The organism is Leeuwenhoekiella aestuarii, from assembly GCF_004104055.1.
Taxonomy (GTDB): domain Bacteria; phylum Bacteroidota; class Bacteroidia; order Flavobacteriales; family Flavobacteriaceae; genus Leeuwenhoekiella; species Leeuwenhoekiella aestuarii.
This window is the reverse complement of the sequence record NZ_QOVJ01000002.1, coordinates 576,714-689,568: the sequence shown is the minus strand read 5'-3', so window position 1 is coordinate 689,568 and position 112,855 is coordinate 576,714. Positions and strand designations below refer to the sequence as shown.

The 112,855-nt window shown below is 37.5% G+C and carries 105 protein-coding genes, 1 tRNA gene and 1 pseudogene (1 of these 107 running past the window's edge); 70 read left to right on the top strand and 37 right to left on the bottom strand.

Features of this window, described 5'->3' with window-relative positions; translation table 11 throughout:
* A pseudogene (locus DSM03_RS19300) lies at positions 1 to 88 on the bottom strand (helix-turn-helix domain-containing protein); the annotation flags it as partial.
* A 329-nt stretch (positions 89 to 417) separates the two neighbouring features.
* Positions 418 to 492, bottom strand: a tRNA-Pro gene (locus DSM03_RS08995).
* Positions 493 to 720: 228 nt separating this feature from the next.
* Between DSM03_RS08995 and DSM03_RS08990 the strand changes: the two genes are divergently transcribed.
* The gene (locus DSM03_RS08990; protein WP_128760775.1) at positions 721 to 1,167 is read left to right on the top strand and encodes a hypothetical protein; all 447 of its coding nucleotides are present in this window, start codon (positions 721 to 723) and stop codon (positions 1,165 to 1,167) included.
* Here DSM03_RS08990 and DSM03_RS08985 read toward each other — a convergent pair whose 3' ends face one another.
* Positions 1,168 to 1,611, bottom strand: coding sequence for a c-type cytochrome (locus tag DSM03_RS08985; protein ID WP_236638789.1), 444 nt, complete (start codon positions 1,609 to 1,611; stop codon positions 1,168 to 1,170).
* Complete coding sequence (locus tag DSM03_RS08980; protein ID WP_128760776.1) at positions 1,608 to 2,735, bottom strand: PQQ-dependent sugar dehydrogenase; 1,128 nt, start codon at positions 2,733 to 2,735, stop codon at positions 1,608 to 1,610. The genes DSM03_RS08985 and DSM03_RS08980 overlap by 4 nt, the downstream gene beginning before the upstream one ends.
* Positions 2,736 to 2,968: 233 nt before the next feature.
* On the opposite strand from DSM03_RS08980, the gene trxB reads away from it, so the two are divergent.
* Complete coding sequence (trxB, locus tag DSM03_RS08975; RefSeq protein ID WP_420813129.1) at positions 2,969 to 3,925, top strand: thioredoxin-disulfide reductase; 957 nt, start codon at positions 2,969 to 2,971, stop codon at positions 3,923 to 3,925.
* An 82-nt stretch (positions 3,926 to 4,007) separates the two neighbouring features.
* Here trxB and DSM03_RS08970 read toward each other — a convergent pair whose 3' ends face one another.
* Together DSM03_RS08970 and aroB are read right to left on the bottom strand one after the other, a co-directional pair.
* Positions 4,008 to 4,334 (bottom strand): hypothetical protein, encoded by a 327-nt coding sequence (locus DSM03_RS08970; protein ID WP_128760778.1) that lies wholly within the window; start codon positions 4,332 to 4,334, stop codon positions 4,008 to 4,010.
* 75 nt (positions 4,335 to 4,409) lie between these two features.
* Entirely contained in the window at positions 4,410 to 5,489 is a 1,080-nt protein-coding gene (gene aroB, locus DSM03_RS08965) for a 3-dehydroquinate synthase (protein ID WP_128760779.1), read from the bottom strand.
* Between the two features lie 87 nt (positions 5,490 to 5,576).
* Here aroB and DSM03_RS08960 point away from each other — a divergent pair, with 87 nt between their 5' ends.
* Positions 5,577 to 6,755, top strand: a complete 1,179-nt coding sequence (locus DSM03_RS08960) for a proline dehydrogenase family protein (protein WP_128760780.1) — start codon at positions 5,577 to 5,579, stop codon at positions 6,753 to 6,755.
* A 62-nt stretch (positions 6,756 to 6,817) separates the two neighbouring features.
* Here the strand turns inward: DSM03_RS08960 and DSM03_RS08955 are convergent, their stop codons facing one another.
* The 5 genes from DSM03_RS08955 to porX all read right to left on the bottom strand — a co-directional run bounded on the left by DSM03_RS08955 (position 6,818) and on the right by porX (position 11,382).
* A complete protein-coding gene (locus DSM03_RS08955; protein WP_128760781.1) occupies positions 6,818 to 7,201 on the bottom strand; it encodes a hypothetical protein in 384 nt (127 codons plus the stop codon).
* Positions 7,202 to 7,216: 15 nt separating this feature from the next.
* Positions 7,217 to 8,413, bottom strand: a complete 1,197-nt coding sequence (locus DSM03_RS08950; RefSeq protein WP_128760782.1) for an alanine dehydrogenase — start codon at positions 8,411 to 8,413, stop codon at positions 7,217 to 7,219.
* An 85-nt stretch (positions 8,414 to 8,498) separates the two neighbouring features.
* Positions 8,499 to 9,062, bottom strand: a complete 564-nt coding sequence (locus DSM03_RS08945; protein WP_128763128.1) for a hypothetical protein — start codon at positions 9,060 to 9,062, stop codon at positions 8,499 to 8,501.
* Positions 9,063 to 9,403: 341 nt separating this feature from the next.
* A complete protein-coding gene (gene tsaE / locus DSM03_RS08940; protein ID WP_128760784.1) occupies positions 9,404 to 9,811 on the bottom strand; it encodes a tRNA (adenosine(37)-N6)-threonylcarbamoyltransferase complex ATPase subunit type 1 TsaE in 408 nt (135 codons plus the stop codon).
* Positions 9,812 to 9,831: 20 nt separating this feature from the next.
* Complete coding sequence (porX, locus tag DSM03_RS08935) at positions 9,832 to 11,382, bottom strand: T9SS response regulator signal transducer PorX (protein WP_128760785.1); 1,551 nt, start codon at positions 11,380 to 11,382, stop codon at positions 9,832 to 9,834.
* Between the two features lie 78 nt (positions 11,383 to 11,460).
* On the opposite strand from porX, the gene DSM03_RS08930 reads away from it, so the two are divergent.
* The 11 genes from DSM03_RS08930 (at position 11,461) to DSM03_RS08880 (ending at position 22,589) form a co-directional block, all read left to right on the top strand.
* Positions 11,461 to 12,690 carry an HD domain-containing protein gene (locus tag DSM03_RS08930; RefSeq protein ID WP_128761309.1) on the top strand — a complete coding sequence of 410 codons (1,230 nt, stop codon included), beginning with the start codon at positions 11,461 to 11,463 and terminating at the stop codon, positions 12,688 to 12,690.
* Between the two features lie 24 nt (positions 12,691 to 12,714).
* Complete coding sequence (gene lpxD / locus DSM03_RS08925; RefSeq protein ID WP_128760786.1) at positions 12,715 to 13,743, top strand: UDP-3-O-(3-hydroxymyristoyl)glucosamine N-acyltransferase; 1,029 nt, start codon at positions 12,715 to 12,717, stop codon at positions 13,741 to 13,743.
* On the top strand, positions 13,733 to 15,142 hold the full coding sequence (locus DSM03_RS08920; RefSeq protein WP_128760787.1) for a bifunctional UDP-3-O-[3-hydroxymyristoyl] N-acetylglucosamine deacetylase/3-hydroxyacyl-ACP dehydratase: 1,410 nt from the start codon (positions 13,733 to 13,735) through the stop codon (positions 15,140 to 15,142). The genes lpxD (DSM03_RS08925) and DSM03_RS08920 overlap by 11 nt, the downstream gene beginning before the upstream one ends.
* 4 nt (positions 15,143 to 15,146) lie before the next feature.
* Complete coding sequence (lpxA, locus tag DSM03_RS08915; RefSeq protein ID WP_128760788.1) at positions 15,147 to 15,932, top strand: acyl-ACP--UDP-N-acetylglucosamine O-acyltransferase; 786 nt, start codon at positions 15,147 to 15,149, stop codon at positions 15,930 to 15,932.
* A 42-nt stretch (positions 15,933 to 15,974) separates the two neighbouring features.
* Positions 15,975 to 16,541 (top strand): elongation factor P, encoded by a 567-nt coding sequence (efp, locus tag DSM03_RS08910; protein ID WP_073098209.1) that lies wholly within the window; start codon positions 15,975 to 15,977, stop codon positions 16,539 to 16,541.
* Positions 16,542 to 16,544: 3 nt separating this feature from the next.
* Positions 16,545 to 17,477, top strand: a complete 933-nt coding sequence (locus DSM03_RS08905; RefSeq protein ID WP_128760789.1) for a UDP-3-O-(3-hydroxymyristoyl)glucosamine N-acyltransferase — start codon at positions 16,545 to 16,547, stop codon at positions 17,475 to 17,477.
* A gap of 1 nt (position 17,478) precedes the next feature.
* On the top strand, positions 17,479 to 17,892 hold the full coding sequence (locus tag DSM03_RS08900) for a nuclear transport factor 2 family protein (protein ID WP_128760790.1): 414 nt from the start codon (positions 17,479 to 17,481) through the stop codon (positions 17,890 to 17,892).
* A gap of 59 nt (positions 17,893 to 17,951) precedes the next feature.
* A complete protein-coding gene (gene sucD, locus DSM03_RS08895) occupies positions 17,952 to 18,824 on the top strand; it encodes a succinate--CoA ligase subunit alpha (protein ID WP_128760791.1) in 873 nt (290 codons plus the stop codon).
* A gap of 122 nt (positions 18,825 to 18,946) precedes the next feature.
* The gene (gene fabG / locus DSM03_RS08890) at positions 18,947 to 19,693 is read left to right on the top strand and encodes a 3-oxoacyl-[acyl-carrier-protein] reductase (protein ID WP_128760792.1); all 747 of its coding nucleotides are present in this window, start codon (positions 18,947 to 18,949) and stop codon (positions 19,691 to 19,693) included.
* Positions 19,694 to 19,716: 23 nt separating this feature from the next.
* Positions 19,717 to 21,756, top strand: a complete 2,040-nt coding sequence (locus DSM03_RS08885) for a VWA domain-containing protein (protein WP_128760793.1) — start codon at positions 19,717 to 19,719, stop codon at positions 21,754 to 21,756.
* A gap of 17 nt (positions 21,757 to 21,773) precedes the next feature.
* The gene (locus DSM03_RS08880) at positions 21,774 to 22,589 is read left to right on the top strand and encodes a prohibitin family protein (protein WP_128760794.1); all 816 of its coding nucleotides are present in this window, start codon (positions 21,774 to 21,776) and stop codon (positions 22,587 to 22,589) included.
* A gap of 67 nt (positions 22,590 to 22,656) precedes the next feature.
* On the opposite strand, the gene DSM03_RS08875 is transcribed toward DSM03_RS08880, so the two are convergent.
* Both DSM03_RS08875 and DSM03_RS08870 read right to left on the bottom strand, forming a co-directional pair.
* The gene (locus DSM03_RS08875; protein WP_128760795.1) at positions 22,657 to 23,259 is read right to left on the bottom strand and encodes a hypothetical protein; all 603 of its coding nucleotides are present in this window, start codon (positions 23,257 to 23,259) and stop codon (positions 22,657 to 22,659) included.
* Positions 23,259 to 23,807, bottom strand: coding sequence for an OmpA family protein (locus DSM03_RS08870; protein WP_161567071.1), 549 nt, complete (start codon positions 23,805 to 23,807; stop codon positions 23,259 to 23,261). Before DSM03_RS08870 ends, DSM03_RS08875 begins: the two co-directional genes overlap by 1 nt.
* Positions 23,808 to 24,254: 447 nt before the next feature.
* Between DSM03_RS08870 and hisG the strand changes: the two genes are divergently transcribed.
* The 9 genes from hisG (at position 24,255) to DSM03_RS08825 (ending at position 32,591) form a co-directional block, all read left to right on the top strand.
* A complete protein-coding gene (gene hisG / locus DSM03_RS08865) occupies positions 24,255 to 25,115 on the top strand; it encodes an ATP phosphoribosyltransferase (protein WP_128760797.1) in 861 nt (286 codons plus the stop codon).
* Between the two features lie 27 nt (positions 25,116 to 25,142).
* Positions 25,143 to 26,432 carry a histidinol dehydrogenase gene (gene hisD / locus DSM03_RS08860; RefSeq protein WP_128760798.1) on the top strand — a complete coding sequence of 430 codons (1,290 nt, stop codon included), beginning with the start codon at positions 25,143 to 25,145 and terminating at the stop codon, positions 26,430 to 26,432.
* A gap of 2 nt (positions 26,433 to 26,434) precedes the next feature.
* Positions 26,435 to 27,487: a histidinol-phosphate transaminase gene (gene hisC, locus DSM03_RS08855; RefSeq protein ID WP_128760799.1), complete on the top strand. Its 1,053-nt coding sequence runs from the start codon at positions 26,435 to 26,437 to the stop codon at positions 27,485 to 27,487.
* Between the two features lie 6 nt (positions 27,488 to 27,493).
* Positions 27,494 to 28,651 carry a bifunctional histidinol-phosphatase/imidazoleglycerol-phosphate dehydratase HisB gene (gene hisB / locus DSM03_RS08850; RefSeq protein WP_128760800.1) on the top strand — a complete coding sequence of 386 codons (1,158 nt, stop codon included), beginning with the start codon at positions 27,494 to 27,496 and terminating at the stop codon, positions 28,649 to 28,651.
* Positions 28,652 to 28,661: 10 nt separating this feature from the next.
* The gene (hisH, locus tag DSM03_RS08845; protein WP_128760801.1) at positions 28,662 to 29,243 is read left to right on the top strand and encodes an imidazole glycerol phosphate synthase subunit HisH; all 582 of its coding nucleotides are present in this window, start codon (positions 28,662 to 28,664) and stop codon (positions 29,241 to 29,243) included.
* Positions 29,240 to 29,992 carry a 1-(5-phosphoribosyl)-5-[(5-phosphoribosylamino)methylideneamino]imidazole-4-carboxamide isomerase gene (gene hisA, locus DSM03_RS08840; RefSeq protein WP_128760802.1) on the top strand — a complete coding sequence of 251 codons (753 nt, stop codon included), beginning with the start codon at positions 29,240 to 29,242 and terminating at the stop codon, positions 29,990 to 29,992. Before hisH ends, hisA begins: the two co-directional genes overlap by 4 nt.
* A 64-nt stretch (positions 29,993 to 30,056) precedes the next feature.
* Positions 30,057 to 30,812 (top strand): imidazole glycerol phosphate synthase subunit HisF, encoded by a 756-nt coding sequence (hisF, locus tag DSM03_RS08835; RefSeq protein WP_128760803.1) that lies wholly within the window; start codon positions 30,057 to 30,059, stop codon positions 30,810 to 30,812.
* A 36-nt stretch (positions 30,813 to 30,848) separates the two neighbouring features.
* On the top strand, positions 30,849 to 31,442 hold the full coding sequence (hisIE, locus tag DSM03_RS08830) for a bifunctional phosphoribosyl-AMP cyclohydrolase/phosphoribosyl-ATP diphosphatase HisIE (RefSeq protein ID WP_128760804.1): 594 nt from the start codon (positions 30,849 to 30,851) through the stop codon (positions 31,440 to 31,442).
* Positions 31,443 to 31,892: 450 nt separating this feature from the next.
* Entirely contained in the window at positions 31,893 to 32,591 is a 699-nt protein-coding gene (locus DSM03_RS08825; protein WP_128760805.1) for a C1q-like domain-containing protein, read from the top strand.
* Here the strand turns inward: DSM03_RS08825 and recQ are convergent, their stop codons facing one another.
* Positions 32,592 to 34,706, bottom strand: a complete 2,115-nt coding sequence (recQ, locus tag DSM03_RS08820) for a DNA helicase RecQ (protein ID WP_128760806.1) — start codon at positions 34,704 to 34,706, stop codon at positions 32,592 to 32,594.
* A 260-nt stretch (positions 34,707 to 34,966) separates the two neighbouring features.
* Between recQ and DSM03_RS08815 the strand changes: the two genes are divergently transcribed.
* The 5 genes from DSM03_RS08815 to DSM03_RS08795 all read left to right on the top strand — a co-directional run bounded on the left by DSM03_RS08815 (position 34,967) and on the right by DSM03_RS08795 (position 39,898).
* Entirely contained in the window at positions 34,967 to 35,854 is an 888-nt protein-coding gene (locus tag DSM03_RS08815; protein ID WP_128760807.1) for a carbon-nitrogen hydrolase, read from the top strand.
* A 3-nt stretch (positions 35,855 to 35,857) separates the two neighbouring features.
* The gene (locus tag DSM03_RS08810; RefSeq protein ID WP_128760808.1) at positions 35,858 to 36,895 is read left to right on the top strand and encodes an agmatine deiminase family protein; all 1,038 of its coding nucleotides are present in this window, start codon (positions 35,858 to 35,860) and stop codon (positions 36,893 to 36,895) included.
* A gap of 87 nt (positions 36,896 to 36,982) precedes the next feature.
* Positions 36,983 to 38,329, top strand: coding sequence for a DEAD/DEAH box helicase (locus DSM03_RS08805; protein ID WP_128763127.1), 1,347 nt, complete (start codon positions 36,983 to 36,985; stop codon positions 38,327 to 38,329).
* Positions 38,330 to 38,439: 110 nt separating this feature from the next.
* Complete coding sequence (locus DSM03_RS08800; RefSeq protein ID WP_128760810.1) at positions 38,440 to 39,681, top strand: NAD(P)/FAD-dependent oxidoreductase; 1,242 nt, start codon at positions 38,440 to 38,442, stop codon at positions 39,679 to 39,681.
* Positions 39,682 to 39,718: 37 nt separating this feature from the next.
* Positions 39,719 to 39,898, top strand: coding sequence for a hypothetical protein (locus DSM03_RS08795; RefSeq protein WP_128760811.1), 180 nt, complete (start codon positions 39,719 to 39,721; stop codon positions 39,896 to 39,898).
* A gap of 24 nt (positions 39,899 to 39,922) precedes the next feature.
* Here DSM03_RS08795 and DSM03_RS08790 read toward each other — a convergent pair whose 3' ends face one another.
* Positions 39,923 to 40,501, bottom strand: coding sequence for a pseudouridine synthase (locus DSM03_RS08790; RefSeq protein ID WP_128760812.1), 579 nt, complete (start codon positions 40,499 to 40,501; stop codon positions 39,923 to 39,925).
* A gap of 139 nt (positions 40,502 to 40,640) precedes the next feature.
* Here DSM03_RS08790 and DSM03_RS08785 point away from each other — a divergent pair, with 139 nt between their 5' ends.
* The 5 genes from DSM03_RS08785 (at position 40,641) to DSM03_RS08765 (ending at position 44,699) form a co-directional block, all read left to right on the top strand.
* On the top strand, positions 40,641 to 40,871 hold the full coding sequence (locus DSM03_RS08785) for a hypothetical protein (RefSeq protein WP_201740425.1): 231 nt from the start codon (positions 40,641 to 40,643) through the stop codon (positions 40,869 to 40,871).
* A gap of 116 nt (positions 40,872 to 40,987) precedes the next feature.
* On the top strand, positions 40,988 to 42,031 hold the full coding sequence (locus DSM03_RS08780) for an MBL fold metallo-hydrolase (RefSeq protein WP_128760813.1): 1,044 nt from the start codon (positions 40,988 to 40,990) through the stop codon (positions 42,029 to 42,031).
* Between the two features lie 128 nt (positions 42,032 to 42,159).
* Positions 42,160 to 42,609 carry a KTSC domain-containing protein gene (locus DSM03_RS08775; protein ID WP_128760814.1) on the top strand — a complete coding sequence of 150 codons (450 nt, stop codon included), beginning with the start codon at positions 42,160 to 42,162 and terminating at the stop codon, positions 42,607 to 42,609.
* Between the two features lie 18 nt (positions 42,610 to 42,627).
* Positions 42,628 to 43,479 carry a DMT family transporter gene (locus DSM03_RS08770; protein ID WP_128760815.1) on the top strand — a complete coding sequence of 284 codons (852 nt, stop codon included), beginning with the start codon at positions 42,628 to 42,630 and terminating at the stop codon, positions 43,477 to 43,479.
* Between the two features lie 170 nt (positions 43,480 to 43,649).
* Positions 43,650 to 44,699, top strand: coding sequence for an NAD(P)-dependent alcohol dehydrogenase (locus DSM03_RS08765; RefSeq protein ID WP_128760816.1), 1,050 nt, complete (start codon positions 43,650 to 43,652; stop codon positions 44,697 to 44,699).
* A 157-nt stretch (positions 44,700 to 44,856) separates the two neighbouring features.
* On the opposite strand, the gene DSM03_RS08760 is transcribed toward DSM03_RS08765, so the two are convergent.
* Entirely contained in the window at positions 44,857 to 46,719 is a 1,863-nt protein-coding gene (locus DSM03_RS08760) for a mechanosensitive ion channel family protein (protein WP_128760817.1), read from the bottom strand.
* Positions 46,720 to 46,928: 209 nt separating this feature from the next.
* Entirely contained in the window at positions 46,929 to 50,243 is a 3,315-nt protein-coding gene (treS, locus tag DSM03_RS08755; protein ID WP_128760818.1) for a maltose alpha-D-glucosyltransferase, read from the bottom strand.
* 672 nt (positions 50,244 to 50,915) lie between these two features.
* Here treS and DSM03_RS08750 point away from each other — a divergent pair.
* The 5 genes from DSM03_RS08750 (at position 50,916) to lpxD (DSM03_RS08730) (ending at position 54,983) form a co-directional block, all read left to right on the top strand.
* Positions 50,916 to 51,110 (top strand): cold-shock protein, encoded by a 195-nt coding sequence (locus tag DSM03_RS08750; RefSeq protein ID WP_073098306.1) that lies wholly within the window; start codon positions 50,916 to 50,918, stop codon positions 51,108 to 51,110.
* Positions 51,111 to 51,227: 117 nt separating this feature from the next.
* Positions 51,228 to 52,778, top strand: coding sequence for an SDR family NAD(P)-dependent oxidoreductase (locus DSM03_RS08745; RefSeq protein WP_128760819.1), 1,551 nt, complete (start codon positions 51,228 to 51,230; stop codon positions 52,776 to 52,778).
* A gap of 1 nt (position 52,779) precedes the next feature.
* Positions 52,780 to 52,995: a VF530 family protein gene (locus DSM03_RS08740; RefSeq protein ID WP_128760820.1), complete on the top strand. Its 216-nt coding sequence runs from the start codon at positions 52,780 to 52,782 to the stop codon at positions 52,993 to 52,995.
* Between the two features lie 93 nt (positions 52,996 to 53,088).
* Positions 53,089 to 53,658: a Crp/Fnr family transcriptional regulator gene (locus DSM03_RS08735; RefSeq protein ID WP_128760821.1), complete on the top strand. Its 570-nt coding sequence runs from the start codon at positions 53,089 to 53,091 to the stop codon at positions 53,656 to 53,658.
* A 332-nt stretch (positions 53,659 to 53,990) separates the two neighbouring features.
* Complete coding sequence (lpxD, locus tag DSM03_RS08730; RefSeq protein ID WP_128760822.1) at positions 53,991 to 54,983, top strand: UDP-3-O-(3-hydroxymyristoyl)glucosamine N-acyltransferase; 993 nt, start codon at positions 53,991 to 53,993, stop codon at positions 54,981 to 54,983.
* Here the strand turns inward: lpxD (DSM03_RS08730) and DSM03_RS08725 are convergent.
* Together DSM03_RS08725 and DSM03_RS08720 are read right to left on the bottom strand one after the other, a co-directional pair.
* Positions 54,980 to 55,882, bottom strand: coding sequence for a DUF6268 family outer membrane beta-barrel protein (locus tag DSM03_RS08725; RefSeq protein WP_128760823.1), 903 nt, complete (start codon positions 55,880 to 55,882; stop codon positions 54,980 to 54,982). The genes lpxD (DSM03_RS08730) and DSM03_RS08725 overlap by 4 nt on opposite strands.
* 90 nt (positions 55,883 to 55,972) lie before the next feature.
* Positions 55,973 to 56,236, bottom strand: coding sequence for a YtxH domain-containing protein (locus DSM03_RS08720; RefSeq protein WP_201740424.1), 264 nt, complete (start codon positions 56,234 to 56,236; stop codon positions 55,973 to 55,975).
* A gap of 225 nt (positions 56,237 to 56,461) precedes the next feature.
* Here DSM03_RS08720 and DSM03_RS08715 point away from each other — a divergent pair, with 225 nt between their 5' ends.
* The 11 genes from DSM03_RS08715 to DSM03_RS08670 all read left to right on the top strand — a co-directional run bounded on the left by DSM03_RS08715 (position 56,462) and on the right by DSM03_RS08670 (position 64,982).
* Positions 56,462 to 57,001, top strand: coding sequence for an Hcp family type VI secretion system effector (locus tag DSM03_RS08715; RefSeq protein ID WP_128760824.1), 540 nt, complete (start codon positions 56,462 to 56,464; stop codon positions 56,999 to 57,001).
* A 131-nt stretch (positions 57,002 to 57,132) separates the two neighbouring features.
* Positions 57,133 to 58,695: a protein adenylyltransferase SelO gene (locus DSM03_RS08710; RefSeq protein ID WP_128760825.1), complete on the top strand. Its 1,563-nt coding sequence runs from the start codon at positions 57,133 to 57,135 to the stop codon at positions 58,693 to 58,695.
* Positions 58,695 to 58,952: a peptide methionine sulfoxide reductase gene (locus tag DSM03_RS08705; protein ID WP_128760826.1), complete on the top strand. Its 258-nt coding sequence runs from the start codon at positions 58,695 to 58,697 to the stop codon at positions 58,950 to 58,952. The genes DSM03_RS08710 and DSM03_RS08705 overlap by 1 nt, the downstream gene beginning before the upstream one ends.
* The gene (locus DSM03_RS08700) at positions 58,945 to 59,460 is read left to right on the top strand and encodes a peptide-methionine (S)-S-oxide reductase (protein WP_128760827.1); all 516 of its coding nucleotides are present in this window, start codon (positions 58,945 to 58,947) and stop codon (positions 59,458 to 59,460) included. Before DSM03_RS08705 ends, DSM03_RS08700 begins: the two co-directional genes overlap by 8 nt.
* A 97-nt stretch (positions 59,461 to 59,557) precedes the next feature.
* Positions 59,558 to 60,466 carry an EamA family transporter gene (locus DSM03_RS08695; protein WP_128760828.1) on the top strand — a complete coding sequence of 303 codons (909 nt, stop codon included), beginning with the start codon at positions 59,558 to 59,560 and terminating at the stop codon, positions 60,464 to 60,466.
* A gap of 281 nt (positions 60,467 to 60,747) precedes the next feature.
* Positions 60,748 to 61,263, top strand: a complete 516-nt coding sequence (locus DSM03_RS08690; RefSeq protein WP_128760829.1) for a hypothetical protein — start codon at positions 60,748 to 60,750, stop codon at positions 61,261 to 61,263.
* A gap of 203 nt (positions 61,264 to 61,466) precedes the next feature.
* Complete coding sequence (locus DSM03_RS08685; protein WP_128760830.1) at positions 61,467 to 62,480, top strand: zinc-binding alcohol dehydrogenase family protein; 1,014 nt, start codon at positions 61,467 to 61,469, stop codon at positions 62,478 to 62,480.
* Positions 62,481 to 62,500: 20 nt separating this feature from the next.
* On the top strand, positions 62,501 to 63,304 hold the full coding sequence (locus DSM03_RS08680; protein WP_128760831.1) for a hypothetical protein: 804 nt from the start codon (positions 62,501 to 62,503) through the stop codon (positions 63,302 to 63,304).
* Between the two features lie 116 nt (positions 63,305 to 63,420).
* Positions 63,421 to 63,552, top strand: a complete 132-nt coding sequence (locus tag DSM03_RS19210) for a hypothetical protein (RefSeq protein WP_262707732.1) — start codon at positions 63,421 to 63,423, stop codon at positions 63,550 to 63,552.
* A 26-nt stretch (positions 63,553 to 63,578) separates the two neighbouring features.
* Positions 63,579 to 64,052, top strand: a complete 474-nt coding sequence (locus DSM03_RS08675; protein ID WP_128760832.1) for a ferritin-like domain-containing protein — start codon at positions 63,579 to 63,581, stop codon at positions 64,050 to 64,052.
* A 249-nt stretch (positions 64,053 to 64,301) separates the two neighbouring features.
* Positions 64,302 to 64,982, top strand: a complete 681-nt coding sequence (locus tag DSM03_RS08670; protein ID WP_128760833.1) for a type 1 glutamine amidotransferase domain-containing protein — start codon at positions 64,302 to 64,304, stop codon at positions 64,980 to 64,982.
* A gap of 409 nt (positions 64,983 to 65,391) precedes the next feature.
* On the opposite strand, the gene DSM03_RS08665 is transcribed toward DSM03_RS08670, so the two are convergent.
* Entirely contained in the window at positions 65,392 to 65,955 is a 564-nt protein-coding gene (locus DSM03_RS08665; RefSeq protein WP_128760834.1) for a DUF4494 domain-containing protein, read from the bottom strand.
* 1,126 nt (positions 65,956 to 67,081) lie between these two features.
* Between DSM03_RS08665 and DSM03_RS08660 the strand changes: the two genes are divergently transcribed.
* The 6 genes from DSM03_RS08660 (at position 67,082) to DSM03_RS08630 (ending at position 78,759) form a co-directional block, all read left to right on the top strand.
* Positions 67,082 to 67,681, top strand: a complete 600-nt coding sequence (locus tag DSM03_RS08660; RefSeq protein WP_128760835.1) for a DUF6642 family protein — start codon at positions 67,082 to 67,084, stop codon at positions 67,679 to 67,681.
* Positions 67,682 to 69,242: 1,561 nt separating this feature from the next.
* Positions 69,243 to 69,713, top strand: a complete 471-nt coding sequence (locus DSM03_RS08655; protein ID WP_128760836.1) for a nucleoside deaminase — start codon at positions 69,243 to 69,245, stop codon at positions 69,711 to 69,713.
* 1,138 nt (positions 69,714 to 70,851) lie between these two features.
* Positions 70,852 to 71,244, top strand: a complete 393-nt coding sequence (locus DSM03_RS08650) for a hypothetical protein (protein WP_128763126.1) — start codon at positions 70,852 to 70,854, stop codon at positions 71,242 to 71,244.
* 7 nt (positions 71,245 to 71,251) lie between these two features.
* Complete coding sequence (locus DSM03_RS08645; RefSeq protein WP_128760838.1) at positions 71,252 to 71,719, top strand: PEGA domain-containing protein; 468 nt, start codon at positions 71,252 to 71,254, stop codon at positions 71,717 to 71,719.
* Positions 71,720 to 72,081: 362 nt separating this feature from the next.
* Positions 72,082 to 72,921 carry a hypothetical protein gene (locus DSM03_RS08640; RefSeq protein WP_128763125.1) on the top strand — a complete coding sequence of 280 codons (840 nt, stop codon included), beginning with the start codon at positions 72,082 to 72,084 and terminating at the stop codon, positions 72,919 to 72,921.
* Between the two features lie 2,526 nt (positions 72,922 to 75,447).
* Positions 75,448 to 78,759, top strand: coding sequence for a P-loop NTPase fold protein (locus tag DSM03_RS08630; RefSeq protein WP_128763123.1), 3,312 nt, complete (start codon positions 75,448 to 75,450; stop codon positions 78,757 to 78,759).
* A gap of 149 nt (positions 78,760 to 78,908) precedes the next feature.
* On the opposite strand, the gene DSM03_RS08625 is transcribed toward DSM03_RS08630, so the two are convergent.
* Positions 78,909 to 79,667, bottom strand: a complete 759-nt coding sequence (locus tag DSM03_RS08625; protein WP_128763122.1) for a helix-turn-helix transcriptional regulator — start codon at positions 79,665 to 79,667, stop codon at positions 78,909 to 78,911.
* A gap of 267 nt (positions 79,668 to 79,934) precedes the next feature.
* Between DSM03_RS08625 and DSM03_RS08620 the strand changes: the two genes are divergently transcribed.
* Both DSM03_RS08620 and DSM03_RS08615 read left to right on the top strand, forming a co-directional pair.
* On the top strand, positions 79,935 to 81,569 hold the full coding sequence (locus tag DSM03_RS08620) for a tetratricopeptide repeat protein (protein WP_236643944.1): 1,635 nt from the start codon (positions 79,935 to 79,937) through the stop codon (positions 81,567 to 81,569).
* A 1,943-nt stretch (positions 81,570 to 83,512) separates the two neighbouring features.
* Positions 83,513 to 83,692, top strand: a complete 180-nt coding sequence (locus DSM03_RS08615) for a hypothetical protein (RefSeq protein ID WP_128760844.1) — start codon at positions 83,513 to 83,515, stop codon at positions 83,690 to 83,692.
* Between the two features lie 19 nt (positions 83,693 to 83,711).
* Here the strand turns inward: DSM03_RS08615 and DSM03_RS08610 are convergent, their stop codons facing one another.
* The 4 genes from DSM03_RS08610 to DSM03_RS08595 all read right to left on the bottom strand — a co-directional run bounded on the left by DSM03_RS08610 (position 83,712) and on the right by DSM03_RS08595 (position 87,625).
* Positions 83,712 to 84,269 (bottom strand): DUF4251 domain-containing protein, encoded by a 558-nt coding sequence (locus DSM03_RS08610; RefSeq protein WP_128763121.1) that lies wholly within the window; start codon positions 84,267 to 84,269, stop codon positions 83,712 to 83,714.
* Positions 84,270 to 84,315: 46 nt separating this feature from the next.
* Positions 84,316 to 85,161 (bottom strand): formate/nitrite transporter family protein, encoded by an 846-nt coding sequence (locus DSM03_RS08605; protein ID WP_128760846.1) that lies wholly within the window; start codon positions 85,159 to 85,161, stop codon positions 84,316 to 84,318.
* 4 nt (positions 85,162 to 85,165) lie between these two features.
* Positions 85,166 to 85,474 (bottom strand): tRNA-specific adenosine deaminase, encoded by a 309-nt coding sequence (locus DSM03_RS08600; protein WP_128763120.1) that lies wholly within the window; start codon positions 85,472 to 85,474, stop codon positions 85,166 to 85,168.
* 183 nt (positions 85,475 to 85,657) lie between these two features.
* A complete protein-coding gene (locus tag DSM03_RS08595; RefSeq protein ID WP_128763119.1) occupies positions 85,658 to 87,625 on the bottom strand; it encodes an aconitate hydratase in 1,968 nt (655 codons plus the stop codon).
* Positions 87,626 to 87,772: 147 nt separating this feature from the next.
* Between DSM03_RS08595 and DSM03_RS08590 the strand changes: the two genes are divergently transcribed.
* From DSM03_RS08590 to DSM03_RS08580, 3 genes are all read left to right on the top strand, one after another.
* Positions 87,773 to 88,750 (top strand): TerC family protein, encoded by a 978-nt coding sequence (locus tag DSM03_RS08590; protein WP_128760849.1) that lies wholly within the window; start codon positions 87,773 to 87,775, stop codon positions 88,748 to 88,750.
* Positions 88,751 to 88,852: 102 nt separating this feature from the next.
* Positions 88,853 to 89,155, top strand: coding sequence for an HPF/RaiA family ribosome-associated protein (locus tag DSM03_RS08585; protein ID WP_128760850.1), 303 nt, complete (start codon positions 88,853 to 88,855; stop codon positions 89,153 to 89,155).
* A 9-nt stretch (positions 89,156 to 89,164) separates the two neighbouring features.
* A complete protein-coding gene (locus DSM03_RS08580; RefSeq protein ID WP_128760851.1) occupies positions 89,165 to 89,647 on the top strand; it encodes an arsenate reductase family protein in 483 nt (160 codons plus the stop codon).
* A 73-nt stretch (positions 89,648 to 89,720) separates the two neighbouring features.
* Here the strand turns inward: DSM03_RS08580 and DSM03_RS08575 are convergent, their stop codons facing one another.
* The 6 genes from DSM03_RS08575 to DSM03_RS08550 form a co-directional block, all read right to left on the bottom strand.
* Entirely contained in the window at positions 89,721 to 90,089 is a 369-nt protein-coding gene (locus DSM03_RS08575; protein WP_128763118.1) for a hypothetical protein, read from the bottom strand.
* Between the two features lie 8 nt (positions 90,090 to 90,097).
* A complete protein-coding gene (locus DSM03_RS08570) occupies positions 90,098 to 90,694 on the bottom strand; it encodes a nitroreductase family protein (protein ID WP_128763117.1) in 597 nt (198 codons plus the stop codon).
* An 82-nt stretch (positions 90,695 to 90,776) separates the two neighbouring features.
* The gene (locus DSM03_RS08565; RefSeq protein ID WP_128763116.1) at positions 90,777 to 91,028 is read right to left on the bottom strand and encodes an acyl carrier protein; all 252 of its coding nucleotides are present in this window, start codon (positions 91,026 to 91,028) and stop codon (positions 90,777 to 90,779) included.
* A gap of 27 nt (positions 91,029 to 91,055) precedes the next feature.
* A complete protein-coding gene (locus DSM03_RS08560) occupies positions 91,056 to 92,324 on the bottom strand; it encodes a beta-ketoacyl-[acyl-carrier-protein] synthase family protein (protein ID WP_128760855.1) in 1,269 nt (422 codons plus the stop codon).
* Positions 92,311 to 92,766 (bottom strand): 3-hydroxyacyl-ACP dehydratase FabZ family protein, encoded by a 456-nt coding sequence (locus DSM03_RS08555; protein ID WP_128763115.1) that lies wholly within the window; start codon positions 92,764 to 92,766, stop codon positions 92,311 to 92,313. Before DSM03_RS08555 ends, DSM03_RS08560 begins: the two co-directional genes overlap by 14 nt.
* A 3-nt stretch (positions 92,767 to 92,769) precedes the next feature.
* Positions 92,770 to 95,172, bottom strand: a complete 2,403-nt coding sequence (locus tag DSM03_RS08550; RefSeq protein ID WP_128763114.1) for a zinc-dependent metalloprotease — start codon at positions 95,170 to 95,172, stop codon at positions 92,770 to 92,772.
* A gap of 191 nt (positions 95,173 to 95,363) precedes the next feature.
* Here DSM03_RS08550 and DSM03_RS08545 point away from each other — a divergent pair, with 191 nt between their 5' ends.
* The 6 genes from DSM03_RS08545 to DSM03_RS08520 all read left to right on the top strand — a co-directional run bounded on the left by DSM03_RS08545 (position 95,364) and on the right by DSM03_RS08520 (position 103,058).
* Complete coding sequence (locus DSM03_RS08545; RefSeq protein WP_128760858.1) at positions 95,364 to 96,827, top strand: circularly permuted type 2 ATP-grasp protein; 1,464 nt, start codon at positions 95,364 to 95,366, stop codon at positions 96,825 to 96,827.
* A 46-nt stretch (positions 96,828 to 96,873) separates the two neighbouring features.
* Positions 96,874 to 97,818 (top strand): alpha-E domain-containing protein, encoded by a 945-nt coding sequence (locus DSM03_RS08540; RefSeq protein ID WP_128760859.1) that lies wholly within the window; start codon positions 96,874 to 96,876, stop codon positions 97,816 to 97,818.
* A 56-nt stretch (positions 97,819 to 97,874) separates the two neighbouring features.
* On the top strand, positions 97,875 to 98,873 hold the full coding sequence (locus DSM03_RS08535; protein WP_128763113.1) for a transglutaminase-like domain-containing protein: 999 nt from the start codon (positions 97,875 to 97,877) through the stop codon (positions 98,871 to 98,873).
* A gap of 140 nt (positions 98,874 to 99,013) precedes the next feature.
* Positions 99,014 to 100,120 (top strand): peptide chain release factor 2, encoded by a 1,107-nt coding sequence (gene prfB, locus DSM03_RS08530; protein ID WP_128763112.1) that lies wholly within the window; start codon positions 99,014 to 99,016, stop codon positions 100,118 to 100,120.
* A gap of 2 nt (positions 100,121 to 100,122) precedes the next feature.
* Positions 100,123 to 100,467, top strand: coding sequence for an arsenate reductase (glutaredoxin) (gene arsC / locus DSM03_RS08525; protein WP_128763111.1), 345 nt, complete (start codon positions 100,123 to 100,125; stop codon positions 100,465 to 100,467).
* A gap of 86 nt (positions 100,468 to 100,553) precedes the next feature.
* A complete protein-coding gene (locus DSM03_RS08520; RefSeq protein WP_128760863.1) occupies positions 100,554 to 103,058 on the top strand; it encodes a TonB-dependent receptor in 2,505 nt (834 codons plus the stop codon).
* Positions 103,059 to 103,228: 170 nt separating this feature from the next.
* Here DSM03_RS08520 and DSM03_RS08515 read toward each other — a convergent pair whose 3' ends face one another.
* Positions 103,229 to 103,426 carry a hypothetical protein gene (locus DSM03_RS08515; protein WP_128760864.1) on the bottom strand — a complete coding sequence of 66 codons (198 nt, stop codon included), beginning with the start codon at positions 103,424 to 103,426 and terminating at the stop codon, positions 103,229 to 103,231.
* 124 nt (positions 103,427 to 103,550) lie between these two features.
* Here DSM03_RS08515 and fumC point away from each other — a divergent pair, with 124 nt between their 5' ends.
* Positions 103,551 to 104,945, top strand: coding sequence for a class II fumarate hydratase (gene fumC / locus DSM03_RS08510; RefSeq protein WP_128763110.1), 1,395 nt, complete (start codon positions 103,551 to 103,553; stop codon positions 104,943 to 104,945).
* Positions 104,946 to 105,441: 496 nt separating this feature from the next.
* The gene (locus tag DSM03_RS08505; RefSeq protein ID WP_236643943.1) at positions 105,442 to 105,981 is read left to right on the top strand and encodes a methyltransferase domain-containing protein; all 540 of its coding nucleotides are present in this window, start codon (positions 105,442 to 105,444) and stop codon (positions 105,979 to 105,981) included.
* A 14-nt stretch (positions 105,982 to 105,995) separates the two neighbouring features.
* Here the strand turns inward: DSM03_RS08505 and DSM03_RS08500 are convergent, their stop codons facing one another.
* Positions 105,996 to 109,238, bottom strand: a complete 3,243-nt coding sequence (locus DSM03_RS08500; protein WP_128763108.1) for a cytochrome c biogenesis protein — start codon at positions 109,236 to 109,238, stop codon at positions 105,996 to 105,998.
* A 97-nt stretch (positions 109,239 to 109,335) separates the two neighbouring features.
* Between DSM03_RS08500 and DSM03_RS08495 the strand changes: the two genes are divergently transcribed.
* Positions 109,336 to 110,118, top strand: a complete 783-nt coding sequence (locus DSM03_RS08495) for a Rossmann-like and DUF2520 domain-containing protein (protein WP_128760868.1) — start codon at positions 109,336 to 109,338, stop codon at positions 110,116 to 110,118.
* Positions 110,108 to 110,644 carry a KdsC family phosphatase gene (locus DSM03_RS08490; RefSeq protein WP_128760869.1) on the top strand — a complete coding sequence of 179 codons (537 nt, stop codon included), beginning with the start codon at positions 110,108 to 110,110 and terminating at the stop codon, positions 110,642 to 110,644. Before DSM03_RS08495 ends, DSM03_RS08490 begins: the two co-directional genes overlap by 11 nt.
* A gap of 54 nt (positions 110,645 to 110,698) precedes the next feature.
* Here DSM03_RS08490 and DSM03_RS08485 read toward each other — a convergent pair whose 3' ends face one another.
* The 4 genes from DSM03_RS08485 to DSM03_RS08470 all read right to left on the bottom strand — a co-directional run.
* Positions 110,699 to 111,364 (bottom strand): inorganic diphosphatase, encoded by a 666-nt coding sequence (locus DSM03_RS08485; protein ID WP_128763107.1) that lies wholly within the window; start codon positions 111,362 to 111,364, stop codon positions 110,699 to 110,701.
* A gap of 1 nt (position 111,365) precedes the next feature.
* Positions 111,366 to 111,788 (bottom strand): hypothetical protein, encoded by a 423-nt coding sequence (locus tag DSM03_RS08480; RefSeq protein ID WP_128763106.1) that lies wholly within the window; start codon positions 111,786 to 111,788, stop codon positions 111,366 to 111,368.
* 132 nt (positions 111,789 to 111,920) lie between these two features.
* Positions 111,921 to 112,445 (bottom strand): DinB family protein, encoded by a 525-nt coding sequence (locus tag DSM03_RS08475; protein ID WP_128760872.1) that lies wholly within the window; start codon positions 112,443 to 112,445, stop codon positions 111,921 to 111,923.
* A 2-nt stretch (positions 112,446 to 112,447) separates the two neighbouring features.
* Positions 112,448 to 112,855, bottom strand: partial view of a phosphoenolpyruvate carboxylase gene (locus tag DSM03_RS08470; RefSeq protein WP_128763105.1) — the 3' end only. Its footprint extends 2,178 nt past the window's final position; the window shows 408 of its 2,586 coding nt (coding positions 2,179–2,586); its start codon lies off the right edge, out of view; its stop codon occupies positions 112,448 to 112,450.

The following is a 112,855-nucleotide window of genomic DNA, read 5'->3' as shown; positions in this document are numbered from 1 at the left end:
CATCGTAGTAGATGATACCGCCCACTTTAGTGAAGGGTATGGTGCCGTTAATGCGTAAGTTTTGTAGGGTTCCCGGACTAATTTGAAGCCCTTGTGTAGAGTAAGGCTTTCTCTGGTTGATTTTTCTTTTTTCGAACAAAAAAGGAAATTGAAAATGTTTGTTTGCTGCGCATAACCAATTCTGTTTAATTAAACACTGATTGAATTACGAAAGTCAAACAAGATTTATCTCTAGGAGATACATCACTAATTTACAAAAAGGAACTCACGATTAACTCACGATTAAGGGAAATAACTCACGATTAGCTCACGATTTCCTTAACATTCTTTGTATTAAATTAGCATCATAAAAAAAGGTAACTATATGTATTTCATATAATTACCTTTTATTTGTGTTAAATTCACTTTAACAGTTCGTCGGGATGAGAGGATTCGAACCTCCGCTCTCGCGCCCCCCAGACGCGCACTTTAACCGGACTAAGCTACATCCCGAAATTTCAGGGTGCAAATATAAATATTTGGATTAGATACTAAAGACTTTAGACTAGAATCTATTACACTTATTAACTAGATACATAAAATTAAAATAGTTATAGAAAATAATTAATAAGCAGCCTGTTTAACTTAATTATTTAAAAATTACAACGATATAGTTTGTTGATTATGAATTTTTTGTAACTTAATAAGAGATAAATGTTGAATTCCTCAATCTCGTATATTATGAAACTTTCACTTATTACTTTACTTTTTTTGATCTCTATTTCATCGAGTACTAATCAGATATTCCCAAAACAGGATAACGATGAGTTAATCATAGGCACCTGGGAACTCCAAGGTTTTTACCATTATGATGGAAATGAAATAACAGATACCGTACCCACTACAGATGGTTATCGCCAAATTAAAATGTATACAAAAGATCATGTTATGTGGACACGCTATGTGCCCAAAGACTCTGTTGAATGGTTTGGTTACGGTAGCTATGTAGCATCAGAAGATCAACTTATTGAAACGCTTGAATATGGCTCTGAAAGTATGATGAATGTAATTGATACGCTAAGAATATTTACATTCGAACTTCAGATTTCTGAAAATGAATACAGTCAAATCACTGTTGATGAAGAAGGTAATCGAATATTTTCTGAAAACTATAAGCGTATTGAATAGTTATTTTTCAATTTGCGCTACTTCCTTTTCAGTAACCATTTTTGATGATGTATTGTTCCAGGAATTCAGGATGTAATTCATAACATCTGCCACTTCATCATCATATAAGCCCAACGGAGCCATAATACTCGTGTAGATGGCTCCGTTTACTTTTACTTCTCCTTTTAGGCCATATTTTACAGCTTTTATGGCTTTCACTCTGTTTTCAAGTAAAAAGTCGGCTTGTGCTAGAGGAGGAAACGTGCCGGGTATACCTTCTCCTGTTTCCATATGGCACTGCATACAAAAGTCTTCGTAAACAACTTTGCCTCGTTTCATACTTGCTGTAAGTAAAGTGTCTTGTTGTATGGATATATAGTTTGCACTGAATGTTTTTTCAGGTTTGTTTTGAATACAAACAAACAGCAATAAAATACTCGATGCCATAAGAATTAAAGTCTTCAATTTTTGATGAGTTTCACAATTCCTACTCCTTCAACACCTACATATACAAAGCCATCAGGACCTTGAACAACATTACGCACACGGCCAATACCGTCTAGTAGTTTCTCTCTTTTAACTACCTTATCATTTGCTAAATAAAGTGCTTCGAGATAAACAAATTTGAGAGAACCTACTAATATATTTCCACTCAACTCAGGATATTTATTTCCGGTTACCAGAGCCATTCCGCTTGGAGCAATAGAAGGAACCCAATAGTAAAGAGGCTGTTCCATACCTTCTTTTTTAGTTTCGTCTGTTATAGCTGTGCCGCTATAATTAATACCGTAAGTAATCACAGGCCAACCGTAATTAGCTCCTTTTTTGATTACATTAATTTCATCACCACCGCGTGGACCGTGCTCATGAACCCATATTTCTTGAGTTTCAGGATGAATAATCATTCCCTGCGGATTGCGATGCCCATAGGACCAGATGGCCGCTTTGGCATTTGCTTGTCCTACAAACGGATTATCTGAAGGAATGCTTCCATCCAGATTAAGCCGATACACCTTACCATTATCACGTGTTACATCTTGTGGGTTAACATCTCGTTCGCCGCGTTCTCCTGCGGTAAAATAAACGTGACCAGAATTATCAAAAACAATTCGGCTTCCCCAGTGTTGCCCTTTAGTAGTATTTGGTGAAGCCTTGTAAAGAACTTCTTGATCTGTTAAGCTGTTCCCGGAAAGTTTGGCTCGCATCAGTGCGGTATTTCCTCCTTTTTCGTCACCTTCGGTAGACGAGTAGGTGATATAAATCCAGTTGTCATTTGCATAATCTGGACTTAAGCGGATATCCAATAAACCTCCCTGGCCACGATTATACACTTCAGGAACTCCCGAAATTTCAGTTTTAACACCTTCTTTGAAGTGAATAAGCTCGCCAGATTTTTCAGTAACGAGCAAACTTCCGTCAGGTAAAAAAGCCATTCCCCAGGGATTTATTAGATCTGGAACAATAACTTCATGACTATATGCTTCAGAGACTGTTATAGGAATATCATTTGCTTTAACCTCTTTTGGGTTTTGACCGCAGGCTAAAAATGTAGTAAGTAATGCAAGGAATACAAGTGTACCTTTTTTCATATCAATTTATTTGATTTAAAAATAATCAAAACAAACTTCAATGCAATTTTTTTACACACCTATGTCTGTAAATTTGCAATGTTAATAACGACTTATAATTGTGCTTTGTAACTTTTTATAAAGTGTCTTTAAAGAAGTATTTTTGTAAGAATATTTAATGCCTTTTTGTGGCTTCTTAATTTTGATAGAGGTCTTTTATTTAAAATTCCACATGGTGGACTAAAATAATTTATATGTCAGTAGAACGAATTAAATGTCTAATTATAGGATCTGGTCCTGCAGGATATACCGCTGCGATTTATGCTTCGCGTGCAGATTTAAAGCCTGTGATGTATACCGGAATGGAGCCTGGTGGGCAATTAACTACAACCACAGAGGTTGATAACTTTCCCGGTTATCCAGAAGGAATAGATGGACCTACTATGATGGTGCAACTGCAAAAACAAGCAGAACGTTTTGGTACCGAAGTGCGTATAGGGATGATCACTAAGGTTGAATTTTCTTCTGAAATAGGTGGTATTCACAAAGCAGTTGTAGATAATACAACTGAAATTGAAGCAGAAACCGTAATTATATCAACTGGAGCTACAGCTCGTTATCTCGGGTTGCCTAGTGAGCAAAAGCTGCGTGGTGGTGGTGTATCGGCTTGTGCAGTTTGTGACGGATTTTTCTATAAAAAACAAAACGTCGCCATTGTAGGTGGGGGTGATACCGCTGCAGAAGAAGCAACCTATCTTGCAAATATATGTGAGCATGTTACTATGTTAGTGCGTAAAGATGAGATGCGTGCTTCTAAAGCAATGCAACACCGCGTAAATTCTCGTAAGAATATTACTGTTTTGTACAATACTGAAGTTGACGAAGTATTAGGTGAGCAAGTTGTTGAAGGGCTTAGAATGATCAATAACGAGACTAAAGAAATTTCAGAAATTGAAATAACCGGTTTATTTATCGCTATTGGACACAAGCCCAATACTGATATTTTTAAAGGCCAGTTAGAAATGGACGATACGGGCTATATCATTACCGAAGCTAAATCTACTAAAACTGCTAAGCCTGGAGTTTTTGCCAGTGGAGATGTGCAAGATAAAGAGTATAGACAAGCAATTACCGCTGCCGGGTCTGGCTGTATGGCTGCTTTAGATGCAGAACGTTATTTAGCGTCTATAGAAGAAGAAGTAGAAGCTTAACGTTTACTTCAAATAGATTAAATAAAAATGCTCTCCATAATTGGAGAGCATTTTTTATTTGTAAAGAATGTTTTGAAACGAATTAATCTTCGTCCTCTTCATCAGAATCTTCAACAAGATCTTCATCGTCATCAGCAATTTTCTCAGGAATTTCACTGATTGGTTCTGTTAGATCTTCATCATCGTAATCGTCTACATCATAATTCTCCATAGAGGTTTCAAGTTTTTTACTCACTTTAACCAGATAGATGGTATCTGCAGTACGAACTTCAACACACTCGATGAGTTCATTTTTTGCATTTTTAAAAGATATGATTTGATCATCATCATATCCGTAGGGGTACTTATCAACCAAGAGTGCTAAAATCTCAGGGGTAAGCTTCTTAAAATCAACAATAACGCGACGCATAAATAGTTTTTAATAATTGGTGCAATGTGTGGTTAAATGTAAAAAAAAACGATTGGGTTCTGCAAGACTAATCAATTATTTCTTGCTTAAATTTTTATAATAGTCAAAAGCATTAAAAATCAGTTCGTTTGAAACTTCCTGATTTAGTACCGGTTTGCCTATAGCATCAAGGAGTACAAAATAAATGATGCCATGACTGTTTTTCTTATCGTATTTGAGCAAAGTAATGATCGCTTCAATATCTTTTTCTTCAAAATTCACATAAGGATAAAAGCTTAATATAGCTTTAGAAGTTTCATTGCATGTTTCCTTATCTAAAGATCTAAGTGCTGTAGAAAGAAAGTTAGCTAAAACCATTCCTACAGAAATGGCCTCACCATGAAGTAAACGAGTTTTATCTTTACGTTCCATAAAATAAGACTCAATTGCATGCCCCAGTGTGTGGCCATAATTGAGAGTTTTTCTAATATTCTGCTCAAACGGATCTTCTAAAACTACCTCATTTTTGATAGCGATAGACTGTCTTATCAATTCTCCCAGACTTTCAAGCTCAGTATATTTAGCCTCCTTCACCGCATTCCAGTAGCTTTCAGAATGTATAAGCCCGTGTTTCAACATTTCAGCATAACCACTGCGCAATTCTTCAATAGGGAGCGTGCCTAGATAATTAGTGTCAACTAAGACCATTTCGGGATTACTAATAACTCCTATTTGATTTTTTAAAGGACCAAGGTCTACTCCGGTTTTTCCACCTACGGAAGCATCAACCATCGCAAGTAGAGTAGTGGGTATATTAATAAAATCTATACCTCTTTTAAAGCAACAAGCCACAAAACCTCCTAAATCTGTAACTACGCCACCCCCAAGATTTACTAAAGCGCTTTTACGATCGGCATTCAGTTCAGATAAAACATTCCAGACTCCTTCGCACGTTTCTAAATTTTTAAATTCTTCGCCGGGATCAATCTCAATGATTTCTATAGTCTGGGTAGTTTCAAGGTTTTGAAGAAAAGAAGCTAAACAATATTCGTGTGTATTACTGTCAACCAGAATAAATAGAATGCTATAATCTTTTTCTTTTAATAAGATATTTAGATTCTCATAGCCATGAGCACCAAAAACTACCTTATAATCCTTTGCTTGAATTGCTTGCATGTTAAAATTATTTTGGGCTGTGAAATTAATATCTTTTTATAATAATCCCTTTGCGATTTAGCTATATTTGACGCCTAATTTTTCAATATGTTAGAACAAAGAATATTTGATGATACAAAAACTGCTTTTTCTTTAAAATCAGATAGTGAACTGACTCGTGCCTATTATTTGTTTAAAATGATATCGCTTCAGCCATTAGTTAAAGTAGGATCGGTTGTTACAAATTTTGCTCTAAATGCAAATTTACCAATAAAGAGACTGGTTAAGGCTACTGTATTTGATCATTTTTGTGGAGGCGAAAGTGAAAAAGATTGCACGGATACAATAGAAGCAATGTATTCTAAAAATGTACATTCGGTGTTAGATTTTTCTGTAGAAGGAAAGGAAACAGAACAACTTTTTGACGCCGCATTAAAGAGGGTGGTAAGCATTATCGATTTTGCTAAAGATAGAGCAGGTATTCCTTTTGCTGTTTTTAAGCCTACAGGCTTTGGAAGGTTTGAAGTTTTGCGTAAAGTGACTGAAAACGAAAAACTATCAGACAAGGAGCGAGCAGAATGGAAACGTATTCAAGAACGATTTCATGAAGTTTGTAAAAAAGCAAAAGCTTGTGATATAAAACTACTCATAGATGCTGAAGAAAGTTGGATGCAGGGAGCGGTAGATGATTTGGTTTTAGAGATGATGCAAACATATAATAAAGAAAAACCTATTGTATTTACAACCTTACAATGTTACCGCTGGGATCGTTTAGCATATCTCAAAGAGTTACATCTGGATGGTATTGAAAAAGGATATCATTTAGGAGTTAAAATTGTTCGTGGAGCTTATATGGAAAAGGAACGAGCTCGTGCAGATAAGCATGGTTATGCTTCTCCAATTTGTAAAGATAAACCCGAGACAGATGCGCATTTTAATGCGATGCTGGTTTATATCTTTGATAATCTTGATGATATTTGGGCCTTTGTAGGAACTCACAATGAAGAGAGTAATTATCTGGCTATTGAAATAATGGCACAAAAGGAAATTGCTAACGACGATCCTAGAGTCTGGTTTGGTCAACTTTATGGAATGAGTGATCACATCAGTTTTAATCTTGCAGAAGCAGGTTACAATGTAGCTAAATATTTGCCGTTTGGCCCTGTTAAAGATGTAATGCCATACCTAATTAGACGTGCTGAAGAAAATACTTCTGTTGCCGGTCAGACAAATAGAGAACTTACCTTAATCAAGGAAGAATATAAACGAAGAAAACACAAGAAATAATTTTAAGAAAAAGTAAAAGCTTGATAAGGGTATTGAGCTTTTACTTTTTGAAAACTGTTTTACTATTTTCTTTTAACTGTTAAAACTTCAAACTTTTCATCACAAAGCTGTAAAGTTGTAATGATTGGGGTTGGCATTGTCTTTTGAGAATGTATGGTGTAGAGACCACAAGGTTTTTTTTGAGTATCACTAGTACTAAAATCTACTTCACCTTCTAAGAAAACCGTATTGAGATCAGTAGTATCTAATTTTAAAGCGCTGAGTTGTCTCTCGGCATTTTCAGAAATGGAATATCCGTTATTTCTAATGGTTTTTAAAACGCGAGCATTTGGCATATAATCACAAGAGGGTAATTCTACACCACTACCTTTAATAAAAAAAGCCAGTAAAATAAGGCCAATTGCAAAGCCACCCAGATAAAAACCGAATCTATATAAAACTTTCATGTAATTTATTAAGAATTAAAAAAACAAGAGATTAATATCTCTGAACGGAAGATCAAACCACTCTGCAACAGATTTGCTAGTTAGAATTCCACGGTAAAAGTACAACCCGTTTTTTAAACCTTTGTTCATACGCAGACTATTTTCTAGTCCTCCATGTTCACCAATTTCCAGAAGGTATGGTGTGAAAATATTACTGATTGAAAGTGAGGATGTTCGGGCATACCTGGAAGGGATATTAGGGACGCCATAATGAATAACACCATGCTTTTTAAATGTCGGCTTATCATGAGAAGTAACTTCACTGGTTTCAAAACAACCGCCCATATCGATACTTACATCAATAATAATAGAGCCCGGTTTCATATATTCGATCATGGTTTCGGTAACAATAATCGGTGAGCGATCATTACCTCTAACTGCTCCTATAGCTACATCGCACCGTCTTAACGACTTTAATAAGTTTTTTGGTTGAATGGTAGAAGTATATAGGGGTCTCCCCACATTTACCTGAAGATTACGCAGCTTTGTCAACGAATTATCAAAGACTTTTACATTGGCACCAAGACCTAGCGCCGATCGAGTGGCAAATTCACCTACAGTTCCGGCACCAATAATAACAACTTCAATAGGAGGGACACCACTTATATTCCCAAACATCAACCCATTTCCTTCGTCTTGCCGAGACATTATCTCAGAAGCGATGAGCACGGATGCAGTCCCGGCAATTTCACTTAATGCTCTAACGGCAGGGTAGGTGCCATCTGCATCTTTTATAAATTCAAATGCGAGTGCTGTTATGCGTTTAGTGGCGAGAACTTTGAAATACTCTTTTTTTTGAGTCTTAAGTTGAAGAGCAGATATAAGTACTGTCTGAGGGTTAACCAGTTCGAGTTCTTTTAGAGAAGGCGGTTCTACTTTAAGAACCATTGGGCAACCAAATACCTTAGAACGATCTGATGTGATTTCTGCTCCAGCTTCAGAATAATCATGATCTGTAAAACGAGCATCTTCACCAGCTTTAGATTCCATTAAAACCCGATGACCGTGCGCTACTAAAGCTCCTACTGCATCTGGAGTGAGACACACTCGTTTTTCCTGAAAATGATTTTCTTTAGGAATTCCTATAAAAAGAGAACCTTTGCGTTGCTCTATCTCAAGTTTTTCTTCCTGAGGAATAAGTTGTTCGCGTGTAAACGGACTGTTTGAAATCATTTTAAAAATTATGGAATACTAGACTTCAAAGTAAGTATAAATATATTGAATAGAAAAGATGATTTATAGGAATGACTATTAGATACTAACCCATAAACAGGGGCTCGTCATCATCTTCATCAACAGAGGAATATGGAGAAGTTGGTTCGTCCTCATCTTTAATTTCTCCTTTAAGTGAAACACGTTCTAGTTCAGAAAGATCAATGTTATGAATCCGATCAAAAATTTTCATTCTAATAGTATATAAAAATATTAATGCTATAAAAATGATTGGAGCCATATAATAAATATCCACACTATCGGTAAAAGCTAAATCATCATTAAACGTACTTACAATTTGGAAAGAGTACATACATATAGGAACTAAAATAGCATGATACCACCAATGTTTACAAGTTAGAAACCAAATAAAAAATAAAAGTAGTGGGACAGCTTTGCTAAAGACAATCCAAGCTATAACATCAACACCATCAAAATTACCGCTTTCGTATTTTAGACTTATTCCTAAAAAAGAAGTTTCCCACACTTTTGAGCGAGGGAAACCTTCATATAAATAAAAAAAATAAGGAGATGCAGTTATAAAAGCTGCAATAAGACTACCCGTTAGTAGGGATTTTGATCCGACTCCTTTCGATTTTTTTTGCTGCATAATCTGCTTTGCTGTCTTGAACTGTGTAAGTAACTGCTGTTGCACCTGCAATTAAAAGACCTAGGAGTAATGCTTTAATTTTCATAATAAAATGTGTTTGAGTATTAATGATTTGTTGATTCAAATATCAAAAACCTTAAACAGACTGCCGCATTTTATAATAGCACTACTTTTGCATCCTAAGCATTTTATTTAACACGTTTCGACGATTATATTTATCAGACTAATTTAGGAATAATTAACTTACTCGAACAAATTTTATCTACAACTTTTAATGATTGCTTAAAATGTAAGAAATTTCTTCAAAAGAGGTATTAACCCTTTAACATATATTTAACAATTTAAATAAATTGAATTTTTCGTGTTGCTTCATTTATCGAAAATAATTTCGCCGAATGAACATCATTTTCAAGTAAAGTGTTAATTTTTTGAGGCCATTCAATTAATTTTATACTGTCGCTTTCTAAGATTTCTTCAATTCCAAGGTCATAGGCTTCATTTTCATTCTTTAGACGGTATAAATCTAAGTGGAATATACTAGCATTAGTTTCAGTTTTATACTCATTTATAAGCGAAAAAGTTGGACTCGATACGGTATCATTCGAGCCCAACGCTTTAACTAGTGCTTTTATTAAGGTTGTTTTACCTGCGCCCAAGTCGCCATAAAATAAAATGGTGTCATATCTAAGTTGATGAATTAATTCTTTGGCCACTTTGTTCACTTCAGATAAATCATAATCCAATTCCATAGTAGTACTTCTTAATTAAACTAACGGGGATTTAAAACCACAAAAGGGATAATAACCTCTTCTAATGATACACCACCGTGTTGATAGGTGTTGCGAAAATAACTTACGTAATGGTTATAATTATTGGGATACGCGAAGAAAAGATCTCCTTTAGCAAAAATAAAGGAGCTACTCATATTGATGGTAGGTAAGTGTATTGCTTTTGGTTCTTTTGCTTCCAGAACATCTTTTTTGTCATAGGTTAGGCTTCGGCCAGTTTTATATCTGAGGTTTAGACTGGTATTTTTATCTCCAATAACCTTTGAAGGATTCTTCACATTGATAGTTCCGTGGTCTGTTGTTAGAATGATTTTAAAACCTAATTGCTGAGATTTTTGAATCATTTCTAATAATGGGGAATTCTTAAACCAACTTTCAGTTAGTGAGCGATACGATTTATCGTTGCTGGCTAGTTCTTTGATAACTTCCATTTCAGTTTTAGAATGACTTAGCATGTCTACGAAATTATAAACCAACACGGTTAAGTCATTATTCTTCAGGGAATTGAAGTTCTCTACCAATTTCTTTCCACTCTTTAAGTTCGTGATCTTGTGATATTCCCATTTTAAATTTAACCCCAGGCGTTTCAGTTGAGCATCTAGAAATTTGTCTTCATTTAAATTCTTTCCGCCTTCATCAGTATCATTTAACCATAAATCGGGATGTTTTTTTTCCATTTCACTAGGCATCAAACCTGAGAAAATGGCATTTCTTGCATATTGAGTAGCGGTAGGGAGTATACTGTAATACGTACTTTCACTTTCCTTCTTATAATAATTGCTAATAATAGGTTCAAAAGATTTCCACTGATCATACCTAAGATTGTCTATAACTATTAATAAGACAGGTTCTTCACTTTCGCCTAAATGAGGAACAATTTTGTCTTTAAATAAAGTATGAGACATTGTTGGCCTGTCTTCATCTGTGAACCAATCTTCATAATTACGTTCTACGAATTTAAAGAATTGATTATTGGCTTCTGTTTTTTGAGATTCAAGTATTTCTTGCATACTTTGATCTTCAATAGCTTCTAACTCTAATTCCCAATAAATAAGCTTTTGATACAGTTCTGACCATTCCTCATAGGAGTTGACCTGCGCCATATCCATCGCAATTTTTCTAAACTCTTGCTGATAACTGAGTGTTGTTTTTTCTGAAACAAGGCGACTGGTGTCTAGATTCTTTTTCAAACTTAGAAGAATCTGATTGGGATTTACCGGCTTTATAAGGTAATCTGCGATTTTAGAACCTATCGCTTCTTCCATAATATATTCTTCCTCACTTTTAGTAATCATAATTACCGGTAAGGTGTCTCTTTTAGATTTTATTTCACTTAAAGTTTCTAGCCCGGTAAGACCTGGCATGTTCTCATCAAGAAAAACAACGTCAAAATTCTGTTCTTCCACTAATTCTATGGCCTCTGTTCCACTTTGACAGGTGGTAACTTCATAATTTTTCTTCTCTAAAAAAAGAATATGTGGCTTAAGTAAATCAATCTCATCATCAACCCACAGTATTTTTATCGTATTCATAATAGTATCTTTGTTATAGAACTGGTGATAAAACCAATTCAAATGCGCTTTTGCGTAAATAATTATAAAGCCTTTCTATTGAAGACTTCTAACAAACTTACGATAATTAACGACCCTATTTATGGGTTTATTACCATACCTAAAGGACTCATTTTTGATCTCATTGAACATAAATACTTTCAGCGCCTGCGTAGAATCTCGCAGATGGGAATGTCATACTTGGTATATCCCGGGGCTCACCATACCCGTTTTCATCACGCTATAGGTTGCTTACATATTATGCGGAAAGCTTTAGAAAAGCTTGAACAAAAGGGTGTTGAGATTTCTGAAGAAGAAAAGCAAGCTGCGATGATTGCGATTTTGCTTCACGATATAGGTCACGGACCATTCTCGCATGCAATGGAAAATAGTATCGTAGAAGACGTACATCACGAGCAAATATCGCTTCAATTTATGCAGGCGCTGAACGAGGAGTTTAACGGAAGTTTAACCCTTGCTCTTAACATTTTTAAGGGAACTTACGATCGCCCGTTTTTACATCAGTTGGTATCGGGACAATTAGATATGGATCGCACAGATTATCTGAAACGTGACAGTTTTTATACCGGTATGGCTGAAGGAAACATCAACACAGACCGGATCCTGGCGATGCTAAATGTTAAAGATGACGAACTGATGGTAGAGGAGAAGGGAATTTACACCATCGAAAAATTTCTGGTAGCAAGACGTCTTATGTATTGGCAGGTCTATTTACATAAAACTAGCCTTGTTGCTGAACAAATTTTAGTACGTGTTTTAATGCGTGCAAAAGAGTTGACACAACTGGGTGTTGAATTGCCGGCAAGTGAGCCATTAGCTTTCTTTTTAAAGAAGAAAAATGCAGAAGGTGCATTTGATAAAAACGCGCTCGATATTTTTGCTTCATTAGATGATTATGATATTATTTCGGCAATGAAAGCATGGTGTACCGAAGATGATTTTGTTTTGAGCAGACTCTCAAAGATTATTATCAACAGAGAACTTCCTCGGATAAAAATCAAAAAGAAACCCTTTAAAAATGAGTTTATTGAGGACGAAAAAGAACGTGTGCAGCAGCAATATAACTTAACTGAAGAAGAAGTAGAATACTTTGTTTTTACGGGAACATTAACCAATCAAGCTTATACCTTTAAAAAAGAAGCAATCAATATTTTGACAAAAAAAGGAAAGGTTGTAGATGTTATTTCAGCAAGTGACCAACTGAGTCTGAAGGCTTTATCTAAGGTAATTACAAAAAACTATATCTGTTACCCGAAGCATTTAAATTAACCCTTTTTTTCTATTTTTGCGATGATGAAATTTACAGCTGAACAAATTGCTGGAATTTTAGAAGGTTCTGTTGATGGCAACCCCGAAATAGAAGTTTCTAAACTTTCAAAAATTGAAGAAGGAAAGCAAGGGTCGCTCACATTTTTAGCGAACCCTAAGTATACCTCATATATATATAAGACTAAAGCTTCAATAGCTATAGTAAATAAAGATTTTCAACCAGAACATAAAATTGATGTAACGCTCATACGGGTAGATGACGCTTATAAATCATTTTCAAAACTTCTGGAATATTATAATCTGGTAAAACTTAACAAGACTGGAATAGAAGAACCTGTTTTTGTTTCTGAAAATGCCACTTATGGTGACAATATTTATCTAGGTGCTTTTGCTTATTTAGGTAATAATGTGAAAATAGGGGACAATGTAAAAATTTACCCGAATGTTTATATTGGAGACAATTGTGTTATAGGTGATAATTGTGTGATTTTCCAAGGAGCTAAAATTTATTCAGATAGTATTTTAGGAGATACTGTCTACGTTCATAGCGGGGCTATAATTGGTGCAGACGGTTTTGGTTTTGCTCCCAATGATTCTGGTGAATATAGCCGTATTCCGCAAACTGGGAATGTTGTGATTGAAGATAATGTAGACGTGGGTGCAGGTACTACAATAGATCGTGCTACTCTAGGCTCTACAATTATTCGAAAAGGGGTGAAACTTGATAACCAGATACAGATAGCTCATAATGTTGAGATTGGCGAGCATACTGCTATAGCTGCTCAAACAGGAATTGCCGGTTCAACTAAAATCGGTAAAAATTGTCTTATAGGTGGTCAGGTTGGTATTGTGGGGCATATTACTATAGGAGATCGTGTTAAGATTCAGGCTCAGTCTGGTATTGGGCGTAATTTGAAAGATGATGAGACGGTTCAAGGCTCTCCTGCATTATCATACAGTGACTTTAACAAGTCGTATGTACATTTTAAAAATTTACCAGGTCTGGTACAACAAATAAATAATTTGGAAAAACAAAAATCCAATGATAAGTAAAGCTGAAGGAAAGCAAAAAACAATCGCCGGTGAGGTTTCCTTAACCGGCGTTGGTTTACATACGGGCAAAAACGTAACCCTAACCTTTAAACCTGCTGAAGAAAATACTGGCATGTTTTTTAAACGTGTTGATCTTGAAGGTCAGCCCATCATAGAAGCCAATGCTGACTATGTAGTAAATACTCAGAGAGGAACAAACCTTGAGAAAATGGGAGTTCACATTCAGACTAGCGAGCATGTTCTTGCAGCTTGTGTGGGACTTGGTATTTATAATATTTGTATTGAACTCGATGCTTCTGAACCACCTATAATGGATGGATCATCTAAGTTTTTTGTAGAAGCTTTAGAAAAGGCCGGAGTTGTTGAACAAGAAGCTTGCAGAGAAGAGTATGTGGTAACTGAAGTTATCAGTTATGTAGATGAAAATTCAGGTAGTGAAATAATGTTGATGCCTTCAGAGGAGTATCAACTTACTACAATGGTAGATTTTGGGACAAAAATCTTAGGTACTCAAAATGCAAGTATCAAGAATATTTCAGAATTTAAAGATGAAATATCAGACTCGAGAACCTTTAGCTTTCTTCATGAAATAGAAATGCTTCTTGAACATGGTTTGATCAAGGGCGGTGATCTTAATAATGCCATTGTGTATGTAGATAAAGAATTATCTCCAGAAACAATGGATAAATTGAGAGAAGCTTTTAATAAAGATTCGATTTCAGTTAAGCCTAATGGAATTTTAGACAACCTTACATTACATCATCCTAATGAGGCTGCACGTCACAAGTTACTAGATGTTATAGGTGACCTAGCACTCGTAGGTATGCCCATAAAAGGTAAGGTGATAGCTAACAAACCAGGGCATTATGTAAATACCCAGTTTGCAAAGAAACTTAAGAAGATCATCAAATTAGAGAAACGGAATAACGTACCTAAATTTGACTTATCTAAGCCTCCTGTTAAAGATGTAAACGAGATAATGGCTATGTTGCCTCACCGTTCGCCATTTTTATTAGTAGATAAAATATTAGAAATAACAGATACGGGAGTTGTAGGTTTAAAAAACGTTACAATGAACGAGCCATTTTTTGTTGGGCATTTTCCCGGAGCGCCTGTAATGCCGGGCGTACTTCAGGTTGAAGCAATGGCACAAACTGGTGGTATATTAGTATTGAGCACGGTACCCGACCCCGAGAATTACCTTACCTATTTTATGAAGATAGATAACGTTAGATTTAAACAACAGGTTGTACCCGGCGATACATTAATTTTTAAATTAGATTTACTTTCACCTATTCGCAGAGGAATCTGTCATATGCAAGGAAGCGCATATGTTAACGGTAAATTAGTTTCTGAAGCAGAGCTTATGGCTCAAATCGTAAAAGTAAAGAAAGACTAGATTTATGAATCAACCTTTAGCATATGTTCATCCTGGTGCCAAAATCGCTAAAAATGTAGTGATAGAGCCTTTTACTACAATTAATAATAATGTAGTTATTGGCGAAGGCAGCTGGATAGGATCTAACGTAACTATAATGGAAGGAGCTCGCATTGGTAAAAATGTAAGTATTTTTCCGGGAGCAGTTATATCTGCAGTACCGCAGGATAAGAAATTTGACGATGAAGATACTGTTACCATCATAGGAGACAACACAACAATTAGAGAATGTGTTACGATAAACCGTGGTACTTCTGATCGTATGAAAACTCAAATAGGTAACAACTGCTGGATTATGGCCTATAGCCATATTGCACACGATTGTATTGTAGGCGATCACTGTATCTTTTCAAACAACAGCACGCTAGCGGGACATATCCTTGTTGGTGATTACGTTGTGTTAGCAGGTATGGCTGCAGTTCAGCAGTTTTGTACTATAGGTAGCCACGCATTTGTTACCGGTGGTTCATTAGTACGTAAAGATGTTCCTCCTTATGTAAAAGCAGGTCGTGAACCGCTTTCTTATGTAGGTATCAATTCAATTGGATTGAGAAGAAGAGGTTTTACTACTGAAAAGATTAGAGAGATTCAGGATATTTACAGAATTCTCTACCAGAAAAATTATAACAATACGCAGGCTGTAAATATTATAGAAGCTGAAATGGAAGCTACTCCGGAGCGAGATGAAATTCTTCAGTTTATCAAGAACTCACAGCGTGGTATTATGAAAGGTTATTTTACAACAAATTAATTTTTTCCGCTTTGCGGAATAGCATAGAATTAAAATTTAATTATGGCAAATACATCAGATATTCGTAATGGAATGTGTATTCATTACAACCACGATATTTATAAAATTATTGAATTCTTACACGTTAAACCTGGTAAAGGACCTGCTTTTGTGCGAACAAAACTTAAGAGTGTTACTAACGGAAAAGTGCTGGATAACACTTTTTCTGCCGGACATAAAATTGAGGAAGTACGTGTAGAGACTAAAGGATATCAGTTTTTATATGAAGACGGTGAATGGTACCACTTTATGAATACAGATGATTATACGCAGATACGTCTTTTAGAATCTGCCTTAGATCAGCCCGGACTTTTAAAAGAAGGTGAAGTGGTATCTATTGCGATTAATACCGAAGATGGTTTGCCGCTATCTGTAGATATGCCTGCTCATGTGATACTTACTGTTACTGCTACAGAGCCCGGAGTTAAAGGCAATACTGCAACTAATGCAACAAAACCTGCAACTGTAGAAACAGGAGCAGAAGTTTCTGTACCTTTATTTATAAATGAAGGAGATAAGATTAAGGTTGAAACAGAAAAGGGTACTTACAAAGAGCGTATTAAAGAATAACAGTTGAAATTTCCACAAAAACATACCTTAGCTCAGATTGCTACAATTCTTGATGTTGAATTTGTAGGGGATGCTGAATTTCCGGTTTATGGAATTAATGAAATTCACGTCGTTGAACCCGGGGATATTGTTTTTGTAGATCATCCCAAATACTACGATAAAGCTTTAGAATCTGCAGCAACAATTGTTTTGATCAATAAAAAAGTAGATTGCCCGGCAGGCAAAGCTTTACTTATTTCAGAAGATCCCTTTTCAGACTTTAATAAATTAACTCGCTATTTTAAACCTTTTGTAAGAGCAACTTCCTCAATTGCTGAAACGGCTCAGATGGGAGCAGGGACAATCATCCAGCCCAACTCTTTCATTGGGAATAATGTGAAAATAGGAACAGACTGTTTAATTCATGCAAATGTTACTATTTATGATAATGCAGTTATAGGAAATGGTGTTATCATACATTCTGGAGCTGTTTTAGGAGGAGATGCTTTTTATTATAAAAAGCGTGATACCGGTTTTGATAAATTGATTTCTGGAGGAAGAGTTGTTATTCACGACTTTGTAGAAATAGGAGCACTTTGTACGATTGATAAAGGAGTTTCTGGAGATACGATAATTGGTGAAGATTCTAAATTGGATAATCAAGTTCATATAGGTCACGATACCCAAATAGGAAAACGGGTACTTATAGCAGCCCAGTCTGGGATCGCAGGATGTGTTGTCGTTGAAGATGATGTTGTGATTTGGGGTCAGGTAGGTATTGCCAGTGGAATTAGAATTAAAGAAAAAGCGGTAATTTTTGCGCAAAGTGGTGTAGGTAGAAGCTTAGAAGGTGGTAAATCGTATTTGGGTACACCGGCAGAAGACAGCAAGAAGAAGTTTAGGGAACTGGCATCAATTCGTCAAATTCCTTATATTTTAGAACAAATAAAAAAATAAAATGAGTAAATCAGCTAAAGACCTTGTAAGAGGTTTGTATGAATCAGATTTTTTTAATGATTCTAGTGTTCTAAAGCAATATTTACATGAAGATGCAGAACTATATTGGAATGCATCTACGGGTTTCTCAAAAATGACATACAGTGACATTGCTGATATGTCTTCAGAAATGGGAAAATCTTTTATATCATTAAGATCTTCTATAAGTCACTTGATTGCTGAAGATGACAAGGTGAGTGCAAGGCTTACATACTATATTAAGGCTGTAGAAAATCCTGATGAAGAAGTAGGGATCATCCATTTTATGGCAATCTGGGAACTAAAAGATGGTCTGCTTTATAGAGGCTATCAGATAAGTCAGCCTAGTGATGAAGATCCTCAGAATAATGATGCGCACATCCGTATAAAGTCATAAAAATCCTTTAGCATTCATCTATAAAAATTTACTTTTGTACCACAAAATTCAAACAACTCATGAGCGTTTTAGTAAATAAAGATTCCAAAATAATTGTACAAGGTTTTACCGGTAGTGAAGGTACTTTTCACGCGGGTCAAATGATTGAATACGGCACAAATGTAGTGGGTGGTGTAACTCCTGGTAAGGGAGGTCAGAGCCATTTAGACAAGCCTGTTTTCAATACTGTTGAAGAAGCAGTAAAAGAAACTGGAGCAGACGTATCTATTATTTTTGTTCCGCCTGCATTTGCTGCTGATGCGATTATGGAAGCTGCTAATGCAGGAATAAAAGTGATTATAGCAATTACTGAAGGTATTCCTGTTTCAGATATGATTAAAGCTGCTGACTATATTAAAGATAAAGATTGCAGACTCATAGGTCCTAACTGTCCGGGTGTGATTACTCCGGGAGAAGCAAAAGTGGGTATTATGCCAGGATTTGTCTTTAAGAAAGGTAAAGTAGGTATTGTTTCTAAATCAGGAACACTTACTTACGAAGCTGCAGATCAGGTTGTAAAACAAGGTTTAGGAATTACAACAGCAATTGGTATAGGTGGAGATCCAATAATTGGTACTACTACTAAAGAAGCTGTAGAATTACTCATTAACGACCCTGAGACTGAAGCTGTAGTAATGATTGGTGAAATAGGTGGTCAGTTAGAAGCTGATGCTGCAAAATGGATCAAAGCTAGCGGAACTAAAAAACCAGTAATAGGTTTTATCGCTGGGGAGACCGCTCCGGCTGGTAGAACAATGGGTCATGCAGGAGCAATTGTTTCTGGCGAAGGTGAATCTGCTGCAGACAAGAAAAAAATATTAAGAGAAAACGGAGTTCACGTAGTTGATTCTCCTGCAGAAATAGGTAAGAAAGTAGCTGAACTTTTAAGCTAATCTTTTACCATTCCTTTTTTAAAACCGACACACCTAATGTGTCGGTTTTTTTATGAGCAAACAGTTCAAGTTTGCTATATTTACCGCTGTTCAAACTAACTAATATTTGATACTCAATTAGAATGAAACTTTTAGAAGGAAAGAATACAATTATAACTGGTGCCAGCCGCGGAATAGGTAATGGCATTGCCAAAGTTTTTGCAGAAAATGGCGCTAATGTTGCCTTTACATACAGTTCTTCTCCAGGACCCGCAGAAGAATTAGAAAAAGAATTGACTTCTTTAGGAGTTAAAGCAAAAGCCTATAAATCTAACGCTGCTTCTTTTGAAGAATGCCAGGAACTTATCAAACAAATCTCAGAGGATTTTGATTCTATTGATGTTTTGGTAAACAATGCCGGAATTACAAAAGACAATTTATTGATGCGTATGAGTGAGGAGGATTTCGATAAAGTTATTGAAGTAAACCTAAAGTCGATTTTCAATATGACTAAAGCAGTACAACGAACTATGTTGAAACAACGCTACGGAAGCATCATCAATATGAGCTCTGTTGTGGGTGTTAAAGGTAATGCCGGACAGGCAAATTATGCGGCTTCAAAAGCAGGCATTATAGGTTTTTCAAAATCTATGGCTTTAGAGTTAGGTTCTCGTAACATAAGAACCAATGTAGTTGCTCCCGGTTTTATAGAAACTGAAATGACTGCTAAATTAGACGAAAAAACAGTCGCAGGGTGGAGAGATGCTATCCCATTAAAACGAGGAGGAACTCCCGAAGATATTGCAAATGCTTGTGTGTTCTTAGGAAGTGATATGAGTGCATACGTTACGGGTCAGGTACTTCAGGTAGATGGCGGTATGCTAACCTAAATCTTCACGACACGACACAATCTATGGCAGCATCTACAATTCTATACATCATCCTTAGTGGGATTATAGCATTAGGTGCTGCCATTTTTTTTTACTTCTACAAGCCACAACGATCAAAACAAGTACAGTTTATATTAAGTACGCTTCGGTTTTTGACCTTATTTTTGGTACTGATTTTACTTATAAATCCCAGCTTTAAGCAAGTCACATATAGTACTATAAAGCCAAAACTGAGTTTGGCTATCGACAATTCCAGATCGATAGAATATCTGGGAGACACTCTCCAAATTCAATCGGTTTTCGATTCTTTCTATGAAAATGAAGAGTTAAACAATCGCTTTGATATTGATTATTACAGCTTTGGTAAAGATCTTCAGGCATTAACAACGCTCAACTTTAGTGAAGGTCAGACTGATATTGCGAAGAGTCTAAAAGATCTAAATCAGATTTATAAAGGAGTTGATTTTACTCCTGTTATTGTTACTGATGGAAATTCAAATTTAGGAGCTGATTACCGATACACAGCACAGGAGAACAACAGCAATCCATTTTATTTCTTAGCAATAGGTGATACTTTGGTTTATGAAGATTTAAGTTTAGACCGTATTAATACTAACAAGTACGCGTATCTCAATAATGAATTTCCTGTTGAATTGATCACATCGTATACGGGTAAATTTGATGTGAATGCGACAGTTTCTGTTTCTCAAAACGGAAGAATAATACATAAAGAAAAACAGACTTTTAATCCGGAAAATAGTTCCCAACGGACCAATTTTTATTTGAACGCTTCTTCGATAGGAGTACAGCGGTATCAGGTAACCGTAAGTGGATTAGATAATGAAAAGAATTTAGAAAACAATATAAAGAATTTTGCAGTAGAAGTAATAGATCAGAGGTCTAACGTTTTAATTGTTTATAGTGTTTTGCATCCTGATTTGGGAACACTTAAGAAAAGTATAGAAAGCAATCAACTAAGAGCAGTTACTTTAAAAGAGATTTCTGAAGTCAATTTAAGCGAGTTTAACGATTACGACCTTGTTATTTTATTTGAGCCCAAACAATCTTTTTCTTCGGTTTATAAGGAGCTAAATAAGGAGAATAAAAACCGCTTTACTATTATTGGTACTCAAACAGATCTGAGTTTTTTAAACAGTATTCAGCAGACAGGGGTTTTTCCGAAGAATAATGAGTCTGAATTGGTTCAGCCAGATAAAAACGAATCTTTTGTTGCGTTTCAATTAGAAGAACTTTCATTCAACAATTATCCACCTTTGGCCAGTATTTTTGGAAAAGCTCTATTTATGGGTGATTCTGATGTTTTGTTTTATCAACGAATAAATGGTGTTACTACACAAAATCCCTTACTGGCAGTTACAGAACGTTCAGGAAGGAGAGAGGTTTTTTTACTGGGTACAGGTATTTTTCAATGGCGTAGTCAAAGTTTTATAGACAACCAGAGCTTTGACAATTTTGATAACTTCTTAGATAAGTTGATTCAATATGCCGCTTCTAATCAGCGTAAAAAAAGATTAGAAATTAGTTATGAGCAATTGTATTATAAAGGAAACTTTATAAATATTCAGGCTCAATACTTTGATAAGAATTATGTGTTTGATCCCGGCGCATCGCTTCAGATTGAATTGAGAAATGAAAATTCAGAAGAAACCTATCAATCACCCCTGGTTTTTAAGGGATCTGCATACGAGGTAGAATTAGCTAATTTAGAACCCGGTGACTACACGTTCCGTATAACTGAAACCGATCAAAATGTAAGTTCTGATGGTAGTTTTACAATAATTCCTTTTGATTTAGAGCGACAGAGTCTAAATGCAAATTTTCAGAAAATGAAAACATTAGCTCAGGAAAGTGGCGGAAGCATATACACACTTGAAAATTACAATAACCTTGTTGACAAATTACTAAACAGTGACCAGTTTATACCGGTTGAGCGAGCTGTTAAAAAAAACGTACCTTTAATCAACTTCGTTTGGTTATTAGCACTTATTGTCGCTTGTCTGACCGCAGAATGGTTCATTAGAAAATACAACGGACTTATATAAACAAAAATTACATTTTTATGGAAAGGTTACCTAAAATAGGAATACCCGTTATTCTTGGTATAATAATTTTAATAGTGATTATTGCAAAATCTGCAGTTACTATAGATTCTGGTGAAGCCGGGGTGCTTTATAAACCTTTTGATGGGGGAGTTGTTACAGACGAACCCCCATTAGGCGAAGGTTTTCATATTGTTGCTCCTTGGAATAAAGTCTTCATTTATGAAGTAAGAAGACAGGAACTTAAGGAAATCATGAATGTTTTGTCTTCTAACGGTCTTGATATTAAACTCGAGGCTTCTGTGTGGTACAAACCCCAAGCATTAAATCTAGGTAAACTGCATCAGGAAATAGGTGAGGATTACCTAAATAGAATTTTACTACCAACTATTAGATCTGCTGCAAGATCTGTTGTTGGGCGTTATACTCCAGAGCAATTATACTCTTCTAAAAGAGATGCCATTCAGGCAGAAATTTTTGATGAAACCCGAAAAATAATCAAAGATCAATACATTGAATTAGATGAAGTTCTAGTGCGTGATGTGACCTTACCGGCGACTATAAAAGAAGCTATAGAGCGTAAGCTGAAACAAGAACAAGAATCGTTGGAGTACGAATTCAGATTGATATCTGCTCAAAAAGAAGCAGAACGCCAGGTGATAGAAGCTCAAGGTAAATCTGATGCAAACCGTATTTTAAGTCAATCTCTTAATGATCAAATCTTAAAAGATAAGGGTATTGAAGCGACTTTAAAATTATCTGAATCTCCAAATTCTAAGGTGATTGTAATAGGATCTGGAGAAGGTGGATTACCTATTATATTAGGGAACAATTAGAAAATGAATCAGAAACAGGACCTAATAAATTTCATAAAAAAAGCGAATCGTTAAGATTCGTTTTTTTTTATGCTTTTTTCATTCGTACCGAACGATCTTTTCTAAGTTTCATACGTTGTTTAGATTGTTCTAACATTTTAGCTTTAGAAACCCAGTTGTCATTTACAATACGATCAGGAAAGAACTGAATGAGTTCTGTGACGATTTCAATATCATGAGAATTGAATTTGCTTATCTGATCAAATGTGAAGATCCCAATAGTATTGAGTTTCTCTTCCGTATAGGGGCCAATACCTATAATTTTTTGTAAATCATCTGCATCTTCACTATCTGCATAACCTATTCTTGAAAAATCAAGTTCTCCGGTATTTGCCTCGGGAGTATCATAAACTTTAAGGTCTTTGATATTTTTTTGATTTTTAGCTGCAATATTACTTTCTTCTACCTCTTCAAGATCATCTTCATTAAAATCCAAATCAACATCATCAGCAGACTTTGAAGATAATTTCTGACGTAAAGCGCTTATTTTTTTCAGGTATTTCCCCTTTTGATAATACAATGCAAAAAAGTACCCAATAAGAAACGATACAAGCATTAATATCCCAACTTCTATAAAGATGAAGGGTATTGAGATATTGTCATTGGCTTGTATGTATATCAGACTAACCATTAATTAAATATCAATTCGTATCTATTATTCAACTTAATTTTATCTTCCATATCTCTGGTGTAAAGTGGATCATCTTCTCCTTTAGAATATGCAAAAACCTGATTTTCAGGTAAATTAAGGCTTTTTATTAGAAATAACCTAATCTTTTCAGCCTGATCAAGAGCGAGTTCATAATTATCTCTATCATCGCCAATATGATCAGTATATCCTATAATGTCAATTCTGGCTTGCGGTTTTATTCTTAATTTACGTTTTACTTCAGCTAAAAATTCTGCCGCATTTTGGTCTCTTACTAATCGTGCCATTTTAAATACAGGTCTAAATGTTATGTCAACATTTCTAACCACAGATTTAGAGTGTACTTCTACTTGCTTTAATTTAGCTAATCTAAGGCGTTCTTGGTCATCCTCCATAGCGTGTTTGGTTCGCTCCAGTCTGCTCTGTAGCTCTTCTATAAGCTTGTCATTGGTTCCAGAACTATTAAGGCTGCTATCTGTATACGTATTCTTAGTTGTAATTTCAGAATTGCTACCTTCAAGGTTATCCAAAGATTGCGAGGTAGTTAAGGAATCAAGCACTAATTTTTGAATATTATTTTCAATTGGCTTATACTTTATAAAAAGACTATTTCTAGTTGTAGAGCCGCTAGAATTCAGAAAATACAGCCCTATTACGCACCAGCATAGGAATACGGAGAAGGCTATTAAGAAATTTCTCATTATTTCTGAATTTCCTCAAAAATAACACATTGTGATAAAATGATCATCAGTTGGTTAAATCTATTCGATATAATGCAAGTTAATCGTATTTTTTTTTTAAATTCGTCTCCTATTTATGAAAGGAACAGCATTACATCATCATCATTTTTATTCACGCACTCAAGCGAGGTAAAGATGTTGTATTTGTAATTCATGTATAAAAATAACAATAACCCGTTTGAGTCATTCAAACGGGTTTTCTGTTTAGGGTGGCTCAAGCTAACAAACCAATGTAAGATGACAAAAAAAATTAGAATTGCTATTCAAAAATCAGGCAGACTTAATGAAGACTCTCTGCAAATTTTAAAAGATTGCGGAGTATCTATAGATAACGGGCGCGATCAACTCAAGGCCAGTGCTGCAAATTTTCCATTAGAGGTGTTTTATTTGCGTAATGGTGATATACCTCAGTATTTGAGAGATGGGGTTGTAGATATCGCTATAATTGGAGAAAACGTTTTGATAGAAAAAGGAGACGACATAGCCATTGCTCAAAAGTTGGGTTTTTCAAAATGTCGTGTTTCACTAGCTGTTCCTAAAGGAACCAAATATGATTCTGTAAAGGACTTTGAGGGTAAAAAGATTGCAACGTCTTATCCTAATACTGTTTTAGGGTACCTTTCTCAATTTAATGTAAAAGCTGATTTGCATATAATTAACGGGTCTGTAGAGATTGCACCCAATATTGGTCTTGCCGATGCTATTTGTGATATTGTTTCAAGCGGGAGCACGTTATTTAAAAACGGGCTTAAAGAGGTTGAAGTAATGCTCAAGTCTGAGGCTGTGCTTGCTGTTTCGTCTAAAATAGACACAGAGCGTCAAGAAATCTTAGATAAACTACTTTTCAGAATACAATCTGTTCTAAAAGGTCGCGATTATAAATATGTATTGCTTAATGCACCTAATGATCGTTTAGATGAAATCATAAAAATGCTTCCCGGGATGAAAAGCCCTACAGTTCTTCCGCTTGCAGAAGAAGGATGGAGCAGTGTACATTCAGTAATTGATAAAAATGAATTCTGGGAGGTTATAGACAAATTAAAAGATTCTGGAGCTCAGGGAATTCTAGTTAGTGATATCGAAAAAATGGTATTGTAATTTCGCAAATGCGAAAAGATAAAAGCTATGAATAAAATAGAAAATCCAGATCGTTCTACCTGGGCAGAAATTCTTAAACGCCCAACGCAGACTTACGATCAGATTGAAAGTACGGTTCTTGAGATTTTTGACAATATTAAATCTTATGGTGACTCTGCTGTTAAGCAGTATACAGAGAAGTTTGATGGAATTTTGATAAATAATCTTGAAGTACAGCAAGATGAAATAAATACTTCGGTAAATGAGCTTTCACAAGATTTAAAAGAAGCAATAGAACTTGCTAAAAAGAATATAGAAGTATTTCACCAAGCACAAAAAACAACTCCTGTAAGTGTTGAAACTGCTCCGGGCGTTATTTGCTGGCAAGAGAAACGACCCATTCAAAAGGTTGGACTTTATATTCCCGGTGGTACAGCGCCACTTTTTTCGACAATATTGATGCTCGCGATTCCTGCTAAAATTGCAGGATGTAAAGAAGTTGTTTTGTGTACTCCACCAGACAAGAACGGTAACATCAACCCGGCGATTTTATTTACAGCTCAACTTTGTGGTATTGATAAAATTTACAAAGTAGGGGGTATTCAAGCCATAGGAGCAATGACCTTTGGTACTGAAAGTATTTCTAAAGTGTATAAAATTTTTGGTCCCGGTAATCAGTTTGTGACTGTTGCAAAGCAAATGGCGACAAAATACAATGTGAGTATAGATATGCCGGCTGGTCCCTCAGAATTACTGATAGTTGCAGATGATACTGCAGATGCTTCTTTTGTAGCTTCAGACTTATTGAGCCAGGCTGAGCACGGTGTTGACAGTCAAGTGATTTTGGTCTCAACTTCAAAAGGATTGATTGTTTCTGTGGAAGATGAAATCAATACTCAATTGGTTCAACTCCCCCGTAAATCTATTGCTGAAAAAGCTATTGCAAATAGTAAGCTCATTTATGTAAAAGATCATAAAACAGCTCTTGAATTGATAGATGAATACGGTCCGGAACATTTTATTGTTGCGACCAATGATAATGCATTTTATGTAGATAATATCGCTAACGCAGGGTCGGTTTTTATAGGCAATTATACGCCGGAAAGTGCCGGAGATTATGCTTCAGGAACTAATCATACATTACCAACAAATGGTTATGCAAAACAGTACAGTGGTGTAAATCTAGATAGCTTTACGAAGAGTATGACCTTTCAGGAATTGTCTCCTGAAGGTATAAAAAATATAGGTAACGCAATTGAATTAATGGCTGAAGCAGAAGGCTTACAGGCTCACAAAAATGCGGTTACATTACGTTTAAATAAATTAGCTAAAAACTAATTATGAGTACTTCAACATTTAATTTAGAAAGGCTGGTGCGTGAAAATGTTTCAAAACTCAAGCCGTATTCTTCAGCTCGTGATGAGTTTAAAGATTTTAATGAGGATATGATTTTTCTGGATGCTAATGAGAATCCATATAATAATGGGGTAAACCGATATCCAGATCCGCAACAAATAACTTTAAAGCAGCATTTATCAACTGCAAAGCGGGTTCCTACAGATCAGATTCTTTTAGGAAATGGGAGCGACGAAGTTTTAGATTTATTGTTTAGAGCCTTTTGCGAACCTAAAAAAGACAATGTAATTACACTGCCACCTACATACGGTATGTATAGTGTACTCGCAGCTACTAATGATATTGCAAATCGTGAAGTATTGCTTACTGAACACTTTCAGCCGAATGTAGCGCAAGTTTTAGAGCAGGTAGATCACCAGACTAAAATGATCTTTCTATGTTCTCCCAACAATCCTACTGCAAATAGTTTTGAAGCAGAAAAGATTAGCGAATTGTTAGAATCGTTTAAAGGAATAGTCGTTGTTGATGAAGCTTATGTTGATTTTATGAAAGGTGAAAGTTGGTCAACAAAACTTCATAATTATCCAAATTTGGTAATTATTCAAACCCTTTCAAAAGCTTATGGTTTAGCCGGAATACGGTTAGGAATTTGTTATGCTTCCGCAGCGATTATAGCGGTACTCAACAAAATTAAACCTCCGTACAATGTAAATGAACTCACTCAGAAAAAAGCCTTAGAACGCATCTTGGATGCAGATAGTATTCAAAAGGAAATAAGCTCAATTTTAACCGAAAGAGAAGTCTTATCTAAAGTGTTACTTCAAGTAAATTTTGTTGATAAAATATTCCCTACAGAGGCTAATTTTATTTTGGCCAGAGTAGATGATGCTGATAAACGATACGATCAATTAATCAAAAAAGGAATTGTAGTACGCAACAGAAGCACACAGGCATTATGTGAAAATACGCTGCGGTTCACCGTGGGAACTCCTGCCGAAAACGAGAAACTAATTGCTGCACTAAAAGAACTAGCTTAATAAAATATGACTACCGAAACTACCACCAAAAAACAAAAAGTCCTGTTTATAGATCGCGACGGAACGATTATACAAGAACCACCCGGCTATCAGGTCGATGCTTTTGAAAAAGTAACCTTTTACCCAAAAGTTTTTAGATATTTAAGTAAAATCGCAAAAGAGCTCGATTATAAACTAGTGATGATTACCAATCAAGATGGTTTAGGAACTGATATTTTCCCTGAAGATACCTTTTGGCCTGTGCATAATTTCATTTTAAAATCCTTCGAAAATGAAGGTGTGATTTTTGACGATGTTTTCATAGACAAAACTTTTCCTGAAGAAAATGCAAATACGCGTAAGCCAGGAACTGGTATGCTTACCGAATTTTTCTCTGATGAATATGATTTAGAAAACAGCTTTGTTTTTGGAGATCGTATTACAGATATCGAACTAGCAAAAAATTTAGGTGCTAAAGGAATTTTTATAAACGATCATACTGATTTAGGTTCTGATGAAATCACTACAAAGCGTGAAGAATTAGAAAGTTATATTGCTCTTGAAACTAATGATTGGAAAGAGATCTATGAGTTTTTAAAGTTAAAAGAGCGTACCGCTTCCATTTCAAGAAAAACAAATGAAACCGATATTGAAATAGAACTCAACTTGGACGGAACCGGAAAAAGTGATATCAAAACCGGTTTAGCCTTTTTTGATCATATGTTAGATCAGTTGGCCCGCCACGGTTCTATGGATTTAAAGATTCGCGTAGATGGCGATCTGGAAGTTGATGAGCACCATACGATTGAAGATACTGCAATTGCTCTGGGAGAAGTCTTTGCCAAAGCTTTGGGAAATAAACTTGGTATAGAGCGTTATGGATTTTGCCTGCCTATGGATGACTGTCTGGCACAGGTAGCAATTGATTTTGGTGGCAGAAACTGGTTGGTTTGGGAAGCAGATTTTAAACGCGAGAAAATAGGAGAAATGCCAACAGAAATGTTCTATCATTTTTTTAAATCTTTCACCGATGGAGCCAGAGCGAATCTTAATGTAAAAGCTGAAGGAACCAATGAGCATCATAAAATTGAAGCCATTTTTAAAGCTTTTGCAAAAGCGATAAAAGTAGCCGTAAAACGGGATCCTGATAAAATGGTTTTGCCTAGTACAAAAGGAATGCTCTAAAGTTTAAAAAATGAAATTAGTAATTATAAACTACGGTGCCGGAAATATACAAAGCATCAAATTCGCTTTTAAACGATTGGGAATAGATGCGGTACTTTCTGATGATGCTGAAGAAATAAAAGCTGCAGATAAAGTTATTTTTCCTGGCGTAGGGGAGGCGAGCAGTGCTATGGCTAAACTAAAAGCTACTGGATTAGATAAGATCATTCCAACCTTAAAACAACCGGTTCTGGGTATATGTCTGGGTATGCAATTGATGTGTAACCATTCTACAGAAGGAGATACTACCGGACTTGGTATTTTTAATGTAGATGTGATAAAGTTTTCAAAAGAAGTAAAAGTTCCACAAATAGGCTGGAATGAAATTACAAACTTGCAAAGCGAGTTTTTGACCAGTATTCCTGAAAACTCACATATGTACCTGGTTCATAGTTTTTATGCGCCAAAATGTGCTGAAATGATTGCAACGACACATTATGAGCTCGACTATGCTTCGGCTTTGCAAAAAGAAAATTTTTACGGAGTGCAATTTCACCCGGAAAAATCAGGTGTCGTTGGAGAACAAATACTTAAAAATTTCTTGAGTTTATGAGAATTATACCAGCAATAGATATTATTGACGGGAAGTGCGTACGCCTTTCTAAAGGGGATTATGATACTAAAAAGGTTTACAACGAGAGTCCGTTAGAAGTTGCTAAAGAATTTGAAGCACACGGAATTAAATTTTTACATCTGGTTGATCTGGACGGAGCGAAAAGTAAACATATAGTAAACCATAAAGTTCTGGAGCAAATCGCTTCACAAACCTCCCTTAAAATCGATTTTGGTGGTGGCTTAAAAACCGATGATGATTTGCGTATCGCTTTTGAAAGTGGTGCTAGTCAAATTACAGGAGGAAGCATTGCAGTAAAAGATAGAGAGACTTTTAAAAGTTGGTTAACAAATTTTGGTGCAGATAAAATCATTCTTGGAGCTGATGCTAAAGATGAAAAAGTAGCCGTTAGCGGTTGGTTAGAGGAATCTAAAGAAGAATTGATTCCGTTTATACAGGAGTATCAGAAAGAAGGCATTTCTTACGTTATTTGTACAGACATCAGCAAAGACGGAATGTTGGAAGGCCCCTCTTTTGATCTTTATAAGAAAATATTAGAAGAATGTCAGGGTGAGCATGTAGAAGGGCCAGTCAAGAACTTTAAACTAATAGCCTCAGGTGGTATCTCTGATTTTGATGAATTACCAAAACTAGCTGAACTGGGTTGCGAAGGAACCATTATCGGTAAAGCCATTTATGAAGGAAGAATTTCAATGAAACAATTGGAAGGATTTATAGTGAATCAATAATGAGTTTTCCGCCGAAGTTTATTCTTTATTTATGGAATGGCGGAAAAGTAAAAAGTAGAATAACGTGCTTACAAAACGAATAATTCCTTGTCTGGATATCAAAAACGGAAGAACTGTAAAAGGTGTCAATTTTGTTGCTTTACGCGATGCCGGTGATCCTGTAGAATTAGCAGCCAAGTATGCAGAGACCGGTGCAGACGAGTTGGTGTTTCTCGATATTTCGGCTACTGAAGAGCGTCGTAAAACTTTAGCTGATCTGGTTTTGCGCGTCGCAGAAAAGATCAATATTCCGTTTACGGTAGGTGGCGGAATTTCTTCTGTTGAAGATGTAGATGTTTTATTGCAGAACGGAGCAGATAAAGTCTCTATCAATTCTTCGGCAGTGAAGAATCCGCAGTTAATTAATGAGTTAGCGGCAAAATTTGGTTCACAATGTGTTGTGGTCGCCATTGATGCAAAACAGATCAATGGGAAATGGACAGTGCATTTGGTAGGAGGTAAAGTGCCCACTGAATTAGATTTGTTTGAATGGGCTCAGGAAGTAGAGCAGCGTGGTGCTGGAGAGATCCTATTTACGTCAATGGATCACGACGGTACTAAAAACGGTTTTGCTGATGAAGCCCTGGCAAAACTAAGTGAACTGCTCAATATTCCAATTATTGCTTCAGGTGGAGCGGGAAAGATGCATCATTTTACAGATACATTCATTAATGGAAAGGCTGATGCAGCTTTGGCAGCGAGTGTATTTCATTTTCATGAGATTGACATCCTAGAGTTGAAACTCGAATTAAAAAATAAAAATATTCCGGTACGGATTTAAATAAAATTTTCGCCTTTGCGAACTAACTCAAGAGTTATGAAAATTAATTATGATGAAAAGGGCCTGGTGCCTGCAATAATTCAGGACGCTAAAACAAAAACAGTTTTGATGCTGGGTTATATGAATGAAGAAGCATATCTAAAAACCAATGAAACTAAAAAAGTAACCTTCTATAGCCGTAGCAAAAAGCGCCTTTGGACAAAAGGTGAAGAAAGTGGTAATTTTTTAGATCTCGTTTCTATAAAAAACGATTGTGACAATGATACTTTATTGATAAGTGTAATTCCACAAGGGCCGACTTGTCATACAGGAACAGACAATTGCTGGGGCGAAAATAATGAACAGTCTTTTGGGTTTCTTTCAGATCTTGAGCAAACTATTGCAGAACGTAAAGCCAATCAGGATAACGAAAAAAGCTATGTTGCCGATCTTTTTAGAAAAGGAATTAATAAGATAGCTCAGAAGGTAGGGGAGGAAGCAGTAGAGGTTGTGATAGAAGCTAAGGATGATGACGATGATCTGTTTCTTAATGAAAGTGCCGATTTGCTTTTTCATTATCTAATTTTACTTAAAGCTAAAGGTTTTGGACTTCAGGATATTGAACATGTTTTAGAAGATCGAAAAAAGTGATTTTAATACAACTTCTATTAATAAGGGATGGTTCTAATAGAGCTATCCCTTTTTGATTTTGAAACATAAGTATTTACAATTCGACGTTTTACGTCGTTTTAAAGATGTTTTTCATCCTTTTTACGCTATCAAATTTGCTCTTTTGACTGAAAATTGTTTAAAATAGAATAATTCAGTAATATTTTACTTGTAGGAATTTTCAATAGCGTTTAAAAATAACAATAATCTAGTTCAAATGATATTATTAACGTATTCTTTATAAGAATTATATTACATATTGAAAATTATTGATTTTATTATTCACTACTGTACATCAGTAATTTACAAGTAGAATTATAATAGTTAAAGGATTTAGGGAAAACTTAATAGGGTACAAACACCCCTTTAACCTGATATACTTGCATTTAATCGTATTAATTGGGAATTTAGAATAACCAATTGAAATCATTTATGCGAAAATTTTTACTTCTCTTTTTTTTGATATGCAACACACTAGTATTTAGCCAAGTAGGTGTGGGGACTACAGACCCGCATCCAGATGTAATGCTTGATATTAATGGCAGATTAAGAATACGTGATTATAATGATGGGAGTGATGAAGCAGCAAAAGATTCTCTGGTTGTTTTAGATGGTCGGGGAGTGGTGCATCGTATTGCCACAAAGACCTTGCTTGCTAATTTGGATAAGTCTTTAGTTCGTGCTGGAGTTTCTACTAGTTCTGGAGCTTTGATCGATATAAGCATTAGTGGAGAGAAAAGAGTACGATTTGATAATGAGAGTTTTGATATTAAAAGTGAATATGATAATTCTACCGGTATCTTTACCGCTGCAGCTAATGGTATTTATAGAATTACAGCACAACTTAGATCAAGTAGCTCTTTACTCTCTGCTGGAGAGTTTGGTATTGCCATATATAAAAATGATTCAAGTAGAACAACCTATTCTAAAATAGCTGAAGAAAACTATCTCAATGTAGAAGTAGGCCTAGGATTGGTAAAAGTATCTCCACCGGTAAGATCAGTTTCGACACTTGTACAACTAGCAGCTGGTGAAGAGATCACTTTTAGAAGTATAACTGCCTTATCCTTAACATTAGCTAGTAGTAGTAACGGTAACAGTACCTTTATGACCATTGAGCAAGTCCGTTAACTAGCCTTCCATATCAATCAGCGTTAGTGCTAAACGTATTTTGTAATAGGGAATCTTCTCTTCAAAATGTTCAAAATAAGGCTTGAGCCCTTCTGGATTGTCTAGATCCTTTTTAGCAGATTTAATTTGTTCCACTTCTGTTTTACTTACATAATTGTATAAATCCAGATCAGCGCCATCTTGTGCTAGTTTGGCTAAATGGGAGTACACGGTTGTATCTTTCAGGTCTCTCTTTTTAGCAACTTCATCAACTGAAAGTCCATCTTTTAGCATATTAAAAGTAACCTGATGCGTTGCAGTTTTACTACCTTTCTTTTTCAGCTTTTGTTGTTGAAAATCTAAAATAGCATCAATAAAAGCATCTCCATAGACATCTAGTTTGCGTTGTCCTACACCGCTTATTTCAAGAAGCTCCATTTCGGTAGTAGGTCTTACCTGTTCCATTTCTTTTAGGGTCTTATCACTAAAAACTAAATAAGCAGGTATCTCTTCCTCTTTAGCAATTTCAGATCTCAAAGAACGAAGTTTTTCAAAAAGATCATTTCCTTTTTTGATTTTAGGTTTCTTCTCCGTGAGAACCTCTTGTTTTATCGCTTCTGTGGGATGAGTAAGACTAACCTTTTTTCCCTCAAATAAAACAGCTTTGCTAGATTGAGTTAAATGCAGGCTGTTTCTTAGGTGAAAAGCAATCTCGCAATACCCTTGATTAATAAGCTGCAGTATATAATGTTGCCAGTCTTTCCAGGAAACATCAGCTCCTATCCCATATGTACTAATTTGATCCAAACCAGTATCCAGAATCTGTGCATTTTTCGCACCGCGCAAAATATCTATGATCACACCTATAGGCTGAGTTTCTTTTGCCCGGGCAATGGTAGAAAGTGCTTTTTGAGCTAAAATAGTTCCTTCAAAAAACTGTGGTGGATTTTTACATACGTCACAATTACCACAATCTTGCTCTAGAAATTCTCCGAAATAACTCAATAATATTTTTCGCCGGCAAGTAGTTGCTTCGGCATATTGCTTCATACGGTCTAGCTTGGCGTTTTGTACTTCTTCATTGCCAGCTCCTTGCGTAAACCTACGGAGTTGCAAAACATCTGCATAACTGTGAAAAAGTAACGCATGAGATTTTAGTCCGTCACGACCCGCCCGACCAATTTCCTGATAATATCCTTCAAGATTCTTTGGCATATTGTAGTGAATTACCCAGCGCACATTAGACTTGTCTATCCCCATCCCAAAAGCAACGGTAGCGCAAACCACTTGAGTTTTATCATAAATAAAATCTTCCTGAACTTTATTACGCTCTTCAAAACTTAAACCAGCATGATAAGAAGTAGCTTCGATCCCTTCTACCTTTAAAGCTTCAGAAACACTTTCTGTAGTTTTTCGGCTTAGGCAATAAATGATTCCGCTGGTATCTGGTCTTTTGGCTAAAAAACGCTTGATCTGATCCAGACGTTTATCTGCAGCACGAACTTCTAACGTGATATTTTTTCGATCAAAAGAACTTAAAAATTGTTGTGCGTGAGAGATATTGAGTTGGTCTGCGATATCCTGACGCGTAGCCTTATCTGCGGTAGCTGTTAAAGCTATAACAGGAGACTTGGGTAGGGTTTTCTTTAAAAAGCCCAATTGTTGATAAGAAGGTCTAAAATCGTGTCCCCAGCTGGAGATACAGTGCGCCTCATCAATAGCTACACAGCTGATGTAATTCTCATTGAGAATAGGCGACAAGCCTGCTAAACTTTCGGGAGCAACATAAAGTAATTTTAATTTACCCGCTGCCGCTTTGTTAATTATACTTTGCTGAAGCGTTGCACCCTGACTGCTGTTGTAAAAGTCAGCTTCAATTCCATTTGCTTTTAGACCATCTACCTGATCTTTCATCAATGCGATTAAGGGAGAAATAACCAGTGTTAAGCCTTTAAAATGTAACGCTGGAAGCTGATAACAAATAGATTTTCCGCCGCCGGTAGGCATAATTACAATCGCATCAGTTCCGGCAAGAACAGTTGCTATAATCTCACGTTGCTGATTTCTAAAGGTATCGTATCCAAAATAGGTTTTAAGCGTAGTAAGCAGAGTAGATTTTTCAATTTCAGCGGCCATCAGAATCCTTTTTTTTTACAAAAAACGGAATTTTTAAGCAGACCTGCAGCCATTTAAGTTTAAATAAATCAGACCAAAACTTGAACAATTTTAAGACCGCTACGCTAACGTTATAGAAACCCTAAAATCTATATCTGATTTTTAAACATAATGCATTTTTACATAGTCAAATTGAAAAATGCATAATTCTCTATCTTATGCTTTACAAATCCGTTAGAACCTTGTTATAGCTTTTAAATTAATTAGTAAACTTGTTTTGTATGAAATCTAGAAAATATACCATTGCGGTACTGCAATTAAACCTCAATAACACACCAGAAAATAATCTGGAGAAGTGTAAAAAATGGGTACGTGATGCCGCTGTAAAAGGAGGAGAAGTCATTTGTCTACCTGAATTATACAGTAGTCATTATTTCTGTCAGGATGAGGATGTTGACAATTTTAAATACGCAGAACCGCTTTACGATGTTTCGTTTACTGCGTTTAGTGAGTTAGCTAAAGAATTAGGTGTAGTGATCATCGTTCCGTTTTTTGAAAAGCGTATGAGCGGTATTTACCACAACAGTGCCTATATCATCGATACAGATGGAAGTGAAGCCGGTTTATACCGCAAAATGCATATTCCTGATGATCCTCACTTTTACGAGAAATTTTATTTCACACCGGGAGATTTAGGGTTTAAAACTATAAAAACTAAAAAAGCAGATTTAGGCACATTAATCTGTTGGGACCAGTGGTACCCGGAAGCAGCACGATTAACCGCATTGCAAGGTGCAGAAGTTTTGTTTTATCCTACAGCAATCGGCTGGCATCCTCAGGAGAAAGCTCAATATGGTGTGAATCAACACGGGGCGTGGATGAATGTGATGAAAGGTCACGCAGTAGCTAACGGGGTTTTTGTAGCAGCAGCTAACCGAATAGGTTTAGAACAATATATCCCGGATACAAATGGAATTGAGTTCTGGGGACAATCTTTTATTTGTGGGCCGCAAGGCGAAATTTTAGCACAAGCTTCTGTTGATCAGGAAGAAATATTGCTTGCAGAAGTAGACTTGGATCTTCAGGAAAATGTGCGTCAGAACTGGCCGTTTTTTAGAGATCGAAGAATTGATTTTTATGGTGAAATAACTAAACGAGCACTCGATTAATATATGAAAAGCAACAGGCGTTTACCGGCAGAATGGGAGAAGCAACAAGGAATTCTATTATGTTTTCCCAGTAACGGTAACGATTGGCCTGGTAAATATCAGGCAGTGCAATTTGTATTCATAGATTTTATAAAAAAAATAGCCGAGCATGAAACGGTCTTTCTTTTAGTGGGGCGTGAAAGCATCAAAGATAAGGTGATAGCCCTACTTGAAGCAGCGCACGCCAATATGAGTAAAATCACCTTTATACTTCAAAAAACAAACCGAAGCTGGATGCGCGATTCAGGACCTATTATTGTTAAAAATAATGGGGAACGAGAAGCCTTAGATTTCAATTTTAACGGTTGGGCGAAATATGGAAACTTCCGGTTAGACAAGATGATACCCCGGCGTATTTCAGATTTTTTAGGTATTCCGCTTAAGCAGGTTTGCTACAATAGTGAACCGGTGATTCTTGAAGGAGGAGCAATAGATGTTAACGGTAAAGGAACGCTTATTACTTCAGAAGAATGTTTGATGGATCAACATACACAAGTGCGTAATCCCGGTTTTACTAAAGCTGATTATGAAGCTGTATTTGAAAAATATTTTGGTGTTACCAATACGATCTGGGTAGGTAGTGGTATTGAAGGTGATGATACCCACGGCCATATAGACGACTTATGCAGATTTGTTAACCCTACTACAATTGTGACTGTGGTAGAATACGACAAAACTGATAAAAATTACGAGCCGCTTCAAGAGAATTTAAAACGACTGAAACAAGCAAAACTTGAAGATGGTACTACACCAAAAATCGTTGAGTTGCCTATGCCACGGCGCTTAAATTATGAAGATCTAAGGCTTCCGGCGAGTTACGCTAACTTTTTAATTCTCAATCATTGTGTATTAGTGCCAACTTTTAATGACACTAAAGATCGCACCGCACTTTCTATATTGGCAGATCTATTTCAGGATAGAGAAATAATAGGAATAAGCGCACATGACCTGATCTGGGGCTTAGGAACCTTACACTGCTTAAGTCAACAAATTCCCGCTTAAACTGCTTTTACAAAAGCTCAAAACCTATTTTATTTTCATCAGAAACCTACTCGTTTAAAAACGTACCTTTGCAGCAAAATACGAGTTATGCAATCTTTTGAAGATTTTAAAATAAATAAGCAGTTACGATACGCCATTGAAGACCTTGGTTTTTCAGGACCCACACCCATACAGCAAGAAGCTTTTGGAGTAGTACGTTCAGGTAGAGATGTTGTTGGTATTGCGCAGACCGGTACGGGAAAAACCTTTGCTTATATGTTACCGGTACTAGAAGGTTTAAAATTTTCAAAACAAGTAAATCCACGGGTTTTAATTTTAGTCCCTACGCGAGAATTGGTTTTACAGGTTGTAGACCAGATTAAAGAATACGGTAAATACAGTTCTATACGAGTTCTTGGTGTTTATGGGGGTACAAACATCAATACACAACGACAAGAAGTGGCGCAAGGATGCGATATCCTGGTAGGAACTCCCGGTAGACTTTATGATCTTGCTGTAAGCAGAACTTTACAGCTTAAATCTATAAAACAACTCATCATTGATGAAGTTGATGTCATGTTGGATCTTGGGTTTCGCTTTCAATTGGTAAATATATTTGACCTGTTACCACCGCGTCGTCAAAATATTATGTTTTCGGCTACGATGACTGATGAAGTTGACGAATTGATGGATACCTTTTTTACCGCTCCAGAGCGTATTCAGGTTGCTTTAAGTGGAACACCTCTTGATGCGATTGAACAGTATTATTATGAGTTGCCTAACTTTTATACTAAGGCAAATCTGCTTATCAAAATGCTTAAAGACAAAGACACTTTTAAAAAAGCCTTGATCTTTGTTTCTAATAAAAAGCACGCAGACCGGCTTTTTCAAACTTTAGAAGAAGTTTACGGAGATTCTGTAGGTGTAATTCACGCCAATAAAACGCAAAACTACCGTATTAATGCTATTGAGCAATTTGATGCGGGTACCTATAGAATTCTGGTGACTACAGATGTGATGGCTCGCGGTCTGGATCTCGATCAAATCACACACGTTTTTAATACAGATGTACCGCGTTTCCCTGAAAATTATATGCACCGAATAGGGCGTACCGGTCGTGCCGGAACAACGGGTAGTAGTTATTTACTGGGAACTCCTGATGAAGCAGAACGCAAAGCAGCAATAGAAGAATTGATGGAAATGAAAATCCCTCAATATGACGTGCCTGAGGACCTTGAAGTCTCAAAACGATTGTTGCCGGAAGAGGAGCCTGATTATGTAGAAATAAACAATCCCACCAAACGTAATGAGGAACGTGGAGCTAGTTTTCACGAGAAAAAAGAAAAAAACAAGAAGGTTAATTTAGGTGGAAAATACAAGCGTGAGATTGCTAAAAAATATAAAAAACCAAAAACCCGCGGGGACAAAAGCTTCAACCGTAGGTATAAAAAATAATTTCAGTTTTAAAAAAAACAGATTTTAAATGTTAAAATAGTATAGATTTCAGTCTAAAAATTTAACTAAAAATCCTACTTTTAAGCTTATTGATTCAGCCCAAATCAACTATGCTTAAAAACAATTCAATTTACATTATAGGAGCAGGAGTGAGCGGTCTTATCGCTGCTACTATTCTCGAAAGAAATGGTTTTTCTCCAACCATTTTAGAAGCTTCAGACCGCGTAGGTGGTCGTCTTAAGACAGATATCTTAGAAGGCTATCAGTTAGATCGTGGCTTTCAGGTTATGCTGGATGCATATCCAAAATCCAAAGAATATTTAGACTACCAAAAGCTCGAACTCCAAAAACTCCTTCCGGGAGCTGTGATTTTTGAGAATGGCAACAGTCAAACCCTTGGTGATCCTTTACGAGCACTTTCTCTGGCAATACCTACTGTTTTAGCAGCTTCTGGTAGTATTCGCGACAAGATAAAGGTCATGCGCTTAAACAGCGACCTTGCCTCAAAAGATATTGAAACCATATTTGATACTGAAGAAAAAACTACCTGGCAATATCTGCGGGAATATGGGTTTTCAAATCGGTTTATAGAAGACTTTTTTAAACCCTTCTTTACAGGAATATTTCTAGAGAAAGACCTGCAAACTTCCAGTAGGATGTTTGAGTTTGTTTATAAAATGTTTGGCGAAGGCCTTGCTGTAATTCCAAAAGGAGGAATCGAAGCTATACCAAAACAACTGAAGGCAAATCTTAAAAAAACGACATTTAAGTTCAACACGAAGGTTGAGGAAGTTAAAGATGGAGTGATTACATTAAGCGACGGAACCCATTTAGAGAGTTCAGGAACTATTATTGCTACCGAAGCGAGCATGCTGGTGGCAAATTTGAAGAATCAACAAACGATATGGAAAGCGGTAGATTGCCTGTATTTTGAAGTCCAAAATAGGGTTCTCGATAAGCCAATTATTGGTTTATTTTCTCAAGATGGACTCATCAATAACATCTTTTATCCCAGCAGTATAGAAACTGAAATTAAGGGAGCAAACCAGTTGCTTTCTGTTTCCGTTGTAAAAAAACACTCACTTTCAGAACCCGAACTTATCGCTCAGGTTAAGAAGGAATTAGAAGAACAGGCTAAAATCAAAGTGATTTGCTTTTTAAGACGTTACAACATCCCAAAAGCCTTGCCTAAACTCGACAATTTGAAATACAGTATTGATCCCGGCGAAACCCGTTTGACAAGTACTATTTTTCTTGCGGGAGACCAGTTGCTTAATGGTTCTTTAAATGCCGCGATGATGACCGGCGAACGGGCAGCATTGGGGTTGATTCAGGTGCTAGGAAATAATTAGGAAAAAATATTTACTTTTACAGATAAACTTATAAAATATGTCTAAAACTAAAATAGCAATAGCTTTAGGAAACTTCATTCTCCTTTTGGGGATTCTACTGTATTACACAGATGTTATAGAAGCAGAACTCACCATTAAAGCGTTTATGGTTCCTGCGTTCTTAATTTTAGGTTCTCAATTGCCTATCAGTGATCTGTTTAAGAAAAAAGAGGCTTAAGTCTTTCATTATTTATCACTAGACTCAAATCTCTCCATTCCATTCTACAATCTCACCGGGTTGCATGGTGTTTAGCTGTTGATTTCCAACCCTAATGCGAACCAGGCGCAGGGTAGGACAATCAATTGCCGAAGTCATTTTGCGGACTTGTCTAAACTTACCTTCTTGTATCGTAATGCTCAACCAGGTCGTTGGTCCGTGGCGTGCGTCACGTATCTTTTTACCACGGTTAGGTAAGTTTGGCGACGCTATCAGGGATTTGACAGCACAGGGCTTTGTAGTATACTTTTTACCGTCCAGACCTATTTCTATTCCATGTTGCAGTTGCAAGAGTTGTTCTTCAGTCGGAATTCCATCAACAAGTGCATAATATTCTTTTTCAATACCACTACGGTTGATGTGGTTACTCAACTTTCCGTCTGTAGTCATGAGTATTAAACCTTCAGAATTCTCATCTAAACGGCCTATGGGCATAATTTCTTCCGGCCAATCGTAGAGTTCTGCTAAGAATTTTTTCTTCCGCCTCTGGCGTAAATCATTACTGGTCAACTGACTGATAAAACCATAGGGTTTAAAGACTATAAAATGTTTGTGCTCTGCCAATATTAAGTTTCTTTTTCGCTCTGCGAAAATAGGAAAACTCAGGCTAGCAATTGTTCAACAGCTTTAACAAGACAAGTCTTTGCCATTAACAATTATGCGCTATTTTTGAGATTCAACGGCTAAATCTAGTACTGCGGTTTTGCATGATTCAATTTCACCAGAATTAGATACTAAGCTAAATCGTATTGATGTGCGCAGTGAAAAAGGAATTGTAAAATTTATTTTTGATAAGCACTATTACGGAATTCAACTAGACGGCGCCACCGGCGAAGTTCTACATATAGACAAAAGGCGCTCTGATGTTGTAGAAAATATTCACGATGGCTCAATTATAGATAATTATTTAGCTCGAGCGGCTAATTCAAATTGATGTATACCGGGATTATGAGTATCGCTCTTTTGCTGTTTACCATAACAGGTTTTTTGTTGTGGTATGGACCTAAAAGGATGCTTAGGAGTCAAAATTAATAGCAAATAGTAAAGAATATGTTTAAACAATTTGGAGGTAAACTCACTCCCGAACTTATAAAACGATATGAGCAGTCGCCCAATTGGTATGACGGTTGTTTTCAAAACCTAGAAGAAACCTCGATGGACATTGGTATTACAGAAATGCCAGGATTAATCTATAAAATGTTTTTTAGTAAAGGGAAATCTATTCCAAAGAGCAACTTACCTCTTGAAACATTTGATAAAACAGCTTTTTTAGCTCCGGATGATTCTTTAAAATACATCTGGTATGGTCATGGGGTTTATTTAATACGTTTAGCAGGCAAAACCATTTTGATCGACCCGATGCTCGGACCTGATTCTGCACCTATTGCTCCTACAACTACACGTCGCTTTTCAGAGAACACATTAGATATTATTCAAGATTTCCCCGAGATTGATTTACTACTCTTAACCCACGATCACTACGATCATTTGGATTATGCAAGTATGAAAAAACTTTTTCCTAAGATCAAGAATTATTATGTAGCCCTGGGTTCCGGTAGGCATTTGGAATCCTGGGGCATACCGGCTTCTAAAATTACAGAGTTTGACTGGTGGGACACGCATACTTTTGAGGGGATTGAATTGACATTTACGCCAAGTCGTCATTTTTCAGGACGTGGACTACGCGATCGTGCAAAATCTTTATGGGGAGGCTGGGTTCTAAAAACCGAATCTGTTTCAGTATATCATACTGGTGACGGGGGTTATGGTGCACATTTTAAAGAAATAGGAGCAAAGTTGGGTCCGTTTGATTTTGGCTTTGTAGAATGTGGGCAATACAATAAGCGCTGGCACAGTATACATATGTTTCCTGAAGAAGCGGTTACTGCCGCTCAAGATGCAGGAATCAAAAGAGCTACACCATATCATTGGGGTGGTTTTAAGCTTGCTTTTCACCCCTGGAAAGAACCTGCAGAACGTTTTCTAAAAGCGGCAACACTACAACAATTGAATTTTACCTTACCCAGATTAGGCCAACTCATGCATCTTGATCAAGCTGCCCAAACTGAAAAATGGTGGGAAACTTTTGAATAGATCGTGCTAGAAATTGATGTTTTAGATTTTAATAAAGACGAAAATAGGTTCTTTATAAAACTCGTTGAGAATTGTGTAATTGGTGCCTAGAAATAGACTAGCTTTGCGCCTTCTTAAAAAAGAAGGTTATGAAACGTATTACCGCTTACCGCAAGTTATTCAACACAGATAAAGATGCTGATTTGAAACAACTTAAATCTGCTTACAGAAATCTTGTTAAAGAATGGCATCCTGATAAATTTCAGGAAGGTGATGCGCGTAAAGAAGAAGCTGAACTTAAAAGTCGGGAGATCATTGATGCCTATCATTTTTTAGTGAGTATCGCTCCCGAAACTAAAGAAGCTACTTTAGAAACGTATACAGAAACGATTACCAACTCTGGTATTTCAGATTATCAGCATAAAGGCTTATTGTTAGAAATCACCTTTACTGATGGTAGTACGTATGAATACTTTGGTGTGCAAAAGCCTATGTTTTTAAAATTTCACAACGCAGGTAATCAAGTGCGTTTCGCAAAGCGGAATATCTACAATTCTTTCTTATACCGAAAGTCAAAACGCTTGCTGCAGGAGGCTTAATTTGTAAATTAGCGGCTGATGACTAAAAAAGCCATTTATGCCATTGTAATTGCTGCCCTAATTGCGGGTTCAAACGGTATTCTAATCAAAGCAATGCCCAGTTTGACAACCGGTGCGATTGGTTGGTTTAGAGCAGGAGTCCCGGTTTTATTCTTGTTACCGGGCTTGATCAAGGCTAATGAGTTGCGGGTTAAAGGCAATACTAAAATGCTGGTACTGGCCTCTGTCATCAATGCAGTTCGCACTTATTTTTTCTTGCTGGCTTTTGTATATACCTCAGTGGGTAATGCAGTTGTATTGTTTTATGTGTATCCGCTTTTTATCACGATAATCGAAACGCTGATCTACAAAACACCCATCAAACGCAATCAGATTTTACTGATGCTCTTAGCCTTTGCAGGGATAGCGGTAACTTATGCTGATAAAGAATTCAGCTTTGCGTCAAGAGATTTTATAGGTATGCTTGCAGCAGTTTTGGCTGCTTTGGGCTATGCATTTTTCGTTTGTATTTTTAAAAGACAAACTCAGGATTGTAACCGCAATCAGTTATTGTTTTATCAGAATATTGCAGGCGCATTGCTATTTTTACCGTTTCTTTTCGGGGTACAACAGGTTGAATTGGCACACATAGGCATTGGTGTTTTTTACGGTTTATTGATAGGAATCGTCCAATTTAGTTTGTTTTTCTTCGGCTTAAAACACTTAAATGCTACTACAGCAGCTTCTTTGATGTATCTCGAAGTTTTGAGTGCCGTAATTCTGAGTTTTTTAATTCTTGATGAACAACTAAGCTGGAATACCTATCTGGGCGGAAGTTTTATTTTACTCAGTAGTTTTTTTATTTCGCGTCTTAACCGTAAAGCTTCTTAAGAGCTTACTGAAGCTAGTATTCCTCAAAATCTTAACCTAGGTTAGGCAACTGCGTTAAACTTTATTTAAATCACTTCTCAGCATTTGGGAACCGATAAGCATAGCCGTAATTTGATTCCAAAGCAAGCCTCGGGGAGTAAACCCTTGGTGATACTAATAAAATTATACCTATGAGCGAAGTAAAAGCATATGGAGCTGCTGATTCTAAAGCAGACCTTAAAGAAATAAAAATTGAACGCAGAGTTATTCAACCCAGAGATGTGAAAATCAAGATTACCTATTGTGGAGTTTGCCACAGTGATATTCATACCGTGCGTGACGATTGGGGCGGATCTAAATATCCCGTTGTACCGGGTCACGAAATAATTGGTAAAGTATTAGAAATTGGTAACGAAGTAGAGAATATTAAAGTCGGTGACACCGTTGGCGTAGGTTGTATGGTAGATTCGTGCCGCGAATGCGAGCCTTGTAAACTGGATCTGGAGCAGTTTTGTGAGCAAGGAATGGTAGGGACTTATAACGGTAGAGACAAACATTTAGGAGGACATACGTTTGGTGGTTATTCTGAAGAAATTGTAGTAGATAATTACTACGTATTACGCGTACCTGATAATTTAGATGAGAATGCCGTAGCTCCGCTATTATGTGCAGGTATTACAACATTTTCACCTTTAAATCATTGGAAAGTAAGTAAAGGCGATAAAGTAGGTGTTATAGGTCTTGGCGGATTAGGACATATGGGAATCAAATTTGCGCACGCAATGGGTGCTCACGTTGTAATGATTACAACAAGTCCGGGTAAAGCGGAAGATGCTAAACGATTGGGAGCAGACGAAGTATTGATTTCTAAAGATTCTGATGCGATGAAAAAGCATGCAAATTCTTTTGATTTTCTACTAAATACTGTACCGGTAGGTCACGACATCAATCCGTATTTGAGTTTATTGAAGATCGATGCGACCATGTGTATGGTAGGTGCGGTTGAACCGCTCGAAGCTGTTCACGGTGGAAGCTTAATTATTGGACGTAAAAACGTTGCCGGTTCTTTAATTGGCGGTATCAAAGAAACTCAGGAAATGCTTGATTTCTGCGGAGAACACAACATTGTAAGTGATATCGAAATGATTGATATGCATACTATAAACGAAGCTTATGAACGCGTTGTAAATGGAGATGTAAAATACCGTTTTGTAATTGACATGGAATCCTTACGAAACTAATAAAGAGCACATTAGATACTAAAAAAATCCGCCTGATTACTCAGGCGGATTTTTTTAGTATCTATACTTTTATTGGTACTGCCAAGAGGTCTGATATCTTTGAAGCTTGTCTTAAAAACAAGAAATTTCTTTTTAGAGACTGCCCTGGGGTAGTTTATTATTTCTTTGATTTTACAGTAAAACTGGGGGCTTCATAATCTTTGGGTAAATAATCAGAAGGGATGGTAGTTTGATTACCATCACGTGCTGCTCGGTAATGCGGAGAAAGGATCTCGATACCATTTTCATTACATACATCCTGAATATTTTGATGCAGTTGCGAGTAAATAGAAGCCTGTTTATTGGCCTCACGCACGTATGCATTAATTTGGTAAGCCACATAAAAATCTTCTAAACTCGTCTGTAAAACAAATGGCTGTGGATCTTTTAAAACCAGATCTGTACGCAAAGCGGCATCAATAAGTACCTGATGCATATCTTTCCAGGGGACGTCATAACCTATGGTAACTGTGGTATGTATAATGAGACCCTTTTCTGGTGCATCACTGCTGTAGTTTATAGTGTGACTGCTCATTACCGTAGAATTTGGGATAGAAATGATCTCATTTTTTGGGGTACGAACACGAGTGACTAAAGATGATTTTTCTATCACATCACCTACGATCTCACCAATTTTAACCCGATCACCAATCTTAAACAGACGCATATAGGTGAGTACCAGACCGGCAATAACATTAGATAAAGATCCCGCGGAACCAAAAGTAAACAAGAAACCTAAAAACACTGAAATACCTTGAAATACAGGAGATTCGCTTCCCGGCAGATACGGGAATATCACAACAAATGCAAAAGCGATAACCAGCACACGGACTAATTGATAGGTAGGATTTGCCCAATCTGGATAAAAGCCATTAAAACTTAGACGCTCTTCTGCAACTTCTACTTTCAAAAAATGCAAACCTTTTAAAATTAGCCTGAAAACGATAATGATAACCAATATCGCAAAAATGTTTGGCAAGTAATTCCAGAAGGCTAAGAAAATACTTTTTATAGGGTTGATAATGTATCCAAATAACGCATTTGCAAAAGATTCTGTCTGCGGAAAGAAACCAAATATAATAGGCAGCGCAACATAGATCGCAAATAAAACGGTAACCCATTTTAAAATGCGGTTTAAGAGTAGCAGTACGTGTACTTGTCGCTCTGTGTCAAGCAGCGTATAGTTCTTGATAGTGAGTGCTTTTAAACGCTTGTGCTTTTGCCGCTGAATCTTGAGGGCTGTCCACCTAAAAAGGCGTAAAACATATTTAATGATCAGACCAATTATGATTAAAACAACTAGGGCAAGACCAAAGCTTTTTAGTAGATTTAAAAAGCTGTTTTCTTTTTTATACCGAACTACTTCAGCACCTATAATATTTTTATAAGTGGTAGCTAATTCGAGCTGAGTGGTTTCAAACCAGAGAGCATCCACATCGGTGATACTAATTATTGTTTGTGATTCATAGATAACATCTACCGTAGCTTCATTTTCAGAAATTTTTAAAGAATCGGTATCAAAACTTAATGCTTCAGGAAGTTTTTTGATACGTTGAGAAATAGCATCAGCACGGTCTTGTGCTGAAAAGCTTGCAATACGATTATAGATCAGAAATAAGGTATCCTCATGAAAACCGATGACCGGATACCCCTTTGTAGTTGCCTTTAAAGAAGCTATTTGTTGTTTTTTAGTTTCCCGATGTAAGGAATCTTTAGCTTTAAATTGTTGAAGTTGTGCTTCAAGCTCACTCCGGTCTTTATTGGATGAACCTAAAGCATTGATGCGTTGTTCCAAATCAGCTCTGCGTATAGAATCTGCAAAGCGTTGTTTTTCTAGATCGGCAAGTTTTTTTATAAAATCATCTCCTGTAGTTTGTGTTGCAACACTATCTACAACAACCGCCGTAGAATCGTTCTGTGCAAGGACAAAACCAAAGTTGAGAAAGAATAAGAGAATACCTAATTGCTTAACCGATACCATTAAAAACATCTTTAATTAAGCCCGAAAAATAATTAATTCTAGTTTACCAGTCCTGTTTTTCTATTGAAATTGGAAAAACTAAAAAAATTATAGTTTTTTATATGAACACTTACAACACGGTAAACCGGTAGATTTTCCGGAGCGGATTCAACGCTGTCTGCTACTGTGCTTCTAGCATAAAACACTTCTACACCTGCACTCATAACGGGTTATTCTTTTTTACTTCCGTCTAGAATTGCTTTAATTCCGCGGAGTGCAATCAATGCAAAAATGGGTCTGTGGTTGAGTTCATGATTGAGTTCAACAACAGCTTTTTCCAATAAAAAGGTTTCCAGAAGAACTGTGTAATCTCGACCAGTATCCGGTATCAAGTCTGAGTTTACAACAGTCTTATTATACCCATTTAAATAAAATCGGGAAATGTAATAATACCAGGCTTCTGCCCAATCTTCTAGATGTGACTCGCGGTATTCTTCTGCATAATTTTGTTGCATTAATGGACTGTAAGCAGCGTAGTGAAAAGAGCGAATCATCGAGGCGACATCACGCAATCCTGAACGCAAAATACGGCGCTCACTAAATGGGCGAGACGGTTCACCTTCAAAATTGATAATAACAAAATCTTTCCCCGTCCATAGCAGTTGCCCCAGTTGAAAGTTACCGTGTGTACGTATTTTTACGGTATTTATTTTATGTTTAAAAACACGTTTAAAACACGCCAATACTTCGCTTTTTCGGCTTAAAATAGCTTCTGCTTCTCCTTGAATTGTAAGCGGAAGACTGGGTATAGACTTTCTTAGATTTTCAAAAGCTTCACGGGTTACACTTTGCAGTGAGGAATATAATGAGCGTTGATAATGCAATGAGAAAGCTTCGTGTTCAAAACCACTGAGTTCTTTATGACTGGCAAGCGCTTGATGCATTTCTGCACTGCGTTGCCCCAATAAACTTACCCGTTCTGGAAATAAGCTGTCTATAAGATCTTGCTCTTGTTCTTCAAGATTTTCAAAAAGCAAAGGTTGTGAACGTTTGGTAAGATCATAGCTTGGATGATGCTCCTGAGCTTGGGTCTGTACACGTTCCATATAGCGATGTGCGGCATCTTTTGCATTGACCCAGCCGGTACCCACATTTGTTACTAAATCCTGCATCATTCCCAGCACCGCTTCATTGCGTTTTTGAGTATGGTATACCAGCTTACCCATAAAATCAGGCGTATTAGCATATTTTACAGTTTCGGTTAAATACTGCGCCAGTTCTGCATCAGGATTAATGGTGTTGTCTAAACGACGGTATAATTTTAAAAAATAGCGGTGATCATAAATGATCGAAGTATTACTTTGTTTAGATTCAATAATTCGAGAACTAACATCCTTAATTTCAGAATCTGGTGTCAGATTTCCTTTTATAAAAGCCAGTTTTTCTTTGCCGAATTTCAGAGTTTTTCCATCCTGTAAGCCGTAAAAAAGTTGCGCTCTAAAAGGCTCAACATAAACAGAATCTACCAGTAAGCCAGAACCACTATCCAATGTTATTTCAGCTAAAATCCCTTTCTGCGGAACCGCCTCTACCAGACTTTCCTGAGTATGGGAAAGATAGGTGAGGGGCAATTGATAGATTTCAGGCAACCCTTCATTAAAATTAACTTCAACGATAAGATTCTTTACAAGAACTGTATCATCTGAAAGGTCAAGCATATTGGTGATAGTCATAGATTGAATGATTCTGCTTGAATCCCCAAACCAGTATTTACTTTTAAAATAGGCTGGTAGAATCTTTCGCTCAAGGACTTTACTGTTTTTTGCATCAAATAAGGTATCCCAATCACTCGTGTTGAGTTTTGACAACGGACCGTCTTGAGTTTCGCTTTCACGGTGTGTTAAAGAGAACCAGTAATAACCGTGTGGGGCAAGCGTGAACAAATAGGGCCTGTTTGTAATTTTAGGGAACTTATTGTGACTAAAAACTTCTACAGGAATATAATCTATATAGTCTTCCAGTTCGAGTTCTACCGCCTGTGAAAAGCGTGATAAATTCGCTAAAACCAGAATCGTTTCATCCTCATAAGTACGGGTAAATGCCAATATTTTTGCGTTAGAAGGCGATAAAAAATTGATATCTCCGCGACCAAAAGCTTTAAAGCTTTTACGCATATGCATCACACGCTTCATCCACCACAACAAAGAAGAAGGGTTCATTTGCTGTGCTTCTACATTAACTGACTCAGAGCGATACTGTGGATCTATAATCGTAGGTAAATATAATTTTTGCGGATTGGCCATGGAGAAACCTGCATTTCTATCTGCTGTCCATTGCATAGGGGTTCGTACGCCATCGCGGTCCCCCAGATAAAAATTATCCCCCATACCTATTTCATCTCCGTAATAAAGAACGGGTGTTCCCGGAAGTGAGAATAACAAAACATTCATCAATTCAATCTTATTCCGGTTATTGTCAAGTAAAGGAGCCAGTCGGCGTCTGATCCCCACATTGATTTTTGCTTTGGGATCCTGAGAATAAACTTTATACATATAATCACGCTCCTCATCGGTTACCATTTCTAAGGTAAGTTCGTCATGATTTCTCAAGAAAATAGCCCATTGACAGGACTCTGGTATAGTAGGAGTTTGGTCTATTATATCTATAATCGGGTAGCGGTCTTCCATCTTAACCGCCATAAACATACGCGGCATAATAGGAAAGTGGTAATTCATATGACACTCGTCACCTTCACCAAAATATGCTGCAGAATCTTCAGGCCACATATTAGCTTCAGCCAATAAGAGTTTATTATCATGATTGGCATCAATATGGGCTCTCAATTTTTTAAGAAAAACATGAGTTTCGGGTAAATTCTCACAATTAGTGCCGTCTCGTTCAAAGAGATAAGGCACGGCATCCAACCTAAAACCATCAACGCCCAGTTCACACCAATAATCCATAATATCAAAAACCTCTTTTTGAACATCAGGATTGTCAAAATTTAAATCAGGTTGATGGGAGAAAAAGCGGTGCCAGTAATAAGCATTTGCTTCGGCATCCCACGTCCAGTTCGAAGGTTCGGTATCTGTAAAAATGATACGGGCATCTTTATACTTGTCAATGTTATCGGTCCAGACATAATAGTCTCGGTATTTAGAACCTTCAGGAGCTTTACGTGCCCGCTGAAACCACTCATGCTGATCTGAGGTGTGATTGATCACCAACTCTGTAATCACTTTTAAACCGCGCTTGTGAGCCTCTTCGACTAAGCGTTTAAAATCTTCAATTTCTCCATAAGAGGGATTGATGCTGTAATAATCAGCAATATCATAACCATCATCGCGCAATGGAGAAGGGTAAAAAGGAAGCAACCAGATAGCAGTGACACCAAGATCTTCTAAATAGTCCAGTTTTTGAAGCAATCCTTCAAAATCTCCTATACCGTCACTGTTGCTATCAAAAAAAGCTTTGATGTGTAACTCATAAATAATTGCGTCTTTATACCAGTTTTTTTGATCGTCAACAAAGGAAGTGATTGCCATAGATAGTTTTTATACGTTGGTTTTGGTTAAAAGAATAGGCTTCCGCTAGAGTCGGAATTGTTAAAGTTAAAGAAGTATCATGAAATCCCTCGTTAAATAATGATTAAAGCTTAAGGAATCGGCTTGTAAATAAAAACTACTGTTGATAATGCTACACTTTCGCTACGCTGAAGCTGGAAAGCCATTAATGTAAAGAATTGAGCTGTACTACTCAAGAATGCCGATTAGTCCTTAAATAGTCGTTGCGATAAAACTAGTTTACCAAACCCACTGAAAATCAAAAAATTAAAATTATTGAAAGATAAATCATATTTTAGTGAATGTGTCGTTTATTTAGTCTACATTTGCCTCGTTAAATTATTTAGACAATGCCTAACAACCACTGCTCGTAAATCTTTTAATAGCAATAGTGCAGTACATTTAATAAGACAATAGCTCTCTCGAGGCAAGTTTCAGTTTAAATAAATGGTGAATGTTCCAATTCACTTATACGTTTCAAATACTACTTCTTCATTAGTTCTAATTCCATAAGAACCTTTTAAATACCCTGTAATTGTTGAATCATAAGATGATTCAAATAATTTAAAGTCTCGGCAATCGAGTCCTAAAATTGAAAACATGAATGCAATACAACGTTTTGTAAATAAATTAATTAATAATAGAGTACAAGTAATGAAAGAAGGAACAGTAAAGTTTTTTAACACCACTAAAGGATTTGGATTTATCAATCCAGAAGATTCAAACGAAGATATTTTTGTTCACGCAAGTGGATTAATCGATGAGATTCGTGAGAACGACCGTGTGGAGTTTGAAACTGAAAGAGGAAAAAAAGGAATCAACGCGATTAACGTTCGTGTGATTGACTAATCATAGCTTACCTTTTTAAGCGTAAAAGCCTTCATATTGAAGGCTTTTTTTATGTCTTATTTTTAAGGAATCACCTAAAACTTTTTACATTAATTTAGCCCCATTTAATTTTTACAAATGAATCAGCTAGAAGAAGCTTTACCTTCTGATATATCTCCTGAAGATCTACAGACGTGTATTCGTGTATTGGAACAATTAAATACCAACACAAACCTTATTTTTGAGCTTACTAAAGAAGATCGCGTTGCAGTTTTAAAAGCTTCCGGTAAACTTTCTCGACCGAGTCGTGAGGAGTTTTCCCGGCGTAAAAAAGATGCCAAAAAAGCACAGAAGCGTAAGCAAGCCGCAAAAGATCGTGCTGCACGTAAAGTAACCGGAATTCGCAGTGCGCGTGAGGCAGCTATTTTTACAGCCCCAAAATTACTCGCAGCTGCAGATCTTCAAAATATAGATACTCCAGAATTACAAACACCTCGCAATTGCTACGTTTGCAAAACTGAATTCACTAAACTGCACCACTTTTATGATACCATGTGTACCGAATGTGGGGATTATAATTATGCAAAGCGTTTTCAGAATGCTGATTTAACCGGACAAGTAGCTATTATCACCGGATCACGTTTAAAAATTGGTTATCACATCACCTTGATGCTCTTACGCGCAGGAGCAACCGTAGTCGCGACAACCCGTTTTCCCGTCGATTCTGCATTGCGTTTTGCAAAAGAAGAGGATTATCATATTTGGGCTGATCGCTTAAAAATTCACGGACTTGATCTACGACATATTCCGAGTGTTGAGATTTTTTGTAATTATATAGAACAACATTACGAGCGCTTAGATATTCTCATTAATAATGCTGCGCAAACCGTAAGAAGGCCTGCTGGTTTTTATCAGCATTTAATGGCTAAAGAAGAAATGCCGGTAACTGAGTTGCCTAAAGTGGCTACAAAATTATTAGTTGATCACTTGAACTGTCTTGATGAATTAAAAGCATTAAGTACAACAGCTAGTGGCACTAAAAATATGCCGGTCACCTGGCACGGGCCAGAGCCGGGTATAGGAATTAGAGCTTCAGCAAAGCTTTCTCAAATTCCGTATAGTTTTGACAATTCATTACAAGCATCAGAAGTGTTTCCTGAAGGTAAACTGGATGCCGATCTACAACAAGTAGACTTGCGTAAAACAAATAGCTGGCGTCTAAAACTAGGGGAGATCGAAACTACAGAAATGATAGAAGTTCAGCTGGTAAATTCAGTTGCGCCTTTTGTATTGTGTAACCGACTTTCAGAAATTATGAAGAAAGATCACACCGGTAAAAAACACATCATCAATGTTTCTGCGATGGAAGGAAAATTCCATAGGTTTTTTAAAGAAGATCGCCATCCACATACAAATATGGCAAAAGCTGCCCTCAATATGCTAACCCATACCGCTGCAGGAAGTCTTGCTAAAGAAGGTATTTTCATCAATGCAGTAGACACCGGTTGGGTTACAGATGAAGACCCTGCTGAATTGGCAAAACGCAAAGTAGAACAACACGATTTTCAGCCACCACTGGATATTGTAGATGGAGCTGCACGCGTGATAGATCCTCTTTTAGACGGAATAAATACCGGTAAACATTGGAGTGGTAAATTTTTAAAAGACTATTTCCCAATAGATTGGTAATATGGAAAAACAACCTAACAACCCGTTACACGGACTTACATTAGCTCTGATTCTTCAACGATTAGTTGATCATTATGGCTGGGAAACTCTGGCGGAAAAAATAAAAATAAACTGTTTTAAATCTAATCCTTCCGTAAATTCGAGTTTAAAATTTTTACGTAAGACTGATTGGGCACGACAAAAAGTAGAGACACTTTATTTACGAACTAAATTTTAAACTATTTTCAATCAACTAAAACCTGTACAGCAACCTTATCGTATATAATTAAGATAATTCTTAGTATCTTAAAAGTATCTTTTACAGTATTATATGCTTGATAATTACTTCAATAAGTTAAACGAGTTTAGTTTGGTTAGCCAGACCGAGAAGGAAGAGCTCATCAAATACATATCGGTAAAAAAAATACCAAAGGGAAACTATATTTTAAATTCAGGTGAAGTTTGCGACCACATTTATTTTTTGAATGAAGGCTTTGCAAGACAGTACTACTATAAAGAGAATAAAGAAATTACCGAATGGTTCGCTGGTAAATATGAATTTTGTTTTTCAATAGAGAGTTATTTTAACAATGTCCCAAGTAAATTGCTCATTGAGACCATTGAAGATTCTGAGATTATTTATTTGCACAAAGACGGTTTACTTGGTTTGAGTAAAACCAATTTAAAAATAGGGCAACTCGCCATTAGGATGTTTGCCAGATCACTAGTCTTTTCTCAGCAACGTATGGACAGTATAGTGTTTCAAAGTGCCAAAAAACGCTATGTGAATTTATTGGAGAGACAGCCTGAAATCGTTCAAAAAGTACCCTTATCCTATATTGCTTCCTTTTTAGGAATAACACAAGAAACCCTAAGTAGAATTCGGGCTAAGCTTGATTAGCTTCAGTGTCTAAAATTAATAATTAGCTAACAAATAACGTATTAATTTGATTATTTGATATTTATCAATTTTTTTAAAGGGAAAAATTATCAAATTTGTATAATTAAAAATAACAATAATTAATTGCTCCCTCACCCAACGGATAGTATTAATTAGTTTATGATTAGGCGTTCCCTAAAACCTAATTGTTTATTGTGAAAAGCAGTCTGGTCAAGGCTGCTTTTATTTTTCTAAATTATTCTAAAAATTTATAAGTAACTTACAAAACTTCTAATAGGTTAATTCCTCTTACAAGTAGCATACTTGAACTCAGAATTAACTTATTTAATTTTATGATATCCTATTCTTTAGAAGACCTTTCAAAACATATTTCTGCAACTCTAATTGGTGAAAGCGTTGAGAACTTCACCGGTTTAAATCACTTAGAAAGTGCTTCGGCAAATCAGGTAAGTTTTATAGGTTCTTCTAAATACACGAAGCTGTATGCAGATTCTAAGGCAGGTGCAGTGGTTATCAATGAAAATCTCAAACATTTAGTTTCCGGAGAAATACCATTACTGGTAGTGCCCAATGCAGACCTTGCTATGGCAAAATTATTGAGTCTTTATGAACCCGAATCTCCCGTTTTTGAGACAGCTATTAGTCCACAGGCCTATATACACCCCACAGCTAGTATTGGCGAAAACTGTAAAATAGGTGTGGGTAGCTATATAGGCGCTAACGTTAGCTTAGCTGACGGGGTAATTATATATCCTAACGTTACCATTTTAGATGATTGTTCTATAGGTACGAAAACCATGATCTGGCCGGGTACAGTAATTAGGGAACGTTCTCAAATTGGTGCATATTGTATTTTTCACAATAATGTAAGTATTGGTGCAGATGGTTTTGGTTACAGACCTGCTGAAGATGGTAGCGGCCTGGTTAAAATCGTACACATCGGTAATGTGATCATTGGTAATGGTGTAGAAATAGGAGCAAACTCATGTGTAGACCGTGCAAAATTCGATGCTACTATTATAGGTGATGGCTGTAAAATAGACAATTTGGTTCAAATAGCGCATAACTGCATTTTAGGCCGTTGTTGTATTATGGCAGGACATAGTGGTCTTGCTGGTTCAGTTACCTTAGGAGATGGCGTTATTATTGGTGGAAGTGCATCAATTAAAGATCATACAACCATCCACTCTGGGGCAATAGTCGCGGCTGGATCTGGAGTTATGGGCGATGTGGCTGCCGGAAAGACCGTACTGGGATACCCTGCAACAGATTCTCGTGCAAAACTCAAAGAGTGGGCAGCTGTTCGTAAATTGGGTAAAGGCTAAAGTTGAAAGCGATACAGTAATTCTAATTTAAATAAAGCTCCTTTTTGTAAAGGCGTATTCAATTGGTTGCGGTCATCTCCCAGATAAAAAAGACTTAATCCCAAAGCAACTTTATCATCTTGTTCAAATACTTTATAGGTTCTGGTTATAGAATAACCGGCCTTCGCTTTTAGATATAAGCCTTTGGAAATAGGATATCTCAAATAGGCAAAAAACTCTGTGGTGTTTTTGGCAAAATACTCTGGCGAAGTGCCGAAATAAGGCTCAGATAAAGCATAACTTGAAGTCAGACCGTTTACATCACCACCTATGTTTAGTTTATCGGTGAGCATATAATTGATATCGCCATTAATGGTGGTAATGTATGCTTCAAATCGTTTTGATGGACTCAAATAATAAAAACCTACATAAGGTACAAGAAAGAGACCAAACGCTTCGGTATTGGCATATAAACCAATTTTATAATTGAAATTTTCGTTTTTTTTCAGCGTCGCTAAAGCCAGACCACCCAATTGCAACCCCTCACTGGAAATAAAACTAAGGTCTGATGCTATTTTTGGTATTACGAGGTAGGTTATTGCCAACTGATCTGAGTATTTATGATTGAACCCCAAAGCCAGTCCCAAAGATGCCAAAGTTGTACGCTGAGTTATAGTAGGGTCTAATCGTAATGCGTTCGATTCTAGCATTACAGTTGCTATAAATGTATTTTTATCATCTAAAACCTTTGGAAAGGTAAATTGAAATTCTACCTCCTCAACTTGAGTTTGTGCTTCATAGTCTTCAAACTGATTCTGAGGAGTTATACTGTACGACAGATTGGCGAGGTCTATATAGTTTTGTGCGTGTAGTAAGGAGCCGCTCAATACAGCAAATACAATCTGATATACAATTCTCATTTGACGAATATAGCAAAAAACCGCTCAGTATAGTTAAACAAAAAAGAGCGACTTTACGGTCGCTCTTTTCCTATAGACCTTGCGGTTAGTTTAACTCGCTACTTTTTCTATTTCGTCAGAAACTGTTTCTTTTTCTTTAGCAAGTTTATTTTTCAATGTTGCTAAATTATCAGAAACCGTATCTTCTACTTCAGTATAGCTGTCCTTAAGTTTAGTACCTAGGTCATTTACTTTGTTTTTAAGACGCTCTTTTTCTTCTGGAGTAGCATTGTTATATTTCCACCAAGCAAAAAGTCCTCCTGCTAATCCTAGTAGGGCTGCTGCGATTCCTGCATTTTGATTTCTAGTTGTCATAATTTTTCTTTTTTAGTTTATACAGAGTAAGTTACTTAAAGTACATGCTATAAAATAATTTGGCAGAATACTTTAATAAAAGTTTAGTAGAACCGATCTTCTAATTATAAAATTGTGTTAGAATCAATCCTAAGAAAAGGTTTTATTCCTGTCAAAATAGGGTTTAATCCCTGTCGTAATACGTACAGCTTCCCAATAACTTAGTACAAACAAAAAGTCATTATTATGAAACGCACTTTTATCACACTTTTGTTTCTGTTTTTTTTGGGATTAGCTGTTGTAAATGCACAAACCCTAATGTATTTGGAAATTCCTGATATTGAAGGAGAATCTCAACGTGCGAATTTTGAGGATCAGATCGAGATTGATGCTTTTTCCTTTTCAATCCAAAGTCCCAAATCTAAAATGGGATCAGGCAGGCAACGCAGTACTCCTAGAGTTTCTGGGATTACCCTGAAGAAGAAAGTAGATATTGCCACAAACCCAATGCTGGATGCATTGACCAAGAGCATTCGTTTTGATGAAGTAAAACTCAGTTTAATCAATTCGGCCTCAGGTCAGAATGCAGATTCCTATTTAACCTATACCTTGACGAATGCTGTGATCTCTTCGTATAACGTTGAAGGCACTACAGAAGACAACAAGCCCAGAGAAGACTGGTTGATTTACTTTGAAAAGCTTCATTCGGAATACACCCGAACGAATTCTGATGGTTCTCCCGGCGATTCCAATGAGTTTGAACATAGTTCCAAAATGGGAAGCTAACATTTGTTACGATCTTAAAATTGTAAAGATACAACTACTGTTGTGGCAGGATTTTTTCGTTTCTACAGACAGGAAAGCCAACAGGTCCCGACAAAGATTTAAAACCTGTAGCTTTGTATAAAACGCCTCGTATGCCTTTTAAGATCAATAACCGCTTTTCTAAAAATCTTCCCGCAGATCCCAACCCTGAAAATTCCCGACGGCAGGTTACTCAGGGGTTTTATTCTTATGTCACACCTAAGCAAACAAATAAACCAAAACTCCTGCATGTTTCTGATGAAATGGTAACAGAGTTAGATCTTGATCAGGCAGAAACCCAGTCAGATAATTTTTTAAACCTGATGACCGGAAACAGTGTGTTACCCGAAACCAATCCCTATGCGATGGTGTATGGTGGGCATCAGTTCGGCAACTGGGCGGGACAACTGGGTGACGGGCGTGCTATCAACTTGTTTGAGGCCGAAGGAAAAACCCAGGACTGGGCGGTACAGCTTAAAGGGGCAGGGGAGACTCCGTATTCGCGATCGGCAGACGGTCTTGCGGTATTACGTTCGTCCATTAGAGAGTATTTAATGAGTGAAGCAATGCATCATCTGGGAATTCCCACCACCAGGGCACTTTCTCTGGCGCTGACCGGCGATTCCGTTTTGCGCGATGTGATGTATGATGGTAATCCGGCCTATGAAAAAGGGGCCGTTGTTTCGCGTGTTGCCGAATCCTTTTTGCGTTTTGGGAATTATCAGATTTTTACGTCCCGTAACGATATAGCAAGTTTGCAGCAACTGGTGAATTATACCATTGAAACACATTTTAGTCATCTGGGTACGCCCTCAAAGGAGACGTATTTAAAGTTTTTTGAAGAAGTAACACAACGTACGCTTACGATGATCATACACTGGCAGCGCGTGGGCTTTGTGCATGGCGTAATGAATACCGATAATATGAGCATTCTGGGACTTACCATTGATTACGGACCTTACGGCTGGTTAGAAGGTTTTGAGTGGGGCTGGACGCCCAATACTACAGACCGACAGCACAAACGCTACCGCTACGGCAATCAGCCCAATATTGGATTGTGGAATTTATACCAGTTGGCCAATGCTCTATATCCGCTGGTTGAGGAGGCTGAAGTTTTTGAGGAAATTCTGGATGGCTATAAAAAAGAGTATGCTATCAAGTCTCTGAAGATGATGGCTGATAAACTGGGAATTACAAATCCGGGGGAAGACGATTTAAAACTCATTGCTGATCTAGAGGAGTGCTTGCAACTCACCGAAACCGATATGACGATTTTCTTCCGCAAACTGGGTGATTTTAAAAAGAATGATTCGGTTGCTGGTTTTGAGCTCATTGAAGATGCCTTTTACGCTCCCAATGAACTAACTGAAGAAGTTAAAAGTCAATGGACCGTTTGGTTTTCTGAATATGCAAAACGTTTACAACAGGAATCCTGTTCTGATGATGAGCGCCAGGCAGCGATGAACCGGGTTAACCCTAAATATGTATTGCGCAATTATATGGCACAGTTGGCTATTGATGCTGCTGATGAAGGGGACTATGCACTGATCGACACCTTATACCAAATGCTTAAAAAACCATACGAAGACCAGCCGGAATACGAAAAATGGTTTGCCAAACGACCGGAATGGGCACGGGATAAAGTGGGTTGTTCTATGCTTTCCTGCAGTTCGTAATGAACCTCAGACGCTGCATCACCCGCATTCCCTCAGGTTATTCGGAAGGAATGTTTAACGACCGAAAATACGGCATCACGCGTACCGATTTTAATAACGGCAAAAGCTTAAAAATCTATGCGGAAGAATTGGGCGGAACTGATTTTATCAGCCTTAATTTCTACAGAACCGAAAGCAAAGACGTACTCAAACCCTGTGAAATGCCCCGGGAAAAAGTGATTGATTTTCTTAAAAATTTTAAACCGATCAATGGATAAACGCTTGCAAAAAATAGCTTTAGGTGGCGGCTGTCATTGGTGTACCGAAGCCGTGTTTCAATCTTTAAAAGGAGTAGAACGGGTAGAGCAGGGCTATATAGCATCAACCCGTGCGAACAGCTCTTTTTCTGAAGGCGTTATCGTTCATTTCAATCCAGAATTGATTACGCTCGCAATGCTTATCGAAATTCACCTGTATACACATAGGAGTACTTCGGCGCACAGTTTCAGAACCAAATACCGATCGGCTGTTTATACTTTTTCGGCCAAAAAACATAAAGAGGCAACCGGGATTCTTCTAAAGCTGCAACTTGATTTTGATTACCAACTCGTAACTCAGGTTTTACCTTTTTCAGAATTTAAAGCCTCTCGGGAAAGTTTACAGGACTATTACTTCAGCAATCCCGAAAAACCGTTTTGTGAGCGGTATATCGAACCTAAAATACAGCTGCTGCTTGATAAATACCGCACTCAGGTAAATTCAGACCGATTATCAGGTGATTATTGATCTGGTGTATTTATGTGATCTTTTTAAAATCTAGACCCTGCCTTATGCTTACATTTGTCGGGTTTTTTGCCCCAAGTATGATACACCCTCAAGCCGAATGCTTCAAAAGAAATCCAGCCTTATAATTTTATCCTTTTTAGCAATATATGTATGTTGGGGTTCTACCTATTTATGGAATAAAATGGCGGTTAGTGAACTTCCGCCTCTTATGCTTGCCGGAATGCGTTTCTGTACTGCTGGAGTAATTATTTTTGGTATTGCACGCTCTTTGGGGCATTCCCTGCGCATCAGTTGGAAACAATTGGGCAATTCGATTTTGGCGGGGATTCTGTTTCTTTCTGTCGGTAACGGAGTCTTTGTCTGCGCATTAAAATACATTGACAGCGGCTTTGGTTCGCTCATCGCTTCCATGTATCCCTTGTTTACGATTCTAATTATGATGCTGGTACAAAAGCGAAAATTGAAGAAAATGACGGTTTTTGGGGTGGTTTTAGGGCTTTGCGGTATGATTTTGCTCGTCAGTCAGCGGGAGCTGGCGGTAGCACCTGATTTTTGGGTGGGTGTTGGCCTGGCAGTACTGGCAATTTTTAGCTGGAGTTGTGGCAGTCTGATGGTTGCTCAGGTTGATACGCCCAAAAATCACTTTGTAAGTACTGCCTACCAGATGACTGCTGCAGGGCTTGTTTTACTACTTGCAAGTCTGGTTATAGGCGAGGAGTGGAGCAACCCCTTATCTTGGCAATTGCGGACGCAAATCGCGATGCTCTGTCTGGTATTCTTTGGTAGTATTGCAGCATTTTCGGCATTTAATTATTTGCTGAAAAATGTGGCTACCGAAAAAGTAACGACTTCGGCCTATGTAAACCCGGTTATCGCGCTGTTTCTGGGCTGGTATTTTTTAAATGAAAAAATCACTACGCAATCGGCTGTTGCAGCAGCCATCCTCATCACCGGAGTGTACTTCATCAACACCGGAAGAAGCAAAAATAAGGCTGAAGCAAAGTAGTTTCCCAAAATCAAGTACTACACGAGTACCAGCTCCTCTGAAACTAAAATAAATACAGAATAACATAGAGTTCTAAATACAAGCTTAACTCACACACCAACTGTTTCAGTTTGAAAATTGGTGTTGAATTTTAAATCTCGATTTCTCAGTTTTTAGTATCAAAAAACATCAAATCCTCAGCTCTTTTTCAAACAGCTATTCTTAAAATTGCACTTAAAAGTTTAAGCATTAAACCTTTGGCATAAAGACGTCAGAATAACAGCATTTTTAAACCGTAATCTATGATTTCAAAACGCGAACTTTCCCTTAAAATGCGGGAATACCACAGGTATCTGGGCTTTTTCCTGGCCGGTATCATGGCAGTCTATTCGGTAAGTGGGATTGTCCTGATTTTTAGAGACTCTGATTTTCTAAAGATCAAAACCGAAATAATCAAAAACCTGGATCCTGATCTTAAAAAAACGGAAATGGGTAATGCTATAGGCAACCGCCGCTTAAAGGTTGATCGCGAAGAAAACGGTATGTATTATTTTAAGGGTGGTAATTACAACACCGTAACGGGTGAAGTTGTTTATACCAAGGCCGAACTCCCGATTATCCTTTCAAAAATGACTCATTTTCACAAAGCAAAAACAGGGGATCCCCTGTTTTTTTTCAATATTTTCTTTGGGGTTAGCTTGTTGTTCTTTGTGATTTCGGCGTTTTATATGTTTTTACCCAAAACCAGTATTTTTAGAAAAGGAATATATTTTGCTGCAGCAGGAATCGTCCTTACTATCCTTTTACTGTTTGTATAATACATTGATTTTTATTAAAAAAGCAGTGCACCTAAAGTGTACTGCTTCTTTTTTGCTCATAGCGAAAGCTAATCAATGATTAGGAATTTCCTCAAATCATGAGGTCGTAAAAGAATGTTTTTTAAGGAAATTTTGACAGATATACGGGTGGAAAGACTCAGGTAAATTGGGATGAAGCCGTTAACTTTAGCAAAAAAGAAACTATGAAAGCAATAGGATTTAAAAAATCACTTCCCATAACCGAATCCAACAGTTTTATCGCCTTTGAGACCGAAAAACCCAAACCCGAAGGACGGGATCTTTTGGTTCAGATCCAGGCGATATCGGTTAATCCGGTTGATTATAAAATAAGACAGAATGCTGCCAAAGATGAAGAACTGGATACTCCAAAGATCATTGGTTGGGATGCCGTGGGAATCGTCGAAGAAGTAGGCGAGGAGGTAAGTCTCTTCAAAGCCGGGGACGCGGTATTTTATGCCGGCGATCTAACCAGACCCGGAAGCAATGCCGAATATCAATTGGTTGATGAGCGTATCGTTGGTCACAAACCTAAAAAACTGAGCCTTACCGAGGCTGCTGCCATGCCCTTAACCACGCTAACCGCCTGGGAAAGTATATTTGACCGCATTAAATACAATCCACAGACTGATAAAGGCAAAAGCCTGCTGATTCTTAATGGTGCCGGTGGGGTAGGCTCCATCGCGATCCAACTGGCCAAAAAGTTAACTGATCTTACAGTGATCGCCACGGCTTCCAGAGAAGAAACCCAGGCCTGGTGTAAAAAGATGGGAGCAGATCACGTGGTAAATCACCACTACTTAAAGGAGGAACTGAAAGGAATCGGTCACGAGCAAATCGACTTTATAATGGATTTTGTAGACTTAAAGCAATACTGGCAACAACTTTCAGAACTCATTAAACCACAAGGACATATCGTTTCGATCACAGGAAGTAGTGAACCGCTTAACCTGAATGTGCTTAAAAACAAAAGTGTTACGTTTTCTTGGGAGTTGATGTACACCCGTTCTATGCACCAGACACCCGATATGCAGCGTCAGCATGATATTCTAAATCAGGCCGCCGAACTCTTGGATGAGGGTACTTTGCAACACACGCTGACGACCACTTTTAAAGGTTTTAACGTCGAAAATCTCAAGAAGGCCCACGAACTTCAGGAGAGCGGAACCAGCATCGGGAAAAATGTGATCGTGTTTTAATCGATTCTATAATCCAAGCCTTGAAAAATACCATTTTACTAATAGTCTTTTTGCTTTCGGTCGGTGTGAATGCACAAGAAAAACCGGCAGAGAATTCCGCAGGTATCTATCACCAACGCGGAAACAGTCCGGAAGGGGGAACGAATTATATATTATTTCCAGACCAGCAATTCGTCATCGCTTTTTTTGGAGGTATGCTCAAGGGGATGTGGCAGCAGCAGGGAGACCAGATCAATTTTAAAACGACTGCAGTGCCACATTATAGTTGTTATGGGCGTTATGTAGCAGGTTTAAAAGGAACTCAAATACGTTTTAAAATAAATGAACCCAACCAAACTCTTGTTGCCTGGAATACGCTGGCAGGGGAGATGACCCCGGTATTCAATAAGGAGGCCAATTGTTTTATGCCTCCGTATATCCTTGATTTAGATCAGGAGGTGAAAAAAATATACTTATTGCAAAACTCAGCGTACCTTCCGGAAACTCCGATGTATGAGTTTACAAACGATCAAAATTTCAATGAGTTTTTGATCATCAACCTCAAACCAGATTATACTGAGGTAAAAGAATTTTCACTTACCATGAATACATTGGGCAAGAAACATCCCTGGTCCTCACTTTCAGAGGAAGACTTATATTACTTTAAGAAGTATTTAAATACCATTCAGTTTCCAACACGATTAGACCCGGAAAATCCCATATATCCGAAGACAGAATCCCATAATTCAGATTCATATGTTCAATTGAAAGCAGAGAACTATCCCAAACCTGAATTCAGAATACGCTCAAAACCCTATTTCCATTTTTCTTGTGATGATCCATAATAGTCAGAACGCCCTCTTGCACTGTATATTAAGTTAATTTAACTATTTGAAGTTAAAAGATATTAATAAAAACAATATTACGAGAGATAATTATAGCTTAGAGGAAACAAAAAATCATGAGAAAATTACTGCGGATTATAACTGTTGCCCAAATGGCTTATTATACCTATGACTGGATTAAAAATAAACGTTCGTTTAAAGAAGAGTTTGTCCCGAATTTGAAGAAAGTTAAACGCCGCATTTTTTAAACCCTATCAAAATTAAAAAAAGAACTATGGAAACAACGAGAGAACAAGCCAAACAGCAATCGCACGATGAAACTGTAGCCAGTTTACAAGAGCTTTTAGAGAAAACCTATGATGCGACAGCTGGTTATAAAGAAGCTTTAAAAAAGGCAGAACATGTGCATTTAAAAAAGTACCTCAAAGAGCGTGCAGCATTACGAGACCGCTTTGCGACAGAATTGAGTGATGCATTAATTCGTTTGGATGAAAAACCCAGGGAAAAGGGAAGTACTACTGGAGATCTACACAGAACTTGGATGAATATCAAACAAGCTTTCAATACAGATAAAGACGAAGCCATTCTAGAAGAGTGCATACGGGGAGAAAAAGCCAGTATTGAAGAATACGAGGAAGTATTGCAAAAAAAGCCATACCGACCAGAAATAACTAACATCATAACCAGCCAAAAACGAGAAGTAGAGCAAAGCTTAAGCAACATCAAGACGCTTGAGGATTTAGCGTAATACTTTGTAACTGTTAGTCTGATAATGCTACCGATTAGGTGGCATTTTTAGTTTTAGCATTGTTGTTGATACCGCTAAAGGTTTTGATACCCGGACGTTGTATACTGAGGTTATTTTGAATTGAGCGAATATCAGTTCAAGCCTGTTTCTAATTAGAAGGGTTTTAACACAACCTCTTAGCATACATCAATTTTTAATACGTACTGAACTTCTAATTTTGACCCTATAAAATCTAAAAAATATAATACTATGAGAAAGATATTGATCGTATTAACCAGTCACGAAGACTTAGGAACAACCGGAGAAAAAACAGGTTTTTGGATCGAAGAATTTGCAGCTCCTTACTATTTTCTAAAAGATAAAGGCTTTGATATTACATTGGCTTCTCCTCAGGGTGGTCAGCCGCCTATAGACCCTAAGAGTGATGCTCCTGACGCGCAGACCCCTGCTACAGAGCGGTTCAAAAATGATAAAGAAACGCAAGAAACTTTAGCAAAAACCCTAAAATTAGAGACCATCAATCAACAAGATTACGATGCCGTATTCTATCCTGGGGGGCACGGACCTTTATGGGATCTTGCAGAAGACACTTATTCCATTGCTTTAATAGAAGATTTTTATAAAAATGGAAAACCGGTTGCTGCAGTATGTCACGCACCAGCAGTATTTAAGAACACTAAAAATGCAGATGGAACTTCTTTAGTAAACGGAAAAAAAGTTACCGGCTTTACCAATGAGGAAGAGGATGCGGTTCAGCTTACAGAGGTTGTACCCTTCTTAGTAGAAGATATGCTTAAAAAGAAAGGCGGAATCTATTCTAAAAAAGAAGCCTGGGCGTCTTACGCATTGGAAGATGGATTGCTGATAACCGGTCAGAATCCTGCATCTTCAGAAGCTGTTGCCGAACTCTTGGTCAAAAAACTGAACTAATTTCAGCGTTCTTAAAAACAAAATAGCTAGAATTAAAAAAGCCTTAGTGGAATTCATCACTAAGGCTTTTTTTAATAACAGAATCGATTCTAAAGTCAGCACTATTTTTAATAAAACGCCAGCACCGGACTATCAGAAGGTTCTCGTTAAATTTGCAGTGAACGGTAGCCTAGCAGGCGGTTCTGTTTGAGGCCATCGGCCGAGTTAAGCGCATGCAGCGGAGTGAACAAAAAATTTAGAGAAGCTTCTGTAAGCCTTGATCTTTTGGTTCTTTGGCATAAAGGCAAAAGGACAGCATTTACAACATAACCTGATCCGGGACCTTTTACGTTGCACCCCCATCAAATCGCTCAAAGACATACTTCTCCGAATCGAGAAACAGCTTTTTTAATACACGAATCTATAATTTCTATTCTTCCTCTTCAGCGACTAAAGAATCTTCTAAAGCAAAAGCTTCATTTTCTTCATAAGATGCCGGTACAGAATCTTTTAAACGAATAAATTCTTCTGCTCGTTCCGAATGTTCTTCTTCTCCGGTAAAATAGGGAAATACATCAACGATAGGGGACTCGGCAACGGCGGGAATACTGTATTCACCCATTGTGTCTTTCATCGCGTGAACGGTATTTTCAAAGGCTTCTTTAACATCGTTGGCCTGTACCAAAAGGTATTCATTGGTTTTACGCTCTTTGCCGCTTTGCTCATCAAAGGCAATCAGCGAAACTTTAGCCTTAAACCAGCGGTCTGCGTTTTCAAAAGGATGCACTTCGGCAAAATTGGCCACTTTGATATTCGTGATCAACATCCCTTCGCCTTCATTGAGAAAAGGGCGCATCTCCTCAGTAATACGTTTTTCTGCTTCCGTATACGAAACCGCATCTACCAGAAACGGCTCGGTTTTTAGTTTTCTAAGTCCGGAAGCTTCATCAAATTTGGCATATTTTACTTTGCATTCGTACCAGGTTACGCTCATAGGTTTTCAAATTTTAGGACGCCAAAAATAGGATTTCACAAAGCCCAAACACGCTTTTGTTGCAGATAGATATTCACAAATATTCAATACATCTTGTATACATTTTATCCTGAGATATTTAGGGTAAAATCAATTTCAAGTTTGATTATTTTTAAATCAGAACATCTTCTGTACATTTCCTGTACTCGTGGTATTTTAATTTTTTCGGGAACTCATAAACCTCCTATCGCCGGTTTATTCGTCTAAAATTAAAACTCACAGGAACTTAAAATACATTGTGCACCAAATGAATTTGTAATCTGTTTCACTCATTTGAGTTGGAAGTTATCTATTAAAAATAATGCTTATTAAAACGTCAGCACCGGCCTATCAGAAGGTTCTTGTTAAATTTGCAGTGAACGTAGCATAGCAGGCGGTTCTGTCTGAGGCCAGCGGCCGAGTTAAGCGCATGCAGCGGAGTGAACAAAAAAATTAGAGAAGCTTCTGTAAGCCTTGATCTTTTGGTTCTTTGGCATCAAGGCAAAAGAACAGAAATATCAAAAGCACTTCAAAAAATTTTGAATACTTCGAAAATTTTTAATGGGTACTTCTTGCTATACTGAAGAAAAAGAAGACCAAAGATTAAAACTCGTAGTAACCTCGAATATATATAAACCCGAATTTATCTATTTGAAGAACGCCTATTAAAACGCCAGTACCGGCATATCAAAAGGTTCTCGTTAAATTTGCAGTGAACGTAGCGTAGCAGGCGGTCCTGTTTGAGGCCAGCGGCCGAGTTAAGCGCATGCAGCGGAGTGAACAAAAAAATTAGAGAAGCTTCTGTAAGCCTTGATCTTTTGGTTCTGTTGTATCAAGACAAAAGAACAGCAATATCAAAAGCATTTCAAATTTTGAATACTTAGAAAATATTTAATAACTACCTATAAAAACTACAATTCTAAAAATCTAAGATTTTCAGAATCTGAAAAAAGAATTGCATTAAATTCTAACTTTGCGCGCATAAACGTAAACTACCTCAGGTAAGACCCAAAGAGGTAAATAAAAAACAAAACCGGAATCCAAGGCATCCCGATAACTATCGCGACGGGGTAGTATACACTTTGGAGGTGAAAAAAAAGTTTTAGAAGTGCTGGAAAAACGAAGCCAATTACCCCGGGAACACGATGTAGATCCTGATAAATTCATTTATTGTTTAGAAGGAGTTCCCGATGTAGCTGCCAATCAAATTACCGAAGTTCAAAAAAGTCTGGAAGAACTGGCGCTTCAGTTTGGTGTGGCAAGCATTTATCAAACCTGTGACACCATTGAGGGCTTGGAAACAAGCTTAAATATCCTGATCCTAGACGACCATTACTTTAAAGAATACGAAATCATCTACTTGGTAATGACCGGAGAAGCCAATAGCATTTGTTTAAATGACTATTACTACAGTCTTCAGGAAATAGCCGAACTGTTTGAAGGGAAGTTAAGAGGTAAAATCGTTCACTTTTCAAATGCTAAAGTGCTGGATCTTGACGGGGAAGAAGCTCAGTATTTTCTGGATATTACCAATGCAAGAGCCCTTTCCGGTTATGGAAATGCCATTGACGGGTTAAGCAGCTCCAATCTCGATAAAGTTTTCTTTCACCTGTTTAATGAAGATGACGATCTGTTTCAGGTGGTAGAAGAGCTGCATCAAAAGCACTATACCGCATGTAAAGTCTTAGATTTTAGAATGTATTATTAAGGCGAATGCTTATTCAAACGTCAGTAACGGCATACTTTTTAGATCCGTAGTAAAACATGTGAAGTCTGCAGCGCGGGGTAGAGGAGGCCTGCATCCGACGAGTGGAACGAGAGGAATGCACAGACGCAGCGGTTTGCCATCCGCACGATAAAGGCTTTGCGTAGTTTTCAAGGATGTAAAAAAAAGCCTAGATTTTTTTGGTTCGTTTTTTCATCAATGGAAATCGCAGATTCACGAAGTCCCGTTTAATAGATATTCCTGAGTAAAAAATGAACGGAAGTATCAATAGCATTTCAAATTTTGAATACTTCGAAAATTTTTAATGGGTACTTCTTGCTATACTGAGGAAAAAGAAGACTAAATATTAAAACTCACAACAACCAGGAATATATATAAAACCGAATTTATCTATTTTAAAGAATGCCTGTTCAAATGTCAGTAACGGCATATCAGAAGCTTCTCGTCAAATTTTGAATACTTCGAAAATTCTTAACGGGTACTTCTTGCTATACTGAAGAAAAAGAAGACTAAATATTAAAACTCATAATAACCAGGAATATATATAAAACCGAATTTATCTATTCGAAGAACGCCTGTTCAAACGCCAGTAACGGCCTATCAGAAGGTTCGCGTTAAATTTGCAGTGAACGTAGCGTAGCAGGCGGTTCTGTTTGAGGCCAGGGGCCGAGTTAAACGCATGCAGCGGAGTGAATAAAAAATTTAGAGAACATTCTGTAAGCCTTGATCTTTTGGTTCTTTGGCATCAAGGCAAAAGAACGGAAATATCAATAGCATTTCAAATTTTGAATACTTCGAAAATTCTTAACGGGTACTCCTTGCTATACTGAAGAAAAAGAAGACTAAATATTAAAACTCACAACAACCAGGAATATATATAAAACCGAATTTATCTATTTGAAAAAAAGCCTGTTCAAACTTCAGTACCGGCATATCAGAAGGTTCTCGTCAAATTTACAGTGAACGTAGTGTAGCAGGCGGTTCTGTCTGAGACCAGCGGCCGAGTTAAGCGCATGCAGCGGAGTGAACAAAAAATTTAGAGAAGCTTCTGTAAGCCTTGATCTTTTGGTTCTTTGGCATCAAGGCAAAAGAACGGAAATATCAATAGCATTTCAAATTTTGAATACTTCGAAAATTCTTAACGGGTACTTCTTGCTATACTGAAGAAAAAGAAGACCAAAGAATAAAAACTCACAACAACCAGGAATATATATAAAACCGAATTTATCTATTTTAAAGAATGCCTGTTCAAACGTCAGCACCGGCCTATCAGAAGGTTCTCGTTAAATTTGCAGTGAACGTAGCGTAGCAGGCGGTTCTGTCTGAGGCCAGCGGCCGAGTTAAGCGCATGCAGCGTAGTGAACAAAAAATTTAGAGAAGCTTCTGTAAGCCTAGATTTTTTTGGTTCGTTTTTTCATCAATGGAAATCGCAGATTCACGAAGTCCCGTTTAATAGATATTCCTGAGTAAAAAATGAACAGAAGCATCAATAGAACTTACAATCTTCAATTTACCTGTATATTTACTCAAAACAATATTAAAAATGGATCATAAAAACTTTATGCAGGAAGCCGTAAACACAGCATTAAACGGAATGCAAAACAACGAGGGCGGACCCTTTGGCTGTGTGATCGTGAAGGACGGAAAGATCATAGGCAAAGGCAACAACAAAGTAACCTCGACCAATGATCCCACGGCGCACGCCGAAGTCACGGCCATACGCGATGCCTGTAAAAATCTCGATTCGTTTCAATTAACCGGTTGTACCATTTATACCTCCTGCGAACCCTGCCCGATGTGCCTGGGCGCGATCTACTGGGCCCGTCTCGATAAGGTCTATTACGGCAGTACGCAGACCGATGCCGCAAACATTGGTTTTGACGATGCCTTTATCTATAAAGAAATCCCGTTGCCCTATGCCGAACGCAGCATCCCCTTTGAACAACTCGCTCCCGAAATCGCCATCAAAGCTTTTAAAGAATGGACGGAAAAGGAGGATAGGAGGGAGTATTAGGATAGGATGATTACGTTAAAAAATGTAGCTGCGTTTTTAAAGCAATTAAATTGGACTAAAAGATTTGCTATTCTAATTTGTATTCTTTTTTTCTCTAGTTTCTTATTAGACCTAATAACAGAAGGCTTTAGATTAAACCAAAACCTAAGGTGGATTTATCAATACGGCCAGTTTTTATCGATTATTTTCTATTTCGGATTATTTTTAGGGTCTTTATTGAATTCGGTTTTGATTGTTGGAGAGGAAACCAACTGGAGAAAAAACCTGCTTTGGACGACGATCAGTTTACTCCCAATTATTTTCTTAATACTGTCGTTTGTAGCCTGGTATTTTGAAATTGATATCAGTCATTTCGAAGGAATTTTTTCAACGACTGAGAAATCGCATCAGACAGTCAAGCGTGATTTACAAGCGTATGTGATTTATCCCTAAGGTTGAAATGACGTTAGATTAAAACAGAGACATACTTTGAGTGAATTTTACGAAGTGCTAACGCAATATAATTTGTATCGAAAAGTTACGGCAGCGCCTATTTTCCTAATAACACTTTTGTTCCATAATGGTCAGCATTTTGTTACTTTGCTTTGGTAAAAGCAATAGTTTCATTTGCTGTTTTTTTAAGTTCTCTTCTCCACAATTTGGTGTGATCCTGAAACCAGTTCAGGATAACCTAAAGCCATTAATAGCCAATTTTTAGAATCAGCTGACCTTTAAACTCAAATCAATTTATCCACCCTAGCATTCAAAATCGCTTCAGATATCGTCGCAACGCCCAACTTTTCAAAGAGTTTGTAACGGTGAAATTTCAACGTATTAGTACTATATAGTACAGTTAAATAACCAACTTCCACCCCTTACTTAAGGAAGGAGTTTGGGAGAAGGGCTGGAGATGAGGAGAATACTTCTAATGGCTCCCTTCTGACATCCACAAAAGCCCTCATACTACTTGAGGTGTGGAACATTTTTTCTTTAAAATGTATAAATACCTGATAATCTAACGGTTATTCGGTTATTATTTTTTTATTACCGTCATATTTTTTTCAAAAACGAATTGGATTATTATATATATTCGTCCGCAAATAGGACCTCCTAAACAGCGGTCACGTTTCTGTAAATCAATACCTTAACAACATCCTTTATGCGGTATGCTTTTCTATTTTTTAGTGTGGTAATTACATTCGGGATCACCGGGTGTAGTCCAAAACTGGCTTCCCACGTGTCTAATCCACTAACCACCTTAACCTCTGATGAACCTGTAGCCTTTTTAGACGTGGAACACGAGCTGCCGGACGACCTTATTAAAGTCGGCAGCTTGCGCTTTCAGGATTCCGGTTTTTCTACAGATTGCAGCTTCAATAGCTTGTTGAACAAAGCCCGGATCGAGGCTAGAAAAAACGGAGCCAACATCGTAAAAGTAACCGATACCAAAAAACCGGATCTATGGAGTTCGTGTTACCGACTCCAAATAGACCTCTACCGCTATAACGGCGATGTTGCTAAACTCAAACAGTACGAACTAAAACTAGATTGATTAAACCTTGAATACCCATTTAAAAACAGCAACCTTAGGCTTAGCCTTAGCGCTTAGCGGTTGCGCAACCATCATTTCCGGATCCAGACAGGATGTTCACATCAATTCGTACCCCAAAGAAGCCCGAGTAGCGATCAACGAGATTGATATGGGGCCCACACCCCTTCAACAAAAGCTGAAACGCAATCAGGAATACACGCTGCTTTTGGAGTTGGAAGGCTATGAGCCGTATACCACGACCCTAAAAAAGAAGTTCAACGCCTGGTATTTGGGAAACGTGTTGATCGGTGGTCTTATTGGTTTGGTGGTAGACCCGATTACCGGGGCAATGTATCAGCTAAAACCTGAAGAAATTGACAGACAGCCTAAAGAAGGAACTTCCTATAGGATGGATAACGGTACACTTTACCTTACCATCAGTATGGAAGTAGATCCCAACTGGGAACAGGTAGGGCAGCTGCAACGCAAACCTTAACCCGAGATCGTTTACTTGAAAAAGGCTCCGCATCAAAACGGAGCCTTTTTGCTTAAAAAAAGTAAATAAAATAGAAGCCTATGTTCCCGCTTTGCCAGCTCCGTGAATATAGAATTTGCATCCGTTTGTGAATAAGAATCAGTACTCTTTTTGCTCCGCGATTGTATCGCGTGTGCCAACAATAACATATACAACAAATACAGTATCAATAATTTAACCCAAGTATAAATCACATCTTCTCAAAAGTTTTGGCATTCCTATTGCTAAATTCCTAAAAATGTCGATAACGAACTTAAGTTCAATGCATTACACTTGACTTTTGCCGTATTTGACGATATCTTAGCGCTTTAAAACAAAAGGTCATGGCAAAACCAACAAACAACATCGGCGCATTTAAAGGAACGATTGACGGGATTACCTATTACACCCTCAATGGAAAATGGGTATGTAGAAAAGCGACGCCGCCCAACAAAGAACGTATCAACAACGACCCGCGCTACAAGGCGGTTCGTAAAAACAATCAAGAATTCGGGGGGGCTTCTTCCTATGCCAAAGCCATTCGTATGGGGCTGTTGCCGTACGTACACGAATTTAAAGATCATAGCTTCAATAGCCGACTCACAAGTCGGTGTTTGCAATTGGTAAAAGCGGGTAGGGGAGTTAAGGGTGAGCGTAGTATCAATGCCTGTAATGCCCCGGAAAAACTGGTAGGTTTAGAATTGAATGAAAACAATACATTAAGCGATAGACTGCGTTTTCAACCCAAACTAAATAAAAATGCCAGAAGCGTGTTGGTTGATTTTTCCGGTCTAAAAAAAGAGCATATAGTAGCACCCGAGCACGCTACACATTTTGAATTGTTGATGATCCGCTACAATTTGATGCCGTTTACCTATGACCGGAAGCAGCAGCAATACACTTCAGAATTAGATCCTGAAGCGCTGGAAGTATTACGTATGCCCACACTGCCTATAGCTATTGATAACATTCCACAACCCATAGAATATAATCTAACCTTTTACAGTATGTATCAATATTCTTGGGCCTATCTGGAAGCTCCAAATCCTATGTTTTCGATGAAAACCGTGGCCAAAAAAACAGCGCATACCGTATGGTTGGGCATTCGTTTTGGTCAGGAAAACAATGGTGTATTAGAAGCGTTCCCGGCACATAATGCGATGCAATGCCTCGCGATCTACTAAGTGCTTCATAAAGCGGCGGCTGTATCAGGCTTGTCTAAGAACAGCTAAATATATTCTCAAGAATATCCTGTAATCCATAGGGTTCACCCGTAGTTAACCCGAGGTTTACCCACGGTTCACCCGACCTTCACCCGGGGATACGCCCATGCAAAGCCCATGACACCTCCATGATACGTCAGGCATACCGCTCCCCAGATACACGAACCAAATGCTCCAAAACGCTATGTTTGGTTCGATAATACTCGATAATTCAATCAATATCAATTTTTTGAGTAAATCCCCTAAATGTAGTGGAGCGAGCCGTTAATTGTTTCCAAAATTATAAGCAGCCTTGATTTTTTGGTTCTTTAGCATCAAGGCAAAAGAACAGAAATATTGAAAGCACTTCAAATTTTGAATACTTCGAAAATTTTTAACAGGTACTTAATGCTATACTGAAAAAAAAGAAGACCAAAGAATAAAATTTGAAGAATGCTAATTAAAACGTCAGTAACGGCCTACTTTTTAGATCCGTAGTAAAACAAGCGAAGCCTGCAGCGCGGGTCAGTGGAGGATGGCCTAGCGCAGCGGTTTGCCATCCGCACGATAAAGGCTTTGCGTAGTTTTCAAGGATGTAAAAATAAGCCTAGATTTTTTTGGTTCGTTTTATCATCAATGGAAAAAATGAACAGAAGTATAAATAGCACTTCAAATTTTGAATACTTCGAAAAATTCTTAACGGGTACTTATTGCTATACTGAAGAAAAAGAAGACCAAAGAATAAAATTTAAAGAATGCTAATTAAAACGTCAGTAACGGCCTACTTTTTAGATCCGTAGTAAAACAAGCGAAGCCTGCAGCGTGGGGCAGTGGAGGATGGCCTAGCGCAGCGGTTTGCCATCCCCACGATAAAGGCTTTGCGTAGTTTTCAAGGATGTAAAAATAAGCCTAGTTTTTTTGGTTCGTTTTTTCATCGATGGAAATCGCAGATTCACGAAGTCCCGTCCAATAAATACTCCTGAGTAAAAAATGAACATTACAATCAATAGAAGTTTAAGTTTCTCATTTATTAATAGCTTAAGGCTAGAGACAAAAACCGATAAATCCCAATCGCTGAGAATCGCGTATTTGAAAAATTCCGGGCCCATTGTACGGAATACGCAAATTATAAGCAGCCTTGATCTTTTGGTTCTTTGGCATCAAGGCAAAAGAACAGAAATATTAAAAGCACTTCAAATTTTGAATACTTCAAAAATTCTTAACAGGTACTTCATGCTATACTGAAGAACTAGAAAAACTCCGCAGGTATAAGTCATCCTGAACTTGTTTCAGGATCGCATCCGTACACCAGCACCGGCCTATCAGCAGGTTCTCGTTAAATTTACAGGGAGCGTAGCGTAGCAGGCGGTTCTGTTTGAGGCCCGTGGCCGAGTTAAGCGCATGCAGCGAAGTGAGCATAAAATTTAGAGAAGCTACTGTAAGCCTTGATCTTTTGGTTCTTTAGCATCAAGGCAAAAGAACAGAACTATCAAAAGCATTTCAAATTTTGAATACTTCGAAAATTTTAACGGGTGTTTCTAGCTATACTGAAGAACTAGAAAAACTCCGCAGGTATAAGTCATCCTGAACTTGTTTCAGGATCGCATCCGTACACCAGCACCGGCCTATCAGCAGGTTCTCGTTAAATTTACAGGGAGCGTAGCGTAGCAGGCGGTTCTGTTTGAGGCCCGTGGCCGAGTTAAGCGCATGCAGCGAAGTGAGCATAAAATTTAGAGAAGCTACTGTAAGCCTTGATCTTTTGGTTCTTTAGCATCAAGGCAAAAGAACAGAACTATCAAAAGCATTTCAAATTTTGAATACTTCGAAAATTTTAACGGGTGTTTCTAGCTATACTGAAGAACTAGAAAAACTCCGCAGGTATAAGTCATCCTGAACTTGTTTCAGGATCGCATCCGTACACCAGCACCGGCCTATCAGCAGGTTCTCGTTAAATTTACAGGGAGCGTAGCGTAGCAGGCGGTTCTGTTTGAGGCCCGTGGCCGAGTTAAGCGCATGCAGCGAAGCGAACATAAAATTTAGAGAAGCTGCTGTAAGCCTTGATTTTTTGGTTCTTTAGCATCAAGGCAAAAGAACAGAAACACAATTCATGGTCCGTATTTTTCAGATATAATATAACATCTATCTAATATCTCAAGTCTCACAATCTCCCAGTTAACACCTATCTTTACTCCACAAACCGTCATCAAAGCTTTTAACCAATGGACGGAAAAGGAGGATAGGAGGGAGTATTAGCGGAACGAATATTACCGCTAAATTTTCTTTAAACAAATATTTCAAGAAGCTTTTACTACAATGCATATAGAATACTTTCTAAACGACGAAGTAGAATTGAAGAGTAATGTGCGTGGCTTGATTAGCAAAGTGACCTATTGTCATATTTACACTTTTCTTTACTAAACCTGTCAGTTATCTATTTAAAAAAAAGGAATTTATAAAATGGTACAACTCTTGGTTTAATAAAATCTTAACGTTTTGAAATTAAATTTTATGAGTGAACCATCCAAAAAACCAAACTACATTTCTAGCTCTCCATCTGGAAAAGATTTATTTGAAGGCAAATCTCATGAAAAGATTTCTAACACAATTTTCGAATTAATTAAAGAAAAATCCTTACCCAATAATGTTGTTGGTATTGAAGGAAAATGGGGTTCAGGAAAATCCAATGTTGTAAGTATTATAAACAAAAAATTTAATGAAATAAGTTCAGACTATTTCTTTTTTACTTATGATGCATGGGGTCATCAAGAAGATTTAACGAGGCGCACCTTTTTAGAAGAATTAATTTCTTCATTAAAAAGAGGAAAAAAGTTTAAAGGTAATGTAGATTGGACAAAAGAGTTAAACAAACTACTCGCAAAAAAAGCTACAAAGAACACAACTAAATTTCCAAAAATCAAGTTTTATTGGATTCTAATAATGGCTTCTATTTTAATGTTTTCATTTTTGAATATACTCTACGATGATTTTTTAATTAGTAGCAATTTTGTTCCAAAATACAACTTACACTACTTAAAATTATTTTTATCAAAGTACCTATTGCCAACCATTGTTTTTGTTTGGGGTTTGGTGGAATTGAGAAAAGAATATCAAGCTTTTGATGGTAATCCAGAAACTAAGGATTTTGATTATAAAGAAAGGCTTAAAAGGCTCTTGTATATTTTTAGTGGTTCAGATCTAGAAACAGAAGAACTAGAACATACACTTGAAGATGAACCATCTGTAAAGAGTTTTAAAGAATATTTTGAAAATATTACAGATGATTTAGAATCAGATGGTTTAATAATTGTGTTTGATAATATGGATAGATTATCAAAGAGTGATAAAGTTTTATCCCTTTGGTCATCAATACACACTTTTTTTGCTGAAGAAAAAATTGATAATGTTTGGGTAATAATCCCTTATGACAAAGAACATTTATCTAAACATTTTGATGCAAGTGATGATAATAAAGTGGATAATTTTATAGGAAAAACGTTTTCAACAATTTTTAGAATTTCCCCCCCTGTTTTATCAGATTGGAAGAAGTTCTTTGAATTAAAATTTAAAGAAGCTTTTCATGACATTATTAATGATAATGATATAGAATTTATTTCTTCTTTATATGAACTTATCACGGACATAAATACTAAAAGACCGCGTGATATAATAATATTCATCAACAATCTCGTCTCTTTATACTTACAACATAATAGCTCAATTGATATAAAGTATTTGGCCTTATTTAGTTTAAGAAAAAAAGAAATTTTAAATAATCCATTGATTTCTATTGCGGGCAAACATTTTTTAAAGGAAGAGAAACATATGTTTCAAGCTGAATCTGAACTAGAAGAAAATTTAGCGGCTATAGTTTATAATGTTGATAAAGAAAAATCAAGTGAAGTGCTATTAACAAATAGCATTGATGACATATTCTTTAAAGCCAATTTCGAAGCTCTAAAAGATGTAAAAAAACATAGTGAGTTTAAAACTTATTTTGAAAATACAGTCAACAAGTTTAGTTTTTCAAATTCACGACCTGAAAACACAGCCAAAATATTTGAAGAAGTTAAAGATGTTGTATCTGCACAAGCACTAAAATCATATTGGGAAAGATTTGCTAATAATATTGACAAAAGACCTAAAGGAGAATTTGTAAAACTTTTAGATTGGCATAGAAGTATAATTATAAACACTTCAAGAAATACGGCAAAAAGACTAGCAGACAAAATTGTTAATGAGTCTCAAAATGAGTTCATAAAATCATCAGATAGCAGTAAATATTATGATACAATTTATAAGTTAATTAAATTTTTAAACAGCGAATCTAAAAAATTTAAACCTACAATAAATAAAGTGAAGTTTTCTCCAAAAGACTTTGTGGAGTATTTAGATGATTTAAATAGATTATTTAAAAAAGGAGATTGTACATATGTTGATATGAAAATATTTGCTGATTCAGATGAGCTTAATGAATATTTTATTAATCATAAAAATGGCGTAGTAGAAGAATTGTATACTTATATACACGTAATAGAATATTTAATTTATACAGATAAATCTTTTAAGTTTAATAAAATTCAAGAAACAATTGATGCTCAATTAAAGGCGGTTGGATATACTGATGTAAAAAAAATATCAAAATTAATCGAGATTAATAAAGTTCTTAATGGTAAGAGTAAATTTAAATTAATACCTCAAGCGATAGGCAATAATTTTCTAAATAGCAATGGAGCTAAAACCGATAATCCTTATTTTGACATTGTAGCTAATCAGATAGCCCATTTGATGAATAATGCACCACAAAGCCCTACATTAACAAAAGAACTTAATAAAATTGATAATGCTTCTAATGTTGCTGAAATCATACAGCACTATGTTGACTATGGTGATTTATTAAAAATCCGAATTGATAAGGGTAGGGCTTATCCTTTAGTAAATGAAGTCATTAAGATTCTTACTACAGATTATTTCGGGTTTAATCAATCTATTACTTATAAATGGGTATTTGAGAACTTGGATAAAGTAAAGTCACAATTATTTAAAGATGATTTCAAAGTTTTTTTAACTCAATTTGATAGATGGAAAGAGCATTTTAAAGTTGAAGAAATATCTCCCGTTTTAAATTTAAGTATTGATATTTTGAAGGAAACTTTTGATGAAGAGAATCTTAAGTTTTTCTCAATAAGATTTATTTATGACTTATTAATTATTCAATTTAAAGAGAGTAGTAAAGATGTTTGGTTAGAGAATTTTAATACTGAGTCTAATTTTAATTTTGCTTTTTCTGGGCTAATTGAGAATGATTTATTAGAAAAGAAAATTACAAGAAGTAAAATTTTCATGGAAGCATATGATGAATATTTTACTTCAATAGCTAAAAATGAAGTAGCTATTCCAGAAAATGAAGATTTTTGGAATCATTTACTTAACGAAGATTATTTAGATAAGAGAAAGTTAAGTAGGATTTTTGACGATATTTTGGATTTACTAATAGACTACCCAGAATTGAGCATAGAGCAAATAAAGTTCTTTGCACTTGGCATATTTGAATATTCGACCATAACTATGACCAAAGCAGATAGCGTATGTAGAAAAATAATTCTCCATCTAAATGATGATAGTGAAAAATTTCATCAGATAATTGAAACCTATGATGATAAAATCATTCAAATCATTAATGCTTCACAGGGAAAATACAATCAAGATTTATCAGAAATGTTTAACCTGAAGTTGAATGTTGAAGCAATTGATAAACATATTATTGAAAATATTTTTGACAATACCAAATTACAGAAACCAAAAGCTAAAGCTGAAGAGTAAACAGATTCTTAAAATCTGATTCATACACTATTAAATCTTGAGAAATACTTAAGTTGATATTTATATAGGAATTATAAAGGCTTAATATTATAGCTAAATATAGAAACGATTGATATAGCAATTTTTCAAGAATCTGCTGAGCTCCAAACTCAAATCAATTTATTAACCGTAGCATACGAAATCGCTTCATAGATCGTCGCCACACCCAACTTTTCAAACAACTTTTTACGGTGAAATTTTACCGTATTGGATGAAATATAAAGCTGTTCTGCAATTTCAGTAATCGCGTAGCCTCTCATCGCGTAGTGCAGGATTTCCTGTTCCCGTTGGGTGAGTTCTATCTTTTGGACTGCCTTCCAGCAATCCGTTGCTAGATCATAGATTAGTTTTTCAGAACTGCCTTTTTGGGTAATCGTGATATTACCGGCCTGCTGTTGCGTAGACAGGGAGACAAAACAAATGGCTTTCCAGATTTTTCCGCTTTCGGTTAAAAAGAGGGGCGTGAGGTTTTGGTTGATTAACAGGGTTTTTCTGGCTTCCGTTTTTAAATGAAAATCATACGAAATGCTGTAGTCCTTCCGTTCTGCAACAGGCTTGGTTTCGTAAAAATCAAACCCAACAGTATTTATTTTTAAGAGCAGTTCGAGATCGGCTTCGGGCACGTACTTAAAATAAAAATCATACCCCATTTCCCGGACTTCCGCTGCTGTATTTCCGCATAAAAACAACGGATTATCCGATACATATTCAAATCCTTTTTGCGCATAATCAATCACATAAACACTTTGATAGGTGGTTCTGGCAAAGGCTTCTACGACCTCAAGATAATTTTCGGTTTGCCGTTTATCGGTATCCGTTAGCGTGTTGATGCTGTTTTTAAGCGAGAAAAAAGAAGGAATATCTGCCATACTAACAAATATAAGTTTTCTACACACTACTCCTGAGGGTAGTTTTAACGATCTAACTGTTTCGGATACAACCGGTTATTTTTAAAAACTACTCGTGCGGGTAGTAAAATAAGCTATTGATAATCATAACTTTACCCCATAATCGAGATTTCAATACGGTCAGACTTGCTGAGGGATCAAAAGCGGTTTCCTTTTAATATCTTTTTGGGATTACCCCTTGGCAATTTTACGTTACATTCATCAATCCAAATAACGATGGTTAAATTAATGCTCTTTATACTCAATCTACTACTGGCCCTTCAGGGGTTTGCACAGGAAAACGATAGTGCTACGCAGTGGCAGGAAGACCTTCGGTTTTTTCAGAATACCATTCACAGGGACTATCCCTTGCTGTTTGTAAAAACAAGCCCGGAAGCATTTGACCGGGAAGTGGAAGCCCTATACGCGGAAATCCCGAATTTACAGGAACACGAAATCATCGTGGGTATCTCCCGATTGGTTGCATCCTTCAAATACGGTCATACGCACCTGAGTTTTTGGCAAAAACCGGTAGAATTTGCGCAGTTTCCGTACAATTTATATGCATTTGAGGACGGAATTTATATTGAGGGCACGCACAAAGATTATCCAGAAGCAATAGGAGCGAAGGTGCTGGCCGTAGCAGGCACACCCATTGCTGAAGCGCTACAAGCCATTGAACCCACAGTCCCGGCAGAAAATGCACAGTATTTTAAAGCCTACGGGATCAACAACCTGCGCTATCCGGAAATTTTACACGCACAGCAGCTAACCCAAAGCCTTCAACATACCGTAACGCTTAAGCTGGAAAAAAACGGCAGGGTTTTTAACCAGACCTTTACAGCCTTGCCAAAAGGAAAAAGCATACCTACAGAGCGGGGTTTTGTCACTCCGGATGCCAATTGGTTATCGGCAAGAGATCAGGAAACCACACCCTTGTATTTACAGCAGCTGGATAAGGTGTATGTTGAAGAATTTTTAGCCGATGAGCAGGCGATGTACGTTAGGCACAGCAGAATTCAGGATGAACCTGGAGAGTCTACTAAAGATTTTTATACGCGTGTTTTAGAGGAAGTTGTAGCGAAGGATGCCGAAAAACTGATCATCGATTTACGGTTAAACGGTGGCGGAAACAATTACCTGAACAAAGACGTTATCAAAGAACTTCTTCAAACGGAACACATCGATCAGATAGGAAAACTGTTTGTGATCATTGGCAAGCGCACCTTTTCTGCCTGCCAAAATCTGGTAAACGAACTCGACAATTATACGAATGTTATTTTTGTGGGAGAACCTACTGCAGAAAACCTCAATTTTTGGGGCGATAATCGTCCGCTAACCCTGCCCAATAGTGGTGTTTCGATCGCGGTATCCTATCTATGGTGGCAGGATAAACCGGCTTTAGAAAATGCCGAATGGATGGCTCCGAATCTTCCGGTTGCGATGACTTTTGAGGACTACCGCACCAACCAGGATCCGGTATTAGAAGCCGCATTAGCCTTTGACGAACCCAATTTCAAACCGAGACCCATGGATTACGTAAAAGAACTGTATTTCTCGGGACAAACCCAGAAATTAGCGGAAGAACTTCCTAGAATGATTCAGGATCCTTTGTATGCGTTTTGTGATTTTGAGAACGAACTCCTTAAACAGGGAAACCTTTTACTGCAAAGTGGGCGGGGACCGCAAATTCAGGCAGCAATACAGGTATTTTCAACGGTTTTAAACCTCTTTCCAGATTCTGCAAACGCCTATAAACACCTCGGCGAATCCTATATCGCCATTGGTAATGAGAAGGAAGCTAAACAAGTACTCCACAAGGCTATAGCCTTAGATCCTGATGGAGTAGGGGTAGCGGCTCAAGAACTTCTAGCCGAAATTTAGGAGATATACTACAAAGTTCTGAGTGATCGGGAATATATACCTTTCCGCAGTAATAAGAAAAAGTCATTATATAATAAGGTACTTATTCATTAAACTAAATTTTTAGTTATAATGTTATGTACTAGTAGTCATTTCGATGGAGCTTTTTCAGCGAATGAGAAATGCATTAGATAGTCAAGAGTGATTTACAAGTTTAACAGAATACGCATTAAAACGCCAGTACTGGCATACCAGAAGCTTCTCGTTAAATTTACGGCAGAGCCTTAAAGAATAGTCCTGTCTAAGAAAAGTAAACTACCTCGGGGCAAGCCCACGAGGCATTCATTAGAAAGAAATTTTCAATTTCGAGGCAAGCCTCGGTGTATTAAACCCTTTGGCGGCGCCAATAAAACATGAATTTATGTGCAAACGGCCTCAGTAGACTTTGGTTAAAACTATAGGTGAGAGGAGCGTTTATATTCTGGAGTAGAAGTAGTAAGGTTTTATTGGTTACTTAAATTATTAAAACTTATTCAAAGCATTTTAAGGTGTAAGCCTCCTTTCCAGAAAATAGCGAGTGAGCCGTGATAGTTTCCAAAGTATACTGCAGCCTTGATCTTTTGGTTCTTTGGCATCAAGGCAAAAGAACAAAAACACAACTAGAAATTCAACTTATTCAAAACATGTCCCCGTTTCCGCGCGATTGCATCGCGTGTTGGTACCTGCCATCACGATTTTTAAGCAATTACACCTCGCATTGCCGTGTTATGCTATACCAAAAGATCATAATTCCTTCAATAAATAAGAGTTCATATAACATAAGTCCTGTAAGGTGTCTATTGAATTTATTCCTGTCTAAAGAAAAATAAAACATGAATTTATGTGCAAATGGCCTCAGTAGACTTTGGTTAAAACTATAGGTGAGAGGAGCGTTTATATTCTGGAGTAGAAGTAGTAAGGCTTATTGGTTACATAAATTATTAAAACTTATTCAAAGCATTTTAAGGTGTAAGCCTCCTTTCCAGAATATAGCGAGTGAGCCGTGATAGTTTCCAAAGTATACTGCAGCCTTGATCTTTTGGTTCTTTGGCATCAAGGCAAAAGAACAAGAACACAACTAGAAATTCAAGTTTATTCAAAAGTAAGTACCGGCATACCAGAAGCTTCTCGTCAAATTTGCAGTGAGCGTAGCGTAGCGTCGCAGGCGGTTCTGTTTGAGGCCATCGGCCGAGTTAAGCGCATGCAGCGAAGCGAACATAAAATTTAGAGAAGCTTCTGTAAGCCTAGATTTTTTTGGTTCGTTTTTTCATCAATGGAAATCGCAGATTCACGAAGTCCCGTCCGATAAATACTCCTGAGTAAAAAATGAACAGAAACACAATTCATGCTCAGTATTTTTCAGAGAAGCAGAACCGCAACTGGAGTAAATTAAAAGTCATGGTGACATATCGACTGCACGTCGACGAACTCAATATGACGTAAATTCCCAATCGCTGAGAATCGCGTATTTGAAAATTTCCGGGTCGTTGGTACCGAATACGTAAATTTTGAGCAGTCAGTTCAAAGCAGCTTTTTAACACCTGAGAGATCGCAACAGTCACTCAAAGATTATTTCACGATAATAATTAATAGAACCGCACTTGGAGTGAATTAAATGACAACACTATGACTTACTAGTAATATGCGACAGTTTGATGCGATCCTAAAACCAGTTAAGGATAACGTTGGCTAATACCTATTATTACAATTACACTTTTGTTCTATAATTTACATTATGTAAAATAGAATTATTCAATATATCTTTTTGAATAATACTGCGAGTGTTCGTACTCCACTATTTATTAATTGTTTTAACGTTGAGCTAAGGCTTATGCTATTTTATTCTTAAAATTAATTGATACCTGATCAATTCTAAAAATAGCTGATGGAGCTTTTGTAATTTAATAGGAACAAATTTCAGTATTATGAGCTCACGTATCAAAATCTTCGTAATTACATTTATCGCTGTCTTGATCTTCGTATTCGGTTTTTACTATTTGGATTCTCACAAACTCGTAAATTCTCTAAAACTTGGTGTTATTGGCGGTGTTGTTGTTGGCGCTATTGCTTCTTTATTGGTTCCCTTTGTGACCAAAAAGCGTTAGTTTAAAAACGTATCGTTTTTTATTCTGAATCTTCCTCTTTTTCTTGAAGTTCAGCTACAGCACCACGAAACTGCATTACTGTACGCTGCGTACTGTTTACTGAAAAATTAGCATTAAGATTCGGACTTAAATTGAGGATAAAATTATAAGCTTCATTACCTTGTTTGTCTTTGGCGGAAAAGGTAATGATATACATGCCACGCTTGGTAGTTACCGTATAATCTTTGGCAATATCTTCGATATTGATACCGGTGTCTCTGTTATTGTAACCGCCCCCCATTCTTCGTTCTCCGAAAAAGGGTAATTCTGCATAAATACTATCGCCTTTGATCCGAAGATAGTTTGGATTTCCGATAAGATTTATTTGCCCTGAATTGTTTCCGGGACCTAATATATTACTGTTGAGCACGGCACTTACCGCTACCGTATTCATAGGCATGGCAAAATTAGATTCGATTTCAAAAGACCGGTCTGCTATCCATTGATTCAAATGTTCGTTGGTCGTGGCATCCCTGTTTTTAGAACTTCCACAAGAGACCAAAATCAGTACAACTAATAATCCTATTCCTGGTTTCATAATCGATGTTTGTTTGAGTAACTACAACTCCCTTAATTTAAGATTTTTAACTCACATTATTTACAAAAGCCCTGTATTTCAGTAACGCAACAAAGAATGCTCCACCTACTGCATTCCCTAATAATGCGGTAGATTGAACCCAAAGGTACCTTCCCAAGGTAATTTCAGGGCCTAAAAGGTAAGCGCTAAAGACTTCTATATTACCGATGATACTGTGATGTAAACCGGCAAATGCCATCGTAGCTGTGATGAGAAATATAATAATGATGCGGCTTACCGTATCTTTTGAAGAAGTAACCAACCACGAGAGTAATCCCATCATCCACCCTGCAAGTATTGCGCTTACCAGGATGGTCGGTAACGAAAAGTCAGCAACGTGATTACCGATTTTCACAATAGTCTCCGTATCAAAAATATGAAGCTGAGGCCCTAACCAGAGCATGACAAAGGCGATGAGCCACCCGCCTATTAAATTTCCTAAAATAACCAGCCCCCAAATTCTCAACAGACTGCCGAGTCCGTGTTTTCGGTTTAAAACCGGTAATGTCAGTAAGGAAGTTTGTTCCGTAAATAATATAGATTGACCTAAAACAACCAGAATAAATCCTAACGGATAGACCAAAGCTATGATCTTGAACAAACTGGTTTCCGGGAGATAATCTGAAAAAAAGTAGAACATACTACACAGCATCATATAACTGAACCCCAGTTCTAATCCCGCTGTAAAAGAACTCATCAAAACACTGCTGGTGCTTAATGTATAAATTTTTCTTCCTTCGCAGATTTGCTCTTTTAAAATCTCCCCGTGACTTTTTGCCTGAGATTCTTCAGAAACTTCAGATTTCTCAAGTTCCTGATCTATATTCTGTTGTTTAACTTCTTCTTCGCTCATAATTTTAGTTCCAGACTGCAAGGGCTTCATCACGCAGTACTTGTTTTAAATTAAATACTGCATGGCTTTTTCTGGTATGTGAACAGCCTGATAAACACTTAGAATTTAACGGCTTACCAGCTTGCTGAATTCTCGCCAATTCTGCGTGCTGTGTACAATCTGTAGGAACTCCTACCCGATTAGGACCTGCTGCAATTAGGAGCGTATCGTTTACGATAACCGCGCCAAAAGCGACGCCTCCTTGGGTCTCTTTACCTTTATAAGCACACGCAATGGCACGTAGCAAGAATTCTTTATGTAAATTTTCTTCCATATCCTGTTGCTAATAAACAGCTGTCAAATGTACTATTGATAAACCAATAACGATGAGGGATTAACGCATTTATAAGAATATCATAGACACTACTACTACCACAAACCTTACGGATTTACAGGAATAAAAACAGGGTTCTGAAAAAGAATATCTATTTTTTGAGCAAGATCCTTTTATAAATGATCAGGCAGATAGTTTTTCTTTAAAATCATTGATGATCCCTCCTTTTAACAATACACGGATTTGTCTGTCACTCAGGGTATGTTTGGTAGGTATGGAAATTGTGCCGGTTTCTTTTTTGATAAGCACTTCTATTGTATTTCGGTTTTCAACCAAATCGCGCAGGTTTTTAAACTGAATCGTATCATCCTGTTCTATTTTTTCCAGATCATCAGGATTTTCAAATTCCAGCGGAAGAATACCAAAATTCACCAGATTTTGCCACGCAATTCGCGCATAACTTTTGGCGATTACTGCAACCTGTCCTAAATATTTCGGTGCTAAAGCAGCATGCTCACGACTGCTTCCCTGGGCATAGTTTTCTCCCGCAACCACGATATGGCCTCCCTCCTGCTGTTTGGTCTCCATCGCCCGGTCATAAAAAGTCTCGTCAATTACCGTATAGCTGTATTTACTAATTTCGGGAAGATTCGAGCGAAACGGAAGTACTTCGGCTCCGGCTTTTAAGATCTCATCGGTAGAAATGTTATCTCCCATTTTCAATAAAACCGGAATCTCATAACGATCCTGAAGCGCATCAATATGGGGTAAGGACTTGATATTCGGACCTTTTTTGAGTTCCACTTTACTGCCATCTTCTGCCGGAGCAACCAGCATATCCCTATTAATAATGTGCAATTCGGGATCTTCATATTGCGGATAGCTCATAGCATACAGATCGGCTAGATCCCTCGGATCGGTAATTTTACCGGTTAATGCCGACGCCGCAGCGGTCTCGGGGCTGCACAAATGCACCTGATCGTCTTTAGTACCGGAACGATCGGGAAAATTACGCGGCATTGTACGTAAACTGATGGTACCGCTGGCAGGAGCCTGTCCCATCCCGATACAGCCCATACACCCACTCTGGTGAAAACGCGCTCCTGCCGTAATCAGATTGGCAAAGGCTTTGGTATCTATCATATTCTGTATGATCTGGCGGCTGGTAGGATTGACATCAAAAGAAACATCCGGGTTAACTGATTTTCCTTTTACAATCGCTCCGGCAATCCAAAAGTCGCGTAAACCGGGATTTGCAGACGAACCAATCACTACCTGAGAAATCGGCTTGCCGGCAACTTCACTTACAGGCACCACGTTTCCGGGGCTCGTAGGTAAGGCAATGAGTGGTACCAGTTTATCCAATTCTATATGTTCGTGTAGATCGTATTCACAACCTGCATCAGCCACCAATTCAATCCAGTCTGCTTCACGATCCTGAGATCTTAAAAAGTGTTTGGTTTCCTGATCACTTGGAAAAACCGTAGTTGTAGCGCCCAACTCAGCGCCCATATTGGCGATCACGTGACGATCCATAGCACTAAGGTGCTGCAGTCCTTCTCCGTAGTACTCGATGATTTTACCAACACCCCCTTTAACGTCATGACGGCGCAGCATTTCTAAAATTACATCTTTGGCACTCAACCAATCCGGTAATTTACCGGTGAGCTTCACGCCCATTACTTTCGGCATTTTTACAAAATACGGTTGTCCGGCAATAGCGGCCGCGACATCTAGCCCCCCCGTACCGATTGCGAGCATGCCCAATGAGCCGGCAGCACAGCTGTGACTATCACTACCAACCAGCGTTTTTCCGGGTTTGCCAAAGCGCTCCATATGCACCGGATGACTAACGCCATTCCCCGGCCGACTAAACCAGAGTCCGAATTTTTGAGCCGCACTGTGCAAAAACGCGTGATCATCGGCATTTTTAAAATCGGTTTGTAACAAATTATGATCTACATATTGTACCGCAACCTCGGTTTTTGCACGGTCTAAGTTCATGGCTTCTAGTTCGAGCTGCACCAGCGTTCCGGTAGCATCCTGTAAGAGTGCCTGATCAATTTTAAGACCGATTTCTTTTCCGGGAATGAGTTTCCCTTCTACAAGATGGTTGTTGATGAGTTTTTGAGTAACATTGAGTGGTTTCATAGTAGTTTTTCTGATTCCTATTAAATTATTGAGAGTATCAGGAACACACAATTATTTAACAGCAATTTAGAACCTAAACCACTTGAAGGCCCGTGAACTGTAGTAACTTTGTTCAAAAATAAATTAGCTCAACTAATTCAATTATATATGCTCGTCTGGGGACTTTTTATCGCTTTCATTTTAATTTGCCTTGCACTCGATTTGGGGGTTTTTAATAAAAATGACCATGTTATAAAAAGTAAAGAAGCGGGTATCTGGACAGCGATCTGGTTTACGATTGCAATGGCTTTTAGTGGCGTGATCTACTGGCTTTTTAATGCTGAATTGGTAGAAAACCCAACAGGTTTGAGTCCGGATAGTGCCGTGTTGAAATACATCACCGGTTACCTGATCGAATTATCCCTCAGTATAGACAACGTATTTGTGATTGCTGTGATCTTTTCCTCCTTTAAAATTCCACCTAAATACCAGCACCGCGTGTTGTTCTGGGGAATTCTGGGGGCTATTATTTTTAGAGCACTCATGATCGTTTTTGGTGTAGCACTCATCAATAAATTTGAATGGATCATTTACGTTTTTGGAGGGTTCTTACTTTTTACGGCATACCGAATGCTCAAGTCTGATGATAGCGACTACGATCCACAGGATTCTACAGTCTATAAAGCGGTAAAAAAGCTGTTTCCGGTTACCACCAGGATGGAAGGTCACGACTTTTTCATCAAAGAGCAAGGAAAAAAAGCAGCCACTCCCCTGTTTTTAGCCCTGATCGTTATCGAATTGACAGACATTTTGTTTGCATTAGACAGCATTCCGGCTATCTTGGCGATCACAGCAGATCCATTTTTAGTATTTACTTCTAATATTCTCGCGATATTAGGGTTGCGTTCTATGTATTTCTTGATATCCAGAATGCTTCAGAAGTTTAAATACATTCATTACAGTCTCGTTGTAATTCTCGCATTTGTAGGATTAAAAATGATCTTCTCGCATGTGATTGAAATCCCAGAATGGCTTTCGCTTGCGGTTATTATTGTATCGCTTGTGGGCGGTATTTTGGCTTCTCGTTACCTAAAAGGAGGTCAAGAACCTGAGGAAGCAACCGGTAAAGCAGAAGAACTACCTTAGAATTTAAGTTTCATTAACGTAAAGGTGTCAAAGAAAGCCTAAAATGTATTGAAAGGCTTCAGGCTTTCGTTAACTTTAAGGATACATTAAAAAGAAACTTTTATGAACTATAATTTTGAATATCATGATGTAGCTGCAAGTGCTGCATTAGAGGAATTTACAAAAGAGCAATTGGATAAATTAGCCAGCAAATACGACTTTATCGTACGCGCAGATATTTTCTTTAAGACCGAAAATACTTCTAGTGATGAAACGGGCAAAATTGCCGGAATCAGACTGAGTGCGCCGGGCCCCAGATTATTTGCCGATCACAGCGCTAAGAATTTTCATGAGTCAGTAAAAGAAGCTACCCGGGAACTCAACATTCAGCTGCAAAAACGAAAAGCTAAAATGAAGTCTCACTAAAATTTAGATATGAAAAGTATAGCAAGAGACGAAAATCAGATCACGCTCATTTACAGCAGCACCACCCGTACAGGTGAACGCACAAACGCACATATATCTGCTGTAAAAGATAAAGAGTTACAGACTATAGATATTGCAAAAACACCCCTTACCGGGACGCAATGGGCAGAATTAGCTGATGAATTGAATAAGCCGCTTAAAGAGCTGTTTAGTTTTGAAGATGTTAGTGATGATGACGAATTGAAAACAGCAGATTATGATGAAAATGATTATATCAATATCATCAAAAATCGTCCGGAGCTTTTTGCACATCCCATTATCATCCATCAAGACGATGTGAAACAGGTTACTAATCCTACCCAGGCTCAGGAGTTTTTGGGTGTTGACAGTGCCGGTTTAGATAAAAAAATGATGCACGAAGATCCTACGATCAGCAGCACGACAAAGAAAGAACGCTTTATTGACAAGCCCGATGAAGGCGATCACAACTAATACATGTTTAAGCCTAAAAAAGCGGATCATTGTTAATGATCCGCTTTTTTTATGAAGTGTAATTGATTTACGATCAATCTTTTTCCACTACAGCAATGGGTTGAATAGAGGGTTTTATTTTCTCATACAACTCAAATTGGTACTCGGTCAATACTTCACTCATAGCACCACTTTCTTCAAGACTGGCTTTGTAAAGTTCGTCCAGTTTTTGTTTTCCCGTGTATTCTTTGGCTACCTGTTCACGCATCAATAAATAGTCGGCAACATTCGTCTTGAACAACAGATCTTGCTTTGGCGTCATCCCCAACTTGTTAGAATAAATTTCAGTCAAAGAATCTGCAGTTTTCTCGATATGTGCGGGCTTTTGTTCTAAATATTGAATTTGAGCCTGAGCCGCTACTCCTGCAAAAATCAATACCGAAATACATAGAGTACGTAACATAGTCTTAATTATTTAGATTGAAAATTACCATTAAATGCAAACGCATCAACCGGTTTACGCTCACGCATTTTTTCAACTTCCTGTTCTTTTAAATCGTCAGATAATTGATCCGGATCTCCGCCATAACGACCAATAGCTACAGCAGTAGCGACCCCAAAATCTGAAGTGAACTCAAACTCTTGATGTGCTTTTTCTTGATCTATACCGCCCATTTGATGCACAGCAATACCGTTATGATTGGCTTGAATCACAAGATTCCCCATAAAAAGACCTAAATCATGCAGTGCGTGAAAATATGCGTCTCCATCAAAATTTGTCTTTTTATAAGCAGTAACCATCAAGACTTGAGCATGCTTGGCCCAATCTTGATTAAATGGAATTAAACATGATAGTATACGGTCATAAACCGCGTCTCCTTTAATCCCATAAATAATACGCCAAGGTTGCTGATTATAAGAACTAGAGGCCCACCTACCGGCTTCTAAAAGTTGTTTAACTTCAGATTCAGAAACAGGCACATCGTCAAAAGCACGTGGACTCCAGCGTGTTTTGATAACATCTATAACATCATAATCGGTAGGGGTAATTTTTGTGATTTCTTGCATAATAGTTTTTACAAGAAATATAGCAGAATAAGCACTGTTTAGAAATGACTTTAACGACCCTTAACGTATCAGAAATAAGATTTTAACGTGTTGCTAACTTTTGCTCAATTAAGGCAATAGAAGCAGTTACCGTTTCCATATTGTCCAGCTCATCATCTTCAATGGTGATGTCAAACGCATCCTCTACATCTAAGACGATATCAACAAGGTGTGTAGAGTTTATGTTGAGATCGGTTACCAAATGACTCTCTGGAGAAATGGCATCAGGATTAACGTCTTCCGGTAAATAAGGCTTAATGATCTCTTTAAGTTTTGGGTATATATCCTGACTCATACATGTAGTTTTTTCGCGTTTGCGAAATTAAATTTTGCTAAAAATAAGACAACAGTTAACATCCCCAAAACCAAAACTCGCTTTTGCAAGTATATTAAAGTTTAAATCTGTTTTTTGGGTAGGAATTCTGGAGGTCGAAATTACTTTTTCGATCTCAGGATGAACGTTTTGTAAATTGATATTCGGAAATAAAAATTGATGCTTCAATTCTAAGACTGAAGCCACGCACTCAATACTACCGGAAGCTGCCAGGCAATGACCGGTCATGCCTTTTAACGAATTGATATAGGGAAAATCGACTCCAGATCTCCCCAGGGCTTCACTCCAATTCTGAATTTCTAAATCATCTTTTGCAGTGGCGGTGAGGTGACCGTTGATCACATCGATTTGGGAAGCAGCTATTCCTGAATCAGATAGAGCTGCTGTTATACAACGCTTTACCGCTACGGGGTTAGGTGCCGTCATCGAACCTTCTTGACGCTGGCCGCCGCTATTGCTGTGACCTCCTAAAATTTCTGCATAAATCGTAGCGCCGCGCTTTTGAGCACTTTCTAAAGTTTCTAAAACAAGGGCTCCTGCTCCACAACCGGGTACAAAACCAGAAGCATGAGCATCCATAGGTCTTGAAGCCTGAGTTGGATTATCATTATATTTTGAAGGGAGTATGCGCAAGGCATCAAAGCCACACCATACATAAGGCCCGCCATCGCTGGTACTTCCTGCAAGCATACGGGTTGCTTTACCTGCTTTAATACGCTCATAAGCCATAAAAATAGCTTCAGTTCCTGTGGTGCACGCAGAAGAGTTTGTGGTTACAAGATTCCCTAAACCCAGCATTCCGCCGAGATAGGCACTTACACCACTACTCATAGTCTGTTGCACGCTGGTGCTCCCTAAACGGCGGGTATTCCCTTCGTCAACTTTATAAATACTTTCGCGGTATTTGTCTACACCCAGTGTGCCCACACCAAAAATGGTTCCGCTTTCAAAATCACACTGTTCGTCATCAACTGCTAGACCTGCATCTTGCCAGGCTTCCACACCTGCTGCAACTCCATAAAGAATTCCGGCTGCATTGAAATTACGTAATTGGAGTGGCGTAAAGTATTTAGCTTTTACAGCTTCAGAAATGAGGGGCATCCCTCCTATTTGGCACGAAAACTTGAGCTTTTCAAGTTCCCTGTAAAAACGGATTCCACTTTTACCATTTTCTAGCGCTTCTTTAAACGCAGGCACACCAACACCATTAGGGGAGCAAACCCCGAGACCGGTAACTACTACTCTATGATTTTGCATCGCCCGGTTTTAAAATACCTGAAAAAACACCATTACAAACGGTTTCTCCCGCATCGTTCAACATCTTAACTTTTGACTTCAATTTAAAGAATCTAAAGTATTCTAAATCAGATAGTACTGTTACTTTTTCATTTGGAAAAACCGGCTTGTAAAAACGGGCTTCATTTTCTACCATCGCTACAGTTGAATTCGATTTTAAATCAAAATCTTTATCCCGTAATAAATAGATTCCCAAACTCACCAGACCTATCTGTTGCATACATTCAAGCAAAATAACTCCAGGTGTAATTGGAAAATTCACAAAGTGACCTTTGTAAAAATCATGGTTTTCATCAAAGGTATATTCTCCTGTTATATGGGTCTGTGTAACCTTTGTTATTTTATCTACAAATAAAAAGGGGTCTGTGTAAGGTAGTTTACTTACAATTTCTTCTTTGGTCACGGTTTAGTTATTAAGGCATTGAAAACTTCCAATAGGCGAACCATCTGGAATCTCAGGCGCAGGAACAGGTTTAAATTCATCAGGATCTTTGATAAATCTACCTAATTCCTGAGCGATGTACCGGTCATTTGCATCTTGAGACAGTGCCAGTTTCATGGTCAAATCTAAGAATTTTGAATAGGTTATAGCCTTAACCTGTGGAATTGCTTTACTATTTACAGCAAGTTGTTTTAAATGCGCTAACACCCTGTAGTTAATAGTTTTTTGAACTTCAGCTAAATAAGTGTCTTTTTGCGCTTTGTAAAGTGTTTGTTCTAAGAGAATGTTCAGCACTTTATCAAATGAGGGAAGTTTAGCATCCCAGGCATGTTGTGCAACAATTCGATTAGCCCGTTCTGCATTCAATAGAAAACCTAAGGTCATGGATGCTGCAGTTTCAGGCGCACCTAGTGGATCAAAAGTTATCCCGGTATTTCCTTTAAAGCTTTCTCTCGTTCGGTTGTAACCAAATGCTCTGGGCGGAAATAAGCTCAGTTTATCTTTAGGAATTGCTAAATATGCAGCATCTAATGTTTTCAGTACCGAATGTAATGCGTTTAATTGTTCGTGTTCGGAAACAGTCGCTACAACCTGCTGCTTGTCATCACCTTTTACCGCATAATTGTAGCGTAAACCGCCAATGCTTTTGATAGCAGCTTCGGCTTGATACCTGTGGTAAAAATACAATGGAACAAATACATCCTCTAAAGTGCTATAGCTCTCACCTGTGCGAATATTATCTATTGAAAAATTCTCAATCGCTTGTTTCCGAAGTGCTAAAACAGCATTCAGTTCATCTGCTGCGTGTGCACCGTTATCCCACAAATGGGCATCAGGGTGAGAACCGGTTGAGGAACGAGCATCACTATCTGTAATAAAACGCAACCCTTTTGCTTCAGCTTTTTCCAGTACTTCGTTGAGGTACCAGGACTCAGTCATCCCTTTAGGCACATCCCCATAACTATAAGCTACAGTAACCTTATCCCAATCGCCTATTCCTACTGCATACGCATCGCTAAAATCAATTGTACCATTCTTCAGACGGATTGTAGGATGTGGATAATCCATAACCGAAGCGCGATCTGCAACACTTGCCGCAAAATTATGAGCAAAACCTAGGGTATGCCCTACTTCGTGAGCTGATAGTTGTCTGATGCGTGCAAGAGCCAGTGCTAACATCGGTTCATAATCAGCATCGCTCACTGCAAAGGGTTTATTCATCAGCGCCTGAGCGATCATAAAATCCTGACGGATTCGCAGACTACCTAAACTTACGTGACCTTTTAAGATTTCACCGGTACGAGGGTCTACAACACTGGCTCCATAACTCCATCCTCTTGTACTGCGATGCACCCATTGAATCACGTTATAACGCAAATCTAAAGGATCTGCGCCTTCCGGCAGCATTTTGACCTGAAAGGCATTTTTATATCCTATACTTTCATAGGCTTGATTCCACCAGCGGGCACCGGCTAACAATGCAGAACGAACAGGCTCCGGAGTTCCCGGATCTAAATAATAAACAATAGGTTCAATGGGTTCACTAACGGCAAGCTCAGGATTTTTCTTTTGAAGGCGGTGTCTTATAATAATACGTTTATCTATAGGATCTTGTACCGGACTAGCATAGTCTTTATAGTGTCTATATATAGCACCAGAACGTGGGTCAAAAGCACGCGGCTCATATTCATCATCAGGCAATGCTACAAACGAGTGATGCTGTACTACAGAAACCGAAGAGGCATCTGGAGCTACAGATCTTAAATTACGTCCTTCAGGAGTGCCGGCGAATGTTAGTAAGGCTTCAAACTCTACATTTTTAGGAAAAGCTTTAGTATGCGCTAATGCTAATGCACTTTTGGATTGATCAACTTTATAAGTACCTTCTTTATTAGATTTCAATCGTTGAGCCACATCATGGGTATCTTCCATCAAAAAAGGAGTTAGGTCAATCACATAAGTAGCATCTTTAGTTTCTTTGATCTCAAACCCGTATAAAACAGATTTTGCAAAAGCCTCCTGTACCGATTCTTTTTCCGCAACATTATCAGTTAGGGCGCGATAATCCTGATTGGGTTGTACTAAAAGTAATTTGTTGCCTGCTTTTATGAACTTTACCAAAGCTGTACCACCTAGTTGCCCACGATCTAACCCTATATCATTAGAACCCAAACCACTTTTTAAAGCATGTACGTATAGAAATTCTGAATCGAGATCCTTGACCTCAAGGTAAATTGCATCATCCTTTTCACTATAATGAAAGGAAAAAAACCCCTTTTGAGTTTTAAGGTTTTCCTTTTTATCTAAAAATTGAGCAGAAACCACTGAAGCTAATAAAAGGAAGGCGATCGTAATTTTATTCTTCATCTATAAAGTCTGTTTTTGAGAATAGCTAGTTAGTTAAAAAGGAACAAATTTGAAAAGTTATTGTTAATTATTAAAAGATTTTCAGTTTAGGCTGATTAAAATGCTGATAACGCAGTTATATTTTGGATAATTAATGATTTATTATGCGCTTTTAGTTGATAAATCATTAATTTAACTAAAACTAATCACCAATGGCTACGACCCAACAATCAATCTTTGCTTCTTATGATAAAGATCCTAAATTTTATGATGAGATATTTGATGAAAAAGGAAATGTAAAAAAAGTTTATCAGACACTTTTTGATCTTTACAGCGGTCATTCAAGTCAGGATTTTGCCAAATTGAATGATAAGGCTAAAGCCTCCTTTTTCAATCAGGGGATCACCTTTCAGGTTTATACAGATCAAGAGGCCAAAGAAAAGATTTTTCCTTTTGATTTATTCCCCAGAATAATCGATCAGAAAGAATGGGATACTATTGAGCGAGGCGTTTTACAACGTAGCAAAGCATTAAACCATTTTATTTGGGACATTTATCACGATAAGAAAATCATCAAGCAAGGTATTGTGCCTTTGGATTTGATTACTTCATCTGCTAATTATTTACACCAGATGATAGGAGTTGATCCGCCGGGAGGAATTTACAATCATATTTCAGGAACTGACCTGATTAAACATTCAGATGGTAAGTATTACGTTTTAGAAGATAACATCCGCTGCCCCTCTGGGGTGAGTTATGTTATCTGTAACCGTACCGCATTAAAAAGAGCTTTGTTTGGAGTTTTCAATCATTATAATGCACACACAGTAACAGATTACGCTCAGAACCTTCTGGAAATTATGGAGTCTGTAAAACCACGCGGTGTAGATGAACCTAATTGTGTCGTGATCACTCCGGGAGTTTACAATTCTGCTTACTACGAGCATTCGTATCTCGCCAAGTCAATGGGAGTCGAACTTGTAGAAGGTCGGGATCTCTTTGTAGAAAATGACTTTGTTTATATGCAGACCATTAAAGGTCCAGAACGGGTAGACGTGATTTACCGCAGAATAGATGATGCATTTTTAGATCCTTTAGAGTTTAGACCAGATTCTGCTTTAGGAGTTCCGGGTTTATTTTCAGCCTATAAAAAAGGAAATGTATGTCTTGTAAATGCCCCGGGGACAGGTTTTGCAGACGATAAAGCGGTTTACACCTATATGCCTGAGATCATCAAATATTATTTAGGGGAAGAACCTATTCTTAATAATGTACATACCTACCACTGTAGCAGACCAGACGAATTAAAATATGTTTTAGAAAATGTAGACAAGCTGGTTATCAAACCTGTTGATGAAGCCGGTGGTTATGGGATTTCAATAGGGAATCGGCTTACACAAGAAGAAATCGAAAAGGTTAAGAAAACCATACAGGCGAGTCCAAGAAAATATATTGCGCAACCTATAATGAGTCTTTCTGTTCACGCCACATATATTGAAGAAAGTGAATCTTTTGAGTCGCGCCACGTAGATCTTAGAACATTTTGTTTACAGGGAGCAGATAAAGATTTCGTACTCAAAGGAGGTCTTACCCGAGTAGCACTTAAAAAAGGAAATCTTATCGTAAACTCTTCTCAGGGAGGTGGTTCTAAAGATACATGGGTCTTAAAAAAATAAATTTTTGACGCAACTTAACTTCAAATTATAAAGTAAAAACAAATTTATGCTTGCACGAGTAGCGAATAATTTATTCTGGATGGGCCGTTATATTGAACGCGCGGAACATGTTGCCAGATACCTCAATGTTAATTATTTTTCTTCACTAGATGCTCCTAATGAAAAGTCACAATCCAGAGATCACGTCCTCCACTCCTTGCTCTTTATGGCTAACGGTCCTGTTGAAGAGGGTTATGAACTTACTGAAAAAAATGCATTCTACGATATAGGCTTAAACCCTGAAGAATCTTTTTCGGTTTTAAACTGTATCAAGTATGCCCGGGAAAATGCAAACGGTGCGCGAGATCTCATATCAACAGAACTCTATGAGTCTATAAATAAGTTTTACCATTTTGTTTTAAATTATGATGCCGACTTTTTTGTAAGTAAAGGCCTGTTTGATTTTACCACACAGATCGCAGAATCCACCTCTATTATACGAGCAAAAATACGAGGAACGTTGCTGCACGATGAAGTGTATGCGATCATCATGCTAGGCGTTAATATTGAGCGGGCAACGCAGATAGTACGCATTATTCAGGCTAAATATTATGACGCGCTAAAAGCGCAGGGGGGATACGATAAGAAATTCAGTAAAAGTTATGAGTGGACGACACTTTTAAAGTGTATTGAAGCGTATGATATGATGCGCAGGCATTATAAAAAAACACCTACAAGTTTAAGCACTTTAGAGTTCTTGATACTCAATCCGGAGTGTCCACGCTCGGTAATGAATAGTTTAGTACAGGTAAAAAATCACATCAATGTATTGAATGAAGATAAATATCCGGAGAAGGATTCAGCCGCTTTTTTAATAGGAAAAACCCATGCAGAATACCGCTACAAGACCGTAGATACTATAGAAGGCAACATTGAGCACTTCATAGAAGAGATCCAGGATACGCTTATTGATATCGCAAATAAAATAGAGAAGGAATACTTCAAGTATTAAATATTTAAATACTACGGGTTTAAATAGTACTTTTGTCAGGTTAAACCCCCTATATCTTGGAATATACAATTAAATACAAAGCTGTTAACACGTACGAGTCTACGGTTGATGAAGCTTTCTGGCAATTTCTTCTAAGACCTGAAGAAAATAAAACCCAGCACGTAAGAATTTCTAAATTCACAAATTCGCTAAACACAGGCATCGAAACTTCTACAAATACATTTGGATTTCCTATTTGTCGAGTACACCCCAAAAAACCTTTTGATACTATAAGTTTTGAGGCGAGTTACATCATGAGTAAAGAAGTAATTAATCCATTTTCGGCATTAGACAGTGTTGCTAATCCTGAGCATTATGCGTTGATCAAAAGCCTTAACTTTAAGATTGATTATGAGCGTTTTCTCAGCATAACGCCGCTTACACAGTTAGAAAAAACACAGTTACCCGTTAAGTTCTCTGAGGAGCGTTCTATTTTTGATAACCTGACAGAATTGAATGAGTGGGTTTACAAAACCTTTACCTTTAAAACCAGTGTAACGGACGTTAAAACAACTCCTGTTCAGTTTCTTGAAAAAGGAGCTGGTGTATGTCAGGATTTCACACATTTATTCTTAGCTATTGCACGTCTTAATAACATCCCTGCACGATATACTTCCGGGTATTTGCATCAGGGCAATGGTTTTCAAGGTGACTCTCAAATGCACGCCTGGGCAGAATGTTACATTCCTGAAAAAGGATGGTTAGGTTTTGATCCTGCTAATAATTTGATTGCTCTTGAAAACCATATAAAAGTGGCTCACGGACAAGATTACGGAGACTGCGCACCTATTAAGGGGATTATTTACAGCAATTCTGCGGCAAATAAAACTTCGTATACCGTTGAAGTAAATGCGCGGGCAGAAAGCGATCCTGATGTATTTTCTGAAAATCAATTGTTTGAGCCGCTTCCGTTTAAACAACAGTTGGCTTTTCAATCACAATGGCAAAATCAGCAATACCAACAGCAACAGCAACTTAGACAGCAACTGGACAACAATGAGAATACAGCGCTTTAAAAGCCTGTTATTATCTATAGTATAGCGTTTAATTTTCTTAGGTTTGCTTTAGTTTTAAAAAGAGAACCAGCAATCACTAAGTGGTTGGATCTGCGGTGATCTATTTTTAAAAGAGTAACTTTCGTACAAACCGGTTAAGCATGATAACGAGCGATCAGATCAAAGATCTTGTGCAGCGCATTGATGCGCTCAAAACGCATTTAGGTATAGATCAGAAACGAATAGAAATACAAAACGAAGAAGAAAAAACCTTTGACCCTAACTTTTGGAATGACCCAAAAGAAGCCGAGGCTTTTATGCGGAATCTCCGTGAAAAAAAGAATTGGGTTAAAGATTTTGAACAATCCATTATACTTACCGAAGATCTGGAGGTTCTGTTAGAATTTCATAAAGAAGGTGACGCCACTGAAGACGAAGTAATTAAGCAATACGACAAAGCTGAGAAGCTTATTGAAGGGATGGAGTTTAAAAATATGCTTTCTGAAGAAGGCGATGATTTAAGCGCTGTTTTGCAAATTACTGCTGGAGCCGGAGGTACTGAAAGTTGCGATTGGGCTTCAATGCTGATGCGTATGTATCTGATGTGGAGCGAAAAAAATGGTTTTAAGATTAAAGAACTCAATTATCAGGAAGGTGATGTTGCCGGTATAAAAACCGTTACTTTAGAAATTGATGGACCCTATGCGTTTGGTTGGTTGAAGAGTGAAAATGGCGTTCATAGATTGGTGCGTATTTCCCCCTTTGACAGCAACGCTAAAAGACACACTTCATTTGCTTCGGTCTATGTGTATCCGCTTGCAGATGACAGTATTGAAATAGAGATCAATCCGGCAGATATAAATTGGGATTTTGCCCGCTCATCTGGTGCTGGTGGTCAAAATGTGAACAAGGTAGAAACCAAAGCGATTTTAACCCACCACCCTACCGGTATTGTCATACACAACAGTGAAACACGATCTCAGTTGGAGAATAGAGAAAAGGCTATGCAAATGCTAAAGTCTCAACTTTATGAGATCGAACTAAAAAAACGTCAGGCTGCTCGTGATGAGATAGAAGCTGAAAAGAAAAGTATTGAATGGGGATCGCAAATACGTAATTATGTATTACACCCTTACAAATTGATTAAAGATGTTCGCACCGGTGAAGAAACCGGGAACACTGATGCCGTTCTAGACGGTGATATCGATGCTTTTCTTAAAGCGTATTTGATGATGACCGGCCAAAAAGAAACCAGTAACGAACTGTAATTATGTTAAAAATATATCACAATCCACGTTGTAGCAAAAGCCGGGAAGGCTTAGCTCTATTAGAAGAGTCTGGTAAAGAATTTGATATCGTCAAATATTTAGACACACCTCCTTCGTATATTGAGTTAGCTGCAATTATAGGAAAACTAAAAATTGCTCCAATTGAACTCGTTAGAAAGAATGAAGCTATCTGGAAAGAGCAGTTTAAGGGAAAGAATATGTCTGATAAAGAGCTTATTCAGGCTATGGTCGAAAACCCGAAGTTAATAGAACGTCCTATCGTAATTCTTGACAATGAAGCCGTTGTGGGTAGACCTCCCGAAAACATTAAGAAGCTCTTAAGCTAAATCGATTTATCTTAACAGAATTTTAACCAATTGTAATTAAACCTCTCTTATTTTCTTAGTCTAAGTATTGAAACCAAAAAATGACTATGAAAAATATTTTCCTGTTGGGGTTACTTTTAGTATTTACAACCCTGACATACGCTCAATCTTCAACGTACTCAATCACAGGTAAAGTGGTTGATAAAGATGCAGGTATCCCCTTAGAATATGCTACAATTACCGTCACAGATGTTAATAATGCTGAGGATGTGGAAGGGGGTATTACAGACACTTCCGGTAATTTTACTATTGAAGTTCCTGCAGGAGAGTACACGATCAAAATCGAGTACATTTCTTTTCAGCCCATTATTCTTACTAAAAAGATATCTGGAGATCTAAACCTCGGGACAACGCAATTAGAATTTGCTGCCTCTGATCTGGATGAAGTTACTGTGGTTGCCGAAACCACTACGGTAGATATCAGATTGGATAAAAAAATCTACAACATTGGTAAAGATTTAACTACAGCTGGTGGTACGGTAAGTGACGCTTTAAATAACGTTCCTTCGGTTTCTGTAGACGTAGAAGGAAGCATCAGTCTACGAGGTAACGACAATGTACGCATACTCATTAATGGGAAACCTTCAGCGATTGCTGGTTATGGTTCTACTGATGTTTTGAGACAACTTCCGGCAGATGCCATAGAGCGTGTAGAGGTGATCACCTCTCCTTCTGCAAGATATGACGCAGAAGGTACAGCCGGTATTTTGAATATCATTTTACGTAAAGAGAAAACATTAGGTTTTAACGGGTCCTTAAATACAAGTGTGGGTAACCCTGACTTGGCTAGTATTTCAGCAAATCTAAATTTACGCACAGATAAATTCAATATTTTCAACACTACGGGGTACCGCTATTCAAGTTCTCCGGGTAACGGATATTTTGATACACAATACAATACGACAAATGAGGTAACTCCTACTTACGATCGTATTATTGAAGATCGCGATATTCAGCGTCTAAACCGGGGTTTCAATACCAACCTTGGATTAGAATATTATATATCTGATAAATCTTCTATTACCGGTACTGTTTTCTACCGAAATGGTAATGATGTTGACGAAACAACAAACCTTACTGAAAGCTTTAGGGATGCTTCTAAAGTTCTTGAGACGACACGTATAGAACGTCAAAAAGAAAAAGATGATCGGTACCAATTCTCTCTAAATTACATCAACCGCTTTAATGACGAAGGACATCAATTAACTGCAGATGTTCAATATGCGACCAGTAAAGAGATTCAAAATACATTTATCAATGAAGATATCACTTTTGACACGGAAGATACCACCCCTATTATAGCAGAACGTTTATTGACTAACGAAAAGCAAAACGAATATTTGATTCAGGCAGATTATGTGCTTCCATTTGGTGAAGGTTCTCAATTTGAAGCAGGTTACCGAGGTAATTTTGAAAATGAAGTTACAGACTATCGTGTAAATCAAGAGCAGATTGCCAATTCCAACAACTTTGTTCAGAATGATACCTTAACCAACCTCTTTGACTACACCGAAAATGTAAATGCTGCGTATACACAGTTAGGAAGTAAATTTGGGGACTTTTCTGTTTTAGCAGGCTTGCGTTTAGAAAACACACAACTTAAAGGAAAAATAGGTTCTGCACTAACGGAAGCAGAACTACAGGATATCTATGGTTTTGAGATCAATACTGATTTTGACAACAATTATTTAGGCCTCTTCCCTACGCTTAATGTAACCTATGAACTCAATGATCGGGAGAATATCACATTGGGTTATAACCGCCGTATCAACCGCCCAAGAGGATGGTTCTTAAATCCGTTTCCGGATAGAAGTAGCCGGAATAACGTCTTTCAGGGAAATCCTAATTTACAGCCTGCATTTGCAAATGCTTATGACTTAGGCTATTTAAAGAGATGGGATAAATTAACCCTTACCTCTTCGGTTTATTTTCAGCGTGAAACCGAATCTTTTGAAGTTGTACAAGAGATTATTGAGCTACAGGGACAAGGAAGCAACACCAATGGAAATACGGTAATCAGAAGTATTCCTGTAAACCTTTCAAGTAACGAACGTTTAGGTGCAGAATTGGGTGTTTTATACAATCCGGTAAAATGGTTAAGATTGAATGGTAGCTTTAACTTCTTTCAATTCAACACAGAAGGATTCTTTAATAATGTAGACTATAGTGCTAAAAACACCAGTTACTTTGCACGTTTTAGTTCAAAGGTTTCACTTCCGCTAGATATAGACTGGCAAACCAATGCTTTTTACAGAGGTGCTTCACAAAATGCACAGTCTGATACAGACGGTATATTATCTATTGATCTTGCATTGAGTAAAGATGTTCTAGGTGATAATGGTACGATTTCTATGAATGTAAGTGACTTGCTAAACGGAAGAAAAAGAAGTCAAATTACCACAAATGATTTATTTACTAGAGATAGTGAGTTTCAGTGGAGACAACGTCAGATTAATTTATCATTTGTGTACCGCTTCAATCAGCGTAAAAACGAAAGCCAGAGAAATCGCCAAACAGGTGGTGACGATGATGAAGGCGATTACCAAGGTTAACCGCAATACCCTTTCATTCCCTAATTCAAAAAAGCCTTCTCAGTTGAGAAGGCTTTTTATTTTCAATACAATTTTGAATAGCAAATAATAGGAGTTTAGTTCCTATCAAAAAAAAAAGTCCTGCTCATATTGAGCAGGACTATTCACTTAAAAGTATATAGTAAGAATACTTACGAATTTCCTCTTTCTAATTTTTTCTTCTCACGGATTTCCTTCATACGTTCTACAAACGCACCACCAATCCAATAAGGAAGAATAGAAACTAAAAATATCATTAACCAAAACCCGATGGTTAAAATGGTTAAAAACGCTAAGAAGCCTAAGTATTGATCAAATTCAAACATAATATGGTTTTTGTCTTGTGGCAAATTTAGTATTTATCTTGTAAAAAACACAACTCATTTTTTAATTTATAAACAGATTTATAACCATCCTAAACAGTAAAAATTAACGACAAACCTTTATTTTTGTTAGACCACTAAAAATACCAAAATGGAATACAGAATAGAGAAAGATACGCTGGGTGAAGTTAAAGTTCCGGCAGATAAAATCTGGGGGGCTCAGACCGAGCGTTCTCGCAATAATTTTAAAATTGGCAACCCGGCTTCCATGCCTTTAGAGATCGTTTACGGTTTTGCTTACCTTAAAAAAGCTGCTGCTTATACCAATGCAGAGTTGGGAGTGCTTTCTGAAGAAAAAAGAGATCTGATCGCTCAAGTTTGTGATGAGATTTTAGAAGGAAAACACGACGACCAGTTTCCGCTTGTAATCTGGCAAACCGGCTCAGGTACCCAGAGTAATATGAATGTGAATGAAGTGATCGCAAACCGCGCACATCTGCTAGCCGGAAAAAAATTAGGAGAAGGTGATAAAACACTTCAACCTAATGATGATGTCAATAAATCGCAATCTTCAAACGATACGTTCCCAACCGGGATGCACATTGCTGCTTATAAAAAAGTAATGGAAGTTACCCTGCCGGGCGTTATCAAATTGAGGAATACACTTAAAAAGAAATCTGACGAGTTCCGGGAGGTAGTAAAAATTGGACGCACGCATTTAATGGACGCTACTCCCCTAACCCTTGGTCAGGAATTTTCAGGTTATGTTTCTCAACTGGATCACGGGATCAAAGCGCTTGAGCATACTCTAGATCATTTATCTGAACTGGCTCTTGGTGGAACCGCAGTAGGAACCGGATTAAACACGCCTAAAGGTTATGCAAAATTAGTTGCAGATTATATTGCAAAATTTACAGAACAGCCTTTTAAAACTGCAGACAATAAATTTGAAGCGCTTGCTGCTCATGACGCGATCGTAGAATCTCATGGAGCCTTGAAGCAACTTGCAGTTTCTTTGAATAAAATCGCCAATGATATTCGTCTTTTAGCGAGTGGACCACGTTCCGGTATCGGGGAGATCACAATTCCTGCAAATGAGCCGGGATCTTCTATTATGCCAGGGAAAGTGAACCCTACGCAATGTGAGGCGCTTACCATGGTTTGTGCTCAGGTAATCGGTAATGATATGGCTATCGCTGTTGGCGGAATGCAAGGACAGTATGAGCTCAATGTTTTTAAACCGGTAATGGCAGCAAACTTTTTACACAGCGCCCAGTTAATAGGTGATGCGTGTACTTCTTTTGAAGAGCATTGTGCTGCGGGTATTGAACCCAATCATCCCCGTATTAAAACCATGTTAGAAAATTCGCTAATGCTGGTTACTGCGCTGAACACAAAAATAGGATACTATAAAGCTGCTGAAATCGCAAACACAGCTCACGAAAACGGAACAACGCTGCGTGAAGAAGCTGTAAATCTGGGTTATGTTACTGAGGAAGAATTTGACGAGTGGGTGAAACCAGAAGATATGGTTGGCGAACTTTAATTGGGCTTTAAGAAGGTTAATCACTAATAAAAATGGCTGTCTGTATAGACGGCCATTTTTTTGTTTATCTAAAGTTTTATATTGTGATACATTTCAGCAGATCACTTTATAAGTACGCTTCTGAAGTTTAAATCTCGATTATCGAGTAAACTATCTCGGGGCAAGCCCACGAGGCATTCGTTAGCAACAAATTTTCAATTTCGAGGCAAGCCTCGGGGTATTAAACCCTTTGGCGGCGCCAATAAAAGTTCATATAACGCAACTTTTCTAATTTATGTATACAAGCATTAAGAGCTTTATTTTAAAAATTGTCCCCAGGCGTTTATTGTTTAGATATGAGTATGCACTTCGGTATTTCTATTATCTTTTTTATAAAGGAACTAAATACCAATGCAATCTCTGCAGAAAAGGATTATCCAATTTTGTATCGCTTAAAAACGAAAGATTATGTCCGCGATGCGGAAGCCTTCAACGAACCAGAAGACTTTACCAAATAGTGAATGATGGATTTCTTAATCCGGAAACTGAAATACTGCACTGCTCACCTTCAAGAAGTATTTACAGAGTATTGAAAAAACAACCCCATTATTTAAGCTCTGATTTATCAGAAAACTTCTGGTCTGATGTTTCTTTTGATATCACCAAAATTGATTCAGTTGACGAGAGCTTTGATCTAATAATAGGTTATCATATTCTAGAACATATTGAAGAGGATAAAAAAGCTATGCAAGAATTATTTCGGGTTCTCAAATTTGGAGGCACCTGCATCATACAAACGCCTTTTAAAGAAGGTGACACTTATGAAGATTCTACAATAACAGCACCTGAAGATCGAAAACAGCATTTTGGGCAATCGGATCATGTGAGGATTTATGCTGTTGATGGACTTCAAAAAAGATTAGAACAAGCTGGATTCTGTGTTGATGTCAATGAGTTTACATCAGATTATACCAATACATATGGATTGAGTCCAAATGAAAAAGTTTTGATATGCAAAAAGCCAATTCAACTAAGTGCAGACCAAAACTTTTTATAACCTATTGAGCAATCTTATTTTTTGTAAAACTTCTTGTATTTAGGATACGCTAACAGAGCAAACACAACTACACCTATAAAAATACCGATAGCTCTATTAAGGTTTAATATATTATCCCCACTTGCATAACTGTGCAAACCAGACAACCAGAAATTCACTCCAAAATAGGTCATCATAATACTTCCATAAGCTAATATTGCCATAAGATTGAAAAACCACCTGCCGCGTAAACCGGGAACTAAACGCATATGTATCACAAATGCATAAACCATAATACTGATCAATGCCCAGGTCTCTTTAGGATCCCAGCCCCAGTAACGTCCCCAACTTTCATTGGCCCATTGCCCTCCTAAGAAGTTACCTATAGTAAGCATCACCAGACCTACCGTCAACGCCATCTCATTGATGATTGTGAGCTCTTTGATATTGAGTTCCATTTTAGTTTTATTCTTAGAATTAGTCAGCAACATTAAAAGAAGCGAAACCAGACCTAAGATCATTCCTAACGTAAAAGGACCATAACTGGCAACGATAACCGCAACGTGTATCATCAACCAATAACTGTCTAAAACCGGTTGTAAATTTGAAATTGCAGGGTTTAACCAGTTCATACTTGCCCCCCAAAGAATTAACGCCGCAACAAACGCAGTACTGGCAATAGTGAGCGAACTCTTTCGGCCAAAGGCCAATCCAAAAAACATAGTTGCCCAACCTACGTATAAAATAGACTCATAGGCATCACTCCATGGTGCGTGACCAGATATATACCAACGCCAGATCAAGCCTAAGGTGTGTAGCGCAAAAAGTAATACTACTGCTCCACCAGATATACGAACCATCGTTTTAATGAACGTATTGTCTTTAAAGATGCGAATGATCACAAAAACAAACATAACGATACTCGCCAGCAAATACATCCAATAGAGTTTTGTGAAAATATCATGCTTGTTGTAAAAGACTTCAGCATCTACTTTGTCCTGAGAAGGCATTACCGAACTACCATATTTTTCCTGAAAACTTTTAATACTCTTTAAAAAAGTATCTGCCTTCGAATAATCTCCGGTTTCATTTCCTTCTTTTAAAGCTGAAAAATAGAGCGGAAGAATCTGTTTGGTATATAGAGAGTCCATCCCTTTATAACCAGATTCATTCAGTTCTGGATACGAAACCCATTTGTTATTTTCATCATCCACAAGAGGGAATATCTTTAAGATCTCACCACTCACGGCACGATTCAATAACCCCAGACGCTCTGCAATATCTATAAAGTCTTTATCAAAATTGTTTTTCACTTCAGCTTGATACGCGCTGGTGATATAGGGATCGAGTTTATTACGCCCCATATTGTCTATAAAATCTATAGCACTCACAAACTCCTGACCTTTAGGAACACCGATGATTCCGCGCAAACTGTCATTTGCCTTTTTGATATAAATAAAATCTACATTATACCAAAAAAACGGAGTTTCAACCATAGATAAGAAAACCTGATCTGCCGTAAGCCCTTCATATCTGTCGCTTCGGCTCAATTTACGCAGCAACTTACTCGAGAAAGTATTAACCGGCATCATACGTCCGCCATCGTCTTGTATAACCAACTTGCCAAACTTCGCTGCTTCTTCTGCAGGTACTTTATTAGCCATCAGCATCGAGTCTACCTGGGTTTTCGTAGGAGCTGTGTGTTGTTCTTGTTCTAGTGTCGCAGTACCCGGAATTATATCTTCAGGTTTTTGCTCAACGACTTTGGTATTTCCGTTTTCTACTATTACCTGCTCTTCCTGTGCAAAAGTTTTAGTTCCGCAAAGGGCGAAAAGAATAACGATTACGGTTAGCTTCACCTTTTTAGCTTTTACTTTATCCAATCTTATTTTTAGGTCTCCAAAACGACTTCCTTTATCAAACAAAATAATCATCAAACCTAAATACAAGAGAAAATAACCGATATACGTAATCCATGTCCCCACCATATCATGATTTACTGAAAGTACCGTACCCAACTCATCAGGATCAAAACTCGCCTGAAAAAAGCGATACCCTTTGTGATCCAAAACATGATTCATAAAAATATCATAGTCAAAACTGGTTTGTGGCCCGTCAATAACCGTCACTTCACTTTTGTATGAAGAATATGCATTAGTAGTACCTGGATAGCGTTCTGCAATAAAATCATTGAGTCTAATTGAGAATGGTAATTCCACCGCTTTGCTTCCGTAGGCCATATGAAAAGTAAGATCTCCGATTTTTGTAGAAACCATTTCATTGCTAAAGCCTTTACCTCCTAATAAACCTATTTCTTCCTGTCCGTCTTCCGTTTTTACGGTTACAAATAACGCATCAGCCTGGCCTTTCTGTTTTGGGAATGCTTCAACAATACCATTTTTACCTTTCATCACCGGATCTGGGATTACAAACTGCATACCCCCTAATTGATATAGTGCTCTCAGCTTCAATTCCTGAACACTGTCTTTTGCGACCTCGTAATCCGTTTGAGTTGCCATAACACGGGTACTTCCTTCAAACGGAGTGTCTAGCGTATAATTATCCCCATCATACCCAATGTTAATCGCACCTTCTGTAGGCTTGTTTAAAGCAAATAACATATTGTGAATACTCGCAACCTGCCCTTCTTCTAAGTAATGCTCGTGGCGCTGACCATCACCAGCCTCTACTATTTTAAGCTGGGCTAAACCATCAGGGTCTTCGATCAAGCCTTCTTCAGCTCCATCTATAAAATTAGAATAGGAAATAGTTACCGGTTTACTTGCAAAATCAGTTTGCCAATCAAAATTATTATCCAGCCTTGTTGAAAGATTCAAACGCTTAGGATCTAAAACCCTCCGCATAGGGGCGCCGTCTTTTTCTCCATCTATAAAGACCTGCAAATAGGTTTTTTCGCTTAAAAAAGTATTCTGAGTTTCTCCCTCTCTAATAGGCATAACACCTTCATAACCCACATAGCGCGTCCAAGCTGCTCCAAAGATGATAAGGATAAAGGACAGGTGAAAAACCAACGTAGACCACTTTTCTTTTCGCCAAAGCTTAAAACGCCAAATGTTACCTAAAAAGTTAACGATGAAAATTATATGAATCAACTCAAACCACCAGGTTTCATAAACGAGTTCGCGAGTATAAGGAGTGGGTGAAGTTTCCTGACCGGCATCAAGAATGGTTCCTGTAGCTAGTGCTACAGCATAAACAATAAATAAAACGGCCATTAAACGGGTAGAAAACAGGAAATCTGCAATACGTTTTTGCATGATAAATGTGCAATTTTTAGATTGCGCGAAGTTACGAAACAAAAGAGCATTAATAAAGCTTTAACGCGGCCTATTCCTTATTAATTAAGTCTTATTTGTGTACTTTTGGTGCGTGGTAAAGCTTTCAATAATCGGTACCGGGAATGTTGCGTTTCATCTTGCTAAAGCGTTTAGCCAGGCACAAGGTGTTAAGCTGCAATTTGTTGCAGGAAGAGATTCAGAAAAACTAAGAACATTTGAAGGATTTACCACCACGCTAGATCTGAATAAAGAACTTGAAGAAACATTTTATTCTGATGTGATCTTAATTGCGGTTAGTGATGCTTCAATCGCTGCTGTTTCCCAAAAATTGATTGAATCTAAAGCGTTAATCGTACACACTTCCGGAAGTGCAGCTATAGAAATTTTAGATCAAAATAAACATTGTGGAGTCTTCTACCCCTTACAAAGTTTTTCTAAAGAAAAAGAACTGGTATATAAAGAAATACCGTTCTTAATTGAAGCAAAACTTCAAGGCGATCTGATGATTTTAAAAGACCTGACTAAAAGTCTTTCTGCGAGCTATTTTACGGTAAATTCTAAAGATCGGGCTGCTTTACACCTCGCGGCAGTTTTTAGTAATAATTTTACAAATCATATTTTGACCGAAGCCAAACAGCTTTGTAATGACCATAAGGTTTCGTTTGAATTATTAAAACCGCTAATGTTGGAAACAGTTCAAAAAGCATTTAGCATAGGACCTGAAAATTCACAAACCGGTCCTGCAAAACGAAAGGATACACCTACTATTAACAAACAGCTTTCAGCATTAAAAAGCGCTGAACAAAAAGAACTATACGCGCTACTAACACAAGCAATTCAAAACCATTATGAGCGATAAAAGTTATAAAGAATACTTAAGGAATATTACCACCTTCATTTTTGATGTAGACGGTGTGATGACTGACGGATCATTGATCATAGATTCAGAGGGCGGTATGTTGCGCACGATGAACGTAAAGGACGGTTATGCCATCAAATGCGCTTTAGATAAAGGCTATAAGATCTGCATAATTAGCGGTGGTACCAATGAAGGTGTGCGTAGCAGACTGGCAGCACTAGGCGTTACTGATATACATCTGGGTGCTCACGCCAAAATGAAACAGTATACCGAGTATATTACAGCAAACAACATCAGGCCGGAAAACGTTTTATATATGGGTGATGACATCCCGGATTACCATGTTATGCAGGAGGTTGGTTTACCGTGTTGCCCGCAAGATGCTGTAAAAGAGATCAAAGAAGTTGCGAAGTATGTTTCGCACAAAAAAGGAGGTAAAGGTTGTGTGCGTGATGTAATTGAGCAAGTTTTAAAAGTTCAGGATCATTGGATGGATTACTTTAATGCCGGCCCTGTTCAAAACTAATTTGAATATAAAAATCATTAGAAAAGCATCAGGTTATTTAAACGGGATGCTTTTTTAATGCTTTGATCGGTATTCCTCAATAGCTTGATCTAATAGCTGTTTAGCTTCTCGAGCATTACCAAATCCTGAAGCTTGCATCATATCAGGCCCTTTATAATTACTGAACCAAATTGAGATTATTTTTGAAACGCCTTGAAAATTTGCATCTAATTCTTCCATACTTTGCAGGTTTTCAAATGGAGAATTTGCAGCTACAGCTATCAGTTTATCATCTTGCTCCCCACGGTCTTTTAAATACAAAACGCCAATAAGCTTGCAGCTGATAACGCTTCCTCGTTCAGCAGGTGCACCTAATACTAAAATATCTAGCGGATCACCATCTCCTCCATGAGCTTTATCAAGTAACGTACGTGGAATCATACCGTAATTACCCGGATAACCGATGTAATTTACAATTCTGGGTGTACCGTCTACCGCTTCCCACTCCACTTTTCCTGATGTTTTATTGAGCTCCCATTTTGCAATAGTTCCAGCAGGAATTTCAATTACTGCATGTACATAGCCTGATTCGTCAAGTGCAGAAAAGTCTTTTAATAAATTTTTAACCCTGGGTTCTTTCGCTTCTTTTTGGGTGCTAGTTGGGTTTTGATCGCCATTTCCTTGCTTACAAGAATAAGCAAGAACCAGCAAACTCAGCATGAATGCTATACGGTAGCCCATATTAAATCAGGTTGAAAAAATACATTTTCTTAATTGCAATATGTTGTTCTAGAAACTGATTCTTAAAATCCCTGATTCCTGTACGGGTTTGAGGAGATTCCAATTCGCGGATTTTACCATCAGTAAGTTTGAGATAAAAATAAGACTTCTTAAAAAATGATATTTCAGCCAAGCATTCAATTTCATTTAAGTCAATAGTTGTTCTTGAAGTTTTTTTCTTCCATAAATAGAAAATCAACCATGTTGAAATTACGACCAAAACAGTAGAAATAACGTTACTCATTGAAATTCCTTCCATGTAGTTATTCAAAAGATTAAGCAAAGAGCTCAATAAACTTAAACTCAAGATGAGCCCTGTAAACTGATTGTTTAACTTTTGCTTATCATCCACCCGAAGTATTTTATGCACTGTATCAAATCTCATTTTAAAAAAATTACGCGATAATTAAAGACTGAATTGCTTAAGACCTGCCGGAAGCTAAAAGTAGCTATAAAACTAAAAGAAAAGGCTGTAATTTTACAATTACAGCCTTTAAAATTTAAATATAAAAATGCGCTAAGCATTTAGATATCGTGCACGTATAATATTAGCGTGATGCACCTCGTGGCCACAAATGATAAAACCCGCAGCTCGAGTGGATAGTGTAGCTTCGCTAGAAGTACCGGCTTGTGCTAAAGCTTCTTCATTAAAGCCTTTAAACAGATTTATAGTACAATCTCTAACCAAACTATATTCTGCAATCAAATCCTGCATACTACGCTCATGAGCCCGAGATGGCTTGATATAGTCATCCTGCTCAAAACCTGCAAGCGGAGTTTTATCTCCCCTGCCAATACGCAATGCCCGGTAACTGAAGATGCGCTCCGTATCTATGATGTGCTGAAGGACCTCCAGAATCGTCCATTTTCCGGACTCATAGGCAAAATGCCATTTTTCTTCAGGGATTTCATCATAAAAAGCGATATTCTTCTCTTTACCTTGTACAAGGGCATCAAGTAAATGCATATCGTTCCTAACTAATTCTATATAGTTTCTATAAAACGCATTATACTCGCTGTGATCTAAATCTTTTAGGGTCATACTTATGCCGAATTACGACTTGCGTTAATATTACCAAATAAAGAACGCGTCACCATTTTTTCAAACATATCCAGCTTTTTCTGATCAGGATTTTCTTCCCTGCTCATTTCCTGAATTTTTTTCAACGCAAACTGTTGGATTGTCAATAACGGAAGTACAATGCGCTCTCGCTCTTGAATTGAAGCTTTACCAGCTTGCTCTTCCTCCATCAATTCACTATACCCGGTAAGCTTTAATAATACACGTTTTGTACGCTCAAACTCATCGTGAATCAAATCCCAAAACGCTCCAAACTCCGGGTCATCTTGCATATAAGCCGTAAGACCAAAGAATGATTTAGTCAAACTCATCATACTATTTTCCAACAAAGTTTTAAAGAACAAACTGTTCTTATACAAAGACTTAACCCT

Excerpts from the sequence above, each read along its gene's own strand:
- DSM03_RS08990 (WP_128760775.1), top strand. The coding sequence starts at position 721 with ATGAAACTTTCACTTATTACTTTACTTTTTTTGATCTCTATTTCATCG.
- DSM03_RS08980 (WP_128760776.1), bottom strand. The coding sequence starts at position 2,735 with ATGAAAAAAGGTACACTTGTATTCCTTGCATTACTTACTACATTTTTA.
- trxB (WP_420813129.1), top strand. The coding sequence starts at position 2,969 with ATGTCAGTAGAACGAATTAAATGTCTAATTATAGGATCTGGTCCTGCA.
- DSM03_RS08970 (WP_128760778.1), bottom strand. The coding sequence starts at position 4,334 with ATGCGTCGCGTTATTGTTGATTTTAAGAAGCTTACCCCTGAGATTTTA.
- aroB (WP_128760779.1), bottom strand. The coding sequence starts at position 5,489 with ATGCAAGCAATTCAAGCAAAGGATTATAAGGTAGTTTTTGGTGCTCAT.
- DSM03_RS08960 (WP_128760780.1), top strand. The coding sequence starts at position 5,577 with ATGTTAGAACAAAGAATATTTGATGATACAAAAACTGCTTTTTCTTTA.
- DSM03_RS08955 (WP_128760781.1), bottom strand. The coding sequence starts at position 7,201 with ATGAAAGTTTTATATAGATTCGGTTTTTATCTGGGTGGCTTTGCAATT.
- DSM03_RS08950 (WP_128760782.1), bottom strand. The coding sequence starts at position 8,413 with ATGATTTCAAACAGTCCGTTTACACGCGAACAACTTATTCCTCAGGAA.
- DSM03_RS08945 (WP_128763128.1), bottom strand. The coding sequence starts at position 9,062 with ATGCAGCAAAAAAAATCGAAAGGAGTCGGATCAAAATCCCTACTAACG.
- tsaE (WP_128760784.1), bottom strand. The coding sequence starts at position 9,811 with ATGGAATTGGATTATGATTTATCTGAAGTGAACAAAGTGGCCAAAGAA.
- porX (WP_128760785.1), bottom strand. The coding sequence starts at position 11,382 with ATGAATACGATAAAAATACTGTGGGTTGATGATGAGATTGATTTACTT.
- lpxD (WP_128760786.1), top strand. The coding sequence starts at position 12,715 with ATGAAATTTACAGCTGAACAAATTGCTGGAATTTTAGAAGGTTCTGTT.
- DSM03_RS08920 (WP_128760787.1), top strand. The coding sequence starts at position 13,733 with ATGATAAGTAAAGCTGAAGGAAAGCAAAAAACAATCGCCGGTGAGGTT.
- lpxA (WP_128760788.1), top strand. The coding sequence starts at position 15,147 with ATGAATCAACCTTTAGCATATGTTCATCCTGGTGCCAAAATCGCTAAA.
- efp (WP_073098209.1), top strand. The coding sequence starts at position 15,975 with ATGGCAAATACATCAGATATTCGTAATGGAATGTGTATTCATTACAAC.
- DSM03_RS08900 (WP_128760790.1), top strand. The coding sequence starts at position 17,479 with ATGAGTAAATCAGCTAAAGACCTTGTAAGAGGTTTGTATGAATCAGAT.
- sucD (WP_128760791.1), top strand. The coding sequence starts at position 17,952 with ATGAGCGTTTTAGTAAATAAAGATTCCAAAATAATTGTACAAGGTTTT.
- fabG (WP_128760792.1), top strand. The coding sequence starts at position 18,947 with ATGAAACTTTTAGAAGGAAAGAATACAATTATAACTGGTGCCAGCCGC.
- DSM03_RS08885 (WP_128760793.1), top strand. The coding sequence starts at position 19,717 with ATGGCAGCATCTACAATTCTATACATCATCCTTAGTGGGATTATAGCA.
- DSM03_RS08880 (WP_128760794.1), top strand. The coding sequence starts at position 21,774 with ATGGAAAGGTTACCTAAAATAGGAATACCCGTTATTCTTGGTATAATA.
- DSM03_RS08875 (WP_128760795.1), bottom strand. The coding sequence starts at position 23,259 with ATGGTTAGTCTGATATACATACAAGCCAATGACAATATCTCAATACCC.
- hisG (WP_128760797.1), top strand. The coding sequence starts at position 24,255 with ATGACAAAAAAAATTAGAATTGCTATTCAAAAATCAGGCAGACTTAAT.
- hisD (WP_128760798.1), top strand. The coding sequence starts at position 25,143 with ATGAATAAAATAGAAAATCCAGATCGTTCTACCTGGGCAGAAATTCTT.
- hisC (WP_128760799.1), top strand. The coding sequence starts at position 26,435 with ATGAGTACTTCAACATTTAATTTAGAAAGGCTGGTGCGTGAAAATGTT.
- hisB (WP_128760800.1), top strand. The coding sequence starts at position 27,494 with ATGACTACCGAAACTACCACCAAAAAACAAAAAGTCCTGTTTATAGAT.
- hisH (WP_128760801.1), top strand. The coding sequence starts at position 28,662 with ATGAAATTAGTAATTATAAACTACGGTGCCGGAAATATACAAAGCATC.
- hisA (WP_128760802.1), top strand. The coding sequence starts at position 29,240 with ATGAGAATTATACCAGCAATAGATATTATTGACGGGAAGTGCGTACGC.
- hisIE (WP_128760804.1), top strand. The coding sequence starts at position 30,849 with ATGAAAATTAATTATGATGAAAAGGGCCTGGTGCCTGCAATAATTCAG.
- DSM03_RS08825 (WP_128760805.1), top strand. The coding sequence starts at position 31,893 with ATGCGAAAATTTTTACTTCTCTTTTTTTTGATATGCAACACACTAGTA.
- recQ (WP_128760806.1), bottom strand. The coding sequence starts at position 34,706 with ATGGCCGCTGAAATTGAAAAATCTACTCTGCTTACTACGCTTAAAACC.
- DSM03_RS08815 (WP_128760807.1), top strand. The coding sequence starts at position 34,967 with ATGAAATCTAGAAAATATACCATTGCGGTACTGCAATTAAACCTCAAT.
- DSM03_RS08810 (WP_128760808.1), top strand. The coding sequence starts at position 35,858 with ATGAAAAGCAACAGGCGTTTACCGGCAGAATGGGAGAAGCAACAAGGA.
- DSM03_RS08805 (WP_128763127.1), top strand. The coding sequence starts at position 36,983 with ATGCAATCTTTTGAAGATTTTAAAATAAATAAGCAGTTACGATACGCC.
- DSM03_RS08800 (WP_128760810.1), top strand. The coding sequence starts at position 38,440 with ATGCTTAAAAACAATTCAATTTACATTATAGGAGCAGGAGTGAGCGGT.
- DSM03_RS08795 (WP_128760811.1), top strand. The coding sequence starts at position 39,719 with ATGTCTAAAACTAAAATAGCAATAGCTTTAGGAAACTTCATTCTCCTT.
- DSM03_RS08780 (WP_128760813.1), top strand. The coding sequence starts at position 40,988 with ATGTTTAAACAATTTGGAGGTAAACTCACTCCCGAACTTATAAAACGA.
- DSM03_RS08775 (WP_128760814.1), top strand. The coding sequence starts at position 42,160 with ATGAAACGTATTACCGCTTACCGCAAGTTATTCAACACAGATAAAGAT.
- DSM03_RS08770 (WP_128760815.1), top strand. The coding sequence starts at position 42,628 with ATGACTAAAAAAGCCATTTATGCCATTGTAATTGCTGCCCTAATTGCG.
- DSM03_RS08765 (WP_128760816.1), top strand. The coding sequence starts at position 43,650 with ATGAGCGAAGTAAAAGCATATGGAGCTGCTGATTCTAAAGCAGACCTT.
- DSM03_RS08760 (WP_128760817.1), bottom strand. The coding sequence starts at position 46,719 with ATGGTATCGGTTAAGCAATTAGGTATTCTCTTATTCTTTCTCAACTTT.
- treS (WP_128760818.1), bottom strand. The coding sequence starts at position 50,243 with ATGGCAATCACTTCCTTTGTTGACGATCAAAAAAACTGGTATAAAGAC.
- DSM03_RS08750 (WP_073098306.1), top strand. The coding sequence starts at position 50,916 with ATGAAAGAAGGAACAGTAAAGTTTTTTAACACCACTAAAGGATTTGGA.
- DSM03_RS08745 (WP_128760819.1), top strand. The coding sequence starts at position 51,228 with ATGAATCAGCTAGAAGAAGCTTTACCTTCTGATATATCTCCTGAAGAT.
- DSM03_RS08740 (WP_128760820.1), top strand. The coding sequence starts at position 52,780 with ATGGAAAAACAACCTAACAACCCGTTACACGGACTTACATTAGCTCTG.
- DSM03_RS08735 (WP_128760821.1), top strand. The coding sequence starts at position 53,089 with ATGCTTGATAATTACTTCAATAAGTTAAACGAGTTTAGTTTGGTTAGC.
- lpxD (WP_128760822.1), top strand. The coding sequence starts at position 53,991 with ATGATATCCTATTCTTTAGAAGACCTTTCAAAACATATTTCTGCAACT.
- DSM03_RS08725 (WP_128760823.1), bottom strand. The coding sequence starts at position 55,882 with ATGAGAATTGTATATCAGATTGTATTTGCTGTATTGAGCGGCTCCTTA.
- DSM03_RS08720 (WP_201740424.1), bottom strand. The coding sequence starts at position 56,236 with ATGACAACTAGAAATCAAAATGCAGGAATCGCAGCAGCCCTACTAGGA.
- DSM03_RS08715 (WP_128760824.1), top strand. The coding sequence starts at position 56,462 with ATGAAACGCACTTTTATCACACTTTTGTTTCTGTTTTTTTTGGGATTA.
- DSM03_RS08710 (WP_128760825.1), top strand. The coding sequence starts at position 57,133 with ATGCCTTTTAAGATCAATAACCGCTTTTCTAAAAATCTTCCCGCAGAT.
- DSM03_RS08705 (WP_128760826.1), top strand. The coding sequence starts at position 58,695 with ATGAACCTCAGACGCTGCATCACCCGCATTCCCTCAGGTTATTCGGAA.
- DSM03_RS08700 (WP_128760827.1), top strand. The coding sequence starts at position 58,945 with ATGGATAAACGCTTGCAAAAAATAGCTTTAGGTGGCGGCTGTCATTGG.
- DSM03_RS08695 (WP_128760828.1), top strand. The coding sequence starts at position 59,558 with ATGCTTCAAAAGAAATCCAGCCTTATAATTTTATCCTTTTTAGCAATA.
- DSM03_RS08690 (WP_128760829.1), top strand. The coding sequence starts at position 60,748 with ATGATTTCAAAACGCGAACTTTCCCTTAAAATGCGGGAATACCACAGG.
- DSM03_RS08685 (WP_128760830.1), top strand. The coding sequence starts at position 61,467 with ATGAAAGCAATAGGATTTAAAAAATCACTTCCCATAACCGAATCCAAC.
- DSM03_RS19210 (WP_262707732.1), top strand. The coding sequence starts at position 63,421 with ATGAGAAAATTACTGCGGATTATAACTGTTGCCCAAATGGCTTATTAT.
- DSM03_RS08675 (WP_128760832.1), top strand. The coding sequence starts at position 63,579 with ATGGAAACAACGAGAGAACAAGCCAAACAGCAATCGCACGATGAAACT.
- DSM03_RS08670 (WP_128760833.1), top strand. The coding sequence starts at position 64,302 with ATGAGAAAGATATTGATCGTATTAACCAGTCACGAAGACTTAGGAACA.
- DSM03_RS08665 (WP_128760834.1), bottom strand. The coding sequence starts at position 65,955 with ATGAGCGTAACCTGGTACGAATGCAAAGTAAAATATGCCAAATTTGAT.
- DSM03_RS08655 (WP_128760836.1), top strand. The coding sequence starts at position 69,243 with ATGGATCATAAAAACTTTATGCAGGAAGCCGTAAACACAGCATTAAAC.
- DSM03_RS08650 (WP_128763126.1), top strand. The coding sequence starts at position 70,852 with ATGCGGTATGCTTTTCTATTTTTTAGTGTGGTAATTACATTCGGGATC.
- DSM03_RS08640 (WP_128763125.1), top strand. The coding sequence starts at position 72,082 with ATGGCAAAACCAACAAACAACATCGGCGCATTTAAAGGAACGATTGAC.
- DSM03_RS08630 (WP_128763123.1), top strand. The coding sequence starts at position 75,448 with ATGAGTGAACCATCCAAAAAACCAAACTACATTTCTAGCTCTCCATCT.
- DSM03_RS08625 (WP_128763122.1), bottom strand. The coding sequence starts at position 79,667 with ATGGCAGATATTCCTTCTTTTTTCTCGCTTAAAAACAGCATCAACACG.
- DSM03_RS08620 (WP_236643944.1), top strand. The coding sequence starts at position 79,935 with ATGCTCTTTATACTCAATCTACTACTGGCCCTTCAGGGGTTTGCACAG.
- DSM03_RS08615 (WP_128760844.1), top strand. The coding sequence starts at position 83,513 with ATGAGCTCACGTATCAAAATCTTCGTAATTACATTTATCGCTGTCTTG.
- DSM03_RS08610 (WP_128763121.1), bottom strand. The coding sequence starts at position 84,269 with ATGAAACCAGGAATAGGATTATTAGTTGTACTGATTTTGGTCTCTTGT.
- DSM03_RS08605 (WP_128760846.1), bottom strand. The coding sequence starts at position 85,161 with ATGAGCGAAGAAGAAGTTAAACAACAGAATATAGATCAGGAACTTGAG.
- DSM03_RS08600 (WP_128763120.1), bottom strand. The coding sequence starts at position 85,474 with ATGGAAGAAAATTTACATAAAGAATTCTTGCTACGTGCCATTGCGTGT.
- DSM03_RS08595 (WP_128763119.1), bottom strand. The coding sequence starts at position 87,625 with ATGAAACCACTCAATGTTACTCAAAAACTCATCAACAACCATCTTGTA.
- DSM03_RS08590 (WP_128760849.1), top strand. The coding sequence starts at position 87,773 with ATGCTCGTCTGGGGACTTTTTATCGCTTTCATTTTAATTTGCCTTGCA.
- DSM03_RS08585 (WP_128760850.1), top strand. The coding sequence starts at position 88,853 with ATGAACTATAATTTTGAATATCATGATGTAGCTGCAAGTGCTGCATTA.
- DSM03_RS08580 (WP_128760851.1), top strand. The coding sequence starts at position 89,165 with ATGAAAAGTATAGCAAGAGACGAAAATCAGATCACGCTCATTTACAGC.
- DSM03_RS08575 (WP_128763118.1), bottom strand. The coding sequence starts at position 90,089 with ATGTTACGTACTCTATGTATTTCGGTATTGATTTTTGCAGGAGTAGCG.
- DSM03_RS08570 (WP_128763117.1), bottom strand. The coding sequence starts at position 90,694 with ATGCAAGAAATCACAAAAATTACCCCTACCGATTATGATGTTATAGAT.
- DSM03_RS08565 (WP_128763116.1), bottom strand. The coding sequence starts at position 91,028 with ATGAGTCAGGATATATACCCAAAACTTAAAGAGATCATTAAGCCTTAT.
- DSM03_RS08560 (WP_128760855.1), bottom strand. The coding sequence starts at position 92,324 with ATGCAAAATCATAGAGTAGTAGTTACCGGTCTCGGGGTTTGCTCCCCT.
- DSM03_RS08550 (WP_128763114.1), bottom strand. The coding sequence starts at position 95,172 with ATGAAGAATAAAATTACGATCGCCTTCCTTTTATTAGCTTCAGTGGTT.
- DSM03_RS08545 (WP_128760858.1), top strand. The coding sequence starts at position 95,364 with ATGGCTACGACCCAACAATCAATCTTTGCTTCTTATGATAAAGATCCT.
- DSM03_RS08540 (WP_128760859.1), top strand. The coding sequence starts at position 96,874 with ATGCTTGCACGAGTAGCGAATAATTTATTCTGGATGGGCCGTTATATT.
- prfB (WP_128763112.1), top strand. The coding sequence starts at position 99,014 with ATGATAACGAGCGATCAGATCAAAGATCTTGTGCAGCGCATTGATGCG.
- arsC (WP_128763111.1), top strand. The coding sequence starts at position 100,123 with ATGTTAAAAATATATCACAATCCACGTTGTAGCAAAAGCCGGGAAGGC.
- DSM03_RS08520 (WP_128760863.1), top strand. The coding sequence starts at position 100,554 with ATGAAAAATATTTTCCTGTTGGGGTTACTTTTAGTATTTACAACCCTG.
- fumC (WP_128763110.1), top strand. The coding sequence starts at position 103,551 with ATGGAATACAGAATAGAGAAAGATACGCTGGGTGAAGTTAAAGTTCCG.
- DSM03_RS08500 (WP_128763108.1), bottom strand. The coding sequence starts at position 109,238 with ATGCAAAAACGTATTGCAGATTTCCTGTTTTCTACCCGTTTAATGGCC.
- DSM03_RS08490 (WP_128760869.1), top strand. The coding sequence starts at position 110,108 with ATGAGCGATAAAAGTTATAAAGAATACTTAAGGAATATTACCACCTTC.
- DSM03_RS08485 (WP_128763107.1), bottom strand. The coding sequence starts at position 111,364 with ATGGGCTACCGTATAGCATTCATGCTGAGTTTGCTGGTTCTTGCTTAT.
- DSM03_RS08480 (WP_128763106.1), bottom strand. The coding sequence starts at position 111,788 with ATGAGATTTGATACAGTGCATAAAATACTTCGGGTGGATGATAAGCAA.
- DSM03_RS08475 (WP_128760872.1), bottom strand. The coding sequence starts at position 112,445 with ATGACCCTAAAAGATTTAGATCACAGCGAGTATAATGCGTTTTATAGA.